The organism is Nonomuraea sp. NPDC049709 (assembly GCF_040674815.1).
Classification (GTDB): Bacteria; Actinomycetota; Actinomycetes; order Streptosporangiales; family Streptosporangiaceae; genus Nonomuraea.
The window spans coordinates 1-85,859 of the sequence record NZ_JBFANM010000053.1; the positions used below are offsets into that span (position 1 = coordinate 1).

An 85,859-nucleotide genomic window follows, 5' to 3' on the forward strand; every position below is an offset into this window, starting at 1 on the left:
CGGCCTCCGTCCCGCGGGGCCCTTCCGTGTTCGTTTCCGTGTTCGTCCCCCTGGGTCGCGGGAAGGGGGCCGGGGTACGAGGTCGTGGGAAACGTCACCGGGGGAGGATGGCCGATGTCCGTTGAGCTCGATCTCGTGCCCACCGCGCTCACCCAGGCCATCGACGAGCTGCCGCTGGTGGACCACCACGTCCACGGGGCCAGCTCGCACGACCTGTCGCGCACGGCGTTCGAGGAGCTGATCACCGAGTCCGATCGCCCGGTGCCGGAGTGGATGACCCAGTTCGACTCCCAGGTCGGGTTCGCCATCCTGCGCCACTGCGCGCCCGTGCTCGGGCTGGAGCCCTTCTGCGCGCCCGAGGAATACCTGGCCCGGCGCGCCAGGCTCGGCGCCGCCGAGGTCAACCGGCTGCTGCTCGGCGCCAGCGGCATCGGGCACTTCCTGGTCGAGACCGGCTACCGGGGCGAGGAGCTGCTCGGGCCGTCCGGGATGGCCGAGGCCAGCGGGTCGCCCGCCGACGAGGTGGTGCGGCTGGAGAGCGTGGCCGAGCAGGTGGCCGCCGCGGGGTGCCAGGCGGGCACGTTCGCCTCGCGGTTCGGGGAGGCGCTGCGGGAGCGGACGCGGACGGCGCGCGGGCTCAAGACCATCGCCGCCTACCGGTGCGGGCTCGACTTCGACCCCGCGCCGCCCTCCGCCGAGGAGGTCACCTTCGCCGCCGGGCGGTGGCTGGCCGACGGGGGCGGGCGGCTGCGCGATCCCGTGCTGGTGCGGCACATCGTCTGGGCGGGGCTGGAGCGGGGGCTGCCGCTGCAGTTCCACATCGGTTTCGGCGATCCCGACGTGGACCTGCGGCGGGCGGACCCGCTGCTGCTGCGCGGGCTGATCGAGCTGGCCGAGCCGACCGGGGTGCCGCTGGTGCTGCTGCACTGCTATCCGTACCAGCGGCAGGCGGGATTCCTGGCGCAGGCGTACCCGCACGTGTTCTTCGACGTGGGGCTGGGGGTCAGCTACACGGGGGCGCGGAGCGCGGCGCTGGTGGCGGAGAGCCTGGAGGTGGCGCCGTTCTCGAAGCTCCTCTTCTCCTCCGACGCCTTCGGGCCGGCCGAGCTGCACCACCTGGGCGCGCTGTTGTGGCGGCGGGCGATGGCGCGGGTGCTGGGCGGGTTCGTGACCGACGGGGAGTGGTCGCTCGACCAGGCGCTGCGGGTGGCCGCGATGGTGGGGGGCGGGAACGCGCGCCACGTCTACGGCCTCGGGGCCGGGGGATGAGGAGGGACGCGTTGATGGGGTCGTTTTCCTAGAGGTGGGTGGATGAACGTGGACGGGCACCGTACGGGTGCGGACGGGAACCGGGCGGACGCGGAGGAGGTGTTGCGGGCGGCGCTGAGCCGGGAACTGCCCGCCGCCGTGGCGCTGAGGCGGGAGCTGCACGCCCTGCCCCGCGTGTCGGGGCATGAGGGGCCGACGCTCAAGCAGGTGCTCGACGCGCTGCCCGGCGGGGCGGTCGAGCACGTGGCGGGCACCGGCGCCGTGCTGCGGATCGGCGGGCCGGGGCCGGCGGTGGGGGTGCGCGGGGAGCTGGACGCGCTGCCGATCGTCGAGCGCACCGGAGTGCCGTGGGCGGCCACCAACGGCGCCATGCACGCCTGCGGCCACGACGTGCACCTGGCCGCCGTGGTCGCGCTCGCCCGCGCCGTCGCCGCCGTCGCCGCCGTCGGGCCGGAGCTCGCCGTCGGCCCGGAGCCCGCCGTCGGGCCGGAGCTCGCCCCCGATCCCGAGCTCGCCACCGAGCCGGGGCCCGTCCCCGGGATCGACGCGCGGGCGGTCGCTCCGCTGCTGGTCGTGCTGCAGCCGCGCGAGGAGACCTACCCCTCCGGCGCGCTCGACGTCGTCTCCTCCGGCGTGCTCGAACGGCACCGCGTGCACGCCATGATCGGCGCCCACGTCCAGCCCGTGCTGCCCGAGGGCACCATCGCCTGCACGCCCGGTCCGGTGAACGCCTCCTCCGACGAGTTCAGGGTGACCGTGCGAGGGTCGGAGGGGCATGCCGCGTACCCGCACCTCACCCGCGACCCGGTCCTGGCCATGGCGCAGGTGATCGTGGCCGCGCAACAGCTCGTCAGCCGGGCCGCCGACCCCATGACGCCGACCGTGGTGACGTTCGGCACGGTCACCGCGGGCACCACGCCCAACGCCGTGCCCGGCGAGGCGGTGGCCAGGGGCACGCTGCGGACCATGTCGGAGGGCTGGCGCGAGCGGCTGCACCGCCGGTTCACGCAGGTGGCCGAGGACACCGCCAGCGCGTACGGGTGCGTGGCCGAGGTCGAGATCCTGCCCGGGGAGCCGATGCTGGTCAACGACCCGGCGCTGGCCGTACGCGCGGGGGACAGGCTGCGGGAGCAGGGGTGGGCGGTAACCGACGAGCTGCGGTCGTGCGGGGCCGACGACTTCGCGCGCTACGGGGACGTGGCGCCGTCGCTGATGATGTTCGTGGGCGTGGACATCGGGGACACCGCGGCCGGCCTGCACAGCCCCCGATTCCTGCCGGGCGACGCCGCCGTGGGGGCGGTGGCGGAGGCGCTGCTGGCCGGTTATCTCGCGTCGTCGAGAGCCGGGTGCACGTCCGTGCGGGACCTGCCCCCTTCCTCCCAGTACGGACACAAAACTCATCGCTGACGAAACCGCCAGGAACCTCTAGGCTCGGCGGAGATGGATCTCGAAACTTTCAGCCCCGGTTCGGGCCGACTCGAACCCAGGGCCGCACTCGATTCCGACGCGCCCGCTCTCGACCTCAACGGGACGTGGCGCTTCCGCCTCTCATCCACCGCGAACGCCCCCGAGGACTTCGCCGGGCCCGACTACGACGACGCGGCCTGGGACGACCTCCCGGTCCCGTCCCACTGGGCCCTGCACGGCCACGGCGCCCCGGCGTACACGAACGTCTCCTACCCCATCCCCATCGACCCGCCACGCGTCCCCGACGAGAACCCGACGGGCGACTACCGCCGCGCCTTCGACCTGCCCGAGGGCTGGACGGGCGGCCGGCTGCGGTTCGAGGGCGCCGAGTCCTTCGCCCGCGTCTGGCTCAACGGGCACGAGCTGGGCTTCTCGACCGGCAGCCGGCTGCCCGTCGAGTACGACGCCGGTCCGCACCTGAGGCCGGGCCGCAACGTGCTGGCCGTGCGCGTGCACCAGTGGTCGGCCGCCACATACCTGGAGGACCAGGACATGTGGTGGCTGCCCGGCATCTTCCGCGACGTCTCGCTCACCCGCTCCACCGCCGACGTCTTCGTGCGCGCCTCCTACGAGGACGGGCGCGGCACGCTGAGCTTCGACGGCCCCGGCACGCTGAGCGTCCCCGAACTCGGCGTCGAGGGGCTGGAGCCGGGCACGGAGGTCACGGTCGAGGTCGAGCCGTGGACGGCGGAGACGCCGCGCCTGTACGACGCGGTGGTGACCGCGCCGGAGGAGACGGTACGCCTGCGCGTCGGCTTCCGCACGATCTCCATCGTGGACGGCGTGCTTCTGGCCAACGGCCGCCCGCTGCTGCTCAAGGGCGTCAACCGGCACGAGTTCCACCCCGAGCACGGCCGCGCTGTGCCGTACGCGACGATGCGCGAGGACGTGCTGCTGATGAAGCGGCACAACGTCAACGCCGTCAGGACCAGCCACTACCCGCCGCACCCCGCCTTCCTCGACCTGTGCGACGAGCTGGGCCTGTGGGTGATCGACGAGTGCGACCTGGAGACCCACGGCTTCGGCCAGGTCGGCTGGCGGGCCAACCCCACCGACGACCCCCGCTACGCCGACGCGCTGCTCGACCGCATGCGCCGCATGGTCGAACGCGACAAGAACCACCCCAGCGTCATCATGTGGTCGCTCGGCAACGAGGCCGGCGTCGGCCGGAACCTGGCCGTCATGGCGGACTGGACGCGCGAGCGCGACCCGTCCAGGCCGCTGCACTACGAGGGCGACTGGTCGTGCGAGCACACCGACGTCTACTCCCGCATGTACGCCTCCCACGCCGAGGTCGAGGCCATCGGCCGGCACGAGGAGGACCCGCTCGAAGACGCCCGGCTGGACGAGCGGCGGCGCGGGATGCCGTTCCTGCAGTGCGAGTACGCCCACGCCATGGGCAACGGGCCCGGCGGGCTGGCCGAGTACCAGGAGCTGTTCGAGCGCTATCCGCGCCTGGCCGGCGGGTTCATCTGGGAGTGGATCGACCACGGGCTGGCGCATCCCGAGTACGGGTACGCCTACGGCGGCGACTACGGCGAGCCCGTGCACGACGGGAACTTCGTGATCGACGGGCTCGTGTTCCCCGACCGCACGCCGTCGCCCGGCCTGATTGACCTGAAGAAGGTGTTCGAGCCGGTCAGGTTCGAGTTCGGCGACGGGTTCGTGCGGGTCGTCAACGGCTACGGCTTCACGGACCTGTCCCACCTGCGGTTCGTGGCCACCGTGCAGGTGGAGGGCGAGACGGTCGCCGAGCACCGCCTCGACGTGCCCGCGGGCGGCGGCGAGTGCAAGCTGCCCGACACCGCGGCCGGGCCGATCGGCGAGTGCTGGCTGACCGTACGCGCGGAGCTGGCCGCCGACCAGCCCTGGGCGGAGGCGGGGCACGAGGTGGCGTGGGGGCAGGCCATGCTGGCCCGGCCCGAGTCCCGGCGGGTGGACACCCTGCTGGCGTTCGCCCGTGCCGGCGGCGAGCTGACCGCGGGCGACTGCGCGTTCGACGCGGTGACGGGGCGGCTCGTCCGGCTGTTCGGGCGGGAGGTGGACGGGCCCCGGCTCGACCTGTGGCGGGCCCCGACCGACAACGACCGCTACGGCGGCCTCGAGGCCACGTGGCGCGCGCTCGGCCTGCACCGGCTCACCCAGCGGGTGGACGACGTCTCCCTGGACGACGGGCTGACCGTGCGGACCCGGGTCGCGCCCGCGGCCACCGACCTCGGGATGTGGGCGACGTACCGGTGGACCTTCGACGGCGGGCTGCGGCTGCTGCTGGACGTCGAGCCGGACGGCGAGTGGCGCGACCCGATCCCGCGGATCGGGGTCACGATGTCGCTGCCGGGCAGCGCGGTGGACCGGGTGACGTGGTTCGGGTCGGGGCCCGGGGAGGCGTACCCGGACACGGGCATGGCCGCCCGCACCGGCCGGTGGTCGGCCACGGTCGAGGAGTTGCAGACGCCGTACGTCTACCCCCAGGAGAACGGGCACCGCGCCGACGTGCGGTGGGCCGAGCTGGGCGGGTTCAGGGTGTCCGGGGAGCCCACGTTCGGGCTGACCGCGCGCCGGTGGAGCACCGCCGAGCTGGCCGCCGCCCGCCACCGGCCCGACCTGGTGCCGGGGGAGCGGCTGCACCTCCACCTGGACCTCGCCCACCAGGGCATCGGCACGGCGACGTGCGGCCCGGGCGCGCTGCCGGGCTACAACCTGATGGCACGACGGGCGACACTCCGGCTCCGCTTCGACCCGGCGTGACCCCGAAGGGCCGGGCCCCACGCGGACGTGGGACCCGGCCCTCGGCGTTCGGTGCGTCGAGACCTTCCCGCGATCTTCGGTGCGTCGAGACCTTCCCGCACCTTCGCGCACCTATCAGCGGCCTTCCAGCGGCCTTCCGGCACGGCCTTTTCAGTTGGGGACGGTGAGGACGGTGCCGGCGCCGACCGTGAGGCCGCCCTCACGGATGGCGAACCCGAGCCCCGGCTCGAGCGCGACCGCCTTGCCCAGCGCGACCGCCACCTCGACCGTGTCACCCGGCCGGGCGCTCTCGCCGTCGGGCAGGACGAGCTCCCCCGGCACGTCCGTCGTGCGCAGGTAGAACTGCGGCCGGTACCCGGACGCGATCGGCCGGCGCCGCCCGCCCTCCTCCGGAGTCAGGAGGTAGACGCGGGCGGTGAACGACCCGAGAGCCCGCTGGCTGCCCGGCTCGGCCAGCACCATGCCCCGCCGTACCTGCTCGCGGCGAACCCCGCGCAGCAGCACGGCGGCGTTGTCGCCGGCCTCGCCCTGCTCCATCGTCTTGCCGAACGTCTCCACCCCCGTCACGACGGCGGAGAACCCGTCACCGAACCCGACCACCTCGACCGTGTCGCCGACCCGGACCGTGCCGCGCTCGATGGCGCCGGTCACGACCGTGCCGCGGCCGGTGACCGTCAGCACGTTCTCGACCGGCATGAGGAACGGCGCGTCCACGTACCGCACGGGCACGGGGATGTGCTCGTCCACCGCCTGGAGCAGCGCCTCGACCGACGCCGTCCAGACCGGGTCGCCCTCCAGCGCCCGCAGCCCGGACACCCGGACCATCGGGACGTCGCGGTAACCGTGCTCGGCGAGCAGGTCCTGCAGCTCCAGCTCGACCAGGTCGGTCAGCTCCGGGTCGGCGCCGTCGGCCTTGTTGACGGCCACGACCAGGTGCTCGACGCCGACCCGCTTGGCGAGCAGCACGTGCTCCCTGGTCTGCGGCATGATCCCGTCGTGCGCGGACACGACCAGGATCGCGCCGTCGAGCTGCGCCGCCCCCGTGATCATGTTCTTCACGTAGTCGGCGTGGCCCGGCATGTCCACGTGGGCGTAGTGCCTGGTGGCGGTCTCGTACTCGACGTGCGAGATGTTGATCGTGATCCCCCTGGAGGCCTCCTCCGGGGTCCGGTCGATCCGCTCGAACGGCGTGTACGTGGCCTGCCCGCGCGCGGCCAGCACCTTCGTGATGGCGGCCGTCAGCGTGGTCTTGCCGTGGTCGACGTGGCCCATGGTGCCGATGTTGAGATGCGGCTTGTTCCGTACGTAGGCCTGCTTGGCCATGGTTCCTTCCCTCGAACCTGAAGTGGATGCGTGACCCGTCAGGGCCGGTCAACCTCCCCCCGCCGGGTCACTTCAGGACTTACGGGAAGAGGTCAGCGCTCCAGGCCGTCGCAGGCACGCCCGAACGCGCCCGGCAGTGCGGGCGTCGCGGGGTGAGCGTGCAGGAACATGAGGAACATAGTGCGGGCATCAGCATCCGACCGCAACGAATTATTCCGCGCCCCGAAAAGCTCCCGACGTTGATCGTCTGTCGGAGCCTTCCCCTAGGCTTTCTGCCGGTCACGCAGGCAGGCCGGGACAGATGGGGAAGGACGACGACGGATGACGACCGCCGCCCTCGACGGCATCGACGACATCGACTGGGGCTCCCTCGAGCACGCGTACGGCTCGGCGGAGGACGTGCCGCAGACCCTGCGGGACGCCGTCGGCGAGGACGACGGGGTGGCGGAGGAGGCGATCGACGAGCTGTTCGGCAGCGTCTTCCACCAGGGCACGCTGTACCGTGCGACGCCGTGGGCGGTGCCCTTCATCGCCCGGCTCGCCGCCGACCCGGGCACCCGCCGGCGCCATCGGCTCGTCCACCTGCTCGGCGCGATCGCCTCGACCGACGACGCGGCCCCCGAGGTGCTGGATGACGTGAGCGCGGCCCTGGCCCGCGAGACGGGGCGGCTGCTGCCGCTGCTCGACGACCCCGACGCCGAGCTCCGGCACGCCGCCACCTACCTGCTGGGCAACCTGCCCCGCGAGTCGGCGGCCGAGGTGATGCCGGCGCTGCGGGCACGGCGCTCGCGTGAGAGCTCGCCGTACGTGCTGGCGGGCCTGCTCGCCGCCGCCGCCCGCCTCGACCCGCCGGACAGCGCCGCCTGGCTCACCACCGAGCTGGCACCGGATCGGGCGTCCGCGGGCGGGGCCGGTGGACCGGCGCCTGGCCGGCCGTCCGCGGGCGGGGATGACGTGCCCCCCTTGGAAGGGCCGCGGGCGGGCGGGGCTGCCGAGGCCGCTGTGGACGGGTCGTTCGCGGGCGGAGACGACGAGGCCGCCATGGACGGGCCGTCCCCGGTTCGGAACGGTGAATCGATGCCCGACCAGCGGGCCGCCGTCCGGGCCGGCGCGTTGTGGGCCATCGCCGACGCCGGGCTCCCGTGGCCGGACACGACCTCCGAGCTGCTCGTCGGCTACTGGTCGCACGGGGAGCAGCCGCTGAAGGGCTGGGTGTGGTCGGACGACCCCTTCGGTGAGATCGTCTCTCACCTCGGCGGCCCAGCGTTCATCGAGGTCTGCGGCGCGCTGCTGGAGCGGGGGACCGCCGAGGCCGCCCGCGCCGCCGTCGACGTGGCCTACGACCGATGCGCGCGGTCGCGCTCGGCCCGCGCGGAGCTGGCGCCCCTGCTGACCGCCGCCGTCGGCCACCCCGACCTCACCGTCCGCACCGCCGCCGTGGCGGCGGTCAGGGACCTTTCGGCAGCCGCACCAGCGACCGCCGACATCCTCGCCACCTACGTCACCACCCGCACGCCCACACCCCGCACCGATCCGGCCCCTGCCCAGGATGCGGCCTCCACTCGGGACGCGACCCTTGCCCGGCATCCGGCCCCTGCCCAGGGTCCGCCCTTCGCCCGGGATGCGGCTCCCACTCGGGGTGCGGCTCCCACTCGGGGTGCGGCTCCCACTCGGGGTGCGGCGCCTGCCCGGGATGCGGCCCCTGCCGAGAATCCGGCCTACGCCCCGGATGCGGCCTCTGCCCAGGACGTGGCTCCTCTCCAGGATGCGCCCTTCGCCCAGCACGCGGCTCCCGCCCGGGACGCAGCCTCCACCCAGAACGCGGCCCCGCACTCGGCATCGACCCTGCACCCGGCACCGACCCCGCTCTTGGCGTCGTCCCAGTCCTCGGCGTCGATCCCGGACCCGGGTCCGGTCTGGGGGGATCCGAACACAGACCAGGCGCGGCTGTTCAATGCGTCCCTGGAGATCCTGATCTCGCTCGGCGATTCGCGCTGGCGTGAGCCGTTCATGGCCGCGCTCGTCGCGGGCCGGGCCGACTCCGACCTCCTGAACCTGCTCATCGACACCGGTGTCCCCTGCGACCCCGCTCTGCTCGGCGCGGTGCGGCGGCGGCTGGCGGCGTTGCCGTCCGAGCAGCCCGGCGAAGGCGGGGGCTACGACACGCTCCTCAGCAGGACCCTGTGGCACAACGAACTGAACGCCCTGACCAGGCTGCTGCACCGCTGGGGCCCGGACGCGGCCGCCGCGGTGCCCGAGCTCACGCCGCTCATCGCGGACGACCGCTGGTGGGCCGTACGCGCGCTCGCCGAGATCGGCCCCGCGGCCGGGACGGCGGTACCCGCCCTGACCCGAGTCCGCGACGCCCCGGAGGCGTCCTGGAGGCAGCGCCTCGAATGCGCGCAGGCCCTCGCCGCGATCACCGGTGACCCAGGCCGGCTGGCCGCCTGCATCGCCGAGGCCGCCGCAGGCGGTGAGCCCGTGCCGGCCGCGCAGGCGGCGCTGCGTCACGGCCTGCCCCTGGACGGCCTGCTTCCCGCGTTACGAGACCTCGCCACCGGCCCGGGAGACGACCACCACGCCGTCGAGGCCCGCGTCGAGGCGGCCCGGCTGCTGCTGCGGGCGGGGGAGACCGCCGTACCGCTCCGGGTCGCCGCCGACACGCTCGACGGCGGCGGGCGCGTGGCCGCCGGGGCCGAGCTCGCCGGCCTGATCGGCCCGGCCGCCGCGGAACTCGTTCCACGGCTGCGGGCCCTGCTCGACGACCCGTACAACTTCGACGCCGCGGCGCTGGCCATCCGCCGCGTGACCGGCGAGGCCGCGCCGCTCGTCGACGCCGTACGCAGGGAGCTCGCCCGGCTGGGCGCCGGGCCGTGGCTCGCCGAGCCGCTGCGCGAGCTGGCCACCGACGCCGCCCCACTCCTGCCCGAGCTACGCGAGCAGGCGTACGGCGACGCCCCCGCATCGCGCTTCGGCACCTACGGCCGGCAGGTGCGCGAGGACGACGAGGCACGCGCCGAGCTCCTCACCGCATTGGCACTGCTGGAGACCTGACGAGGACCCGGCGCGCAGGGTCACGGCCGTTCGGCGCCTGCCGGTCACGGACATCCGGCGCGCAGAGTGATGGACACCCGGTGCCCATGGTCACGGGTCGGCGGCGTCGGGGTTCAGACGTCGGGCGTCGGGGGTCCGATGTCGGGGGTCCGACGTCAGGGGTCGGGCATCGGAGGTCAGGGGTCGGGCGCCAGGGGTCGGGCGCCGGGGGTCACGGGCGTCCGACGCTCATGTACGTGAAGCCCAGCCCCCGCATCTCCGCCGGATCCAGCAGGTTGCGCCCGTCGAACAGCACCGGGCGGCGCATCACCGACGCCGCGTGCGCCCAGTCGACGTCCTTGAGCTGCGGCCACTCGGTGACCACGATCGCCGCGTCCGCGCCTTCGAGCGCCAGCTCCGGTGTCGCGTGCCGGGTCGTGGACGTCCACGGCTCCGTCTCGGCCGGCCGGGCCATCGGGTCCCAGCACCGTACTTCAGCGCCCTCGGCCAGCAGCCGGCCGGCCAGCACCGTGCTCGTCGCCTCGCGCATGTCGTCCGTGCCCGGCTTGAACGTCAGCCCGAGCAGCGCCACCCGCATGCCCGTCAGCGTGCCCAGCTCGTCCTTGAGCTGCTGGATGGCGCGGCGCTTCTGCAGGTTGTTGACCTCGATCACGGCCGACAGGAGCTGCAGGTGATAGCCGGTGTTGCTGGCCAGCTGGCGCAGCGCCTCGGAGTCCTTCGGGAAGCAGGAGCCGCCCCAGCCGATGCCCGGGCGCAGGAAGTGGGGGCCGAGGCGGTGGTCGAGACCGACGGCGCGGGCGACCTCCTCGACGTCGGCGCCGGTCTTCTCGCACAGGGTGGCGATCTCGTTGATGAAGCTGATTTTCGTGGCGAGCAGGGCGTTGGAGGCGAGCTTGACCATCTCGGCCGAGCGTACGTCCATCACGACGACCGGGCCGTCCACGCCGTCGTGCAGCTCGGCGATCAGCTGGGCGGTCGCCTCGTCGGCCGCGCCGATGACGATGCGGTCGGGGTTCAGGAAGTCGGAGACCGCCCGTCCCTCGGCGGTGAACTCGGGGTTGGCGGCGTACCCGACGTGGGCCAGGCCCGCCTCGTCCAGCGCGGTCCGCACCCGGGCGCCGGTGCCCACCGGAACGGTCGACTTCACCACGACCGCCTTGAGCTGGGTGGCGCCCTCCAGGGACCTGACGACCGACCAGATCCGCGACAGGTCCGCGTCGCCGGAGGCGGACGGCGGGGTGTCGACGCACACGTACGCGATCTCGGCGCCGTCCAGGGTCTCCCGCAGGTCCGTGGTGAAGGTCAGGCGCTCCTTGTTCCTGGCGATCATGTCGCCGAGGCCCGGCTCGTAGATCGGCACGTCGCCGGACCGCAGAAGGGCGACCTTCTCGGGATTGATGTCCCGGACCACCACCCGGTGACCGAGCTCGGCGAGGCAGGCACCGGTCACCAGACCGATGTACCCGGCACCGAACACGGCCACCTGCCGTTCCGGCTTGCCAACCATGGCTGACCATCCATTCTCGCGGGCGCCCGTCAGGCGTCCCGCTTGCTCGGGAAGCTGAGTTGCCGAAACCGGCGGAGGATCATCACCCTACTGTCCTCCCCGTTATTGTCCTCGCCCCGCCACCACCCCGATCCCCGGGTACCGCCTCGCGGCCCCCGTCCGATCGCCCCACCCCGACCGGCCCTGTGCGCGCTCGCCCGGCCCTGCCATGATCGCTGCTCATGGATACCGATGAGTTCTGGCGCCTGATAGAGCAATCCGGGCGCGAAACGGGTGGGAAGAAGGCGCGCGCGGCATGGCTTCAAGATGTGCTGGAACAACGCTCCGCCAAGGACGTCATCGATTTCGCGTCGCACATGATCGCGGCCCGGCGCCGAGTGGACACGTGGTTGATGTGGGGTGCCATGCGTGCTCTGTTCGGGTTCGGCTCCGACGACGGCTTCTGGTACTTCCACATGTGGCTCGTGGGCCTGGGACGTGAGGTCTTCGAACGGGTGGCCGGTGACCCGGACGCCCTGGTCGACGTGCCGGAAGTGCAGCGCCTGGTGGCCATGGAGCATCGTGGACCCTCATGGACGAACGACGACTGGCCGCAGTTCGAGATCTTGGACTACGTGGCCGGTGGAGCCTGGGAACGAGTGACAGGAAAGGACCGCGAAAGCTTCTCCGACGCTCTGCGGGAACGTGGCCATGAATTGCGGTCATTGCCCTGCCCCGGCGACGAGGACTGGGAGTTGGACGACGAGGAAGAATCGGCTCGAAGACTGCCACGAATCAACTGTTACATGCGCGAGCTGTACGGCCGGTCCTGAATCGCGGGAGCCCTGCCGTTGCCGCTGAGCTCCTTGGGAGCCGTCGGGGTGGTTGGTGGGGGGACACAACGGGGGCGGTGGTGTTCGTCGGGGAGACCGAAGCAGGGCGGGTGGCGGTGGCCTACGGTTCGGGTATGCCACGTCTCTCCCTGGACGATCTCTACCGTTTCGCCGTACCGTCCGATCCCGTGCTGCGGCCCGATGGAGGTGCGGTCGCGTACACGCTCACCACCGTCGATCGGGATGCCGATGAGAACCGCGCGGAGATCTGGCTCGCCGCGCCCGGCGCGCCGCCGCGGCGGCTGGCCGAGGGGAGCGCGCCCCGGTGGTCGCCGGACGGGAAGCGGCTGGCGTTCCTGCGGGCCGTGGACGGTAAGCCGCAGCTCCATCTGCTGCCCATGGACGGCGGCGAGCCGGTCGTGGTCACCGAGGCGCCGCTCGGCGCCGGCGCGGCCCGGTGGTCGCCGGACGGGGCCCGCATCGCCTACGCCGGTCCGGTCGGATCCGGTGGGGAGGCGCCTGATCCGCATGCGCCCGTCGTGGCCGAGCGGCTCGACCACAAGGCCGACGGGGCCGGGTTGCTGCGCGGGATCACCACGCACCTGTTCGTGGTGGACGTCGAGTCCCGGGAGGCCGTGCGGGTCACCGAGGGGGACTTCCACGCGGGGGAGCCGTCGTGGTCGCCGGACGGGAAGCGGCTGGCGTTCGTGGCGAGCATGGCGCCCGACGGCGACCTCGAGGCCGAAGGGGCCGTGTACGCCGTGCCGGTCGCGGGTGGGACGCCCGAGCGGCTGACCGGCCCGGAGATCATCTGTACCGGCGTGTGGTGGACGGGCGATGACGAGCGGCTGATCGTGGCGGGGCTGAAGGGCGGTCCCGTCGGGCACACGCGGCTGTTCACCCTGGCGTCCGGCGGCCTGGCCGAGGTGGAGACGGGGCTCGATCGCAACGTGATGACGGGGCATCCGGGCTACCCGGGCGCCTCCCCGGCGCTGCTCGGCGATGACCTGCTGTTCTGCGTGCGTGACCGGGGCTCGACGCACCTCTACCGGGCGCCGGCCCACAGGCTCGTCCCCGAGGACGTCAGCGTGTCGGGGGTGAGCGTGGCGGCCGGGCGGGTCGCGTACGTGGCCGCGACCGCGCACAGCGCCGGCGAGGTCTACCTGCTGGAGCCCGGCGAGCAGGCCCCGCGCCGGCTCACGGAGCACGCCCTCCCGGACGTGGAGCTGTACATGCCCGTCCGCCGCACCTTCACCGCCCCCGACGGCACCGAGGTCGAGGGCTTCGTCCTGCGCGACGAGAGCGCCACCGCCCCCGGCCCGCTGCTCCTGGACGTCCACGGCGGCCCGCACAACGCCTGGGCCCCCGTGCTCGACGGCTTCCACCTCTACCACCAGGCCCTGGCCGCCCGCGGCTGGACCGTGCTCGCCCTCAACCCCCGCGCCAGCGACGGCTACGGCGAGGACTTCTACACCGCCGCCGTGGGCGCCTGGGGCCTGGCCGACGGGCAGGACTTCCTCGCCGCCGTCGACGACCTGGTGGCCGACGGGATCGCCGATCCCGAGCGGCTGGCCGTCACCGGCTACAGCTACGGCGGCTACATGACGTGCTGGCTGACCGCCGCGACGGACCGGTTCAAGGCGGCGGTCGCGGGCGGCTCCGTCACCGACCTGACCAGCATGTCCGGCACCTCCGACATGGGATTCGCGCTCAAGGCGTACGAGTGCCCGGGCGACCTGGCCGCCCAGTCCCCGATCACCCGCGTCCCCGAGGTCACCGCCCCCACCCTCATCCTGCACGGCGAGAGCGACGACCGGTGCCCGGTCGGCCAGGCCGAGCAGTGGTTCGCCGCGCTGCGCGAGCGGCGGGTGCCCGTCCGGCTCGTCCGCTACCCGGGGGCCTCCCACCTGTTCATCCTGAACGGCCGGCCCTCACACCGGTACGACTACAACGAAAGGATCATCGCGTGGCTGGAGCAATGGGTCAGCGGCTCCCCGAGCTGATCGCCGAGTACGAGGTGCCCGGAGCGGCGCTGGCGTACCTGCACGAGGGAGAGCTGCACGAGTTCGCCGCCGGCACCCTCAACACCGCCACCGGCGTCGACTCCACCCCCGACTCGCTCTACCAGATCGGCTCGATCACCAAGGTGTGGACCGCCACGCTGCTCATGCTCCAGATCGAGCGGGGCAGGCTCGGGCTCGACACCCCCGTGGCGGAGGTGCTGCCGGACTTCAAGGTGGCCGACCCCGAGGTGACCAAGACCGTCACGATCAGGCACCTCCTCACCCACACCAGCGGCATCGACGGAGACCTGTTCCTCGACACCGGTCGTGGCGACGACTGCGTCCAGAAGTACGTGGAGGCGTGCGCCGATCTCGTCCAGAACCATCCGCTGGGCGTCACCCAGTCCTACTGCAACTCCGGCTTCACCATCGCCGGCCGCGTCCTGGAGGTGCTGGCCGGCAAGCGCTGGGACGACGTCCTCCAGGAGGACATCGTCGAGCCGCTCGGCCTCACCCACACCTGGACCCTGCCCGAGGACGTGCTGCGCTTCCGTGCCGCCATGGGCCACGTGGAGGGCGGGCCCGCCCCGATGTGGGGGCTCATGCGCTCCGCGGGGCCGGCCGGGCTGATCTGCGCGCGCCCGGCCGACGTGGTGGCCTTCGCCCGGGCCCACCTGGAGGGCGGGCTGCTCGCCGACCCTCAGGCGATGTGGGAGCCGCAGGTGGAGATCCCCAACCCGTACGCGCTGGGCCGCCAGTGGGGCATCGGCTGGATCCTGGACGAATGGGACGGCCAGCGCGTCATCTCCCACGGCGGCAACACCATCGGCCAGCACGCCATGCTCTGGGCCGTGCCCGGCACCGGCACCATCGCCTGCGTCACCACCAACGGCGGCCACTCCGGCTCCTTCACCCGCGCCGTGGCCACCGAGCTGTTCAAGGAGCTCGACGGCCTGACCGTGCCGCCCACGCTGGGCCCGCCCGAGACGCCGGTCGAGGTGGACGCCGGCCGCTACGCCGGCGTGTACGAGCGCGCCGGCGCCCGGATGACGGTGTCGCTGCGCGACGGGGAGCCGTGGCTGCGCATGGAGGCCACGGGCGCGCTGGCCGACCTGCACAAGCCGCAGGAGAGCCGGCTCGTCGCGGTGGACGACACCACGTTCGTCTTCAGGTCGCCGGAAGACCCCGACTGGATGTCCGCCGTGTTCTACGAGCTGCCCGACGGCTCCCCGTACGTGCACCTGGGCGCCCGCGCGACCCCGAAGACCGGGTGAGACGATTCCACCGGCTGCCGTGGGATGTGCCGTGGAATATCGTGAGCGGATGAGAAACCGCCCGCGCGCCAGTCTCGGGCGGATCCTCCACGACCTCGGCACCACCGTGCTCGACGTGGCCGCCTCGCCCGGTGAGCTCGACGCCGAGGTGACCGGCGTGCACGTCTACGACCCCCTCGACGAGCTGATCGTGCCCTCGGGCGCGATCCTGCTCGCCGTCGGGGTGCAGGGCGCCGGCGAGATCTGCGCCCTGCTCGACCGGGTGCCGCACGCCTCCGGCGTCGTGGTGAAGCTGCCGGTGGACGTGGACGAGCGGGTGCGCGCCGCGGTGCTGGAGACCGGCGTGGCCGTGCTCGGCCTCACCAGGGCCGCCTCCTGGGCGCAGGTGGCCGCGCTGCTGCGGTCCCTGCTGGCCGAGGGCGAGCTGGCCGAGCCGGACGAGGAGGGCGCGCACGGCGACCTGTTCTCCCTCGCCAACGCCGTCTGCGCGCTGCTCGACGCGCCCGTCACGATCGAGGACAGGTCCTCGCGGGTGCTGGCCTTCTCGGGGCGGCAGGACGAGACCGACCCGGGCCGCGTGGAGACCGTGCTCGGCCGCCAGGTGCCCGAGCGCTACCTGCGCCAGCTCGAGGAGCAGGGCGCCTTCAAGCGGCTCTACCAGAGCCACGAGCCGATCCACATCGAGCTCGACGACGAGACCATCGTCAACCGGGCCGCCATGGCGGTGCGGGTCGGCGACGAGATCCTCGGCTCCATCTGGGCGGTCGTGCGCGAGCCGCTCAGCTCGCAGCGGCAGCGCGCGCTCGCCGACGCGGCCAAGATCGTGGCGCTGCAGCTCCTGCGCGAGCGGGCCGGCGCCGACACCCAGCGGCGGCTGCGCGCCGACCTGCTGTCCACGGTGCTGGCCGGGGGCGCGGACGCCGCCGAGGCGGCCGGCCGGCTCGGCATCGCGACCACCCGCCTGTGCGTGCTGGCCGCCCAGCTCGCCGGCGTGCCCGCCGACCCGGCGCAGGGCGAGAACGACCGGCAGCGCTTCTGCGACGCGCTCGCGCTGCACGTCGGCGCCATCCACCCGAAGGCCGCGGCGGCGCTGGTCGGCTCCGTCGCGTACGCGGTGCTGCCGCTGGCCGCCGGCGGCGACGAGGAGGCGCGGGCCGTACGGGTGGCCGAGAGCTTCCTGGCCAGGGTCGGGCCCCGGCACGCCGCCAACATCGGCGTCGGCCGCCTCGCGCTCAGCCTCGCCCAGGTGGCCCGGTCCCGGGCCGACGCCGACCGGGCCCTGCGTGTGCTGCGCAACCGGGGCACCGCCGGGCAGGCCGCCGGCTACGCCGAGGTGCACTTCGAGTCGCTCCTGCTCCAGGTCGCCGACGTGGCCGCGGCCGAGGAGCAGGCGCCCACCGGGCCCTACCAGCGGCTGCTCGACCATGACGCCGAGCACGGGACGGAGCTGGCCGCCACGCTGGGGGCGTACCTGGACGCGTTCGGGGACGTCAACCTGGCCGCCGCCCGCGTGCACGTGCACGCCAACACCTTCCGCTACCGGCTCAAGCGCCTGGTCGAGATCAGCGGCCTGGACCTGGCGGACCCCGACGCCCGGCTCACCGTCATGCTGCAGATGCGGATCTTCGGCCGGTAGGACGAGGCGGCCCGGCTTTTTCGTGATCGGCCACGAAGAAGCGGCACCTGACAGCGGCGAAGGTGGTGCTCTCCCCCCACGCTCGTCTGGAGTACCCATGAGAACACCACAAGCCGCGGCGCTCACCGCACTCGCCCTGCTCGCGGCCGCCTGCGGAGGAGCGGGAGGAGGTGGCGAGCCGGCCGGGGGCGGCACGTTCACCTACGCGCTCCCCTCCGACCCGGGCGTGCTCGACCCCGCCACGGGCGTCCTGAACGTCACCCTCACCACGCTCTCGCTGGCCTACGACACCCTGGTCGGCGTCACGGCCGACGGCAAGATCGTGCCAGGCCTGGCGGAGAAATGGACGGTCGAGCCCGACAAGGTCACCTTCAACCTGCGCAAGGGCGCCACCTGCTCCGACGGCGCGCCGGTCACGCCCTCCGACGTGGCCGCCAGCGTCAACCACATCGCCGACCCGGCGACCAAGTCGCCCATCTACGGCGTGCTGGTGCCCACCGGCATGAAGGCCGCGGCCGACGACGCGGCCGGCACGGTGACGCTGTCCATGCCGAACCCGTTCAGCTTCATCCTGGACAGCGCCCGCATGATCTACGTCGTGTGCGGCAAGGGCGTCAAGGACCGCTCCCTGCTGGCCCGCGGCACCTCCGGCAGCGGCCCCTACAGGCTCACGGAGGCGGTGCCGGGCGACCACTACACGTTCAAGGCCCGCAGGGAGTACGCCTGGGGCCCGTCCGGCGGCACCGCCAAGGACGTGCCGGAGACCGTGGTGCTGAAGGTCGTGCCGAACGAGCAGACCGCTGCCAACCTCCTCGTCTCCGGCACCATCCACGGCGCCACCATCTACGGCCCCGACCGCAGCCGCCTGGAGGCCGCCCCCGGGCTCACCAAGGAGGTCATCCCGGTCGCCAACGGCCAGTTCTTCTACCACCAGGGCGACGACCGGCCCACCCGCGACCCCGTCGTGCGCAAGGCGCTCACCCAGGCCATCGACCTGAAGGAGCTGGCCGGGATCGCCTCCAGCGGCACCGGCAAGCCCCCCACGGGCCTCGTCCTGCACCCGCGCCCCTGCCAGGGCGACACCGTCACCGGGCACGTGCCCGCCCACGACCCGGCGGCCGCCGCCGCGGCGCTCGACGCGGCGGGCTGGAAGGCGGGTCCCGACGGCGTGCGGGTCAAGGACGGCAAGCGGCTGACCCTGCGCTTGCTGTACGCGACCACCCGGGGCGCCGGGACGCAGGCCGCCGCCGAGTACCTGGCCGCCGCCTGGAAGAAGGCCGGCGCCGAGGTGAAGCTGAACGGCGCCATCGACACCAAGCTGTCGGAGTCGCTGAACGCCACCCAGGACTGGGACGTCGTCTGGCTGCCCATCGGCGTCACGCTGCCCAGCCAGCTCGTCGGCTTCCTGTCCGGCCCGGCCGCGCCCAAGGGCGCCAACTTCGCGCACCTGGCCAACAAGAAGTACGACTCCCTTGTCGCCGAGGCCACGCTGAAGCCGGCCGCCGAGGGCTGCGCGCAATGGCTGGCGGCCGAGTCGGCGCTGTTCGAGAGCGCGGACCTGGTGCCGGTGGTCGAGACGACGGTGGTGCAGGCCGCCAAGGGGGCCACGTACCAGATGGTCGCCGGGCTGTTCGCGCCCACCTCGATCCGCCTCGCGCAGGGAGGCTGAATGGCCGGTCGTGCAGGCGTGCGGCGGGTGATGCGGCGGGTGATGCGGTTCGTGGTGTCGCTGGCCGTGCTCATGGCGGTCTCGTTCGCGATGATCCACCTCATCCCGGGCGACCCGGTACGTGCCGCGCTGGGGCCCGCCGCGCCCGTGGAGCTGGTCGAGGCGCGCCGGACGGCGCTCGGCCTCGACCGGCCGCTGCCGGAGCAGCTCTTCACGTACGCCACCAACGTCCTATCCGGAAATTTCGGGACCTCGTTCCTGACGGGGGAGCCCGTCGGGGAGGTCATCCAGACCCGCCTGCCGAACACCCTGACGCTCGCCCTGCTCGCCACGGCCCTGTCCCTGCTGGTGGCCGTCCCCCTGGGCATGTGGGCCGCCGTGCGCACCGAGAACGGCCGCAACCGCGGCACCGAGCTCACCTTCAGCGCCACGACCGGCACCGCCGTGGCCGTGCCCGAGTTCTGTACGCCATCGGTCTCGTGGCCGTCTTCGCCATCGGGCTCGGCTGGTTCCCGCCGGCGGGCAAGGCGGGGGCGATGACGTACGTGCTGCCCGTGCTGGCCCTCGCGGCCGGCCCGGCCGCCATGATCGCCCGCATCTCGCGCGTCGAGACGCTGCGCGAGCTGGGCAAGGACTACGTCCGGCTGGCCCGGGCCAAGCGCCTGCCCGCCGCCCGGCTGCACCTGCGGCACGTGCTGCCCAACACGCTGACGGCCACCCTGACCGTCGGCGGGCTGCTGCTGACCTCGCTCATCGCCGGCGGGGTGCTGGTCGAGTACGTCTTCGCCTGGCCGGGACTCGGACTGAAGATCGTCGAGTCGATCACCCAGAAGGACTATCCGGTGGCCCAGGGCGTGATCCTGGTCTACGGGGCGATCGTGCTGGTGGGGAACCTGGCCGTCGACCTGACGCTGGGCGCCCTCGACCCGACGTCCGCGATCAAGGAGGCCTGATGACCCTGCTCGGAAACAGGGTGCGGACCACGGGCCGCCCGCGCGCGAACGGGCCGGGGGCGCGCGGCCGGTTGCGCAGGAACGCGCCCGGGGTGGCCGGGGCCGTCATCGTGGTGGGCATGGCGATCCTGGCCGTGGTGGGGCCGATCTTCTGGGGCGCGGCCGCCGAGCGCATCGACGCCGCCGCCATCCTCCAGGGCGCCTCGCCCGAGCACCCGCTCGGCACCGACAACCTGGGCCGCGACCTGCTGGCCAGGGTCCTGGTGGCGGGCCGTTACTCGCTCCTGCTGGCCCTGGCGGCCACGCTCATCGGCGCCGTCGCCGGCGTCGTGCTGGGCACGCTGCCCTCGGTGCTGCCCAGGCGCGCCGCCCGGCTGGCCACCGGCACGGTCAACGCCCTGGTGGCCTTCCCCGGGCTGTTGCTCGCGATGTTCACGGCGGTCGTCGCCGGGCTCGGCGCGCGTGGCGCGGTGCTCGGCATCGGGGCGGCGATCGCGCCCGGCTTCGCCCGCCTCACCCAGACGCTGGCCGCCACCGTCGCGGGGGCCGACTACGTCGCCGCCGCCCGCATGCTCGGCGTGCCCCGCCGCCGCATCCTGACCAGGCACGTGCTGCCCAACATCGCCGAGCCGCTCATCCTCAACCTCACCCAGGCGCTCGGCGGCGCGCTGCTCGGCCTGGCCGGGATGTCGTTCCTGGGGCTCGGGGTGCAGCCGCCGGAGTTCGACTGGGGGCGGGTGTTGTTCGACGGGTTCCCGCGCATCTACGTCACGCCCGAGGCGGTGCTCGGTCCCGCCGCCGCGATCGCGCTCGCCGGCATCGGCTTCAACCTGCTGGGCGACGCCCTGGCCAGGGTCGCCGCGCGGGCTCCCGTACCGGGAAGCGAGCGTGGGCGGCGGGCCGGGCCCGTTACGGAGGACGCCCCCGACCCGGACGCGGTGCTGGAGGTGCGGGACCTGAGCGTCACGTTCCCCGGCGGCGTCATCCCGGTGCGGGAGCTGTCGCTCACTGTGGCGCCCGGCGAGATCGTCGGGCTGGTGGGCGAGTCCGGCAGCGGCAAGAGCCTGACCGCCGGCGCCATCGGCGGGCTCGTGCCCTATCCGGGGGCCGTCACGTACGCGGCGCTCCGCCTGGGCGGCAGGGACGTCGCCACGCTGTCCGACCGCGAGCTCGGCACCGCGCTCGCCATGGTGTTCCAGGACCCGCTGGCCGCGCTCAACCCGGCGCTCAAGGTGGGCGGGCAGCTCGCCGAGGTGGCCATCGTGCACCAGGGCGCGAGCCGCGCCGAGGCCCGCCGCCGCGCCGTGGACCGGCTCGGCCACGTCCACCTGCCGGAGCCCGAGAGACGGGCCGCGCAGCACCCGCACGAGCTGTCCGGCGGCATGCGGCAGCGTGCCGTGATCGCGATGGGCCTCATGGGCACGCCGCGCCTGATCGTCGCCGACGAGCCCACGACCGCCCTGGACGTGACCGTGCAGCGGCAGATCCTGCGGCTGCTGCGCGAGGTGGTCGAGGAGACGGGCGCGGCGAGCCTGTTCATCTCGCACGACATCGCCGTCGTGGGGGAGCTGTGCGACCGGGTCGTGGTCATGTACGCCGGGCGCGTGGTGGAGGAGCTGCCCGCCGACCGGCTCGCCGCCGGGGCCGCGCACCCGTACACGAAGGCGCTGATCGCCTCCCTGCCCGACCTCGACACCGACCGCTCCCTGCCGCTGGCCGGCATCCCCGGCACCCAGCCGGCGCCCGCGCAGGTCGGCTCCGGCTGCGCCTTCGCCCCCCGCTGCGCCCTGGCCACCGACCGGTGCCGGGACGAGCGCCCCGAACTCGTCGCCCACGGCCCCGCCCAGCGGGTCGCCTGCTGGGAGGTCAAATGATCATCAAGAACCTGAGCGTGCGCTTCGGCGCCTTCACCGCCGTGGACGACGTCACCCTGGAGATCCCCGACGGCAGCGTCGTCGGGCTCGTCGGCGAGTCGGGGTCCGGCAAGTCGTCGCTGGCCCGGGCGGTGTGCGGGCTCGTCCCCCACACCGGCACCGTGGAGGGCGCCCGCCGCGTGCAGATGGTGTTCCAGGACCCGTACGCTTCGCTCGACCCCCGCATGACCGTCGCCCAGACCATCGCGGAGGGCGCCGGCGCCGGCGAGGTGGAGCGGCTGCTCGGCCTCGTCCGGTTGCCCGCCGAGCTGGCCGGCCGCTACCCGCGCGAGCTGTCGGGCGGGCAGCGCCAGCGCGTCGCGATCGCCCGCGCCCTCGGCGGCGACCCCGGGCTGCTGGTCGCCGACGAGATCACCAGCTCGCTCGACGTGTCCGTGCAGGGCGCGGTGCTCAACCTGGTGCGCGGGCTGCGCGACGAGCTGGGGCTGGCGATGCTGTTCATCTCGCACAACCTGGCCGTGGTCAGGTATGTCGCCGACGTGGTGGCCGTCATGCACCACGGCCGGCTGGTCGAGGTCGGGCCCACCGAGCAGGTCGTCGGCGAGCCCGCGCACGACTACACCCGCGCCCTGCTGGCCGCGGTGCCCAGGCTCAGAGGGTGATCCACTCCGTCGAGGTCGTCACCTCGTCGAGCACGGACGGGATCGGCTCGACCCCCAGGCCCGGCCCGGCCGGCACCTCCAGGTGCCCGTCCACCAGCTCGAACGGCTCGGTGATGTCGGTCGCGTAGTAGCGCCGCGACCCGGAGGTGTCGCCGGGCAGCGTGAAGCCCGGCAGGGCGGCCAGCGCCACGTTCGCCGCCCGGCCGAGCCCCGTCTCCAGCATGCCGCCGCACCACACCGCGATCCCGTTCGCCCGGCACAGGTCGTGGATGCGGCGGGCCTCCAGGTAGCCGCCGATCCGGCCCGGCTTGATGTTGACGATCGAGCACGAGCCGAGCGCGATCGCGGCGGCGGCGTGCTCGGCCGACTCGATCGACTCGTCCAGGCAGATCGGCGTCTTCAGCTGCGTGGCCAGCTTGGCGTGCTGGACCAGGTCGTCGTTGGCCAGCGGCTGCTCGATCAGCAGCAGGTCGAACGCGTCCAGCCGGGCCAGGCGGCGGGCGTCGGTCAGCGAGTAGGCGGCGTTCGCGTCCACCTGGAGCAGCACGTCGTCGCCGAACCGCTCGCGCACGGCCCGGACCGGCTCGACGTCCCAGCCGGGCTCGATCTTCAGCTTGATGCGGACGTACCCCTCCTCCAGGTAGCCCCCCACGGCGTCCAGGAGCTGCGGGACCGAGTCCATGATGCCGACCGACACCCCGCACGGCACCCGCGGCCGGGCGGCGCCGAGGAAGCGGCCGAACGACTCGCCCGCCGCCCTGAGCTGGGCGTCCAGCACCGCCGTCTCCAGCGCCGCCTTGGCCATACGGTGGCCCTTGATCGGCTCCAGGGCCCGGCCCACGTCATGCACGTCGAGGGTCTTCGGCAGTGCGGGCAGCAGGAAACGCCGGATCACCTCGGCGGCGCCCTCGACGTACTCGGAGGAGTAGAGCGGCTCGGACATGGCCACGCACTCGCCCCAGCCCTCGGCGTCCGGCGTCACGACCCTGACCAGCAGGACGTCGCGGGACGTCTCGGTGCCGAACGAGGTACGGAACGGCGCCACGAGCGGCATCGCGATCCGGCGCAGCTCTACTCCAGTGATCTTCACATCTTCTCCACTACGTAGTACGACTTCCCGGCGAACCCCGTGACCCGGCGGCCCTCCGCCATCAAACCGCCCAGCACATCACGTACGGCGTGCCGCCACGCCTTGCCCGTCCCCGGGTCGGCGCGGCGCAGCGCCTCGATGTCGGCCGGCACCGCGACCAGCACGGTCCCGGCGTCCGCCACCCCCGGGACCGTCACCGGCCGCCCGCCCTCGTCGGCCAGCGCCACCACCGCGTCATCGGGGACCGGCGCGACGCGCGGCTCCCGCCGCGCCAGCGCCTCCACGTGCGGCGCGGTCAGCGGCCAGGAGGCGAGCACCCGGTCGGACTCGTCACCCTGGTTGATCGCGTCCTCCATGACGCCGTAGAAGCACGGCAGGTATTCCAGCGGCCGGGCGCCCAGCTTGGCCAGGTTGAAGTGCGCGTTGCGGCGGACCAGGGGGTCGTAGGTCCAGGTGATCCGCTCCAGCCCGCGCGCGAGGGCCCAGCGGCGCTGGTGCTGCTTGAGCTGGAACCCGATGCCGCGGCCGGCCAGCGTGCCGGTGACGTGCGAGTGCAGGGCGCCTCCCGTCGCCAGGAAGCCGGCCGAGGCACCCACCAGGCGCTCGCCGTCGAAGGCGCCGGCCACGTAGCCGCCCGCGTGCGCGAGCGCCCGCATCAGCTCCAGGGTGATGGGCGGGTCGCCGGCGCCGAAGTGCCAGATGCCGTCGAACAGCGCGTAGACCCGTTCGAGCTCCGCCAGCTCGTGGAGCTCCCTGACCTCGATCAACGTGCCAACCCTTCCCCTCACGGACATCCCATGGCGACGGTATGCCATCGCCGGTCGCCGGGATTCGTCCGGGACCACCAAGAGGGCGGCGGTCTTTCGTAGCATCGCCTCACCGCCTGCGGGGGAGGTTGTCACCCGTACGCGTCCCGCGGGCGGCGGCGCGTACGGGCTCAGCGGGATCCGGCGCGCAGGGCGATGCGGATCCGGCTGGGCGCCTCCTGGCTCAGGCGTACGGACTCCAGCGGCACCGTGACCTCCGGCGTGCGGTAGCGGCCACCCGGGAAGCGGGCCGCCAGGCGCGCGCGCACGGCCGCGGCGGTCACGTGGCCGTCGAGCGAGCTGCGGCCGTCGCGCCAGATCTCCACCGAGCACGGGCCCGCCTGCGCCGCCATCGCCAGCCCCGCAACGGTCGCCCCCGCCAGCGCCCCGACGTCGCCCCGCGTCCAGCCGTAGTGCCACATCCCCGCCGCCACCACGGGCGCGGCCGGGCAGCAGCCGGGAGCGGTGAGCACCACGTCCAGCCCCTGGCACAGCAGCTCGGCGATCTCCTCGGCGCCCTGTGCGGGCAGGGCGCCGACGCGCAGCCCGGGGAGCTCCGGCACCCGGCCGCCCGTCCCGTAAATGAGCTTGATGCCCGTCGCGAGGGCTCCAGGGCCGCTGTCGTGCCAGCCGCAGGCGACGACATCGACCGACTCGGCAGACCTCCATGTGCCGATGCGCAGCATGTTGGTTGACTACCCTTTGCCGCGAACCATCACACACCGTTACCCGCGAAGCGCGGGCAGCTCGGGCACAGCCGGAGGCGACCGAGTGCCCTCCGGGGTCAGCGGTCGAGGACGTGCAGGGTGTGCGGGCTGGACCCCAGAACCACCGCACCCGTCTCCGGGCCGGCCTCCGCGCAGGCCACCACGTCCGCCACCCGGGCGCCGAACAGGTCGGGCACGTAGATGGCCGGCTCCAGGCAGAACGTCATCCCGGCCGCCAGCACGGTGTCCTCGCCGGTACGCGGCCCCTCGTCGGGCCCCAGCCCGACACCCCGGCCGACGTGCGCCGCCGCGAACCGCCCGTAGCCGCTGCCGTCGATCACCTCGCCGATCACCCTGGCCACCTCGGCCACCGGCGCGGCGGGGCGGATCGCGGCCAGTCCCGCCCGGTGCGCCGCCAGCACCACCGAGTACATCGCCTCGAAGTCCTCCGGAGGTTCGGCCACGGCGAACACCCTGGCCGACTCGGCGCAGTAGCCGCCCCACCGCCCGCACACCGACACCGTCACCGCGTCGCCGGGGTTGATCACCCGCTCGCCGGGCACGTGCGCGGGCCGGGCCGTGTGCTCGCCCGCCGCCACCCGCAGCGCCACCACGTCCTCGCAGCCCGACTCCACCATCAGCAGCCGCAGCCGGTGGGCCATCGCCCGCTCGGTCGCCCCGAACCAGGCCAGCTCCCGCGCCTGCCCCAGCACCCCTTCCGCGGCGGCGGCCGCCCGTGCGACGGCCTCGACCTCGAACGGCTCCTTACGCAGCCGCAGCGGCGCCAGCACAGAGGAGGCGGGCACGAGCTCGGCCTCGATCGCCAGCCCGAACAGCTCCCGCACCCGCATCTCCGGGTCCACCCCGACCCGCCGCGCCCTCTCGGGCACCACCCCGGCCGGATCGGCGGTCTCGGCCACCGCGTCGGCCGTCACCACGAGGAAGGCGCCCGCACCGCCTTCTCCCGTGCCCCCGCCCAGGAACCGGTAGTCGGGTGAGGGCCGCAGCACGATCGCGTCCACCCCGGCATCGGCCATCGCCTCCCGCACGGCCGCCAACCGCTCAGCGGCCAGGCCGTCCGGCACCGTGAGGGCGTCCCCCGCCGTGAGGGTGGCCCGCGGCGGCAGGTCCTCCAGGACCGGGGGCCGGTCGTCCCGGGCCGCGGGCTCCTGCGGCGCGGCTCCGTCGTGCGGCCGCGGGCTCACTTCGGCTCGTGCAGCCAGCAGGCGACCGGCCCGAAGTCCGGCTCCTTCTCGCGGCACATGTCCATCACCAGCGGGCAGCGCGGGCTGAACCGGCACCCGCCCGGCGGGTTCGCCGGATCCGGCACGTCCCCGGGCAGCTCCGCCGGCAGCACGCCCAGCCCGTCCGGCTTGGGGATGGCCCCCAGCAGCGCCTTCGTGTACGGGTGCCGCGGATCGGCCCACACCTTGGCCGTGTCGCCCACCTCGACGATCTTGCCGAGGTACATGACCGCGATCCGGTCCGCGATCAGCCGCACCACGGACAGGTCGTGGCTGATGAACAGCAGGCCCGCGCCCGACTCCACCGCCAGGTCCCGCATCAGCCTGGCCACCTGCGACTGCGCGGAGGCGTCCAGCGCCGAGATCGGCTCGTCGCCGATCAGCAGCCGCGGCCGCGCGGCCAGCGCCCTGGCGATGGCGATGCGCTGCCGCTGCCCGCCGGAGAACTCGTGCGGGTGCCGCCCCGCGAAGTCGCGCGGCAGGCCGACGCGTTCCAGCAGGTCGGCGGGGGAGGTGGCGGTGTCCCGCGCGGTGCGCAGCCCGTCGGCGATCTGGTCGCCCACCCGCCGGCGGGGGTTCAGCGACGCGTACGGGTCCTGGAACACCATCTGGATCCCGGTCAGCTTCCTGCGCCGCAGCCCGAGCGGCGTGACCGGCTGCCCGTCGAACGCGATCGAGCCCGCGCTGATCGGGTTCAGCCCGCAGACCGCGCGGGCCAGCGTCGACTTGCCGCACCCGGACTCGCCGACCAGCCCCACGACCTCGCCCGGGCCGACCGCCAGGCTGGCCCCCGCGACCGCCCGCACCACGGGACGGCCGGGGGAGCGGTGCTCGACGACCAGGTCGTCGATGGTCAGCAGGCTCATGACGTCTCCGCATCGGGTAGCGAGTCCAGCAGCGATCTCGTGTAGGCGTGCGCCGGCTCGCGCAGCACCCGGCCGCGCGGCCCCGACTCCACGACGAGGCCGTCCTTCATCACGCTGACCTCGTCCGCCACCGCCGACATGACCCCGAGGTCGTGCGTGACCAGCAGCACGGCCAGCCCCAGCTCGTCGCAGAGCCCGCGCAGCAGCCGCAGCACGCCCGCCTGCACGGTCACGTCCAGGGCGGTGGTCGGCTCGTCCGCGATCAGCACCTTGGGCGAGCAGGCCAGCGCGATGGCGATCGCGACGCGCTGCCGCATCCCGCCGGAGAACTGGTGCGGGAAGCGCCCGTACGCCTCCTCCGGCCCCGGGATGCGGACCTTGCCGAGCAGCTCCACCGCCCGCGCCCGCGCCTCGGCCTTGCCCAGGCGGAGGTGGTGGCGCATGTGCTCGGTGAGCTGCTTGCCGATGGTCAGCATCGGGTGCAGGCTGGTCGCCGGGTCCTGGAAGACCATGGCGACCTCGCCGCCGCGCACCCGGTTCAGCTCCTTGGGCGGCAGGGCCAGCAGGTCGCGCTCGCCGAGCGCGATCGTCCCCGACACGCGGGCGCCGTGCGGCAGCAGGCCCAGCGTGGCCAGGCCGGTCATCGTCTTGCCCGACCCGCTCTCCCCGGCCAGCCCGTGCACGCGGCCGGCCGCCAGCCGCAGGTCGACGCCGCGCAGGATCTCCTTGCCGCCGATCGACACTTTCAGATCGCGGATGTCCAGCGTCACAGCGCACGCTCCTTGATCGCGCGAGCGGTACGGGGGTCGAGGGCGTCCCGCAGGGTGTCGCCGAGGAAGTTGAACGCCAGCACCACCGTCAGGATCGCCAGCCCCGGGAACGTCGCCACCCACCAGCTGTCGAAGACCTCCACGCCGGAGGCCACCATCGCGCCCCACTCGGGGGAGGGCGGCTTGGCACCCAGGCCCAGGAACGACAGCCCGGACAGCAGCAGCAGCGCGGTGCCGATGTCCAGGGTGGCCAGCACCAGGACGGGCCCCGTCACGTTGGGGAGCACGTCCACCCGCAGCGAGCGCCACACCGAGAAGCCCAGCAGCCGCCCGCTCAGCACGAACTCCCGCTCCCGCACCCCCAGCACGAGCCCGCGCGTCACCCGGGCGTAGGCGGGCCAGGCGACGACCAGCACGGCCAGCACCGCGTTCGTCAGGCTCGCGCCCAGCGCCGCGGCCACCACCATGGCCAGGATCACGGTCGGGAACGCGAACACCAGGTCCGCCACCCGCATGATCGTCTCGTCGACCCACCGGCCGAAGTAGCCGGCGCACGCGCCGAGCAGCCCGCCGATCAGCACCGACAGCGCCACCAGCAGCAGCGTCAGCGGGATCGACACGCGCGCCCCGTACATGACCCGGCTGAGGATGTCGCGGCCGAGCTGGTCGGTGCCGAACCAGTGGCCGGGCCCGGGAGGCGCCAGCCGCGGCAGCTCCTGGGCGAGCGGGTCGTGCGGCGCCAGCAGGGGCGCGGCCAGCGCGATGACGAGCCAGGCCACGGCCAGCACGCCGCCGACGATCGCCAGCGGCTGCCGCCACGCCTCGGGCAGCCGCCGCAGCAGCCCCTTGCGGGCGAGGGGGTCCCGCCGTCTCATTGCAGCCTCACTCGGGGATCGATGACGCCGTACAGGACGTCCACGATCAGGTTGATGACCAGGTAGACGACGCCCACGACCAGGCCGACGCCCATGACGGCGGGCAGGTCGAGGGTGGTGGCGCTCTTGTAGGCGTACTGGCCGACGCCGGGCCAGGCGAAGATGGCCTCGACCAGCACGGTGCCGGACAGCAGGCTGCCGAAGGCCAGGCCCGCCACGGTGATGATGGGCACCAGGGCGGAGCGCAGGACGTACCGGAAGAGGATCGTCCGGCCCGGCAGGCCCTTGGCCCTGGCGGCGCGCACGTAGTCCTGCCCCAGCACCTCCAGCACCGCCGAGCGGGTGAAGCGGGTGAGCAGCCCGATCGTGTAGAGCGCCAGCACCAGGGCGGGCGTGATCAGGTGGCCGACGGCGGAGGAGAAGATGTCCCACCGCCCGGCCAGCAGCGCGTCGATCGTCTGCAGCCCGGTCACGGGCGGGGCCGAGCCGAGCGCCGCGTCCACCCGGCCGCTGCCCGGGGTGAGCTGCAGCCGGTAGAAGAAGATGTAGAACGCCACCAGCGCCAGCCAGAACGTCGGCACGGAGATGCCGATGAGGCTCAGCACCCGCAGCGCGTGGTCCGCCAGCCGGTCCCGGCGCAGCGCGGCCACGACCCCGAACGCCACGCCCAGCACGAGCGAGACCAGGATCGCCGCGCCCGCCAGCTCCAGCGTCGCCGGGACGAACTCGGCCAGGTCCTGGCTGACCGGGCGGTGGCTCTGCTGGCTCGTGCCCAGGTCACCCTGGACCAGGCCCTGCAGGTGGATGAGGTACTGCTGCCACAGCGGCTTGTCCAGGCCGTGCTCGGCCCGCCACTGCGCCACGATGGCCGGGTCGCCCAGGGCCCGCTGGCCGAGGTTGGCGGCCACGGGGTCGCCCGGCACGAGGTTCGTCAGGACGAACGTCACCAGGGTGATGCCCCAGGCCATCAGCACGGCCAGCAGGATGCGGCGCACCAGGAACCGCGCCAGCGGATGCGCCCGCGGCCGCCGCGCCCGCGCGGGTGCCGGGCCGGCGGGCGGCGTGCCCGCCGGATCCGGGGATTCGGACACCTCGCAATCCCTACTTCACGCCGAGGTCGGCGACGTCCACCGTCCACACCGGGTGGTACTCCAGCCCGGTCACCGACGCGGCCGTCACGATGTTCTGGCCCGGCTGGATCAGCGGGATGAACGGCCCGGACGCGTTGAGCTTGGTCTGGACGTCGACGTAGGCGGCCGTACGGGCGTCGTCACCGATCGCCGCCGCGGCCTTCTCGCCCGCGGCCTCGATCTCCTTGGCCGCGCCCTCCTTCCAGCCGGCCCGCAGGCCCACCGTCTTGCCTGGGAGGAAGGCCAGGTAGTCGCTGGGGTCGGGGTAGTCGGGGCCCCAGTACCACAGGCCCATCTCCTCCTTGCCGTTGCGGTAGTTGTCCAGGGCCGTGGTGACCGGCGCGGGCTGCAGGTCCACCGTGATGCCGACCTCCTTGAGGTTGGCCTGGACGCGCTCGGCCAGCGGCTGGAACGACAGGCCGTTCACGGTCAGCTCGCTCGGGTACTCCAGCTTGACGGTCGGGTTCGACAGGCCGCTGGCGGCCAGCGCGGCCTTGGCGCCCTCGACGTCCCGCTTGGCCCCCTGGTCGGCGGGCAGCGCGCCGAGCAGCTGCGACGGGATGACGCCCGGCGCCTGCGTGGAGCCCTCGCCGGCCAGCTCCAGCAGCCCCGTGTAGTCCACGCCCTTGCGCACCGCCTCGACGAACTTGGCGTTCGTCGTGGTCTTGCTGATCGCGGAGTCCTGGTTGGCCAGCAGGAAGATGACGTTCGCCGAGGCCGTCTTCTTGACCTGCAGGGTCGCGGGCATGCCGGTGACCTGGTCACCCGACAGGTTGAGCGCCACCTGGCTGTCGCCGCGCTGGACGTTCAGCTTCTGGGTGGCGGCCTCGACGTTGCGCAGGACGATCTTGTCGTAGGCGGGCTTGGTCCCGTAGTACTTCGGGTTCGCCTTGAGCGTGACCTGGCTGCTCACGTTGAACGACTCGATCTGGTACGGGCCCGAGCCGGCCGAGTTGGCGTTCAGGTACTGCTCGGCCTTGTCCTGCGGGTCGGTGGTGGCGCCGTTCTGCTTGGCGAGCTTGCTGTTGATGATGCCGAGGGCCGGGTTCGGCAGGATGTACGGCAGGGCCGGGTTGGCCGCCTTCGACGTCAGCGTGATCGTCGTGTCGTCGGTCTTGGCCACCTCGACGCCGTCCAGCAGGAACGACGGCGTACCCTTCATGTCACGCACGCGCGTCAGCGAGAAGACCACGTCGTCGGCCGTCACCGGCGAGCCGTCGGCGAAGGTGGCGCCCTGCTTCAGCTTGAGCGTCAGCGTCTTGCCGTCCTCGGACAGCTCGTACGACTCGGCCAGCGCCGGCACCGGCTTGGTCACGTCGGCGCCGTCGAAGGTCAGCAGCGTCTCGTAGAGCGCCTTGCCGACGATGAGGCCCGTCGGCTCGTAGGTGCGGCCGGGGTCGGCCGTCTTGAGGTCGAAGGACGTGTCGATGACGAGGGTCTTGCCCCCGGAGGCCCCGGAAGCGCCGGGGGCCGGGGAGGTGCCGCCGCCGCTTCCGCAGGCGGCGAGGGCGAGTGCACCGGCGAGCAGTACAGCCGCCGTCTGCGAGCGGGTCGCCATGTTGGTCCTCCAAGATTGGACGTTCAGCAGAAGGATGTCGAGGATTGTCCGGCAGAACGTCCAGGTCCTGTGCGGTCGGCGAGACGTATATAAAGGTCGATGAGGTAATGATGAGTGATATTTCCAGGAATGGTGTCGGCGGCGGTGGTCAGGCTGGACGGATCGGTATCGGTCTCGAGCTGGACGACATCCACATGAAGATCCTCGAGGTCCTGCGCGAGAACGGCAGGATCTCGGTCGCCGCGCTGGCCGAGCGGGTGGGCATCTCCCGGGCCAACGCCTACACCCGGTTCGAGGCGTTGCGCGCGGACGGCGCGATCAAGCGGTTCACCGCCGAGATCGACCATGTCAGGACCGGGCTCGGCATCACGGCGCTGATCTTCGTGACCGTGCGCCAGCAGATGTGGAAGCAGTTCAGGGCCGAGCTGGCCAGGATGCCGGAGGTGGAGTACTGCGCGATCACCACCGGCCAGCACGACGCGATGATCCAGGTACGCGTGTCCGACGTGGCCGCGGTGCACACCATGGTGACCGACCGGCTGGCCAACATCCCGGCGGTCAAGGCGACGGAGACGGTGTTCATCCTGGACGAGGTGCTCAGGCGGCCGTACGTGCTGCCCAGCGACCGCGACCAGGCCCGTCCCCAGCGGCGGCCCGCCCAGGAGGCGCAGGGCGACGTGCCGCTCGGCAAGATGCGCTTCGTCGGGGCCGCCGAGGGCCGGGCCGCCCTGCGCAAGGACGGCTGACAGGCGGATGTGACGGATGGGGCGGGGTCAGGCGACCTCGGCGCACACGCTGACGTGCGGCGTGTCGTCCCCCTCGAAGGTGAACTCCTCCACCAGGCGCAGCAGCCCGTCGTCCCCGGTCTCGATGCGGCTGCTGCTCTTCCCGCCCGCCGTGCCCCCGGCCACCAGGGCGTGCACGTAGGAGATGGAGACCCGGTCGCCGTCGCGGGTGCCGACGAAGCGTCCCTCGGTCACGGTGTCGCCGGTGTAGCTGCCCCACACCACCCCGTCCGTCTCCCAGTACTCGAACGCCGTGGGGCTGTCGGGGTTCACCGTGCTCGCCGTCGAGCTCACCATCACGAATTTACGACCGTTGAGATTCACGCCCCCATGGTCCCCAGATTTCGGAAATATCAGCAATCGGTTGGACATATGGTGAAGGGCCGTGGTCAGCGGTCGCAATCCGTCCAGCCGGGAGCGGAACGGCGGGCGTACGCCGGCGGCTCAGTCCATCGGCGCCTGGATCTTGCTGGTGTGCCCGGCCCAGCTCCGCCAGCTCGGCGGCCAGCTCCGGGTTCGGGCCCGACACCGCCTCGATGCGGTGCCGCAGCCGCGCCTGCTCGCCCTCGGCCACCAGCGCCGCCCGCGCGTGCAGCGCCGAGCGGTGCGCCGGGCCGAGGTCGCGGTAGACGGCCGCGCGGACCAGCGGATGCGGGAACGCCGCCACCGCGCCCCGCGTGGAAGAGCGTTCCAGCAGCACCCCCTCGCGCACCGCCTGCTCCAGCGCCTGCAGCGGCTCCTCCACCCGGGCCACCCGGGCGGCCAGGTGCAGCGGGGCCGACAGGCCCAGCACGCTCACCGCGCTGACCAGCTCCCGCACCGGCGGCGCGCACCTGGCCACCTTGCCCAGCACCAGCAGCGCGTACGAGCGCGGCGCCGGCAGCGGCTGCCCCAGGTCGTCCAGTGCCGCCGGGGGCACCTCCTCCAGCAGCGCCCGCAGGTGCAGCGGCACCCCCTCGGTGTGCGCGACCAGCCGCGCCAGCCCCCGCCGCGACACCGGGCCGCCGACCAGGCCGCTGACCAGAGCCTCCACCTCGGGTGCCCGCAGCCCCGGCAGCCGCAACCGGGTGGAGCGCGCGGCGACGAGCCGCACCAGCCCTTCGGGACCCGACAGCGCGGCCGCGTCGCGCAGCATGAGCACCGTCAGCACCCGGTCCACGCGCAGCCGGCGCAGGCAGAACGTCAGCGCCCGCAACGTCGGCTCGTCCGCCCAGTGCACGTCGTCGACGACCAGGCAGAGCGGCTCGCCGAGCTGCCGCTCGCTCAGCACGTCCAGCAGGGCCGCCCCGACCGCCAGCGGGTCCGGCAGCGCGGCGGGGTCGTCGAGCCCGGGCGCCAGCGCGGCCAGCCGCCGCGGCAGCCCGCCCGGCCCGCCGAACAACCTGACCAGCGTCCCGTACGGGAGCAGCACCTCGCCCTCGTCACCATCGGTGAACAGCACGTTCGCCGTCCCGCACCGCTCCAGGAACCGGTGGATCAGCGTCGTCTTCCCGATCCCGGCCGGCCCCTCCACCACCACCAGCCGCGGCAGCCCGGTACGGGCGCGCCCGAACTCCTCCGCCAGGTGCCGGAGCTCCTGATCTCGCCCGACGAACGTCGCGATCGGCTCAGCCATGGCGGCCTCCGCATCCCGGGGAATCCCACGGTTGCGCGGGACGGCCGGAGCCTCAAGTAAGAGTTGCCTATCTACCTGTCCAGGGGCCGCGCGAAAATCAGGGGTCATCCCCAGGATGCCGTCCCGGGGCGGGCCTCTTACGCTCGCGGGTGAGCCGGGAGGCGCGATGCGGTTCATCGTGGAGCTGGAGTACGGTGCGGACGGCGTCCACGGGCTGGTCACTCGTGAGGACGCGGACCGTGCCGTGCCGTTCCACGGCTGGCTGGAGCTGTTGCGGCTGCTCGAAGAGCCGCACACCCCGGGTAATCCCTGGGACGAACCCTGACGCGCGCCCCCACCAGACCGCGCCGAACCGGCGCCGGGTCCGGCGGCTCCTCGTGCGTAGCCGTGCGGGCCGCACGGCTCACGCGCGCAGGCGTGGGGGCTGCCCCCGGGGCGCCTTCCGGGTCAGGGGCGGCGGAGATGCCAGACGATCAGCCCGGGGGTGTCCTCGTACGCCACCGCCGCGGCCTCGGCACACCACCGCTGGGCGAGCGGGCCGCCGTGCCCGCCGGGCAGCGCGCCCCACCGGGGCTCGTGACAGGCCAGGATCTCCAGCCCCGCCTCCAGGATCGCCGCGATGTAGTCGGCGGCCAGGAACCGGCCGGCCGGCATGGCCGAGACGGCGCCGTCCGGCCCCGCCACCGTGGCCACTCCGCCCAGGTAGAGCGACAGCGGATGGATGTCCGACAGCACCACGTGCCCGCCCGGCCGGACGGCGCGGGCGAGCTCGGCCAGCGGCGGGCCGAGGGCCGGCAGGTGGGTCAGCGCCAGCGCGCAGACCACCACGTCGAAGCCCGCGGACCCGACCGGCAGGCGGCGCAGGTCCGCCTCGTGGAACTCGCCGTCCGGCACCTTCGCCCGGGCCAGGGCGAGCATCTCGGGCGAGGAGTCGACGCCGACGACCTCGTGGCCGAGCCCGGCCAGGAACGCGGCGTGCCGGCCGGTGCCGCAGGCGGCGTCCAGGGCCCGGCCCGCGGGCAGCGCGGACAGGATGCGCCGCACCAGGGGCTCCTCCAGCGCGATCAGCGGGTTTCCCGGGTGGTCGTAGGTGCCGGCCCACCGCGCGTACCCCTCCACGGTGGTGGCCCGGCCGACGGCCGCGCCCTCGCCCAGCGCCGGATCCGGGTCGGTGACCAGCCTGCGGATCTCGGCGATCCGCCGCTCCACGAAGGCGGCGTCGCCCAGATCACCGGCCTGCGCGCGCAGCAGCGCGACCCCTTCCAGGCCCAGGAGCCAGGCCAGCGGGTGCGAGTAGGACGGCATGCCGACACGATAGGAGCTCGTGATCGTCCGGGCGATCGATTATTCGCCGCGGAGCGGGCGGGAGCGGGAGCGGGCTTGCCCGGGACTTTACCTTTCAGGGGCCTGACGCCATCATTGCGCTGTGTGATAGTAATGTGACACTGCGTATCCGAAGAGATCCGGGAGATCTTCATGGTGGCGTACACGCTCTCGATATTGGCGGCGGTGGGTGCGGTGGCGCTCACCGCGCTGGTGTTCAGGCGGGTGAAGAGAGCCGGCGAGGACCGCGACCCCAACGGCCCGTCCGCCGCGCACGCGGGGGCGATGTTGTCGGCCATGTTCCTGCTGGTGTTCGCCATCGCGATCATCGTGCCGTGGACCACCGCCGACGCCGCCCGGCTCAACACCCACGCCGAGAGCCAGTCCGCGGTCGACGCCTACTGGGCGGCCTCCGACCTGCCCGGCTCGGCGCCCGAGGAGGTGCGCAGGTCGCTGCGTGACTACGTCACGTTCGTGGTGCGGGACGAGTGGCCGCTCATGGCCGAGGGCAAGATGCACCCGCTCGGCGCCGAGCGGATGGACGACCTGCGCGGCCGCGTCAACGAGCTCCAGACCCGCGACGGCGACGAGGAGGACGCCAAGGAGACCGTGCTGGAGCACATCAGCGCCATCTCCACGGCGCGCGCGCAGCGCACCGCCGACGCCGCCGCGACGCCGCCCGAGGGGCTGCTGCTCCTGACGATCCTCACCGGCGTGCTGGTCATCGTCTTCCCGTTCCTGGCCGGGGCCAGGCCGCGCGGGCTGGCGATGCTGCCGCTGGTCGCCACGGCGGCGCTGCTCGGCTTCGGCATCTACCTGACCTGGGACATCTCGCACGCGTTCGCCGGGCCGCTGGCGGTCGGGTCGGAGGCGTTCCAGGGGGCGCTGGACGAGTTCGCGCGGATCGCCGGGGGGTTGTGACCGTGGCCGTCAGGCGCGCGCCGCTGCTGCTGGCCGCCGCCCTGATCGCGGCGGCCGCGGGCCCCGCGGCCGGCCCCGCCGTTGCCGACCGCGAGCCGTGGCCCGGCGGGGCGCGGGAAGTCAGCCGGATGGCGCTCGCCGGGGGGCCGGAAACCGGCCGCCCGGCCCCGCCCCGTCGGATGGCGGGAGGCAGCCGGGTGGCGCGGCCCCGTCCGGTGCTCGGAGCTGGTCGGGTGGCGCGGCCTCGTCCAGTTCCGGGAGGCGGCCGGGTGGTGCCGCCCCGGCCGGTGCCGAAGGTGTCCGTGCGCCCGCCCGCCCCGCCCAGGGGCGTCACCGTGGGCCCCCGGGTGAAGGTGCCGAGGGTGTCGGTGCGGCGCTCGCCCGATCCCAGGGTGTCGATCTCGATGCCGCGCGGGAGACGGGCGGCGCCCCAGGTCACGGTGCCGCAGGTGACCGTCTACCACGACGGGGTGTGCTCGGGCGGCGTCGTGGTGGGGGAGTGCCCCCGCCGCGGGCCCCGCGAGGTGCGCGCGGCCGCGCCGCCGGTTGCGCCGCCCGTGGTGCCGGTCCGGGTGCTCCCCTCGCCGACGCCCGAGCCCACCCCGGCCCCCACGCCGTCGGCCCGGTCGCGCGTCAAGCGCCTCGAGCCGCCGGCGCGGCGGCGGAACCCGCTGAACAGCGTCCTGCTCACGGTCGTGCTCGTGACGGCGATCACCTCCACGACGGCCGTGGCCTTCCGGGCGCGGCGATGATCACGCGAGCGACCTGAGCGCCTTCGCCCAGGTCTCGAGCGTCCTCCACCGCGAGCACCACGGGAAGTCCTCGGGCGGTGCGTCCATGGCGCCCGTGCACCGGTCTACCTGGTGAAAAATGGGGAGCGACGGCCCCGCGACGCGTGGCACACTGGCCGGACGCGATCAAGGAGGGGCGGTGCCCGGCGAAGAGGTGCTGACCGGCGGCGGCGTCAATCACGTGGTCCGGGTGGGCGACACGGTGCGCAGGCCGGCGGGCCCCTGGACCCCGGCCGTGCACGGGCTGCTGCGCCACCTGGCCGAGCGCGGGTTCACCGGCGCGCCGAGGAGCCACGGGATCGACGGGCAGGGGCGGGAGGTCCTCGACTTCGTGCCGGGCGTGACCGCCGACTACCCGCTGCCCGCATGGGTGCGCGCCGATGAGGTGCTGGTGGCCGTGGCCCGGCTGCTGCGCGAATACCACGACGCCACGGTCGGCCTCTCCCGCGAGGGTGACTGGTACTTCCCGGCGGTCGAGCCGGCCGAGGTGATCTGCCACGGGGACGTGGCCCCGTACAACTGCGTGGTCAGGGAGGGCCGGCCGGTCGCGTTCATCGACTTCGACACGGCGCACCCGGGACCGCGCGTCTGGGACGTGGCCTACGCGGCCTACCGGTTCGTCCCCCTGCACGATCCGAGTGACGGCGACGGGATCCCGGTGGCGGAGCAGGCGCGGCGGCTGCGGCTGTTCGCCGACGCGTACGAGCTCGGCGAGGCCGCCCGGCAGGCGCTGGCGAAGACCGCGATCAAGCGCCTGGAGCATCTGGTCGGCTTCATGCGGGAGCGTGCCGCCGCGGGCGACGCGGCCTTCGCCGACCACATCGCCCGCGGCGACGATCGCTTCTACGAGATGAACATCGAGCACCTGCGCCGCCACGAGACTGCTCTCACTACTTGCTGAAGCCCGCGGTCAGGCCGCTGAGGAGCTGGCGGCGGCCCACCACGTACAGGACGAGGATGGGGAGCGTGGTAAGCACGACCGAGGCCAGGACGGCGGGCACGTTGATGCTGTACTCCTCCTGGAAGGACCACAGCGCCAGCGGCAGCACGCGCTTGTCCGGGCTCTGCGTGAGCACCAGCGGCAGCAGGAACCCGTTCCAGATGTGCAGCGCGTTGTAGATCGTCACCGTCACCACGGCCGGGCGGGCCAGCGGGAACGCCAGCCGCCAGAGCATCCCGCGCTCGGTCGCGCCGTCGATCCGCATCGACTCGAACAGGTCCTTCGGCACATCCCTGATGAAGTTCGACAGGACCAGCACCGACAGGGGGATCGCGAACGCGATCGACGGCAGGATCATCGCCATCAGCGAGTCGTACAGGCCGAGCTGGATGATGATCAGGTAGACCGGGATGATCGTGGCCTGCAGCGGGATGGCCAGCCCCATGAGGAACAGCGAGTTCGTCCAGCGCAGCAGCCTGTTCCGGCCGCCGCTGCGCACGATCGCGTACGCCGCCATGAAGCTGACCGCCACGGCGGGCACCACGGCGCCGATCGTGACGATGACGCTGTTGATGAAGTACTGCACGAAGTCCGACTCGATGACCAGCCGGTAGTTCACCAGCGTCGGCTCCGACGGCGGGGCGAACGGGTTCTCCAGGTAGTAGCGCGACTGGGACTTGAAGCTCGTGATGACGATCCAGTAGATCGGCACGACCACGATCAGCAGCCACAGGACGCTGGTCAACCCGGCCAGGTAGTTGGGGCGCTCCTTGCCGCGCGAGGTGCTGCGGCGGTGGCGCGGGTCGGCCTTGGCGGTGCCGAGCTGCTCCGGGGCCCTGGTGGTGGGGGCGGTCGTCATGCGTCAGGCCCCTTCTAGCTGGCTGTGACTGGAGTCGCGGCCGCCGAGCCGGCGCAGCAGCAGCGACAGGGCGAGGCCGACGAGGACGAGGATGATCGCGATCACGCTGGCCGGGCCCATGAGATTGGCCATGAAGCCGCGCTTGTACATGTCGACCGCGAGCACCCGGGTGGCGTCGCCGGGGCCCCCCGCGGTCAGCACGAAGATCAGGTCGAAGAGGGTCAGCGACCCGACCACCATCAGCGTCGAGGACGTGATGATCGTGTACTTGAGCTGCGGCAGCGTGATGCTGAAGAACCTGCGCACCCGGCCCGCGCCGTCCAGCTCCGCGGCCTCGTACATCGAGCGCGGGATCTGGCGGATGCCGCCCTGGTAGATCAGCGAGTGGAACGGGATGTACTGCCAGGACACCACGAAGATCACCACGCTGAAGGCGAGGATCGGCTCGCCCAGCCAGTCCTGGACGAGGATGCGGATCCCCAGGCCCGCGCCGAGCCCGAAGTTCGGGTCGAGCAGCGCCTTGTACGTGATCGCGAGGGCCGCGGAGCTGAGCAGCAGCGGGATGAAGAACAGGACCGACAGGACCGCCCGGTAACGGTGCTGCCCGGCCAGGAACGCGCCCATCAGGATGCTCGCCGGCGTCTGGACCGCCCACGACACGGCCATGAGGAGGAACGTCACCCAGAGCGCGTGCGGCAGGCCCGGGTCGCTCAGGATCGCCGCCCAGTTGTCGAAGCCCGCGATGCTGATCGCACCGAGCCCGTCCCATTGCGCGAAGCTGAGAGCGAGCACCCCGACCAGGGGGATCACGGCGAAACCGAGGAAGAACACGAGTGCCGGGATGGTCATCCATCCCAGTGAGCCGCCACGGCCCGCGCGAGCCGCGGGCCTGGCGGTGGTCGTGACGGCGCTCACTTGCCGATGACCGCGTTCATGTTCGTGGCGAACTCCTGCGGCGAGATCGACAGCTGGAACAGCTTGGAGATGTTGTCCAGCAGCACTTCGGCGGCGGTCGGGCTGAGCGCCTGGTCCCAGGACTGCGCGAAGGTCTTGGCGTTGACGGCGATGTTGTAGACGAAGGTCAGGAAGTCCTTGTCCTTGGAGGTGGCGAACTGCGCGTCCGCGCCCTTGATGATCGGGACGGCGCCGGTCCCGACCCAGTCCTTGACCGCGGTGTCGTCGGTCAGCGCGCCGGTGAAGAACTTCTTGGCGATCTCCTTCTGCTCGGCCGTGGCCTTGGAGGAGATCGAGAGGTACTGGCCGGGGTTGCCGACGGTGTTGCCGGGGTCGCCCTTGCCGCCGTCGATCGGCGGGAAGTTCATGTAACCGAGGTTGCCGCCGGAGACGAAGTCGCCGCCGTCGGTGGACATGCTGCCGTACGTCCAGCCGCCGTGCAGCATCATGGCGGCCTTGCCGGTGTACAGCAGCGCCTGGTCGGCGTTGGAGTCGGCGGTGATCGAGGAGAAGCCCTTGACGAACCCGTTGGCCTTGACCAGCTTCTGCACCTCGCCCAGGGCCTGGATCGCGAGCGGGTTGTTCCAGGCGTCCTTCTCGCCGTCGAAGACGGCCTGGAAGACCTCAGGTCCGCCGAGGCGGTCGAAGAGGAACTCCAGCCACATCATGTTCGTCCAGCGCGACTGGCCGCCGAGGGAGAACGGCGCGATGCCCTTGGCGTTGAACTTGGGCACCAGGTCCAGGATGTCGCCCCACGTCTGGGGCGGCTCGGCGCCGATCTTGTCGAAGGCCCGCTTGTCGTAGTACAGGACGATCGGCTGCAAGGTCTCGCAGGGCATCGCGTAGATCTTGCCGTCGATGGTGGCCGCCCCGAAGGAGGAGGGGAACAGCTTGTCCTTGACGGCGGCGTTCTGGTCGAACCACGAGGTCAGGTCCTCGACCTGGCCGGCCTGCACGTAGCTGCGCAGCGTGCCGCCGCCCCAGCCCCAGATGAGGGTGGGCGCCTGACCGGCCCCGATGGCCGTCTTGATCTTCGTCTTGAACGCGTCGTTCTGGAAGGTCGTGCCGGTGATCTTGCCGTTCGGGTTGGCCTGGTTGTGGCGCTCGACGGTCCTGGTGCGCACGCCTTCCTGCGGCTGGGTCGACAGGTACCAATACGTGGCACCGGCGCCACCGCCGCCGCTCGTGGCGCCGGTGCCGGTGCCGCCCGCACCGGTTTGGGTGGGCCCCGAGCCGCCGCAGGCGGCGAGGGCGGCTCCCAGGGGAACGCCCATGGAGAGGCTGAGGAAGGTACGGCGAGAGGTTTTCCTGGACTCCACGCTGATCTCCATACTCGAGTGCCGCGGGCTGGGGATGCGGCTCGTTGATCACTGGGTGCGATGGCCGGCGGTCGTGGATCGGCACCGTACCGATGCCGCTCGTCCACTCCTCCCAATGTCAGCTCATCGAAACATTTTCGACATGACCGCGGGGGTCGCCAATCTAGGTTTCGGGAATAAAGGTGTCAAGAGTTTGTCGATCAGGCAACCACTGGATTTCCGGCGGGTCACGTGTAAGGTACTTTCGCGCGTGCCTTCAGCTGGGGGTCCGTGAGACCGAAGGTTCCGCGCGGAGTGTCGTCCAGGTGTCGAAACATTTTCGAAAACTTACGACAGCACCGCACCTCTTTAAGGAGCGCAGTACATGACGGCTCTTGATCGGACACCGACGGCGGACCGGGCCCTCCGCCTGTGGCAGGACCCGGCGCTCACCGTGGCCGACCGAGTCGACGCCCTCCTTGCGGAGCTGACCCTGGAGGAGAAGATCGGCCAGCTCGGCAGCCGGTGGATCGGCAACGACATGCAGGAGGCCGAGCCGGAGCCCGGGGCCGAGACGCTCAACGTCGCGCCGATGCAGGACGTGTTCGCCGCGTCGGGCACGATACCCCTGGAAGAGGCGGCCCGTCACGGGCTCGGCCACCTGACCCGCGTCCACGGCAGCGCCCCGGTCACGCCCGAGCAGGGCGCGGCGGACGTCGTGCGCCTGCAGCGGGCCGTCGTCGAGCGCTCCAGGCTCGGCATCCCGGCGATCGTGCACGAGGAGTGCCTGACCGGCTTCACCGCCTACGGCGCCACCGTCTACCCCGCGGCCATCGCCTGGGCGGCCACGTTCGACCCGGAGCTGGTGGCCCGGATGGCGGCCGCGATCGGCCGCGACATGGCCGCCGTGGGCGTGCACCAGGGGCTGTCGCCCGTCCTCGACGTGGTGCGCGACTACCGGTGGGGGCGGGTCGAGGAGACCATGGGCGAGGACCCGTACCTCGTCTCGATGCTCGGCGCCGCCTACGTGCGCGGGCTGGAGAGCGCCGGGATCATCGCCACCCTCAAGCACTTCGCCGGCTACTCGGCCTCGCGGGCGGCCCGCAACCACGGCCCGGTGCCGATGGGGCGGCGCGAGCTGATGGACATGATCCTGCCGCCGTTCGAGACCGCCATCGCGCTCGGCGGCGCCCGCGCGGTGATGAACTCCTACTCCGACGTGGACGGCGTCCCGGCCGTGGCCGACTCCTGGCTGCTGACCGACGTGCTGCGCGGCGAATGGGGCTTCACCGGCACCGTCGTCTCCGACTACTGGGCGGTCCCCTTCCTGGCCACCATGCACCGCGTCGCCGCCGACCCCGAGCAGGCCGGGGTGCAGGCGCTGGCCGCCGGGGTCGACGTCGAGCTGCCCGACACCCTCGGCTTCGGGCAGCACCTGGCCGAGCGGGTGCGCTCCGGCGAGCTGCCGGAGGCCGTCGTGGACCGGGCGGTGCGCCGCCTGCTCACCCAGAAGGTCCAGCTGGGGCTGCTCGACCCGGACTGGTCGCCGGAGGGCTCCGTCGCCGGGGCCGCCTCCGCCGACCTCGACTCCCCGGGCAACCGCGCCCTGGCCAGGGAGCTGGCCGAGCGGTCGGTCATCCTGCTCACCGCCGGAACCGCGCTGCCCCTGCTCGGCGAGGGACGGCCCGCGCCGCGCCGGGTCGCCGTCGTCGGGCCCGCCGCGCACGACCCCCGCACGTTCATGGGCTGCTACGCCTTCCCCAACCACGTGCTGCCCCGCCACCCCGGACTCGGGCTCGGCGTCGAGGCGCCCAGCGTCCTCGACGCGCTCAGGGCGGAGCTGCCCGATGCCGAGATCCGCTACGAGCAGGGCTGCGAGGTGCGCGGCGACGACCGCTCCGGCTTCGCCGCCGCCGTGACCGCCGCCCGCGAGGCGGACGTGTGCGTGGCCGTGGTGGGCGACCTGGCCGGCCTGTTCGGGCACGGCACCTCGGGTGAGGGCTGCGACGCCGAGGACCTGCGGCTGCCGGGCGCGCAGGCGGACCTGCTGGCCGAGCTGGCCACCACCGGCACGCCGGTGGTCGTGGTCGTCGTCTCCGGTCGCCCGTACGCGCTGGGCGAGGTACGGGCCGGTGCCGCCGCGCTCGTACAGGCGTTCATGCCCGGCGAGGAGGGCGGCGCGGCCATCGCCGGCGTGCTCTCCGGCCGGATCCAGCCCGCGGGCCGGCTGCCCGTGCAGATCCCGCGCGGCCCCGGCGGGCAACCGGGCACCTACCTGCAACCACCCCTGGGCACCGACAGCCACGGCATCAGCAACCTCGACCCGACCCCGCTCTTCCCCTTCGGCTACGGCGCCTCCTACACCACCTTCGAGGTCGCCGGCCTGCGGATCAGCGACACCGAGGTGCCCACCGACGGGGAGTTCACGGCGACGGTCACCGTCCGCAACACCGGCGGCCGGGCCGGGGAGGAGGTCGTCCAGCTCTACCTGCACGACGTCCTGGCCCAGGTCACCAGGCCGGTGCGGCAGCTGGCCGGGTTCGCGCGGGTCCGGCTGGAGCCGGGCGGGAGCACGGAGGTGAGCTTCCGCGTACACGCCGACCGCACCGCCTTCACCGGCCGCGACCTGCGCCGGGTCGTCGAGCCCGGGGACGTCGAGGTGCTGGTCGGCACCTCGGCGGCCGACCTGCCCTGCCGGGGCGTCGTACGATTGACCGGCCCGTCGCGGTACGTCGGCCACGACCGGCGGCTCGTCACCCCCGCCGATGTGGGCGCCGATGTGGGCGCCGATGTGGGCGCCGATACGGGCGCGGGCTCCGCCGGGCGGCGGCAAGGGGGTGCAGATGCCGGCCAGTTCTAGGCGCGCCACGCTCGCCACCGTCGCGGCCTCGGCCGGCGTGTCGGTCGCGACCGTCTCCAAGGTGCTCAACGGCCGCAGCGACGTCGCGCCGGCCACCCGCTCGCTCGTGCAGTCGCTGCTGCGCCAGCACGACTACGTCGGCCCGGCGCCGCGCCGCGAGCCCTCCGGGCTGGCCACGGTCGAGGTGCAGTTCGACGCCGACCTCAACGCCTACTCCACCGAGATCATCCAGGGCGCGGTGGCGGCCGGGGCCGAGGCCGGCGTCGGGATCGTGGTCAGCATCAGAAGCGGCACCGAGCGCACCACCGCCTGGGCCCGCGAGCTGGTCGCGGCCGGGCGCCGCGCGCTGATCGCCGTCACCGGCGAGCTGACCGCGGGCCAGCCGGCCGCGCTGGCCAGGGCCCGCCTGCCGCTGGTCCTCATCGACCCGCTCAACCTGCCGCGCACCCGGGTCACCAGCATCGGCTCGACCAATTTCGCCGGCGGGCTGGCCGCCACCCACCACCTGCTCTCCCTCGGGCACCGGCGCATCGCCTACATCGGCGGCCCGGCCACCGCGGCCTGCAACCAGGCGCGGCTGCACGGCTACCGCGCCGCCATGGAGGCCGAGGGGGCGCCGGTCCTGCCCGGCTACGTGCGCTCGAGCCACTTCCACTACCACGACGGGGTGGAGGGCGGGGCGGCGGTGCTCGGCCTGCCGCACGCGCCGACGGCCATCTTCGCGGGCAGCGACGAGATGGCCGTCGGGATCATGGAGGCGGCGCGGGCGCGGGGCCTGCGCATTCCCGAGGACCTCAGCATCGTGGGGTTCGACGACACGCAGATCGCCCAGGTCACCTCGCCGCCGCTGACCACCGTCCGGCAGCCGCTGCGCGAGATGGGCGGGGTCGCGCTGCGGACCGCGCTGCGGCTCGCGGCCGGGGAGAAGATCGACTCCCACCACGTGGAGCTGGCGACGGAACTGGTCGTCCGCGGCTCGACCGCCCCCGTCCCGGCGGGCGGTGGCAGACGGGCTTGACCTCCCGATGCCGGCGTCCGGGCAGGCAGGACCGGCGTTCCAGTACCGGCGTTCCAGTACCAGCGTTGTTGTACCAGCGTTGTTGTACCGGCGTTGTTGTACCGGCGTCCCGGCAGGCAGTACCGGCGTTCCTGTGCCGGCGTCCCGGGCGGGCCCGGTGCACGGCGCGTGAGGGGGCGGCCGCCTTCGCCGTTGCGCTTCCAGCGACCGCCGAAGCGGCCGCGCCCGCCGTCCCGGCCGCGCTCACGCGGCCGGCCTCATGAGCTGAGATCGCACCCTGGCGGGGTTCCGGTCCGGGGGAAGAGCGGCGGGCGCGGCGCGGTTGAAGTGTGTCGTGGAGCTGAGCGAGGTCGTGGTCATCGGCGCCGGGCAGGCGGGGCTGTCCAGCGCGTACTTCCTGCGGAGGTTCGGGTTCGAGCCGGTCGTCCTGGACGCGGCCGACGGCGCCGGAGGGGCGTGGCGCCACCGCTCGCCCTCGCTCACCATGGACAAGGTGCACGGCGTCTTCGACCTGCCCGGCCTGCCCCAGCCGGCCGAGGGGGACGGGCGGCGGCCCGCCGCCGAGGTGGTCCCCGCCTACTACGCCGACTACGAGCGCGTGACGGGGCTCGACGTCGTGCGGCCGGTGCGCGTCACGGCCGTCCGCGACGACGGGGCGGGGGAGCGGTTGGTGGTCGCGACGGACACGGGGGAGTGGGCGGCCCGGGCCGTGGTCAACGCCACCGGCACGTGGACCCGGCCGTACTGGCCCTACTACCCGGGCGCGGCCGGGTTCGCGGGTCGCCAGCTGCACTACGCCGGATACCGGGGGCCGGAGGAGTTCGCGGGGCGGCGGGTGGTCGTGGTCGGCGGCGGGCACTCGGCCATGCACGTGCTCTCGGAGGTCGCCGGCGTGGCCGCCGCGACGACCTGGGTCACGCGCCGGCCGCCCGTGTTCGCGGAGGAGGAATTCAGCGAGGAGGCCCGGCGGGAGGCGGTCGGCCTGGTGGAGGAGCGCGTACGCGCCGGCCTGCCGCCGCAGAGCGTCGTCAGCGTGACCGGCCTGCGTTACAACGCCGTCGTCAGGGAGGCGCTGACTAAGGGGGCGCTGGAGCGGCTGCCGATGTTCGACCGCGTCGTGGCGGGCGGGATCGCCTGGGACGGCGGCGGGTACGTCGCGGCCGACACGATCGTCTGGGCCACCGGCTTCCGCTCGGCCCTCGACCACCTCGCCCCGCTCCACCTCAGGGAGCCGGGCGGCGGCATCCGCGTGGACGGCACACGGGTGCTGCGGGAGCCCCGGCTCCAGCTCGTCGGCTACGGCCCGTCGGCCAGCACGATCGGCGCCAACCGCGCCGGCCGCACAGCCGCCCGCAACGTCCGCACCCTCCTCGCCGCCGCTGGTATCCCGGGCCACCCCGGTGCCGACCCGATCCGCGGCGCCGCCTGACCCGCCACACCGCCCGTAGCGCCCGCACCCTTCCGTCCCCGACCGAACTCCCAGCCGAGTCCCGACCGAACTCCCCGACCGAGCTCCCCGACCGAGCTCCCCGACCGAGCTCCCCGACCGAGCTCCCCGACCGAGCTCCCCGACCGAGCTCCCCGACCGAACTCCCCATCCAGTCCCGGCCGAAGTTCCGGCCGTTCCGGCGCTCACCCGATTCGCGGGGCGGTCTGACCCGCCGCGCCGCGCCGCGCGTAGCGTTCGCCCCCTCAACCCGGCCGGCGGCCCGGTCGTCCCGGCGCTCGCCCGATTCGCGGGCGGCGTGACCCGGCCGCCGCCCGTAGCGTCCTCCTCGCCGCCGCTGGCCGGGCGGTCCCGGCGGGTTGCCCGATCCTGTGGCGCACCGTGTCGGCAGCGCCCTTCAGCGCCCTTCAGCGCCGGTCAGGGCGGGTCGGGGTCGGGCTGGCAGGGTGGTTCGGCGGGTCAGGGGTGGGTCAGCGTTCGGCGACGCCGAAGGCGGTCCAGCCGCGGTCCGGGAAGCCTGCGGCGTTCGCCACGGCCGCTGACGCCGTGTTCGTGAGCGCGTGCAGGTACGTGGGCACCGCCCCCTCGTCCAGCACCCGTCGCGCCGCCTGGGCCACCAGCCGCCGGGCCAGCCCGCGCCCGCGCGCCGCCGGGGCCGTCACCACCGACAGCTCTCGCCCGTACCGGTCGTGGCGTTTGATCCCCACTCCGGCCAGGTGTTCGCCCGAGTCGGGGTCCACCGCCACCAGCACCTCCCCGCCGAACGGCCACAGCCAGTCCGGGACGCCCGGCGCGTCGGCGGGCATCCACTGCCCGGCGTCCGGCAGCGGGGCCGGCCGGGTGCTCCACCGGAAGACGGCCTCGAACCAGCCGCGCTCCGCGTACCCGACCAGTTCGGGCACCTCTCTCAGGGATCGCGCGGCCGTCACCCGCCCCACGTGCTCCGGCGCCACCGACAGCACCGCCCCGTCGGGTGAGCCGACGCCGAGCGCCGGGTAGACGCGGCCGTCCCAGCCGGGTTCGGTGCGTCGCACCGAGCCTGTTACCTGCAGTTTCTCCTGCGGTGGCCACGCACCGAGCCAGTGGCGCAGATGATCCGTGAGTGACACGGAACTACTATAAGAAGTAGTAAAAATACCGATTGCAGCAGGGGTGCGGTTACTCGCGCGAAGGGGCTCGACACGGCCTGTGACACCGGGATAGCGTCCTGACATAAGGATCTTTATCGGCTCAGGAGGTCCCAGGATGGAAGTTCCCGGCTACACGGAGATCCGGGAACTCGGCCACGGTGGGACCGGCCGGGTGATGCTCGCCGTACGCGAGTCCGACGGGCTTGCGGTCGCGATCAAGCACTTATCCGAAACCCTGCGCGAGGACGCCCGGTTCGTCGCGCGGTTCCGGGCCGAGGCCCAGGTCATCCGGGAGATCGACAGCCCCCACACCGCCCGCCTGCTGGACTACGTCGAGGGCGACGACGACGCCGTCATCGTGATGGAGCTGGTCGACGGCATCACGCTGCGCCGGCTGCTGGAGCACGAGGGCGCGACCGGCGCCGAGGCCGCGCTCGCGGTGCTGAAGGGCGCGCTGCTCGGGCTGGCCGAGGCGCACCGGCACGGGATCGTGCACCGCGACTTCAAGCCCGAGAACGTCCTGATCACCCAGGACGGCGACAGCAAGCTCGTCGACTTCGGCGTGGCGGCGCACTTCGGGGAGACGGCCACGCTCGCCGGCACCCCGTCGTACATGGCGCCCGAGCAGTGGGACGACGCCCCGGCCGGCCCGGCGACCGACGTGTACGCCGCGAGCCTGGTGTTCTACGAGTGCCTGACCGGCCACCGCGCCTTCCAGGCCGAGAACGTGGCCGCCCTGGCCTACCAGCACCAGCACGTGCCGCCCCCGCTGGAGGACGTCGCGGAGCCGCTGCGCCCGCTGGTCGAGCACGGCCTGGCCAAGGACCCTTCGGGCCGCCCGGAGTCGGCGGAGGCGTTCCTGGAGGAGCTGGAGGAGGTCGCGCGGGCGGCGTACGGGGAGGAATGGGAGCTGCGGGGGCGTACCGGGCTCGGGATCCTCACGCTGCCCCTGGCAGCGCTGCTGCCGAAGCCCCAGGCGGCCACGGACGGTGGTGGCGGCAGCGCCACGAGCATGTTCCAGAGCACGCTCACGCCGGTCGGCAAGTTCGCGGTGACCGGCGGCCTGGTGCTGGCGACGGCGGCGGCCGTGGCGTCGGCGTTCGTGATCCTGGGCGACACGCCCGACCAGCGGAGCGGCGCCGCCCTGCCGCCCGCCACGTCGGCCCCGCCGTTCACCCCCGGCTCGCCGTCGCCGGTCGAGCCGACGCCCTCCGAGCCCGTGCCCTCGGAGGAGCCCACGGGGAGCGGGCCCATCACGCCGACCATCACGTACGCGGGCCTGCCGACCACGTCGCCCACGGGCGGGCCGCCCCAGGGCACGGGCCGGCCCACGGGCCGCCCGACCAGCGGGGCGACCACCCGCGAACCGACCAGAGAGCCCACGCGCGAGCCCACGAGGGAACCCACCAGGGAGCCCACGCGGACGGGCGGGCCGGCGCCGACCACCCGCCCGCCCACCAGCTCGCCCCCGGACAACGACCCTCCCGCCAGCGACCCGCCCGGCAACGGCGAGCAGCCGCCGCCCGCCACCCGGCCCCCCACGTCGAGCGCGCCCGAGCCGCCGCCGACCAGGGAGAGAGGCCCCCTGATCTCGATCTCGATCAGCGTGTCCCTCGGTCTGCCGCTGCTCGGCGGCGACGGCGACGGGGTGGTGGACGCCGACGTCGGCGTCGGGGTGGGCTCCGGCCTGCTCGGGCTGGTCCTGGTGGTGCCCGGATCGGTGCTGCTCGGACGGCAGATCGTGGTCCGCAGGGTACGCCGGCGCCGCGATGGTGAAAAAGGCTGATTTGCACGCCGGTAGCGCTGATCCCCTACTATCGTGCGTCGGATAGAGGGCGTCCCCCCGGGCTGAATAGTTCATGACCGGAACCTGCCCTGTGGCTCGGGGTAAGGAGAAGAGTGGCGGTTGCGTCCTCCGCCGACCGGCCTGCCCGCACGCCCCGCACGTGGCGGGGCACGAGCGCCGCGCTGGCCGTGGTGCTCCTGCTCGCGGCGGCACCGGCCCAGGCCGATCCCAAGCCCACGGTCAAGCAGCTCAAGAAGGAGCTGGCCGCGCTGCAGAAGGACTCGGACAAGCTCATCACCGAGTACTACAACAGCCGCATCGCCAGGGAGAAGGCGGAGAAGGCCGAGAAGGCGGCCCGCGACAAGCTGGCCGCCGCCCAGGAGGTCTACGACCGCCAGTCCACCGAGCTGCGCGCCATGGCGCTGGCCAAGTACATGGGCGGCGAGCCCGGCCAGATCGCCCTGCTCAGCAGCAGCCAGGACCCCTCCGCCCTGCTCGGCCGGATGGCGCTGACCCAGCACCTGATCGACGTGCAGGACGCCAGGCTGCGCGGTTACGCGGCCGTCAGGAACACCCACCGGCAGGCCAAGGACGAGGCCGCCGCGCGCGCCGGGGAGCTCGAGGAGACCGTCGAGGACCTGGAGGAGCGCAAGGCCAAGGCCGAGAAGCAGATCGAGCGGATCAAGGACAAGATCGACCAGCTCTACACGGCGCCGGGGGTGCGGCGGCCCGACGGCACGTGGGTGCCGCAGCTCCCCGAGGGGTCGGACCACATCACGCCCCGGATGCGGCTGGTCAAGCAGCTCATCCAGGAGCGGTTCGAGGTGCCGTACGGGATCGGCTGCTACCGGGCGATCCAGGACGGCGGCGAGCACCCGCTCGGCCGGGCCTGCGACTTCATGCTGAGCCGGGGCGGCGCGATGCCGTCGGCGGACGAGCTGAAGCGCGGCGACCAGATCGCCGCCTGGGCGATCAAGAACGCCAAGCGGCTGGGGATCATGTACATCATCTTCCGGCAGCGCATCTGGCACGTCAGGACGGGCTCATGGCGCACCATGTCCGACCGGGGCGGCACGACGGCCAACCACTACGACCATCCGCACATCTCGGTCTACTAGTACGCGAGCGACACTTCGCGATCTTGAGAAGGACGGACATCGCCTGGGCGCGGCATCGGCGAGGGCTAACGCTCCACGTAGGCGGCCAGGTTCGCCAGGGAAGAGGCGAGCCCCTCGGCGTGGTCCTCCGCGGAGATGCCGTCCGGGACGTCGTCGGCGACGATGTCGACGCGTGTCCCCGCTTCGACAGCGGTGACCTCCCAGGTCATGGTCATCGTGCCGGCGTAGGCAGGATCGTCGGAGACGAAGTCCACCGCCTGCACGACCCGCACGCCGGGGACGATGTCGACGAAGCGCGCCTCGACGATGTCGGAATCGACGGTCGCCTTGCCGGAGGCGCCGGACGTGTCGGAGTAGGTCAGCACCAACCGGTACGACCCGTCCGGCCGGGCGTCGAACCGCTCGAACCTGCCGGTCATCCCGGCCGGCGGGAGCCACGCCGCGAGCGCCTCGCGATCGACGAGCGCGGCCCAGACACGATCGGGTCGCGCGGTGATCACCCGCGACGCCCTGTCTGTACGTGGCATGGCGCGACCCTAACACCCTCGTGTGTCCTACATGACCCGGGGATTGCCCCGCCCGACGTGGCACCCGCACCCCGCTAGTCCTTCGCCAGGGCCGCCAGCAGACGGTCCTCGGTGACCTCGGGGCCGGTGAGCTGGTCGGTGATCGCGCCGTCTCTGAGGACCACCACGCTGTCGCAGTTCTCGACCAGCTCGGCGACGTCGGAGGAGATGAGCAGGATGGCCAGCCCGTCCACGGCCAGCTCGTCCAGCAGCGCCTGCATCTCCAGTTTGGTGGCCACGTCCACGCCCCTGGTCGGCTCGTCCAGCAGCAGCACCTTGGGGTGCATGGCCAGCCACCGGGCCAGCAGCACCTTCTGCTGGTTGCCGCCCGACAGCTCCCCGGCCGGCTGGCGGGGCGAGACCGCCTTGATGCCCAGCCGCCGCATGAACGTCGCCACGATGGCGTCCACCTGCGCGTCCGACACGATCCCGGCCCGCGACAGGCGCGGCAGGGCGGCCAGCGCGATGTTGTCGCGTACCGAGAGGGTGGGAACGATGCCCTCGGTCTTCCGATTCTCCGGCACCAGGCCGATCCCGGCGCGCACGGCGCTCCTGATCGACCACTTGCGCGCCGCCGAGCCGGCTACGGTGACCTGCCCGGCGTCCACCGGCAGCACCCCCGCGATCGCGCGGGCGGTCTCGCTGCGGCCGGCGCCGAGCAGCCCGCCGAGGCCGACCACCTCGCCGGCCCGCATCACCAGCGACACCCCGTCCAGCACGTGCTGCCGGGTCAGGCCCTTGGCCTCCAGCACCGGCGCGTCGGCGGGCACGTCCGGCTCGCCCGTCTGGAGCGCGGGCTCCACCGGGTGGAACGGCCGGCCCAGCATGAGCGAGACCAGCCGCAGCCGGTCGAGGCCGGCCAGCGGACCCGTGTGCACGACCCGGCCCTCGCGCAGCACCGTGACGCGGTCGCAGATCCCGTAGAGCTCCTCCAGCCGGTGCGTGACGTAGATGACCGAGCGGCCTTCCTCACGCAGCCTGGTCACGGCCCCGAACAGGGTCTCCAGCTCGGCGTGGTCGAGCGCGGTGGTGGGCTCGTCCATGATGACCAGCCGGGCGTCCGCCGAGGCCGCGCGGGCCAGGGCGACGATCTGGCGGGCGCCCTCGCCCAGCGACCCGAGCGGGCGGCGCACGTCCACCTCCAGCCCGTACGCGGCCAGCACCTCTCCGGCGCGGGCGTGCACCGCGGCCGAGTCGATCAGCCCGAGCCGGCCCCTGGGCTCCCTGCCGAGCAGCAGGTTGCGGGCCACGCTCATCGTCGGTACGAGGTTCGTCTCCTGATGGATCGTGGCGATCCCCGCCCGCTTGGCGTCGGCCGGCCCGGCGAACCTGACCGGCTCCCCGAGGAAGCGCAGCTCGCCCGCGTCCGGCTGGTGGACGCCTGACAGCACCTTGACGAGGGTCGACTTGCCCGCTCCGTTGCCGCCGATCAGGGCGTGCACCTCGCCGGTGCGCACGGACAGGGTCACGTGGTCGAGGGCGGTGACACCCTGGAACGCCTTGAGAACGCCAGCCACCTGTAGCACGGTTGCCTCCGCCTCGATCGTGGTCCGGGAAGGAAACGTTCCAGTAACGGGATTGTCACATTCGATCAGAAAAGGCGATCACCGGAGCGATCAGAACTGGGCGACGTGCAGGCGGACGCCGCGCGCGCTCAGCTCGTCGAGCACGTCGCGCGGCGCGGAGTCGTCGGTCACCAGGTGGTCGATGCGGTCGGGCGCGACGGTCTGCACCATCGTGTCCACGCCGATCTTGGTGTGGTCGGCCAGCACCACGACCTCCTCGGCGGCCGCCGCCAGCGCCCGGTCCACCCCCGCCACCTGCATGTTCGGTGTCGACAGGCCACGCTCGGCGGTCAGCCCGTTGCCCGAGACGAACGCCCGGCGCACCCGCAGCCCGGCCAGGGAGTGCTCGGCGGCGCTGCCCACCAGGGCCAGGATCGAGCCGCGCAGCGTGCCGCCGGTCAGCATCACCTCGATCCGCGGCGAGCCGGCCAGCACCTGGGCGACCAGTAGCGAGTTGGTCACCACCGCCAGCTCGGAGTGCCTGGTCAGGCGGCGGGCGAACTCCTGCGTGGTGGTGCCGGGACCGATCACGATCGCGTCGCCGTCCTCCACGAGGGCGCCGGCCAGGTCGGCGATGGCGGCCTTCTCGGCGGACTCCAGGGAGACCTTGTGCGTGTAGCCGGCCTCGCGCGACAGCTCGCCGGGCAGGGTCGCGCCGCCGTGGTGGCGGTTGAGCAGGCCCTCCGACTCCAGCGCGCGCAGGTCGCGGCGGACGGTCACCTCGGAGGAGTGGACGGCCTGGGCCAGCTCGCGCAGCGACACGGCGCCGTTGGCGCGCACCAGCTCGAGGATGCGCTGCCGGCGTTCAGCGGCGAACACGGGCCGGCGTCCGTCGCTCTGCGTGTCGCTCACGTCCCGATCATAGTAGACCCGCCAACATGAGTTCACCTCTGACCGAACGAGAACGAATTTGATCGGAAATCTTGACCGCCTCGGTCCGCCGGTGCTTACTTTGGAGCGTGTCAGGGTCAAAAGCTGTCCGAACCTGATCGGCGCGTTTCGAAAGGACCCCCCGTGCGTAAGCGCCTTGCGTTGCTGCTGGCCGTGTTGATGTCCGTGTTATGGCAGATGCCGGCCCCCGCCTCCGCCCAGTCGGCAGCCCTTCCCGAGCGGAACGGGTTGCGCGGCGACTACTACCTCGCCTCGGCAGCGGGAAAGTTCGACTTCGCCGAGCTCAAGGCGAGCATCATCGACCCGAACCTCGAGCTGGCCGACCTGAACCCGACGTTCAAGCTGCTGACCGGCAGGGAGGACGACGTCACCGTACGGTGGACCGGCCAGATCACCGCCGAGTACACCGAGAGCTACACCTTCTCCATCATCGGCGACAACGGCTTCCGCCTCTGGGTGGACGGCAAGCCGATCATCGACCACTGGGTGGACGACTGGGACCGGGAGCAGATCGGCACCCCGATCGCCCTGGAAGCGGGCCGCAAGTATGACATCAAGGTCGAGTACTTCGAGCACTTCGGCGGCGCCAACCTGCGCCTGCACTGGCAGAGCCCGAGCCGGCCGAAGGCCGTCGTCCCCATGGACGCGCTCACCGTGCCCGCGGACTTCCAGCCGGACGGCCCCTACGACGCCCGGCTGAACACCGCCGGTGACGTCGCGACCCTGACGTACGCCAAGCCGCTGGCCGCGCTGCCCGCCGACGCGGCCAGGAAGCTGGCCGTCACGGTCGGCGCCGCGGCCTGGCCGGTCACCTCCGCGGTGCAGAAGAGCCCGGAGACCGTCGAGCTCAAGTTGCAGTACCCGGTCCCGTCGAAGGCGGGTGGCACCGTCCGCACCTCCTACGACGGCGCCGGCGGCATCGCCTACGCGGACGGCACCCCACTGGCCGCCTACCCCTTCGCCCACGTGGTCAACGCCTCCACCTACGTGCTCAAGAGCAAGTTCGCCGACGACATGAACCCGGCGAACCCGCTGCCCGAGTACCCCCGGCCGCAGCTCGTCCGCGACCGGTGGCGCAGCCTCAACGGCACCTGGCAGTTCGCCCCGGCCAAGGAGGGCGAGGCCGCCCCCTACGGCAAGGAGCTGCCCGAGCGGATCGTGGTGCCCTACCCGGTGGAGTCGCAGCTGTCCGGCATCGGGCGGCACGAGGAGCGCATGTGGTACCGCCGCACGTTCGAGGTGCCCCGCACCTGGCGCGGCGAGCGGCTGCTGCTGCACCTCGACGCGGTGGACTGGGACGCAACGGTCCACGTGAACGGCAAGCAGGTCACCACCCACAAGGGCGGCTACGGCCGGATCAGCGTGGACGTGACCGACGCGCTCAGGCGCTCGGGCCCGCAGGAGCTGGTCGTGGGCGTCCACGACCCCACCGACAACGGCGCCCAGGCCATCGGCAAGCAGCGCCTCAACCCCAGCGGCATCTGGTACACCTCCGTCTCCGGCATCTGGCAGACCGTCTGGATCGAGCCGGTCGCCAAGGACCGCATCGACCGCGTGGACACCACCCCCGACCTGCGCGGCCAGGCGCTGTACGTCACCGTCCAGGGCTCGCCCGGCACCGCCACCGTGATCGCCAGGGACGGCCGGCGCGTGGTCGGCATCGTCCGCGGCCAGGTCGGCAAGGAGCTGCGGCTCCCCGTGCCCGATCCCAAGCTGTGGTCCCCAGACGACCCTCACCTGTACGACCTGGAGGTCAGGCTCAAGCACGACAAGGTCGAGTCGTACTTCGGGATGCGCTCCATCTCGGTCTCCGGCAACCGGATGCTGCTCAACGGGCAGCCGGTCTTCCAGATCGGCCCGCTCGACCAGGGCTTCTGGCCCGACGGCATCTACACGCCGCCGACCGACGAGGCCCTGCGCTACGACCTGGAGCAGACCAAGGCCCTCGGCTTCAACGCCGTGCGCAAGCACGTCAAGGTCGAGTCCGACCGCTGGTACCACCACGCCGACAAGCTGGGCCTGCTGGTCTGGCAGGACATGCCGTCGGCCTTCCGCACGACCGACCGGCCGCAGTTCGAGGCCGAGCTGAAGGAGCTGGTCGACCAGCACCGCAGCAGCCCGTCGATCGTGATGTGGGTGCCGTTCAACGAGGGCTGGGGCCAGTACGACCAGGCGCGCGTCGCCGACATGGTCAAGAGCTGGGACCCCTCGCGCCTGGTGAACAACATGAGCGGCATCAACTGCTGCGGCGCCGTGGACGGCGGCAACGGCGACGTCAAGGACTTCCACATCTACCCGGGCCCCGGCAACCCCGGAAAGCCGTCGGGCGGCCGGGCGAACGTCATCGGCGAGTACGGCGGCCTGGCCCTGCCCGTGGTCGGCCACACCTGGTCCGGCGGCGGCTGGGGCTACGCGGGCGAGCCGGACCGCGAGTCCCTCACCAACCGCTACGTGAACATGGTGGCGGAACTGGCGAAGTTGCACGCCTGCGAGCAGCTCAGCGCCGCGATCTACACCCAGACGACGGACGTCGAGACCGAGATCAACGGCCTCATGACGTACGACCGGGCGATCACCAAGCCCGACGTCAAGCGCGTCCACGACGCGCACGAGGCGCTGACGGGCGCGATCAACCCCACCTGTAGCTGATCCTCTCCCGCGCCCGGGCCCCTGCGGCCCGGGCGCCGCACCTGATAGGAAGGAACCGCGATGACTCCCCATCTCCGGACAGCCGCGTTGGCCCTGGCCGTCCTCCTCACCGCGGCCGCCTGCGCCAAGGCCGAGGAGCCGCAGAGCGCGCCGGCCGTCGCCGGCACGGCCGGTCAGCAGGTCGTCCAGACGCCCTCCGGCACGGCCGGCCCGACGTGCACGCTGCAGCAGTTCGGCGGCACGAAGTTCGACCTCAAGACGGCCACGGTCGGCTTCTCCCAGTCGGAGAAGGAGGCCAACCCGTTCCGCATCGCGGAGACCAAGTCCATCAAGGACGAGGCCGCCAAGCTGGGCATCACGAACCTCAAGGTCACCAACGCCCAGTCGCAGTTCTCCAAGCAGATCACCGACGTCCAGCAACTCATCGCGCAGGGCGTGCAGCTCCTGGTCATCGCGCCGCTGAACTCCGACGGCTGGGAGCCCGTGCTCCAGCAGGCCGCCGCCAAGAAGATCCCCATCATCACGGTCGACCGCAAGATCAACGCCAAGGCGTGCAGCGACTACCTGACCTTCATCGGCTCGGACTTCTACGAGCAGGGCAAGCGCGCCGCCGACCGGATGATCGAGGCGCTGTCGGGAAAGGGCAAGGTCGCCATCTTGCTGGGCGCCCCCGGCAACAACGTCACCACCGAGCGCACGAACGGCTTCAAGGACCGCGTCAAGGAGAAGGCCCCCGAGATCACGATCTCGTTCGAGCAGACCGGCGAGTTCGCCCGCGAGAAGGGGCAGCAGGTCACCGAGCAGCTCATCCAGTCCAACCCCGACATCAACGGCATCTACGCCGAGAACGACGAGATGGCGCTGGGCGCGGTCACCGCGCTGAAGGGCGCGGGCAAGGAGCCCGGCGAGATCAAGATCGTCTCGGTGGACGGCACCCGCAGCGCCGTCCAGGGCATCGCCGACGGCTGGCTGCACGCGGTCATCGAGTCGAACCCGCGCTTCGGCCCGCTCGCCTTCGAGACCGCCCAGAAGTTCCTGGACGGCCAGGCGATCCCCGACAAGGTGATCATCTCCGACCGCGACTACGACACGACCAACGCCAAGGACTCCCTCGGTGAGGCGTACTGAGTTGGAACCGGTTCTCGAAGCTCGGGGGGTCAGCAAGCGCTTCCCCGGCGTGCTCGCCCTCGACGGCGTGTCCCTGGCCCTGCTCCCGGGTCAGGTGCACGCGCTCGTCGGCGAGAACGGCGCCGGGAAGTCCACGCTGATCAAGGTCTTCACCGGCGTGTACCAGCCGGACGGCGGCGAGCTGCGCTACCGGGGTACGGGCGCCGCCTTCGGCACCCCCATGGAAGCGCAGCGCGCCGGGATCTCGACCATCTACCAGGAGGTCAACCTCGTCCCCATGATGTCGGTGGCCCGCAACCTGCTGCTCGGCCGCGAGCCGCGCGGCAGGTTCGGGGTGATCGACGCCGCCGCCATGTACGGCGAGGCCGAACGCGTCCTGTCCGGCTACGGCGTCGAGACCGACGTGCGCCGCCCGCTGCGCACCCTCGGCGTCGGGGCGCAGCAGATGGTCGCCCTGGCGCGGGCGGTGTCGGTGGACGCGCGGGTGGTCATCATGGACGAGCCCACGTCGTCGCTGGAGCCGCGCGAGGTGGACACGCTGTTCGGCGTGATCAGGCGGCTGCGCGACAGCGGGATCGCCGTCATGTACGTCAGCCACCGCCTCGACGAGCTCTACCGCGTGTGCGACCAGGTGACCGTGCTGCGTGACGGCCGCCTGGCGCACACGGGGCCGCTGGCGGAGCTGGAACGACTGAGACTCATCTCCCTCATGCTCGGCCGCGAGCTGAACGAGGTCCGCTCCCAGGGCCTGACCCGGTTCTCCCGCGACCGCCGCGCCGCGCGGCCCACCGCGCCGCCCACCGCACCATCCACCGAGCCGTCCACCGCGCCGCCCGCCCAGCCGGACGAGGCGGCGGCGGGCCCGCACACGAACGGGCAGGTCCCGGTCGTCGAGGCGCGAGGCCTGACGCGCCGTCACGTCCTCGAAGGCGTGGACGTGAGCGTCCGGCCGGGCGAGGTCGTCGGGCTGGGCGGCCTGCTCGGCGCGGGCCGTACCGAGACCGCCAAGGCCATCGTCGGCGCGCTCCCCCTGGACGGCGGGCAGGTGCTCGTGACCGGGCTGCCGCTGCGCGCCGGCTCCACCGCGGCGGCGATCAGGGCGGGCGTCAGCCTGCTGCCCGAGGACCGCAAGGCCGAGGGCATCATCCCGACCCTGTCCGTCCGCGAGAACATCGCCCTGGCCGCCCTGCCCTCCCTCGGCAGGGCGGGCGTGGTGGCCGAGGCGAAGATCGACCGGGTGGTCGAGATCTTCATGCGGAGGCTGAGGATCAAGGCCGCCTCGCCGCACCAGCTGGTCGCCGAGCTGTCCGGCGGGAACCAGCAGAAGGTGCTGCTGGCCCGCTGGCTGGCCGTGCGGCCCAAGGTGCTGCTGCTGGACGAGCCCACCCGCGGCATCGACGTCGGCGCCAAGGCAGAGGTGCAGGGGCTGATCGACGAGCTGGCGCAGGAAGGACTGGGCGTGCTGCTGATCTCCTCCGACCTGGAGGAGCTGGTCGAGGGCGCCGACCGGATCCTCGTGCTGCGCGAGGGCGCGGTCGTGGGGGAGCTGTCGGGCGACGAGGTGACCGAGGAGAGGATCATGGCGACGATCGCCGAGCAGACGATCGCGGGGCAGTCGGATGGCTGAGCTCACGCACGATCGGGGCTCGCAGCGGGGCGGCCGCGTCGCCGTGCTCAAGCCGCAGGTGTACGCCTGGGTGCAGGACTACGGCGTGTACGCGGCCGTGCTCGTCCTGCTGCTGTTCAACGTGCTGTTCACCCCGCACTTCCTGGACGCGTCGAACTTCCGCACCCAGCTCGTCCAGGTCACCCCCATCGTGATCGTCTCGCTGGGCATGGCGCTGGTGATCGGCACCCAGGGCATCGACCTGTCGGTCGGCTCGGTGATGGCGCTGGCCGCCGCGCTGACCGTGCTCTACCTCGGGTACGGCTGGTTGCCCGCCCTCCTCGTGGCCGTGGTCGGCGGCGCGGTCGTGGGCGCGGCGGGCGGGGCGCTGGTGGCGTACGTCGGGGTGCAGCCCATCGTGGCGACGCTGGCGCTGCTGGTCGGCGTGCGCGGGCTGGCGAACGTCCTGGTGCCGCAGCTCGTCGAGTTCCGCAACCCCGGCCTGATCGCCCTGGGCAGCAGCTCGGTGGCCGGAATCCCGGTCATCGTGCTCATCGCCGCCGCGCTGACGCTGATCGTGCTGTTCGTGGTGCGGCGCACCACGTTCGGGCGGCAGGTCGTCGCCATCGGCGGCAACCGGTCGGCCAGCGAGCTGTCCGGCCTGCCGGTCAAGCGGGTGCTGCTGATCGTGTACGTGATCTCCGGCCTGCTCGCCGCCCTGGCCGGGGTGCTGGCCACGGCTCGGCTGCAGGCCAGCGACCCGACCTCGCTCGGCCTGTTCATCGAGCTGTCGGCGATCACCGCCGTCGTGGTCGGCGGCACGCCGCTGACCGGCGGCCGGATCAGGGTGCTCAGCACGGTCATGGGCGCGCTGCTCATGCAGCTCCTCGCGGCCACGCTGATCAAGCACAACCTCCCGCAGTCGTGGACCCAGATGGTCCAGGCGGTCATCATCCTGGCCGCCGTCTACGCCACCAGGAAGCGGGGGACCCGATGAACCGCGAGCAGGTGAGCCGGACGCTCCAGCAGCACGGCGCCGTCATGGTGCTGGGGCTGCTGGTGATCGTGGGCAGCCTGGCCTTCGACTCCTTCGCCACGCCGGCGAACGCGGCCAGCGTGGTCGTGTCCTCGTCGTTCCTCGCGATCATCGCGATCGGGATGACGTTCGTGATCATCAGCGGCGGGATCGACCTGTCGGTGGGGTCGCTGTTCGTCCTGGGCGGGGTGCTGGCGGCCTACGGCTCGCAGTACGGCCCGGCCGTCGCGCTGCTGCTGCCGCTGGCGGTGTGCGGGGTGGTGGGGCTGCTGCAGGGCCTGGTGATCGCGCGTACGGGGATGGCCCCGTTCATCGTGACCCTGGCCGGGCTGCTCGGCGTGCGCGGCCTGATGCTGGCGATCTCCGACGAGGGCGCCACCACCTACCTCGTCAAGGACCGCTCCTTCGCCGCCCTCGGGCAGGGCGAGATCCTCGGCCTGTCCTACCCCGTCCACATCACCATCGCCCTGGCCCTGGTCGCGATGGTGCTGCTGCAGCGCACGGGCTTCGGCCAGAACGTCTACGCCATCGGCGGCAACGAGCAGGCCGCGGCCCTGATGGGCGTGCCGGTCTCGCGGACGAAGGTGTACGTGTACGTCATGTCGGGCCTGCTCGCGGGCCTGGCCGGCGCCCTGAACGCGGCACGGCTCTCCTCCGGCGTGACGATCCTCGGCATCGGCCTCGAACTGGACGCCATCGCCGCCGTGGTGATCGGCGGCACCCTGCTGACCGGCGGCGCCGGCGGCATCACGGGTTCGGTGGCCGGGGTGCTGCTGCTCGGCGTCATCCAGAGCCTGATCAACCAGGTCGGGAGCCTGACCTCGGCGTTCCAGCAGGTGGTCAGCGGCGTGTTCCTGGCACTCGTGGTGGTCGCGCAGCGGCTGCTGAGCAAGGCGCAGCGGCTGACCTGACCGGCGGGTCCCCGGGACCATTTCCCGGGGACCTTCGATCGGGTCAAGCCGATTGCAAGATTCGAAGCTCATAATCCGGACATGCCGTCGATTACTGAGCTGAGAGCAGGAGACCCCGCCGCCCTCGGAGGCCACGAGATCCGCGGACGGCTGGGGGAGGGCGGGCAAGGAGTCGTCTACCTGGGGGTGGACGAGCAGGGGAGACAGGCGGCGATCAAGTGGCTGCGCCCCCACCTCGCGGGGGACGCGGTGGCGGCGGAGCGCTTCGCCAGGGAGGCCGCGGCGGCGCGGCGGGTGGCGCCGTTCTGCACGGCGCAGGTGCTGGCCACCGGCGTGCACGAGGAACGGCCGTACATCGTCAGCGAGTACGTGGCGGGCCCGTCCCTGCAGCGGGCGGTCGCCGAGGACGGGCCGCGCACGGAGCCGGCCCTGCACCGCCTGGCCGTCGGCACGGCCACCGCCCTCGCGGCGATCCACCAGGCCGGCATCGTGCACCGCGACTTCGGCCCCGCCAACGTGATCCTGGCCGGCGACGGCCCCCGCGTGATCGACTTCGGCATCGCCAGAGCGCTCGACGCGACCTCCACGATCACGTCCATGCCGGTGGGCACGCCGGCGTTCATGGCGCCCGAGCAGATCCTCGCCCAGCCGGTGGGGCCGGCGGCGGACATGTTCGCGTGGGGGAGCACGATGGTGTTCGCGGCCGGCGGGGCGGGGCCGTTCGAGGCGGAGACGGTGCCGGCGATCATCCAGCGGGTCCTCCACACCGAGCCGGACCTGTCCCGGCTCACGGGACCGCTGCGCGAGCTCGTCGCGGCCTGCCTGGCCAAGGACCCGGCCCGGCGGCCGACGGCCGAGCAGGTGATCCACCACCTCCTCCGGCAACCACCCGCCGACCCCCGGCAACCACCCGCCGACCCCCGCCGGCCGTCCGCCGACCTCCGCCAGGCATCGGCCATCGCCGGCTCCGGCCCGCAGCAGCCCCCACCGCCGACCGGTCCCCAGCAGCAGCCCCCACCGCCTATCGGGCCGCCGATCCAGCCGCCGATCGGGCCGCCGCAGTGGCGGCCGCCCGGCTCCGGCCATCCGTCCGGCCCGCAGCACCCCGCCGGCGCGCCCTGGCCGCCCCCGGCCGCCGGCCAGGGACCGGGCCACCAGAACGCCGCCGGCCAGGGACCGGGCTACCAGAACGCCGCCGACCAGGGGCCGGGCTACCAGAACGCCGCCGACCAGGGCTACCTCAGCGCATCCCACCAAGGTCCCGGTCACCAGCCGCCCGGGACGGCTCCGCATCCGCCGCCACTCCCGCCGCCACCCCTTCCGGGCAACCGGAGGGGCTGGCTGATCGGGGCGGCCGTGGCGGGGGTGGCGCTGCTGGCGGCCATCGCCATCGTCGCGGTCACCGTCGTCAACCTCCCGGCTGTGCCGCCGGCCCGCCCCACCGCCACGACCACGCCGGCCCCGTCCCCGACGCCGACCCCCGTGCCCACCGCGAACCTGGCCGCGGTCAAGCTCCCCGACACCGCCGCCACCATCTACGAGAGCCCGGCCGACCCCATCAGGCTCACCACGTACCTGGTCAAGGACGCCAAGTCCGGCGACTGGGTCTACTACCCCCGCGACTCCCTCACCGGATCGTTCACCGGCTACAAGAACACCTGGGAGAGCATGCTCTCGCCCGACGGCCGCTACCTGGCCCAGCGCGGCAAGAGCTTCGTCGACGGCCACGACACCGTGGAGATCACCGACAAGGTCACGGCCCGGCGGTTCACGGTCAGGACCTCGCGGCAGCCGCTCAGCGCGTACGTGCAGGCCTGGTCGCGGGACAGCACCCACCTGCTGGTCAACGTCGGCAACCCGGTCAAGGGCGTCTGGCAGTCCACCGGCTTCGCCATCGTGGACGTGAACACCCGCCAGGCCGAGGTCGCCTCGCTGCGGGAGGGCTCCCTCAAGGGCATCCGGTACGGCTTCGACCACACCGGCACCGGCGTGGTCGCCCTGTCCAACGACGCCGGCCAGCAGGCGCTGCGCTTCTTCGACGCCGGCGGCACGCGGGTGCGCCGCCTGCCGAACGTGGGCGCGGGCCTGGCCGACGCGCTGTTCTCGCCGTCCGGCCAGAGGTTCGTCACCGACTGCCCGGGGCTGCGCAGCGGCAACAACTGCGTCTACGACACGCGGACGGGGGCCGAGGTGAAGCGGGTCGAGTCGCCCTGCGCCGGCCTGGCCACCTGGTACGACGACGACCACCTGGCGTGCTGGGTGCGCCCGGACGGCACGGCGGACCGGCAGCAGATCCAGGTGATCGACTTCACCGGCAGGATGGTGCGCCTGCTGGCCGACGTACCGGAGAAGGCGACCAGCCTCGACGTCGTCTACACCTACACCCGCCGCTAGCGGACCCGGCCGCGCGGCTTGAGCCGCGTGCCGGGCAGGACGGGCGCGGGGAGCGGCTCCCCGTCGAACCCCTCGACGGAGCCGAACCCCTCGCCCTCCATCCACTCCTTCCGGTAGGCGACGATCTCGTCGTGGGTGCGGCCGACGAAGTTCCACCACATGACGATCTCCTCGCCGAACGGCTCGCCGCCGATCAGCAGCACCCGCCCGCGCCCCGACAGCCGCACCCCCGACCGCCCCGGCGGCAGGTACACCAGCGGCCCCGCCGCCAGCTCCGCCACCTCGCCGTCGAGCAGCAGCAGCCCGTGCTCGAACCCCGGCTCGACCGGCACCTCGCACGCTCCGTCCACGGCGATCTCGGCTCCCACGAGGGGGCTGTACGCGGTCGCGGGCGAGGTCACCCCGCCCAGCGACCCCATCATCACGGTCGCCTCGAATCCCCGCCCGGACAGCACGGGCAGCGACGCGTGGTGCTCGAAGCCCGGCTCGACGTGCCGGTGCCCGCCGGGCAGCGCCACCCAGAGCTGCACGCCGTGCAGCACCGTCTCCGGCGACTCCTCCGAGTGCGAGATGCCGCGCCCGGCGGTCATGAGGTTCAGCCGGCCGGGGCGGATCTCCTGCAGCGTGCCCAGGCTGTCGCGGTGCAGCACCTCGCCCGCGACCAGCCAGCTCACCGTCTGCAGGCCGGTGTGCGGGTGCGGCGGCACCCGCATGGTCGCCGTCTGCGGCCCGTACGCGTCCACGAAGCACCAGGCGCCGATCATGCGCCGGTGCGCGCCCGGCAGCGTCCTGCTCACCGCCATCGCGCGCGGCCCGCCCAGCGGCACCTCGCGCCCCTCCAGCACCTCGCCGCCGGCCTCCTCGCCGGCGGCACAGCGGATCTCCCGCGGGTCAAGCTCCAGGTTGCTCACGGCAAGACTGTACGTTCTGCCCGCCACGGGACTGCAAAGGCCCCACCAGGGCAGGAGAGACGTTCATGGCAGAGCCATTGGACAGCCGCAGGGCCACCCTGATCGAGGCGGCCCAGGCCAACTGGATATCGGCGCTCACCGACCTGGGCGGGCGCAACACGCTGCTCTACTACAAGGACCGGCGGGCCGGCACCCTCGACCTGGCCCAGGCCGATCCCGACAAGCTCGAACGCTTCCTGCGCACCGGCTCGATCAGGCTCACCCGGCTGTTCTCCGACGCCGACGTCAGGGCCGACGCCATCAGGCGCGTGCAGGCCATCCACCGCAAGTCCCGCGAACTGCTGGAGGAGCGCGGCATCAGGGCCGCGTACCTGGCCACCGGCATGGCCCGCTGGGACGAGCTGTTCCTGGAGCCCGCCGCGCCCGTGCTGCTGCGCGGCCTGACCATCACCCCCACCCGGGCCAGGCACGACGACTTCGACCTCACCCTCGACGACGAGTACGAGGTCAACCCGGTCCTGCTGCACAAGCTCACCACCGTCTTCGGCGCGAATTTCGGGGCGGACCCCGAGCGGGCCACCGCCGACCACGGCCGGCTGCGCGCGATCGCGGCGGCGGCCGAGGTGCCCGGGTTCGACATCGAGGACCGGCTGGTGATCGGCACCTTCACCTACTCCAAGCTGCCCATGGTCAGGGACATGCAGGCGGCCGGGGACCTGCTGGCCGACAGCGACGTGGTGGCCGCCATCGCGGGCGACCCGGGCGCGCAGGAGCTGCTGTCGGGCGACCGCGGCGATGCGCTCGCGCTGGACTCCCCGCAGGACGACTACTCGGTGCTGGACGCCGACTCCTCCCAGCGCAGCGCCATCGCCGCCGTGCTGTCGGGGCGCAGCCTGGTCGTGCACGGCCCGCCGGGCACCGGCAAGAGCCAGACGATCGCGAACCTCATCGCCGCGCTCGTCGCCAAGGGCAGGAAAGTGCTGTTCGTGGCCGAGAAGCGGGCCGCCATCGACGCCGTCCTGTCCCGGCTCAAGGGCGCGGACCTGGGCGACCTCGTGCTCGACATCCACGAGGGCACCCGTGACAGGCTGCGCATCGCCCGCGACCTGGGCGACACGCTGGACCTGGCGCAGACCGTGACCGAGGGGCCGGAGCAGGAGCTGGACCGGCGGCTGGTGGACCGGCAGCGGCGGCTGTCGCGGCACGTCGCCGGGTTGCACGAGCCGCACGAGCCGTGGGGGCTGTCGGCGTTCCAGATCCAGTCGGCGCTGCTCGGCGTGCCCGCGCAGGCGCGCACGCCCGTACGGCTGACGGACCCGCAGCGGATCGACGCGGAGGCGGCCGACCGGATCAGGGACGAGCTGCGCGAGTTCGCCCACCTGGGCGGCTTCACGCTGCGGCCGGGCGGCACCCCCTGGTACGGCGCCGCGCTGCGCACCCCCGAGCAGGCCCGGCAGGCCGGCGACCTGGCCTCGCGGCTGCACTCGCACCTGCTGCCGCTGCTGGCCTACCGGGTGGGCCAGGCGTGCGCCGCGGCCGGGCTGCGCGAGCCGGAGGGGCATCGCGAGCGGCTGGAGCGGCTGCGGCTGTTCGCCGGGGTCGCGGAGACGATGCGGCGGCTGTCGCCGCGCGTCTTCGAGGCCGAGCCGGCACGCCTGGCGGAGGCCACGGGGGAGCGCGCCCAGGCCGGGCTGCGGGAGCGGCACGCGCTGCGGAAGCGGGCGCGGGCGCTGTGGCTGGGCACCGGCAAGCCGGAACGCGCCGAGCTGCGCGCCGCGCTCGCGCGCGCCGCCGCCCAGCTCGCCGAGTGGGACGGGCTCCGCGCGGGAGAGGGGCCGGGCCGGTCGCCGTGGCCGCCGCCCGACCTGGGCGACCTGCTGCGCCTCCAGGGCGAGTGCGAGGAGCGGCTCACCTCGCTGCGCGCCTACGTACGCGTGCCCGACGACCCCGAGGAGGCGCTCGCCGCGCTCTGCGACGACCGTGACACCGCGTGGAAGCTGCCCAGGCTGTACGAGCTCGGCATGCGCCTCGACGGCCTGGGCCTGGGCCAGCTCCTCGACGACCTGGCCCGCAAGCAGGCGGACGCCGGGCTGGCCGCGGCCGCGTTCGACCACGTCTGGCACTCCTCGGTGCTCGACCACGTCAGGGTGAGCGACCCCCGCTACGCCGCCGAGCGGGGCGAGGCGCTGGACGAGATCGCCGGGGACTTCCGCGAGCGCGACGTCCGGCACCAGGCCGCCAACCGGGCCAGGGTGCGCAGGGCGTGGGCCGTCAGGCTGAGTGACGCCGAGGACCGGCATCCGCTGCAGGCCCGGGTGATCCGCAAGCAGGCCGCCCTGCGGCGGGGTCACCTGCCGCTGCGCCGGCTGCTGGACCAGGCGGGCGACGTGCTGTTCGCGCTCAAGCCGTGCTGGGCGATGTCCCCGCTGATCGTCAGCCAGGTGCTGCCCACGACCCGGCTGTTCGACGTGGTGATCTTCGACGAGGCCAGCCAGATCGTGCCCGCCGACGCGGTCCCGTCCATCATGCGGGCGCACCAGATCGTGGTCGCCGGGGACGACCGGCAGCTCCCGCCGACGAACTTCTTCCGCCAGGTCGCCGACGGCGCCGAGGAGGGCGAGGACGAGGAGAGCCTGGTGTCGTTCGGGGCCGGGTTCGAGTCGGTGCTCGACGCGCTCCGGCCGCTGCTGCCGACGTGGCCGCTGACCTGGCACTACCGCAGCAGGGACGAGCGGCTCGTGGCCTTCTCCAACGCGCGCATCTACGGCGGGGCGCTGACCACGTTCCCGGGCGTGTCGCGGGGTGACTGCCTGCGGCACGTGGTGGTCGAGCACTCACCGGTGGAGGGGGACGGGGAGGTGGGCAAGGTGGTGGAGCTGGTGCTCGACCACGCCCGCGCCCGCGCCGGCGAGTCGCTCGGCGTGATCGCGCTCGGGATGCGCCACGCCGAGCGCGTCGACCAGGCACTGCGCGAGGCGCTGGCCGGGCATCCGGAGCTGGAGGAGTTCTTCGCCGAGGACGCGCCGGAGCCGTTCTTCGTCAAGAACCTCGAACGCGTCCAGGGCGACGAGCGTGACGCGATCATCCTGACCGTCGGGTACGGCAAGCATCGCGACGGCCGCATGCGCTACCAGTGGGGGCCGCTGCTGCGCGACGGCGGCGAGCGCCGCCTGAACGTGGCCGCCACCCGCGCCAAGCACCGGCTGACCCTGGTCAGCTCCTTCTCCAGCCACGACGTGGACCCCGCCCGGGTGACCAAGGCCGGGGCCCGGCTGCTGGCCGACTACCTGGAGTACGCCGGCTCGGGCGGCACCCCGGCCGACGCCTCCGGCGGGACGGCGCTCAACCCGTTCGAGGCCGACGTGCGGGACCGGCTGGCCGGGTACGGCATCACGGTCGTGCCCCAGTACGGCGTGGGCGGCTTCCGCGTCGACTTCGCCGCCACCCATCCCCGCGACCCGGACAAGATGGTGCTGGCCATCGAGGCGGACGGGGCCTCGTACCGGGACTCGCGCAGCGTCCGCGACCGGGACCGGCTGCGCAAGGAGCACCTGGAGCGGATCGGGTGGAACTTCCACCGCCTGTGGTCCACGAACTGGTTCCACGACCCGCAGGCCGAGGCCGACAAGCTGCGCCGGGCGTACGAGCGGGCGGTCGCCGAGACCGACCCCGCCCCTGAACCGGCGCCCGCTTCTGGGCCCGCTTCTGGGCCCGCCCCCGCCCCTGGAACCGCTGCCGCGCCGGAGCGGTCGCCGGGCGGGGAGCTGGACCGGCGCGGCTGAGCCCCGGGGGGCGGGAGAGTCCCCGGTCTCCCGCCCCCCGGTTCAGCTCAGCGTCTCCCACCAGCCCTCGACCGGCGGGGCGGCGGAGGTGTCCACCGCCTCGCCCGGCCGGGGCACGACGATCTCGACGTCGCGGGCCTTGGCCTCCAGCCACAGCCGCTCGACCGGCTCCGCCCACGGGTGCAGGGCCAGCGTGAACGTCGCCCAGTGCACCGGCAGCAGCAGCCCGCCGCCCAGGTCGAGGTGGGCGTTGACGGCCTCCTCGGGGTTCATGTGGATGTCCGGCCAGGCCGGGCTGTAGGCGCCGATCGGCATCAGCGTCAGGTCGAACGGCCCGTGCGCCGAGCCGATGCCCCGGTATCCCGCGAAGTATCCGGAGTCGCCCGCGTAGAACACCCGCCTGGCCGCCCCGGCGACCACCCAGGACCCCCACAGCGTGTCGTTGCGGGTGAACGCCCGGCCCGAGAAGTGGCGGGCCGCCGTGGCGACGAAGCGCAGCCCCGCGACCGTCGCCTCCTCCTCCCAGTCGAGCTCGATGATCCGGTATGCCGGCACGCCCCACCGCTCCAGGTGCGCCCCGATGCCCAGCGGCACCAGGAACGGCGCCCTCTGGGTGCGGGTCAGCGAGCGCACGGTGGCCATGTCGAGGTGGTCGTAGTGGTCGTGCGAGATGGCGATCGCGTCGACCTGCGGCAGCTCGCCCAGCTCCACCGGCACCGGATGGTGCCGCTTCGGGCCGACGAGCTGCGAGGGAGAGGGCCGCCGGCTCCACACCGGATCGAACAGCACCCGCTTGCCCTCGATCTCCACCAGCGTGGAGGCGTGGCCGTACCAGACGGCGCGCACCCCGTCGGCGGGCGGCGGGTCGGACGGCGGGACGCGCAGCGGCACGATCCCGCCCGGCCGGCGCCGCTCCCGGTCCTTGGCCAGCTCGCCGACCAGGCTCACGGGCGGCGTGGTCATCAAGGTCGTCGCCTCGGGCATCGTGTTGACGAACGTGCCGTTCCTGAACTGCGGCGAGCGGCGTATCCTGGCCGCCCGGTCCGGCCCCGACGTCAGCGGCCGCACTCCCAGCTCGGCGGGAACCTCGCGCAACACCCAGCCGGCCGCGGCGAGGGCCGCGCCGCCCGCGAGGATCCGCCGTGCCGTCCGCTTTCCTGCCATCGCCCACTCTCCCCTGGAATTCTCTGCGTCCCGCTCGGCCGAACGGGACTCCCCGGTGGTCCTCTTCTACGATATATCGCGATAGGTCAGACGGTTTTGATCGCTCCTCCGTCGATGACGTAGTCGGCGCCGCTGACGCTTCCCGCGTGCGGCGATGCCAACCACGTCACCAGCGCGGCGACCTCGTCCGGTTCGACGAACCTACCGGTCGTCATTCCGGCGTTCGACGGCAGCCCCGCCAGGAAGTGCTCGTGTTCCACGCCGTGGGCCGCCGCGACGGCGGCGCCGTACCCGTTCTCGGCCTCCCACATCGAGGTGCGGGTGGCGCCGGGCGAGACCGTGGTCACCCGCACCCCCTGCGGGCCGAACTCCTCCGCCAGTGCCTTGCCGAACGCGGTCAGCGCGGCCTTGGCCGTCGCGTACGCGACCGGCCCCGTGTGCGGGATCCGGGCGCTGTTGGAGGAGATGTTGATCACCGTGCCGCGCTGCCGGAGCAGGCTCGGGACGGCGGCGCGGGTGGCGCGTACGGCGCTGAGGAAGTTCAGGTCGTGGACCTGGCGCCACACGTCGTCGCCGGTGCCCAGGAACCCGCCGACGAGATCCCCGGCCGTGTCGCCGCCACCCACGTTGTTGACCAGGAGGTCGAGCTCGCCCAGCTCGGCCAGCGCCCGGCCGATCATCTCCTCGGGCCCGTGAGCGGTGGACAGGTCGGCCGTCACGAGGGTGGCGCCGGTCTCCTTGAGCGCGGGCGAGATCGTCCGCGAGGCGGCCACGACGCGCATCCCCTCGCCGGTCAGCGCCCGTACGATCGCCAGCCCGATGCCCCTGCTCGCGCCCGTCACCACGGCGGTCTTGCCAGTAAGGCCCATGTCCATGGCGTGTTCTCCCGTAGTAGTCGCATCAGTTGTGATGCCTTGACCCTACGAGTTGCAACACTGATGACGCAAGTTGAGGGTTAAGGGGGACGATGCCGTACTCTGTGGGGCGTGAGTGACACGACCCGGGCACTGCGGTCCGACGCCGAGCGCACGGTGCGCACGATCCTGGAGGCCGCCGAGCGCGTGCTCAGCAGGAACCCGGCGGCCAGCATGGAGCAGATCGCCGAGGCGGCGGGGGTGGCGCGCACGACCGTGCACCGGCGCTTCGCCTCGCGCGAGGCACTGGTCGACGCGATGGCGGCGTGGGCCACCCGGCAGTTCGCCGAGGCCGTGGAGGCCGCCAACCCCGACACCACTCCGCCGCTGGTCGCGCTCTACCAGGTCACGGCCAACGTGCTGCGGGTCAAGAGCGACTGGAACTTCGCGATGAGCCGCGCGCTGTCGGCCGACCCCGAGGTGGCCAGGGTGCACGCGGACGTCGAGGAGCGCTGCGAGCGGCTGTTCCGCAGGGCCCAGGAGGCCGGGGTGCTGCGCGGCGACGTGGACCCGCTGTGGGCCAAGCGGGTCTACTACGCGCTGATCCACGAGTCGGCGCAGGTCCGCGACGGCGAGCCGGACGCCCTTGCCGCGCGCCTGGTCGACACGCTGCTGCGCGGCGTCGGCACGGGGCGCGGCCTGGCCTGAAACGGGTGCCCGCCGAGCCTCCGCTCAGCGTTCCTCGTCCCGCCCGCGATGGGGGAAGGGCCACGGGTTCGGGCGGCACCGGCCCAGCGACTTCGACTGCTGCGTCATGACAGGGGCCAGGCGGCCGGGCCCCGGGCAGGGACGGTGGCGGTGCCCCAGGCCGTGGCCGACCTCGTGGCTGATGAGATAGCGGCGGTAGGCGGCCAGGTCCGCGCCGTAGTGCGGGACGCCCGTCGCCCAGCGCAGGGCGTTGATGACCGAGCGGCGGCCGTTCCAGCAGGACAGCTCGCCTCCCGTGCGCAGCGGGCGGCACTGGCGGGTGGTGAGGCCGGGGCTGGACAGGGCGACGCGCACCCGTACGGGGCCGTGGTCGACCCGCTGGAAGCGGGCCCAGCCGCGTACGTCGTTGAGCGTCCTGTGCACCTCCGCGGCGAACTCGCCCGGGTCGAACGGCAGCCCGCGCTCCACCTCGACCAGGTACCGCACCACCGCTCCGCGGCCCGGCCGGGCGGGGGCGGTGCCGGGGACGACCGCGTACCGGCCAGAGGCCCTGTGCGGCACCTCGATCGGAGCCTGGCCCGGGGCACGGGGCGCGAGCGGTTTCGGCGGCACCGTGGGCGGTGACGTGGGCGGCGACGTCGGAGCTGCCGGTTTCGGCGGCGGTGGTGGCGCGGCCGGCTCGGTGGTGGTGGCGCAGCCGGCGGCCGCGACGAGCAGGAGCAGGAGCAGCGGCGGCAGCGGCGCCGGCAGTGGCAGCGACGGCGGCGGTGCGAGCAGCGGCAAGGCGGCCTCCCCACGACATCACGGTGGGGAGGTTTTCGATGTTACGTGGCTCCTTGTCGCGCTTGACGGGCAGGGTGTCTATCGTCCGCTTTAGGGTTTGGTGGGGGCATAGGGCGTGATGTCGATGGGCGGCGTCTCGCCGAGGGCGAGCGCGGCCGCGATCTGGCCGGTGAACGGGCCCGCCGTCAGGCCGTACGCGCTCAGGCCGGTCGCCACCACCACGCGACCCGTGAGGGGGCCGATGAGGGCGGAACCGGGGGCGTACACGGGACGCAGGCCGACCCTCGCCTCCGCGACCGTCGCGTTGTACAGCCCCGGCGCCACCCGCAACCCCGCCTGGATCACCTCGTCCAGCCCGCCCATCGTGACGCGCGGGGCGAACCCCACGTCCTCGACCGTCGCGCCGATCACCACCCGGGAGTCGGGGAAGCCCAGCAGGTAAGGGCCCATCCGGGGCAGGATCATGGGCCACCAGGCGGTGTCGACGCCCTCCATGGTGGCGTGCAGGATCTGCCCGCGCCTGGGGAAGACCGGCAACTCGACTCCCAGAGGCCGGCATACCTCCCCGGTCCAGGCCCCGGCCGCGACGATCACCATGTCGGCCTCGATCGGCACCCCTTCGTCGGCGAACCGCCGGGTTCCGGCGTCCATGGGAGCTGTGGGGGTGGGCGCGAGGGGCGCGGCCTGCCGCCAGGACGTGGTCTCGCCGCTGGCCGGCTCCTGCCCCGCCGAACCCACCTGCCCGCCGCCGGCCCGCCTCTCTCCGCCAACCGCACCGGCCCCGGCGCCCCCGGCTCCGGAACCACCGGCTTCTGCCCCGCCGGCTACATCCGTCCTGTCCGCGCCCGCTCCTGCGACCCCGCTACCCGCGTCGGCGCTGCCCGCGCCCGCTCTTACGCCCGCGTCGCCCGCCTCTGCGCTGCCTGCGCCCGCGTTGCCGGCGCCCGTGGGCGGCTGGGGCGCCGTGGTTCCCTCCGGGGGCTGCACCTCCCACTCTCCGTTCCAGGTCGCGCCCGTGCCGGCCAGGGGGTGCACGAACACCTGGCCGTCCGGGGTGAGCGAGGCGGCGCCCGTACGTACCTCCGCGCCCCTGGCCACGGCGGCGCGCAGGAGCGCGTCGCGTACCGACCGGCCGTCCACCCGCGCCGCACCCGGCACGAGGATCGCGCTCAGCGTGTCCGACAGCGGCGGGAACAACTCGGTCGGGTCGGGGACGTCGACGATGTCGCCCATCTCCGGCGCGTCGGGGTGGCGGCGGCGCAGCAGCGTCCGTACCGGCTCCAGATCGACCGGATCCTCCGCGACCAGCAGGGCGCCCACCTTGGCGTACCCGATGTCCTCGCCCAGTTCCTCCACCAGTCCGGGGTAGTGACGGGCGCCCTCGCGGGTCAGGCGGTACCAGTCGTCGTCCTCCGGATGGTCCACCCACGGGCACACGATGCCCGCGCCCGCCTGCGTCGCCTCGCCCGGGTACCCGCCGTCCACGACGGTCACCGTCGCGCCCCGGCGGGTGAGGTAGTAGGCCGCACCGGCCCCGACGATGCCATTTCCGATCACCACTACGCGCATGGTCACAATGTTCGCAGCCGAGGTGACCTGGGCCGATGACCGGGTTCGTCCACTTGCCATGCGGATACCTCGCCACGGCCTTCTCCGTGCCTGAACGCGCCGCTTGCCCGCTCGTGAAGGGTCGGCGGTTCGATGTGGCCGGGGGTGGGGGTACCGCCCGGGGGCCGCGGGTTTAGGGTCGGCGCATGGACGTCGTGGTCACCAGGATCGACCTGCCGCGCCCCGTCCGCGCGGCCGCGTCGGACGGGACCACGGTCTGGTGCGCGGAGGCCGGTGGTGTACGGGCCTACACGGCGTCCGGCGTCCCGCTGTCCTCCCGTCCTGACACGGCACCGAACCCGCCCACTCCGGGATCGGGTTCACGGCCCCCTTCACAGGCACCGGCATCCCGCACACGGTCGTCGGCACCCGGCGGACGGTCGCCGTCATCCGGTCACCGGCCACCGCCACCCGGTCACCGGTCGCCGGCGTCCGGTTCACGACCGTCGGCATCGGAGTTACCGCCGCGGACGTCGGAACCGCGGTTCCCGGCACCCGCACCGGCCTCGGATCCGCGGTTACCGGCGGCCGAGCTGTGGTCCCTGGCGGCGGTGCCGGGGACGGTGGCCGCCACGCCTGCGGGGGTGCCCGGCATGCTGGCGGAGACCGTGGTGGTGCCCAGGTCGTTCGCGGGACCGTACCCGTCGAACTCGTTACCGAAAGGGACGCTGGCGGGCGCCTCCCGGGACCGCGTCCACTGGCTCGACCCGTACGGCGTACCGCTCGCGGACGCGCCCTTCGACGGGCGGGTGGTGGCGGGTGGCGGGGAGATCTGGGCGGTCGGCGACGACCTGGCCCGCCGGCTCGCCGAGCCCGGCCACCTGGGTGAGCCGCTGGACCTGCCCGCCCTGGACCAGTGCGCCGTGGAGGGCGAGCGGCTGTGGTGGACGTCGAAGCGCGACAACCTGCTGCGCGGCGGCCCGAGAGAGGTGGACCTCGGGCGGAGGAAACGCGGCGCCATGACGGTGTGCGCCGGCTCCCTGTGGATCAGCGTGACCGGCGGGCTGCTGCGCGTGTCGGCCTGGTCGGGGGAGCCGGGGCGGTTCGTGGGGACGCCGGAGGGGCCGGTGCCGTTCCTGATCTGCGCGAACGGAGTCCTGGCGGGTGGCGGCCGTGACCTGTTCGTCCTCGCCCCGGCCGCCGGCGCCCCTCTCCACGTGATCAGGCTGGGGCTGGACGCGCCGCTCGCGCTGGTGATCGCGGCGGGAAAGCACGTCTGGGCCTTCCCCGCCGACCGCCCCGAGGCGCTGATCGTCTCGGTGTGAGGCCACGAGGCGAGGCCGGGAGGGAGCCGCAGCCGGCCAATCCTCGGCGACCTTCGACCCCTCGACGCGAACCCGACTTCGGACGGTGAGCCGACTCTGGACGGTGAGCCGACTTCGGACGGTGAGCTGGCCCCGGACGGTGAGCCGGCTCTGGAGGGAGAGCCGGCTTTGGATGGCCGGCCGGTGAGATCGTCGCCCGTCCCTCAGGCGGCGACGACCGTGGGCTGCCCGCCTACCGCCCGGTGGTGCCGGTCCTGACCTGCGACGACAGGAAGGACGACCGAGGCCCGGCCAGCGCCGCGTCCATCCGCTCGGCCTGGCCCTTCGTGAACATGAACATCGCCGCGTCCTCGACGTAGTCCATGTAGTTCATGAACATGTCCCCGTTGGGACCGTTGTCGCAGCTCAGCTTGGGGAACGTGGGAGTGCCGCGGTTCTGCCCCGCCTGGTTCGGGGTGTCGTCGACGAAGTCGCTGCCCGAGCAGCCGTCGCCGTCGTCGCCCCAGATGTGGCGCAGGTTGAACCAGTGGCCGATCTCGTGGGTGGCGGTGCGGCCCCCGTCGTACGGCGCCTCCGCCGTACCCGTCGTGCCGAACGCGCTGTGCCGGACGACGACCCCGTCGATGTCGGCGGGCCCTCCGGGGAACGTGGCGTACCCGAGCGCGTTCTTCAGCTCGCACACCCACAGGTTGAGGTAGCGGTCGGCGGGCCAGGCGTCCGAGCCGCCCTGGGCGTCGAACTTGACCTTGTCGTCCGGCTGGAACTCCCCGATGTCGGTCTGCCGGCGTACGACGCCCGAGGTCGGCTGCCCGTCAGGGTCCGTGTCGGCCAGCTTGAACTCCAGCCGCGCGTCGGCGGCCAGGTCCTTCCACACCTCGGGCACCTTGTCCGCGTCGGGGTTGGCCCGCCGGAAGTCCTCGTTGAGGACCTTGAGCTGGCTGTCGATCTGGTCCTGGCCGATGTTCTGCTCGGAGGTGTGGTGGACGACGTGGACCACGACGGGAATGGTGACGACCTCCTCGCGGGGGGCCGCCCGTGCGTTCTTCCTGGCGAACGTCTCGTTCTCGATGGCGGCGAGGGCGACGGCGTAGCGGGGTGAGGCGGCGAGGAGCCGGCGGTGGACGGGCATGGTGGCACAGCGATCGGAGCTGGACACGGGGGTTCCCTTTCGTACGCGGGGGAGGGAAATGGGGTTTCTGTACGCGTACCCGTACTGTAGCCGTTTAATCACTCACAGTTATGAGTTGAACCTACCGTGGCGGGAGGTCCTACCTTCGTACCGTGACCGAGAACCACGGCAGCGGGCGTCGCTGGAGCATCGGTGAGCTGGCCAAGGCCACCGGTGTCACCATCCGCACGCTCTACCACTACGAGGAGATCGGCCTCGTGCCGGCGAGCGAGCGGACCGCGTCCGGGCATCGCCGCTACACCGAGGCCGACCTGCGGCGGCTCTATCGCGTGCGGGCGCTGCGCGGGCTCGGGCTGTCCCTCGACGAGATCGCCCGCGTCCTCGATCGGCCGGGCGACGACCTGACGGCACTGCGCGCCCTGCTCGGCGCCCAGCTCGCCGAGCTGGACCTGCGGGCCGCGCGCATCGTCCAGCTCAAGGAGCAGATCAGCGGGCTGCTGTGGCTGCTGGACAAGACGATCATGCCCGATGCCGAGAAGTTCATGGCCACGCTGGAGCTGCACTCGGTCTACGAGTCCTATTTCAGCCAGGAGCTGCGCGACCACCTGGCGAGACGGCGGGCCGAGCTCGGCGAGGAGCGCATGGAGGGCTTCCGCGCGCAATGGCTCGACCTGCTGCGGCAGGTCCATCGGCACATGCTCGACGGCACGCCGGTGGAGGATCCCCGGGTGCAGCACCTGACCACGCAGTGGGAGGCGATGGCGGCCGGCCTCCAGACCGGAGACCAGCAGGTCGACGACCAGCTCACGGAGGCGGGCATGGCGCTGTGGCGCGACTCGGGGCCCGAGCTCAGCGCGGAGCTCAGCCGCCAGATCGACTGGCTGGACGCAGGCGACCTGCCCGCCGTCATGCAGTACTTCGAGCGCGTCAGAAAGGTCCGCGACACCCCTGGCACCCAGGGTGATGGGGAAACCCCGGGAGCGCCCTGATGCCTGGGAGATCAGGGCCGTAGAGAAAGACTCCCGAAGACGCAGACGTCCATGGCGTTGTGCAAACCCGCAGAAACGCCCGACGCCCGGGGCGGGGAGCACGGACGGCTGCCCGTGTGGAGGCAGACCCGGAAGAAGTGGTCGTTCCCCGGGGACGGCGCCGAAGACCGGGGAACGTATGGCCGCCTGGCCCGGAGTAAGGGACCGGGAGAGGTCCGGGCACCCGACCCGAAGTGGGTGGCCGGGAGAGGTCCGGGCACCCGACCCGAAGTGGGTGGCCGGGAGAGGTCCAGGCACCCGACCCGAAGTAGGAGACCGGAGAGGCCCGGGCGCCCGACCCGGAGAAGGGCCGGGGACGTATCGCCGCCTGGCCCGGAGCAGGAAGCCGGGGAGGCCGTGAGACGGCGGCCCGGTGAGATCGCCTTCGCCCTGAGCACGGGGGCGCATTCCGTGAGACATCAACCAGCAAGGAGAGCACGAACGTGAGCGCGAGCATGCCCTATCCCGGCGCGCCGGTCCGGCCGGAGCGCAACGAGGTCGGCGGCCTGGTGTTCGACGACCCCTACCAATGGATGGAGGAGGACGACGGCGAGGGCGTGGCGGAATGGCAGCGGGCCCAGGACGAGCTGGCCCGCTCCTACGTCCACGGCTGGCCGCACTACGACCGCCTCGCCGCCCGCGTCGGCGAGCTGGTCGAGCAGATGGACGCCCGCAACCTGGTGGTCCCGATGCGATGCGGCCCTCGGTGGTTCCGCGGCCGCATCCCCGAGGGCCGTGACCTCATGGTGCTGGAGACGGCCGAAGACGTGACGGGGCCGTGGCGTACGGTGATCGACCTCAACGAGCTGTCCAGCGACGGCGCACCACTGCGCATGAGCCCCCAGCCGTCCCCGGACGGCAGCCTGCTGGCCTACTCCCTCGACGCGTCGGGCCGCGAGCTGCCCGTGCTCAGGGTGATCGAGATCGATACGGGAAAGGTCATGCTGGACGGCGTACCACAGCAGCGGCCCGGCCTGGTGACCTGGCTACCGGACGGCAGCGGCTTCTTCTACATGGCCAACGAGAGCACGGACCCCCGGGCACCACTCCGCTGGCGGGTGTTCTTCCACCGCCTCGGCCAGCCGCCCCCCACCGAGCCGGAGCCCATCGACATCCCGCACATGTTCGCCATGCCCAAGATCTCCCGAGACGGACGCTGGGCACTGATCCAGGTCGACCACCTACGGCCCCGCCCCCACTACCTGGCCCGCCTCGAAACCCACTCGGCCCAGCGCCCCGGCACCCGCCCACAAGAAGCCGCCACAAAGACCGAGCACGACCACCCGAACGGTCTCCCGGCGGACCACCCGAACAGGCACCCGGCGAGCGGGCACTCGGCGGTCGGAGACCCACTGGGCGGGCACCCGGAGGGCAGGGGCTTGGCGGGCGGACACCCGGAGGGCGGAGGTCCGGTGGATGAGCAGCCGACAGGCGGTGATCTGGCAGGCGGACAGCTGACGGGCGGACACTCGGCGGGCGCAGAGCCGGCGGGCGCAGAGCCGGCGGGGCTGCATGCCGAACGCCCGGCCGAAAGCCACAGCGCCGACCGTCCGCATCAACCCCTGGACGAACAACCAGGCGTCTCCTGGCAGTGGCGTGAGTTCATCACCGACTCCGACCATCTCTACAAGGGCGTGATCGTCGGCGACTCCTACGTGGCCGTCACCACGGCGGGCGCCGCGCGCGGACGGCTGGTACGCATCCCCCTCGACAGCCCCGGCGACCCGGCCACCTGGACCGAGCTGATCCCCGGGGGTGACACCGTGCTCACCGGTGTCACACTGGTCGGCGACCGGCTGGTGCTGGGCGAGCTGGTGGACACCGTCTCCCGCGTACGAATCCTGGACCTTGACGGCAAGGAGCTCGGTGAGGTGCCGCTGCCGGGCCGCGGCTCGGTCAGCTCCGTCGCCCAGGGCGTCATCGCTGTCGGTGTGATGGACCAGGTCATCGGCTGCGAGGACGCCATCACCTTCGGCTACACCTCCTACACACAGTCCCCGACGGTCTACCACTACGCGCTGGAGACCGGCGTCCTGACCCGGCTGCAGGGGGCCGGTCACACCCTGCCCGGCCTGGTGACCAGCCGGGTGTGGGCCACCTCGGCGGACGGCACCCGTGTGCCGTGCACCCTGGTTCACCGCGCCGACCTGGACCGCTCTCTCCCGCAGCCCACGCTCCTCCACGCGTACGGAGGCTTCAACATCGCCGAGCTGGCCTCCTACCTGGGCCCGCTGGCCGCCTTCGTCGAGGCGGGCGGCGTGTACGCGCACGCCCACGTGCGCGGGGGCGGCGAGTTCGGCCTGCAGTGGTGGGAAGGCGGGCGGCTGCACGCCAAGCAGAACTCCTTCGACGACCTGTACGCCGTCGCCGGGCAACTCATCGCCGACGGAGTCACCACACCCGACCGGCTGGCCGTCCAGGGCGCCTCCAACGGCGGCCTGCTCGCCGCCGTGGCCGTCACGCAGCGGCCCGATTTATGGCGCGCTGCGGTGTGCACGGCGCCGAAGCTGGACCTGATGCGCGTGGTCCGCGACCCGGTGGGCACCGCCGCGACCCTGCCCGAATACGGCAACCCGAACAACCCCGCCGACGCCCCCGTGCTCATGGCCTACTCGCCGTACCACCACGTGGAGTCCGATACCGCATACCCGGCGATCCTGCTGGACGCGGGCGCCAACGACCCACGCTGCCCCGTCTGGCACTCCCGCAAGTTCGCCGCCCGAGCCCAGGCCGCCACGACCTCCTCCCACCCGGTGCTGTTGCGGGTGTGGTCGGGTGCGGGGCACGGGGGCACGGGGTGGAGCACGATCGTTCAGCAGCAGACCTACTGGCTGGCGTTCGTCATGCGCGAACTGGGGCTCACCCCGCTACCGCCCGACCACACCACCGGATGACAGACACCAGAGCACCCTTACGGCCACGCCGCTCGGAGCACTGGTCTGTGCAGTTGTGTGGTTGCCTGTCTCCCTGGGCCCGGGTGCTGGTGTGCCGCCAGGGGTAGGCGCGTGTGGTCGCCTGTCTCCAGGGGTTGGCCGTGCGGTTGTGTGTCTGCAGGTCACGGATTCGTGCGGTTGTGTGTCTGCAAGCCCCGGATTCGTGCGGTTGTCCGCCTCCAGGGGCGGCCCCTCGCGGTTGTGTGCCGGAGGGGCCGCCGGGTGGCGTCAGCGTACGGGTACCTGCGAGGCCGCTGTGCCGCCGCTGGGCGCCTGCCAGCCGACCACCACCGTCGGCCGGGCGGTCAGCGTGCGGGTCAGGGGGACGGTCACCGTCCTGGTGCCCTTGCCGGGTACGGTCACCACGCGGCTGCCCGCCGTGCCGTCGGCGTCCCGTACGAACAGGTGGGCCTTGCCGGAGGCGGCGGCACGGAGGGTGACCTGGACCGTGTCCTGCCCGGCGGACGCCGTGAGTGCCCGGGCGCTCTCGGCGGCCGTCGCCGCGGGGCCGCCGGCCAGCGGGACGTGGACGCGTACGGCCTGCTCCAGGGACTGCGGCGAGTCCAGGCTGGACAGTGCCGTGTCGGGGATCACCGCGTCGGGCGGGGTGGTCGGCCGGTCAGGTGGAGGCTGGTAGCCGGGCAGGGAGGCCACACCCCACCGGTACGGGTCGCCCTGCACCCCGCCCCAGGTCGACCAGCCGATCCGGGTCTGGCCGGTCTTGTCCTGGGTGTCGGAGTCGTAGACCAGGATGTTCATCCCGAGGTGCGCGGGGTCGACGGCACCGGGCAGGACCTCCATCGGGATGGACATCTCCACCACGTACTCCCCGGCGGACACCTTCGAGGCCACCCGCATCCCCGGAGCCGTCTGGGCGCCGGGACCCTGCCGGTTGTCTGCGTCGCGCAGGTGGCAGGGCGGGCCCTCGGCCGTCACCGGCAGCACCGCGGCCTTGAACGTCGTGGAGGTGTTCTCGGAGCTGCCGCGCGGGTCGAGGGTGACCTCCACCGAGTCGGTACGCCAGTGCCGTTTGCAGTCGGACGTGGCCAGGCGCGTGCCCAGCACGTCGTCCTTGACGTGCACCAGCATGTACAGCGTGTCGTCGTGCCAGGTGACCTTGGCGGTGCCGGAGCAGTCGGCCGCCGACGAGCACGCGGTGCCCTCCCAGAGGCGGGAGATGTTCAGGGCGGTGCCGGCGTACTCGCCGTCACCGTCCGTCCCGTCCACGGCCGGGGCCGACGCCGCCCGGGGCACGGAGGCCGCCGGCACCAGCTCCAGGGCGGGGCGGCTGGTGCTGGTGCCGTCCTGGCCGGTGGTGGTGATGGTGTACGCGTAGTCGCCGCCCTCGTTGGAGGTCTTGAGCGAGGGGTCGGAGTTGGTGACGGTGAACGGCACCGTGGTGCTCGCGCCCGGGCTCAGATCGTTGTACGCGGCCTCCGTACGGTCGGCGGTGAACCCGGCCGGCAGGTCCAGCCGTACGCTGCCGGACCGCGCCGCGCCGCCCACGTTCGTGACCACGACGCCGATCTGCCGGGTGCCGCCCGACGGGAGGGTGAGCACGGGCGTGACCAGCCCGCGCAGCTGCGGCACGCCCACGTCCGTGGTCCACTTCTCGTACTGGGCCACCTGGGGGAGCGGCTGCTGCGCACCCCGTACGGACGGGCCGAGCTCGACCTGCCGGTCGGTGTGGCCGCCGCCCCGCTCCGTGGTGAGCGTGGCGGCGATGCGCACCCGCCCCCCGGCCCCGGCCCCGGTTCCGGACGGCGGGGTCACCGTGAACGTGGCCGAGCCGCCACGCCCGGCGCCGATCCTGCCGAGGTTCCGCTGATGCGGCTCGGTGACAGCGCCCTTGACCGCCGGGGAGTTGCTGCCGGACGCGAGGGAGCCGTCGGTTCTGGTGGGAGCGCCGGCGACCTGCCAGCCGTCAGGGACGCGGAGCGTTACCGATGACCGGCCGAGCGGCTCGCGGGGTGGGGCGGTGACGGTCACCTCGACCGTGAACGGCGTCCCCGGGTGCACGTCGAATGCGCTGGTGCGCAGGCCGAGCTGGGTGCCGAGCGGGACAGCGCCCTTGGCTCTGGTCAGCGAGCCGTCGAGAACGGCCGTCGGCGCGGCGGCCGCCGGGGAACCCGGCTCGGGGAACGGCACCCGCGCGTCCACCTGGGTGAAGAAGTCGCAGCCCAGCTGGGCAGGGTCGGCCGGCACGTCGGGGAAGCCGGCCCAGCCCTGGGAGGCGTACGTGCGCTGCGCCTCCCGTTCCACGGCCGCCCACGTCTTGCCGCGTTCGGCGGAGGTGCGCCCGCTCCACACGCCGAACACGTTCTGCGCCGGATTGGCCGGGCGGAACGTCGAGCCGCACGCCTGCCCGGTCTGGGAGGTGCCGCGCGCCCCGCCGGTGAGCAGGCGGGCCGGGGCGAAGGGCCGCAACCCCTCGCGGGTGATCTGCTCGGGGAACACCTTCGGATCGGCCGCCGCGTAGTACGCCTCCACGGCCAGCCGTGCCGCTTCCTGGTGGTTGCCGTGGTTACCGGGCGTGGGAGCCGGGTCCATGGTCAGCAGGACCTCGGGCCGGGTCTGGCGGACGAGCCTGACGACCTTCTCCAGCGTGTCGCCGCCCCACACCTGGTCGGTCAGCGGGGCACTGACGGTGTAGTAGAAGTCGACGTCGTCGAGGTTGAACACCTCGCTCACGGCCGCCTTCCCGACCGCCGACCGCTCCTCGGCCTCGCGCAGCAGCCCGAGCGCCGGCCCCTCCTCGGGCCCGACCGCGTTGCCGCCGCCCTCGCCCCGGGTGACCGTCACGACGCCGGTACGAACGTCGTGATCCTCGTTCCACTGGCCCAGCGTCGACAGGGTGAACGCCTCGTCGTCGGGGTGAGCACCGACGAACAGCGCGTCGAGATCGACGGGGGTGGCGGCTCCGCTGGTCGAATCGTTCGCGGAGGCCGCCTGGTTCCCGGTCGAAGGAGCCTCACCTCCGGTCGAAGGGGCCTCACCTCCGGTCGAAGTGGCAGGCGAGGTCGGCTCACCGCCGGTCGGAGGAGCGGGGAGCCCTTCTGCGGACTGGGCCACGGTGGATAGGGCGGCAGTGGATGAGGCCGCGGTGGATAGGGCGGTGGTGGGTGGGCCCGCGGTGGATGGGGCGGCGGTGAGTGGGCCCGCGGTGGATGGGACGGCGGTCGATTGGGCGGCGGTCGATTGGGCGGCGGCCCGACCGGCTGAGGCGTAGGTGGCGGCGCCCCAGGCCGGTGAGGCGGTGTGGGTGGCGGGGCCGCCAGTCGGCGCGGCCAGGGCGGGGGCGGTGGGCAGGAGTGCGAGTGCGGCTGTGGTGACGAGCGCCGCCAGACGGCGCGGTGCCCGCCATGCTCCCCGCGTCGCGGCGCTGGTCGCGGTGCCGGGCGCAGGGCTGGTCACAGGGGTGGTCGCGCCGACGGGCGCAGGGTCGGGCGCAGGGCTGGTCGCGGCGTTGGGCGCAGGGCCGATCACGGAGCCGATCACGGAGCCGGGCGTGGGGCCGGGCGTGGGGCGGGTCACGGGGCCGGGCGCGGGGCCGGGCGCGGGGCGGGTCACGGTGCCGGGCGTGGGGCCGGGCGGGGTGCCGGGTGTGGGGCCTGGCGTGGGCGTGGCCGTGGGTCTGGTACGCATCGGACCTCCGGGGTTAGTCGCGGACCGCCCCCTGGAGCAGCCCGCGGACGAAGTGGCGCTGGAGGAACAGGTAGAACAGCACGACAGGGGTGGCGACGATGACCGAGCCGGCCGCCAGCAGCGTGAAGCCGGAGGTGTACTGGCCCTGGAAGAAGGCCAGCCCCAGCGGCGCGGTGCGCAGCGACTCGCTGGTCACCATGATCAGCGGGATGAGGAACTCGTTCCACGTCCACATGAAGACCAGCACGGTCAGCGTGACGACGGCGGGCCGGGCGGGCGGCAGCAGCACCTGCCACAGGATGCGCCAGCTGGAGGCGCCGTCGATGCGGGCCGCCTCGACGATCGCCCGGTTGGAGGCCCGGAAGTACGCCCGCATCCAGAACGTCCCGAACGCGACCGACAGCGCCACCTGCGGCAGCGAGATCGACCAGAACGTGTCGATCAGCCCGAGCGAGCGCAGGTCGAAGTAGAGCGGCACCGCCACGGCCTCGCTCGGCATCATGATCCCGAGCATGAACAGGTAGAACAGCACCGATTGCCCCCGGAAACGCATCGTGCCGAAGGCGTACCCGCTCAGGATCGACAACACCACGCTGACCACCACGACGAACGCCGACACCGCCAGGCTGCTGCGCAGGTACGTGCCGAACCGGCCGACCTCCCAGGCCGCCGCGAAGTTGGCGAGCCCGGCCGTGCCGCCGCTGTCGGCCGGGCCGAGCGCGGCGGACAGGATGACCACGATCGGGTAGAGCGCGAACGCGGCGAACACCGACAGGATGACGTAGTTGGCCACCCGCTCACCGCGCGAGATCACGAGACCCTCCTGTCCGCGAACCGGTTGATCCCGAACGAGATCACGAAGATCACCACGGTGAGCGTGACGCCGATGGCCGCCGCCGAGCCGACCTGGCCCAGCCCGAAGGCGCGGTGGTAGACCTCGTACGACGGCACGGAGGTGGAGTCGCCGGGCCCGCCGCGCGTGGTGACGTACACCAGGTCGAACGTGCGCAGCGCGGCGATCACGGTCAGCGTCAGCGCCACCGCGATCTCCCCGCGCACCGACGGCAGCGTGACCGCGAAGAACTCCCGCACGGCCCCGGCCCCGTCCAGCCGCGCCGCCTCGTACAGCGACGTGGGGATGCGGCTCATCCCGGCCAGCAGCAGCACCGTCACCAGCCCCGTCTCGAACCACGTGCCCACCACCCCGACCGCCGGCAGCGCGAACGTGTAGTCGCCCAGCCAGCCCCGCGTCAGCGAGTCCAGCCCGAGCGCGCCGAGCAGGGAGTTGAGCGAGCCGTCGGGGGCGTACACGCGCCGCCACGCCACCGCCACCACCACCATGGCGATCACCTGCGGCAGGAACACCACGGTGCGGAAGAACCCCAGCCCGCGCACCTTGGCGTGGTTGAGGATCGCGGCCAGCGCCAGCCCGATGGCCAGCGGAAAGACGGCGTAGAACACCATGAGCACCAGGGCGTGCGCGAAGGCGGCGCGCAGCCCCTCGTCCGCGACGATGGCCACGTAGTTGTCCAGCCCGGCCCAGGTGCCCAGGGACAGCCCGTCCCAGTCGTACAGGGAGATCTGCACGGCCCGGCCGATCGGGTAGAGCAGGAACACCGCGTAGACGGCGAAGGCGGGCAGCAGGTAGAGGTAGGCGACGCGGCGGGGCTCGCCCGGAGGCCCCCCGGCTCGGGCTGCCATGCTCAGTCGTTGCTCTCGGCGAACGTCTGGTAATCCTTCTCCAAGGTGCCGAGGAACTCCTGCGGCGTGGCCTTCTTGGCGAGCAGGTCCTGCAGCGCCGCGCCCAGCGTGTCGGCGAACGTCGGGGTGGCGTAGTCGAGGTACGGCACCAGCCCGTCCTTCGCGCTCGCCGTCCCGAACGCCGTGAACACGTCGCGCTGCGGCCCCTCCGCCACCGTCTGCGCCCCGGTGTCGGCGACGGGCAGGTTGCCGGTGTCGGTGAGCACCTTCATGGCGTCGGCGTTGGTGATGAAGTCGATGTACGCCGCCGCCGCGTCCGGGTTGGGGCTCTTGGCGGTGATCGCGAACGGCAGCCCGGTGCCCCCGGTCGCCACCGGCGCGGCGCCGTCCGTGACGCCCGGCGGCAGCATGAACCCGAGGTCCGAGCCCAGCGCCTTCTGCAGGTCGGCCAGCAGCCAGGTGCCCGCGATCAGGAAGACGCCCTTCCCCTTGCCGAACGCCTGCCACGCCGCGTCGTAGCCCTGCCCGTTGAAGCCCTTGGCGAAGTAGCCCTTGTCCACCCAGTTCGCGAGCTGCTCGGCGGCCTTGACGTTCTCGGGCGTGTTCCAGGAGGCGCCCTTGCGGCCGAAGGCCAGCGCGCCGATCTGGTCCGGCGGGACGCTGCGCCCCTGTACGGTGCCGAACACGTGCACGGCCGGCCACTTGTCGAGGTTGCCGAACTGCAGCGGCACCTCGCCGGCCGCCTTGGCCTTGTCCAGCGCGGACTCGAACTCGGCCCACGTCCTCGGCGGCGCCAGTCCCAGCTCGGTCAGCTTGGCGGCGTTGTAGAAGAGGCCGACGACCTCGCCGACCTGCGGCAGGCCGTACAGGTTGCCCTCGCCGAAGAGCTTGCCGTCGGCGCTGTAACGCGAGTACCGCAGCACCGACTCCGGGTAGCGCCGCTGCCACCCGTACGCCTTCGCGTAGGCGTCCAGCGGGCGGAGCTGGCCCGCCTTGACGAACGCGCCCATCGAGGAGCGGCCGTTGTTGGCCTCCACCACGTCCGGCGGCTCGTTGCCGCTGAGCGCCAGGCGCAGCGTGGTGTTGAGGTCGTCGAACGAGCGGGACACCCGGTTCAGCTTGATGTTGGGGTATTTGGCCTGGAAGGCGGTGTTGAGTTTCTCCATCTGGGCGGCCTGACCGCCGCGTACCTCCTGGTCCCAGACGGTCAGGGTGACGTTGCCGAGGGAGGCGGCGTCGGTGCGCACCGGGGCGCCGCTCGGCTGCGCGGCGGGGGTGGTGGGGGGAGGGGCGGAGGAGCCGGGCGCGCACCCGGCCAGGACCACGGCGCTCGCGGCGAGCAGGGTGAGAGTCCTGGAACCGCGCGGCTGTCGCTTCATGGGGTCACTCCTTCTGCGCGGACACGCGGGGCGTGCCGGGGTCCTCGTCCGCGGGTGGGGGAGGGTTGTCGTCCCTGGGCG

General features: G+C 73.0%; 66 protein-coding genes. 34 read left to right on the plus strand and 32 right to left on the minus strand.

The features are described from left to right. Window positions 1-114 precede the first annotated feature (114 nt). From AB0J69_RS40685 to AB0J69_RS40695, 3 genes are read left to right on the plus strand one after another with little or no spacing between them, the layout of a single operon-like run. The gene (locus AB0J69_RS40685) at window positions 115-1,269 is read left to right on the plus strand and encodes an amidohydrolase family protein (RefSeq protein ID WP_364129239.1); all 1,155 of its coding nucleotides are present in this window, start codon (window positions 115-117) and stop codon (window positions 1,267-1,269) included. Between the two features lie 42 nt (window positions 1,270-1,311). Next, window positions 1,312-2,676, plus strand: a complete 1,365-nt coding sequence (locus AB0J69_RS40690) for a M20 family metallopeptidase (protein WP_364129242.1) — start codon at window positions 1,312-1,314, stop codon at window positions 2,674-2,676. Between the two features lie 33 nt (window positions 2,677-2,709). Beyond that, window positions 2,710-5,484 (plus strand): glycoside hydrolase family 2 TIM barrel-domain containing protein, encoded by a 2,775-nt coding sequence (locus AB0J69_RS40695; protein WP_364129244.1) that lies wholly within the window; start codon window positions 2,710-2,712, stop codon window positions 5,482-5,484. Between the two features lie 150 nt (window positions 5,485-5,634). On the opposite strand, the gene tuf is transcribed toward AB0J69_RS40695, so the two are convergent. Further along, window positions 5,635-6,807, minus strand: coding sequence for an elongation factor Tu (gene tuf, locus AB0J69_RS40700; RefSeq protein ID WP_364129247.1), 1,173 nt, complete (start codon window positions 6,805-6,807; stop codon window positions 5,635-5,637). Window positions 6,808-7,128: 321 nt separating this feature from the next. Here tuf and AB0J69_RS40705 point away from each other — a divergent pair, with 321 nt between their 5' ends. Continuing rightward, a complete protein-coding gene (locus AB0J69_RS40705; protein WP_364129250.1) occupies window positions 7,129-9,861 on the plus strand; it encodes a hypothetical protein in 2,733 nt (910 codons plus the stop codon). A 211-nt stretch (window positions 9,862-10,072) separates the two neighbouring features. Here AB0J69_RS40705 and AB0J69_RS40710 read toward each other — a convergent pair whose 3' ends face one another. Next, the gene (locus tag AB0J69_RS40710; protein WP_364129253.1) at window positions 10,073-11,368 is read right to left on the minus strand and encodes a UDP-glucose/GDP-mannose dehydrogenase family protein; all 1,296 of its coding nucleotides are present in this window, start codon (window positions 11,366-11,368) and stop codon (window positions 10,073-10,075) included. Window positions 11,369-11,589: 221 nt separating this feature from the next. Between AB0J69_RS40710 and AB0J69_RS40715 the strand changes: the two genes are divergently transcribed. The 9 genes from AB0J69_RS40715 (at window position 11,590) to AB0J69_RS40755 (ending at window position 22,251) form a co-directional block, all read left to right on the plus strand. Next, window positions 11,590-12,180: a DUF4240 domain-containing protein gene (locus tag AB0J69_RS40715; RefSeq protein WP_364129256.1), complete on the plus strand. Its 591-nt coding sequence runs from the start codon at window positions 11,590-11,592 to the stop codon at window positions 12,178-12,180. Between the two features lie 134 nt (window positions 12,181-12,314). After that, entirely contained in the window at window positions 12,315-14,183 is a 1,869-nt protein-coding gene (locus tag AB0J69_RS40720; RefSeq protein ID WP_364129259.1) for a S9 family peptidase, read from the plus strand. Beyond that, window positions 14,147-15,457 carry a serine hydrolase domain-containing protein gene (locus AB0J69_RS40725; RefSeq protein WP_364129261.1) on the plus strand — a complete coding sequence of 437 codons (1,311 nt, stop codon included), beginning with the start codon at window positions 14,147-14,149 and terminating at the stop codon, window positions 15,455-15,457. Before AB0J69_RS40720 ends, AB0J69_RS40725 begins: the two co-directional genes overlap by 37 nt. A gap of 49 nt (window positions 15,458-15,506) precedes the next feature. Further along, complete coding sequence (locus tag AB0J69_RS40730) at window positions 15,507-17,093, plus strand: helix-turn-helix domain-containing protein (RefSeq protein WP_364129264.1); 1,587 nt, start codon at window positions 15,507-15,509, stop codon at window positions 17,091-17,093. Window positions 17,094-17,190: 97 nt separating this feature from the next. Beyond that, window positions 17,191-18,762 carry an ABC transporter substrate-binding protein gene (locus AB0J69_RS40735; protein ID WP_364129267.1) on the plus strand — a complete coding sequence of 524 codons (1,572 nt, stop codon included), beginning with the start codon at window positions 17,191-17,193 and terminating at the stop codon, window positions 18,760-18,762. Then, window positions 18,763-19,302, plus strand: coding sequence for an ABC transporter permease (locus AB0J69_RS40740; protein WP_364129270.1), 540 nt, complete (start codon window positions 18,763-18,765; stop codon window positions 19,300-19,302). Continuing rightward, a complete protein-coding gene (locus AB0J69_RS40745) occupies window positions 19,242-19,715 on the plus strand; it encodes an ABC transporter permease (protein WP_364129272.1) in 474 nt (157 codons plus the stop codon). Before AB0J69_RS40740 ends, AB0J69_RS40745 begins: the two co-directional genes overlap by 61 nt. Further along, a complete protein-coding gene (locus AB0J69_RS40750) occupies window positions 19,715-21,589 on the plus strand; it encodes a dipeptide/oligopeptide/nickel ABC transporter permease/ATP-binding protein (protein WP_364129275.1) in 1,875 nt (624 codons plus the stop codon). The genes AB0J69_RS40745 and AB0J69_RS40750 overlap by 1 nt, the downstream gene beginning before the upstream one ends. Next, window positions 21,586-22,251 (plus strand): ATP-binding cassette domain-containing protein, encoded by a 666-nt coding sequence (locus AB0J69_RS40755; protein ID WP_364129278.1) that lies wholly within the window; start codon window positions 21,586-21,588, stop codon window positions 22,249-22,251. The genes AB0J69_RS40750 and AB0J69_RS40755 overlap by 4 nt, the downstream gene beginning before the upstream one ends. Here AB0J69_RS40755 and menC read toward each other — a convergent pair. The 10 genes from menC to AB0J69_RS40805 all read right to left on the minus strand — a co-directional run bounded on the left by menC (window position 22,241) and on the right by AB0J69_RS40805 (window position 31,491). Beyond that, window positions 22,241-23,341 (minus strand): o-succinylbenzoate synthase, encoded by a 1,101-nt coding sequence (gene menC, locus AB0J69_RS40760; protein ID WP_364129281.1) that lies wholly within the window; start codon window positions 23,339-23,341, stop codon window positions 22,241-22,243. The two genes, AB0J69_RS40755 and menC, sit on opposite strands and share 11 nt — an antisense overlap. Next, the gene (locus AB0J69_RS40765) at window positions 23,338-24,129 is read right to left on the minus strand and encodes a GNAT family N-acetyltransferase (RefSeq protein WP_364129284.1); all 792 of its coding nucleotides are present in this window, start codon (window positions 24,127-24,129) and stop codon (window positions 23,338-23,340) included. The genes menC and AB0J69_RS40765 overlap by 4 nt, the downstream gene beginning before the upstream one ends. Before the next feature lie 149 nt (window positions 24,130-24,278). After that, window positions 24,279-24,833: an acyclic terpene utilization AtuA family protein gene (locus AB0J69_RS40770; RefSeq protein ID WP_364129287.1), complete on the minus strand. Its 555-nt coding sequence runs from the start codon at window positions 24,831-24,833 to the stop codon at window positions 24,279-24,281. A 98-nt stretch (window positions 24,834-24,931) separates the two neighbouring features. Continuing rightward, window positions 24,932-26,059 (minus strand): M24 family metallopeptidase, encoded by a 1,128-nt coding sequence (locus tag AB0J69_RS40775; protein WP_364129290.1) that lies wholly within the window; start codon window positions 26,057-26,059, stop codon window positions 24,932-24,934. Beyond that, window positions 26,056-26,964: an ABC transporter ATP-binding protein gene (locus AB0J69_RS40780; RefSeq protein WP_364129292.1), complete on the minus strand. Its 909-nt coding sequence runs from the start codon at window positions 26,962-26,964 to the stop codon at window positions 26,056-26,058. Before AB0J69_RS40780 ends, AB0J69_RS40775 begins: the two co-directional genes overlap by 4 nt. After that, a complete protein-coding gene (locus AB0J69_RS40785) occupies window positions 26,961-27,734 on the minus strand; it encodes an ABC transporter ATP-binding protein (RefSeq protein ID WP_364129294.1) in 774 nt (257 codons plus the stop codon). The genes AB0J69_RS40780 and AB0J69_RS40785 overlap by 4 nt, the downstream gene beginning before the upstream one ends. Beyond that, window positions 27,731-28,609, minus strand: coding sequence for an ABC transporter permease (locus AB0J69_RS40790; protein ID WP_364129296.1), 879 nt, complete (start codon window positions 28,607-28,609; stop codon window positions 27,731-27,733). Before AB0J69_RS40790 ends, AB0J69_RS40785 begins: the two co-directional genes overlap by 4 nt. Beyond that, window positions 28,606-29,700: an ABC transporter permease gene (locus AB0J69_RS40795; RefSeq protein WP_364129299.1), complete on the minus strand. Its 1,095-nt coding sequence runs from the start codon at window positions 29,698-29,700 to the stop codon at window positions 28,606-28,608. The genes AB0J69_RS40790 and AB0J69_RS40795 overlap by 4 nt, the downstream gene beginning before the upstream one ends. Before the next feature lie 10 nt (window positions 29,701-29,710). Then, on the minus strand, window positions 29,711-31,297 hold the full coding sequence (locus tag AB0J69_RS40800) for an ABC transporter substrate-binding protein (RefSeq protein ID WP_364129301.1): 1,587 nt from the start codon (window positions 31,295-31,297) through the stop codon (window positions 29,711-29,713). 23 nt (window positions 31,298-31,320) lie between these two features. Beyond that, the gene (locus tag AB0J69_RS40805) at window positions 31,321-31,491 is read right to left on the minus strand and encodes a hypothetical protein (protein WP_364129303.1); all 171 of its coding nucleotides are present in this window, start codon (window positions 31,489-31,491) and stop codon (window positions 31,321-31,323) included. Between AB0J69_RS40805 and AB0J69_RS40810 the strand changes: the two genes are divergently transcribed. Next, complete coding sequence (locus AB0J69_RS40810) at window positions 31,492-32,043, plus strand: Lrp/AsnC family transcriptional regulator (protein ID WP_364129306.1); 552 nt, start codon at window positions 31,492-31,494, stop codon at window positions 32,041-32,043. Window positions 32,044-32,070: 27 nt separating this feature from the next. On the opposite strand, the gene AB0J69_RS40815 is transcribed toward AB0J69_RS40810, so the two are convergent. Both AB0J69_RS40815 and AB0J69_RS40820 read right to left on the minus strand, forming a co-directional pair. Continuing rightward, window positions 32,071-32,406 (minus strand): hypothetical protein, encoded by a 336-nt coding sequence (locus tag AB0J69_RS40815; protein WP_364129308.1) that lies wholly within the window; start codon window positions 32,404-32,406, stop codon window positions 32,071-32,073. Then, window positions 32,387-33,697 carry an AAA family ATPase gene (locus AB0J69_RS40820; protein WP_364129310.1) on the minus strand — a complete coding sequence of 437 codons (1,311 nt, stop codon included), beginning with the start codon at window positions 33,695-33,697 and terminating at the stop codon, window positions 32,387-32,389. The genes AB0J69_RS40815 and AB0J69_RS40820 overlap by 20 nt, the downstream gene beginning before the upstream one ends. Window positions 33,698-33,863: 166 nt before the next feature. Here AB0J69_RS40820 and AB0J69_RS40825 point away from each other — a divergent pair, with 166 nt between their 5' ends. Next, window positions 33,864-34,022 carry a hypothetical protein gene (locus tag AB0J69_RS40825; protein WP_364129313.1) on the plus strand — a complete coding sequence of 53 codons (159 nt, stop codon included), beginning with the start codon at window positions 33,864-33,866 and terminating at the stop codon, window positions 34,020-34,022. 122 nt (window positions 34,023-34,144) lie between these two features. Here AB0J69_RS40825 and AB0J69_RS40830 read toward each other — a convergent pair whose 3' ends face one another. Continuing rightward, on the minus strand, window positions 34,145-35,002 hold the full coding sequence (locus AB0J69_RS40830; RefSeq protein WP_364129316.1) for a methyltransferase domain-containing protein: 858 nt from the start codon (window positions 35,000-35,002) through the stop codon (window positions 34,145-34,147). A 171-nt stretch (window positions 35,003-35,173) separates the two neighbouring features. Between AB0J69_RS40830 and AB0J69_RS40835 the strand changes: the two genes are divergently transcribed. The 3 genes from AB0J69_RS40835 to AB0J69_RS40845 all read left to right on the plus strand — a co-directional run bounded on the left by AB0J69_RS40835 (window position 35,174) and on the right by AB0J69_RS40845 (window position 37,633). Then, window positions 35,174-35,941 (plus strand): hypothetical protein, encoded by a 768-nt coding sequence (locus tag AB0J69_RS40835; RefSeq protein ID WP_364129319.1) that lies wholly within the window; start codon window positions 35,174-35,176, stop codon window positions 35,939-35,941. 2 nt (window positions 35,942-35,943) lie between these two features. Continuing rightward, window positions 35,944-36,693, plus strand: a complete 750-nt coding sequence (locus AB0J69_RS40840; RefSeq protein ID WP_364129321.1) for a hypothetical protein — start codon at window positions 35,944-35,946, stop codon at window positions 36,691-36,693. 178 nt (window positions 36,694-36,871) lie between these two features. Beyond that, window positions 36,872-37,633 carry an aminoglycoside phosphotransferase family protein gene (locus tag AB0J69_RS40845; protein ID WP_364129324.1) on the plus strand — a complete coding sequence of 254 codons (762 nt, stop codon included), beginning with the start codon at window positions 36,872-36,874 and terminating at the stop codon, window positions 37,631-37,633. On the opposite strand, the gene AB0J69_RS40850 is transcribed toward AB0J69_RS40845, so the two are convergent. The 3 genes from AB0J69_RS40850 to AB0J69_RS40860 all read right to left on the minus strand — a co-directional run bounded on the left by AB0J69_RS40850 (window position 37,623) and on the right by AB0J69_RS40860 (window position 40,804). Beyond that, complete coding sequence (locus AB0J69_RS40850) at window positions 37,623-38,531, minus strand: carbohydrate ABC transporter permease (protein ID WP_364129327.1); 909 nt, start codon at window positions 38,529-38,531, stop codon at window positions 37,623-37,625. The genes AB0J69_RS40845 and AB0J69_RS40850 overlap by 11 nt on opposite strands. 3 nt (window positions 38,532-38,534) lie before the next feature. Continuing rightward, window positions 38,535-39,380 carry a sugar ABC transporter permease gene (locus AB0J69_RS40855; RefSeq protein ID WP_364129330.1) on the minus strand — a complete coding sequence of 282 codons (846 nt, stop codon included), beginning with the start codon at window positions 39,378-39,380 and terminating at the stop codon, window positions 38,535-38,537. Window positions 39,381-39,442: 62 nt separating this feature from the next. Beyond that, window positions 39,443-40,804, minus strand: coding sequence for an extracellular solute-binding protein (locus AB0J69_RS40860; protein ID WP_364129333.1), 1,362 nt, complete (start codon window positions 40,802-40,804; stop codon window positions 39,443-39,445). 364 nt (window positions 40,805-41,168) lie between these two features. Between AB0J69_RS40860 and AB0J69_RS40865 the strand changes: the two genes are divergently transcribed. The 3 genes from AB0J69_RS40865 to AB0J69_RS40875 all read left to right on the plus strand — a co-directional run bounded on the left by AB0J69_RS40865 (window position 41,169) and on the right by AB0J69_RS40875 (window position 46,090). Further along, window positions 41,169-43,643: a glycoside hydrolase family 3 N-terminal domain-containing protein gene (locus AB0J69_RS40865; protein WP_364129336.1), complete on the plus strand. Its 2,475-nt coding sequence runs from the start codon at window positions 41,169-41,171 to the stop codon at window positions 43,641-43,643. Then, window positions 43,627-44,661, plus strand: coding sequence for a substrate-binding domain-containing protein (locus AB0J69_RS40870; RefSeq protein WP_364129338.1), 1,035 nt, complete (start codon window positions 43,627-43,629; stop codon window positions 44,659-44,661). Before AB0J69_RS40865 ends, AB0J69_RS40870 begins: the two co-directional genes overlap by 17 nt. A 334-nt stretch (window positions 44,662-44,995) precedes the next feature. Continuing rightward, on the plus strand, window positions 44,996-46,090 hold the full coding sequence (locus tag AB0J69_RS40875; protein ID WP_364129341.1) for an NAD(P)-binding domain-containing protein: 1,095 nt from the start codon (window positions 44,996-44,998) through the stop codon (window positions 46,088-46,090). 488 nt (window positions 46,091-46,578) lie between these two features. Here the strand turns inward: AB0J69_RS40875 and AB0J69_RS40880 are convergent, their stop codons facing one another. Then, window positions 46,579-47,217: a GNAT family N-acetyltransferase gene (locus tag AB0J69_RS40880; protein WP_364129343.1), complete on the minus strand. Its 639-nt coding sequence runs from the start codon at window positions 47,215-47,217 to the stop codon at window positions 46,579-46,581. A gap of 136 nt (window positions 47,218-47,353) precedes the next feature. On the opposite strand from AB0J69_RS40880, the gene AB0J69_RS40885 reads away from it, so the two are divergent. Together AB0J69_RS40885 and AB0J69_RS40890 are read left to right on the plus strand one after the other, a co-directional pair. Next, window positions 47,354-49,024 carry a protein kinase gene (locus AB0J69_RS40885; protein ID WP_364129346.1) on the plus strand — a complete coding sequence of 557 codons (1,671 nt, stop codon included), beginning with the start codon at window positions 47,354-47,356 and terminating at the stop codon, window positions 49,022-49,024. 113 nt (window positions 49,025-49,137) lie between these two features. Further along, complete coding sequence (locus tag AB0J69_RS40890) at window positions 49,138-50,142, plus strand: hypothetical protein (RefSeq protein WP_364129348.1); 1,005 nt, start codon at window positions 49,138-49,140, stop codon at window positions 50,140-50,142. A 65-nt stretch (window positions 50,143-50,207) separates the two neighbouring features. Here AB0J69_RS40890 and AB0J69_RS40895 read toward each other — a convergent pair whose 3' ends face one another. From AB0J69_RS40895 to AB0J69_RS40905, 3 genes are all read right to left on the minus strand, one after another. After that, window positions 50,208-50,669 carry an SRPBCC family protein gene (locus tag AB0J69_RS40895; protein WP_364129351.1) on the minus strand — a complete coding sequence of 154 codons (462 nt, stop codon included), beginning with the start codon at window positions 50,667-50,669 and terminating at the stop codon, window positions 50,208-50,210. Between the two features lie 74 nt (window positions 50,670-50,743). Continuing rightward, on the minus strand, window positions 50,744-52,225 hold the full coding sequence (locus AB0J69_RS40900; protein WP_364129354.1) for a sugar ABC transporter ATP-binding protein: 1,482 nt from the start codon (window positions 52,223-52,225) through the stop codon (window positions 50,744-50,746). A 99-nt stretch (window positions 52,226-52,324) separates the two neighbouring features. After that, the gene (locus tag AB0J69_RS40905) at window positions 52,325-53,125 is read right to left on the minus strand and encodes a DeoR/GlpR family DNA-binding transcription regulator (RefSeq protein ID WP_364129356.1); all 801 of its coding nucleotides are present in this window, start codon (window positions 53,123-53,125) and stop codon (window positions 52,325-52,327) included. 162 nt (window positions 53,126-53,287) lie between these two features. Between AB0J69_RS40905 and AB0J69_RS40910 the strand changes: the two genes are divergently transcribed. The 6 genes from AB0J69_RS40910 (at window position 53,288) to AB0J69_RS40935 (ending at window position 62,888) form a co-directional block, all read left to right on the plus strand. Then, window positions 53,288-55,813, plus strand: coding sequence for a PA14 domain-containing protein (locus AB0J69_RS40910; protein ID WP_364129358.1), 2,526 nt, complete (start codon window positions 53,288-53,290; stop codon window positions 55,811-55,813). 60 nt (window positions 55,814-55,873) lie between these two features. Continuing rightward, entirely contained in the window at window positions 55,874-56,941 is a 1,068-nt protein-coding gene (locus AB0J69_RS40915; RefSeq protein WP_364129361.1) for an ABC transporter substrate-binding protein, read from the plus strand. Next, a complete protein-coding gene (locus AB0J69_RS40920; protein WP_364129364.1) occupies window positions 56,928-58,568 on the plus strand; it encodes a sugar ABC transporter ATP-binding protein in 1,641 nt (546 codons plus the stop codon). The genes AB0J69_RS40915 and AB0J69_RS40920 overlap by 14 nt, the downstream gene beginning before the upstream one ends. Then, on the plus strand, window positions 58,561-59,544 hold the full coding sequence (locus tag AB0J69_RS40925) for an ABC transporter permease (RefSeq protein WP_364129366.1): 984 nt from the start codon (window positions 58,561-58,563) through the stop codon (window positions 59,542-59,544). Before AB0J69_RS40920 ends, AB0J69_RS40925 begins: the two co-directional genes overlap by 8 nt. Then, a complete protein-coding gene (locus AB0J69_RS40930; protein ID WP_364129369.1) occupies window positions 59,541-60,494 on the plus strand; it encodes an ABC transporter permease in 954 nt (317 codons plus the stop codon). Before AB0J69_RS40925 ends, AB0J69_RS40930 begins: the two co-directional genes overlap by 4 nt. 81 nt (window positions 60,495-60,575) lie before the next feature. Beyond that, window positions 60,576-62,888 (plus strand): serine/threonine-protein kinase, encoded by a 2,313-nt coding sequence (locus AB0J69_RS40935; RefSeq protein ID WP_364129372.1) that lies wholly within the window; start codon window positions 60,576-60,578, stop codon window positions 62,886-62,888. Here AB0J69_RS40935 and AB0J69_RS40940 read toward each other — a convergent pair. Further along, window positions 62,885-63,799 carry a pirin family protein gene (locus AB0J69_RS40940; protein ID WP_364129374.1) on the minus strand — a complete coding sequence of 305 codons (915 nt, stop codon included), beginning with the start codon at window positions 63,797-63,799 and terminating at the stop codon, window positions 62,885-62,887. The genes AB0J69_RS40935 and AB0J69_RS40940 overlap by 4 nt on opposite strands. Window positions 63,800-63,864: 65 nt before the next feature. Here AB0J69_RS40940 and AB0J69_RS40945 point away from each other — a divergent pair, with 65 nt between their 5' ends. After that, window positions 63,865-67,581: an AAA domain-containing protein gene (locus AB0J69_RS40945; protein ID WP_364129376.1), complete on the plus strand. Its 3,717-nt coding sequence runs from the start codon at window positions 63,865-63,867 to the stop codon at window positions 67,579-67,581. Window positions 67,582-67,623: 42 nt separating this feature from the next. Here AB0J69_RS40945 and AB0J69_RS40950 read toward each other — a convergent pair whose 3' ends face one another. Then, window positions 67,624-68,745 (minus strand): MBL fold metallo-hydrolase, encoded by a 1,122-nt coding sequence (locus AB0J69_RS40950; RefSeq protein WP_364129379.1) that lies wholly within the window; start codon window positions 68,743-68,745, stop codon window positions 67,624-67,626. 86 nt (window positions 68,746-68,831) lie between these two features. Continuing rightward, complete coding sequence (locus AB0J69_RS40955; protein ID WP_364129381.1) at window positions 68,832-69,620, minus strand: SDR family oxidoreductase; 789 nt, start codon at window positions 69,618-69,620, stop codon at window positions 68,832-68,834. A gap of 111 nt (window positions 69,621-69,731) precedes the next feature. Between AB0J69_RS40955 and AB0J69_RS40960 the strand changes: the two genes are divergently transcribed. Beyond that, complete coding sequence (locus tag AB0J69_RS40960) at window positions 69,732-70,307, plus strand: helix-turn-helix domain-containing protein (RefSeq protein ID WP_364129384.1); 576 nt, start codon at window positions 69,732-69,734, stop codon at window positions 70,305-70,307. Between the two features lie 24 nt (window positions 70,308-70,331). Here AB0J69_RS40960 and AB0J69_RS40965 read toward each other — a convergent pair whose 3' ends face one another. Beyond that, window positions 70,332-71,090 (minus strand): DUF3152 domain-containing protein, encoded by a 759-nt coding sequence (locus AB0J69_RS40965; protein WP_364129387.1) that lies wholly within the window; start codon window positions 71,088-71,090, stop codon window positions 70,332-70,334. Window positions 71,091-71,180: 90 nt separating this feature from the next. Continuing rightward, window positions 71,181-72,659: an FAD-dependent oxidoreductase gene (locus tag AB0J69_RS40970; protein ID WP_364129390.1), complete on the minus strand. Its 1,479-nt coding sequence runs from the start codon at window positions 72,657-72,659 to the stop codon at window positions 71,181-71,183. A 602-nt stretch (window positions 72,660-73,261) separates the two neighbouring features. Between AB0J69_RS40970 and AB0J69_RS40975 the strand changes: the two genes are divergently transcribed. Continuing rightward, the gene (locus AB0J69_RS40975) at window positions 73,262-73,963 is read left to right on the plus strand and encodes a hypothetical protein (protein ID WP_364129393.1); all 702 of its coding nucleotides are present in this window, start codon (window positions 73,262-73,264) and stop codon (window positions 73,961-73,963) included. Between the two features lie 232 nt (window positions 73,964-74,195). Here AB0J69_RS40975 and AB0J69_RS40980 read toward each other — a convergent pair whose 3' ends face one another. Next, window positions 74,196-75,119: a zinc metalloprotease gene (locus tag AB0J69_RS40980; protein WP_364129395.1), complete on the minus strand. Its 924-nt coding sequence runs from the start codon at window positions 75,117-75,119 to the stop codon at window positions 74,196-74,198. A 125-nt stretch (window positions 75,120-75,244) separates the two neighbouring features. Between AB0J69_RS40980 and AB0J69_RS40985 the strand changes: the two genes are divergently transcribed. Both AB0J69_RS40985 and AB0J69_RS40990 read left to right on the plus strand, forming a co-directional pair. Beyond that, window positions 75,245-76,081, plus strand: coding sequence for a MerR family transcriptional regulator (locus AB0J69_RS40985; RefSeq protein WP_364129398.1), 837 nt, complete (start codon window positions 75,245-75,247; stop codon window positions 76,079-76,081). Window positions 76,082-76,563: 482 nt separating this feature from the next. Then, window positions 76,564-79,014 carry a prolyl oligopeptidase family serine peptidase gene (locus AB0J69_RS40990; RefSeq protein ID WP_364129400.1) on the plus strand — a complete coding sequence of 817 codons (2,451 nt, stop codon included), beginning with the start codon at window positions 76,564-76,566 and terminating at the stop codon, window positions 79,012-79,014. Window positions 79,015-79,281: 267 nt separating this feature from the next. Here AB0J69_RS40990 and AB0J69_RS40995 read toward each other — a convergent pair whose 3' ends face one another. The 4 genes from AB0J69_RS40995 to AB0J69_RS41010 are packed head-to-tail and all read right to left on the minus strand — an operon-like array spanning window position 79,282 to window position 85,778. Next, window positions 79,282-82,698, minus strand: coding sequence for a sugar-binding protein (locus AB0J69_RS40995; RefSeq protein WP_364129402.1), 3,417 nt, complete (start codon window positions 82,696-82,698; stop codon window positions 79,282-79,284). Between the two features lie 13 nt (window positions 82,699-82,711). Beyond that, window positions 82,712-83,512, minus strand: a complete 801-nt coding sequence (locus AB0J69_RS41000; RefSeq protein ID WP_364129404.1) for a carbohydrate ABC transporter permease — start codon at window positions 83,510-83,512, stop codon at window positions 82,712-82,714. Further along, window positions 83,509-84,399, minus strand: a complete 891-nt coding sequence (locus AB0J69_RS41005) for a sugar ABC transporter permease (protein WP_364129406.1) — start codon at window positions 84,397-84,399, stop codon at window positions 83,509-83,511. Before AB0J69_RS41005 ends, AB0J69_RS41000 begins: the two co-directional genes overlap by 4 nt. Before the next feature lie 2 nt (window positions 84,400-84,401). Continuing rightward, window positions 84,402-85,778, minus strand: a complete 1,377-nt coding sequence (locus tag AB0J69_RS41010; protein WP_364129408.1) for an extracellular solute-binding protein — start codon at window positions 85,776-85,778, stop codon at window positions 84,402-84,404. Window positions 85,779-85,859: the final 81 nt, after the last annotated feature.

Coding starts and splice junctions, on each gene's coding strand:
- AB0J69_RS40740 (WP_364129270.1), top strand. CDS start 18,763: ATGGCCGGTCGTGCAGGCGTGCGGCGGGTGATGCGGCGGGTGATGCGG.
- AB0J69_RS40835 (WP_364129319.1), top strand. CDS start 35,174: ATGGTGGCGTACACGCTCTCGATATTGGCGGCGGTGGGTGCGGTGGCG.
- AB0J69_RS40695 (WP_364129244.1), top strand. CDS start 2,710: ATGGATCTCGAAACTTTCAGCCCCGGTTCGGGCCGACTCGAACCCAGG.
- AB0J69_RS40955 (WP_364129381.1), bottom strand. CDS start 69,620: ATGGACATGGGCCTTACTGGCAAGACCGCCGTGGTGACGGGCGCGAGC.
- AB0J69_RS40865 (WP_364129336.1), top strand. CDS start 41,169: ATGACGGCTCTTGATCGGACACCGACGGCGGACCGGGCCCTCCGCCTG.
- AB0J69_RS40685 (WP_364129239.1), top strand. CDS start 115: ATGTCCGTTGAGCTCGATCTCGTGCCCACCGCGCTCACCCAGGCCATC.
- AB0J69_RS40735 (WP_364129267.1), top strand. CDS start 17,191: ATGAGAACACCACAAGCCGCGGCGCTCACCGCACTCGCCCTGCTCGCG.
- AB0J69_RS40825 (WP_364129313.1), top strand. CDS start 33,864: ATGCGGTTCATCGTGGAGCTGGAGTACGGTGCGGACGGCGTCCACGGG.
- AB0J69_RS40870 (WP_364129338.1), top strand. CDS start 43,627: ATGCCGGCCAGTTCTAGGCGCGCCACGCTCGCCACCGTCGCGGCCTCG.
- AB0J69_RS41005 (WP_364129406.1), bottom strand. CDS start 84,399: ATGGCAGCCCGAGCCGGGGGGCCTCCGGGCGAGCCCCGCCGCGTCGCC.
- AB0J69_RS40710 (WP_364129253.1), bottom strand. CDS start 11,368: ATGGTTGGCAAGCCGGAACGGCAGGTGGCCGTGTTCGGTGCCGGGTAC.
- AB0J69_RS40830 (WP_364129316.1), bottom strand. CDS start 35,002: ATGCCGTCCTACTCGCACCCGCTGGCCTGGCTCCTGGGCCTGGAAGGG.
- AB0J69_RS41010 (WP_364129408.1), bottom strand. CDS start 85,778: ATGAAGCGACAGCCGCGCGGTTCCAGGACTCTCACCCTGCTCGCCGCG.
- AB0J69_RS40935 (WP_364129372.1), top strand. CDS start 60,576: ATGCCGTCGATTACTGAGCTGAGAGCAGGAGACCCCGCCGCCCTCGGA.
- AB0J69_RS40895 (WP_364129351.1), bottom strand. CDS start 50,669: ATGCCACGTACAGACAGGGCGTCGCGGGTGATCACCGCGCGACCCGAT.
- AB0J69_RS40800 (WP_364129301.1), bottom strand. CDS start 31,297: ATGGCGACCCGCTCGCAGACGGCGGCTGTACTGCTCGCCGGTGCACTC.
- AB0J69_RS40690 (WP_364129242.1), top strand. CDS start 1,312: ATGAACGTGGACGGGCACCGTACGGGTGCGGACGGGAACCGGGCGGAC.
- AB0J69_RS40995 (WP_364129402.1), bottom strand. CDS start 82,698: ATGCGTACCAGACCCACGGCCACGCCCACGCCAGGCCCCACACCCGGC.
- AB0J69_RS40720 (WP_364129259.1), top strand. CDS start 12,315: ATGCCACGTCTCTCCCTGGACGATCTCTACCGTTTCGCCGTACCGTCC.
- AB0J69_RS40855 (WP_364129330.1), bottom strand. CDS start 39,380: ATGACCATCCCGGCACTCGTGTTCTTCCTCGGTTTCGCCGTGATCCCC.
- AB0J69_RS40715 (WP_364129256.1), top strand. CDS start 11,590: ATGGATACCGATGAGTTCTGGCGCCTGATAGAGCAATCCGGGCGCGAA.
- tuf (WP_364129247.1), bottom strand. CDS start 6,807: ATGGCCAAGCAGGCCTACGTACGGAACAAGCCGCATCTCAACATCGGC.
- AB0J69_RS40850 (WP_364129327.1), bottom strand. CDS start 38,531: ATGACGACCGCCCCCACCACCAGGGCCCCGGAGCAGCTCGGCACCGCC.
- AB0J69_RS40930 (WP_364129369.1), top strand. CDS start 59,541: ATGAACCGCGAGCAGGTGAGCCGGACGCTCCAGCAGCACGGCGCCGTC.
- AB0J69_RS40755 (WP_364129278.1), top strand. CDS start 21,586: ATGATCATCAAGAACCTGAGCGTGCGCTTCGGCGCCTTCACCGCCGTG.
- AB0J69_RS40970 (WP_364129390.1), bottom strand. CDS start 72,659: ATGCGCGTAGTGGTGATCGGAAATGGCATCGTCGGGGCCGGTGCGGCC.
- AB0J69_RS40750 (WP_364129275.1), top strand. CDS start 19,715: ATGACCCTGCTCGGAAACAGGGTGCGGACCACGGGCCGCCCGCGCGCG.
- AB0J69_RS40820 (WP_364129310.1), bottom strand. CDS start 33,697: ATGGCTGAGCCGATCGCGACGTTCGTCGGGCGAGATCAGGAGCTCCGG.
- AB0J69_RS40915 (WP_364129361.1), top strand. CDS start 55,874: ATGACTCCCCATCTCCGGACAGCCGCGTTGGCCCTGGCCGTCCTCCTC.
- AB0J69_RS40770 (WP_364129287.1), bottom strand. CDS start 24,833: ATGCTGCGCATCGGCACATGGAGGTCTGCCGAGTCGGTCGATGTCGTC.
- AB0J69_RS40950 (WP_364129379.1), bottom strand. CDS start 68,745: ATGGCAGGAAAGCGGACGGCACGGCGGATCCTCGCGGGCGGCGCGGCC.
- AB0J69_RS40790 (WP_364129296.1), bottom strand. CDS start 28,609: ATGAGACGGCGGGACCCCCTCGCCCGCAAGGGGCTGCTGCGGCGGCTG.
- AB0J69_RS40925 (WP_364129366.1), top strand. CDS start 58,561: ATGGCTGAGCTCACGCACGATCGGGGCTCGCAGCGGGGCGGCCGCGTC.
- AB0J69_RS40945 (WP_364129376.1), top strand. CDS start 63,865: ATGGCAGAGCCATTGGACAGCCGCAGGGCCACCCTGATCGAGGCGGCC.
- AB0J69_RS40780 (WP_364129292.1), bottom strand. CDS start 26,964: ATGAGCCTGCTGACCATCGACGACCTGGTCGTCGAGCACCGCTCCCCC.
- AB0J69_RS40885 (WP_364129346.1), top strand. CDS start 47,354: ATGGAAGTTCCCGGCTACACGGAGATCCGGGAACTCGGCCACGGTGGG.
- AB0J69_RS40705 (WP_364129250.1), top strand. CDS start 7,129: ATGACGACCGCCGCCCTCGACGGCATCGACGACATCGACTGGGGCTCC.
- AB0J69_RS40810 (WP_364129306.1), top strand. CDS start 31,492: ATGAAGATCCTCGAGGTCCTGCGCGAGAACGGCAGGATCTCGGTCGCC.
- AB0J69_RS40730 (WP_364129264.1), top strand. CDS start 15,507: ATGAGAAACCGCCCGCGCGCCAGTCTCGGGCGGATCCTCCACGACCTC.